At 72.1% G+C, this 115,343-nt stretch carries 98 protein-coding genes, 1 pseudogene and 1 riboswitch (2 of these 100 cut by a window edge); of the genes and pseudogenes, 45 read left to right on the plus strand and 54 right to left on the minus strand.

What is annotated here, in order from left to right; translation table 11 throughout:
• Window positions 1-222, plus strand: the end of a protein-coding gene (locus tag ACSNN8_RS04060) for an ABC transporter ATP-binding protein (protein WP_436647034.1). 1,704 nt of this gene lie to the left of the window's left edge; 222 of the gene's 1,926 nt are visible here — the last part of the coding sequence; its start codon lies off the left edge, out of view; it ends in the stop codon at window positions 220-222.
• Here the strand turns inward: ACSNN8_RS04060 and ACSNN8_RS04065 are convergent.
• The 4 genes from ACSNN8_RS04065 to ACSNN8_RS04080 all read right to left on the minus strand — a co-directional run bounded on the left by ACSNN8_RS04065 (window position 219) and on the right by ACSNN8_RS04080 (window position 6,746).
• Complete coding sequence (locus tag ACSNN8_RS04065) at window positions 219-1,358, minus strand: RNA polymerase sigma factor (protein ID WP_436647035.1); 1,140 nt, start codon at window positions 1,356-1,358, stop codon at window positions 219-221. The genes ACSNN8_RS04060 and ACSNN8_RS04065 overlap by 4 nt on opposite strands.
• Complete coding sequence (locus ACSNN8_RS04070; RefSeq protein ID WP_436647036.1) at window positions 1,355-1,762, minus strand: YciI family protein; 408 nt, start codon at window positions 1,760-1,762, stop codon at window positions 1,355-1,357. The genes ACSNN8_RS04065 and ACSNN8_RS04070 overlap by 4 nt, the downstream gene beginning before the upstream one ends.
• 172 nt (window positions 1,763-1,934) lie before the next feature.
• On the minus strand, window positions 1,935-5,183 hold the full coding sequence (locus ACSNN8_RS04075) for a Calx-beta domain-containing protein (RefSeq protein WP_436647037.1): 3,249 nt from the start codon (window positions 5,181-5,183) through the stop codon (window positions 1,935-1,937).
• A 351-nt stretch (window positions 5,184-5,534) separates the two neighbouring features.
• A complete protein-coding gene (locus ACSNN8_RS04080; RefSeq protein ID WP_436647038.1) occupies window positions 5,535-6,746 on the minus strand; it encodes a hypothetical protein in 1,212 nt (403 codons plus the stop codon).
• Window positions 6,747-6,874: 128 nt separating this feature from the next.
• Here ACSNN8_RS04080 and phoA point away from each other — a divergent pair, with 128 nt between their 5' ends.
• Window positions 6,875-8,224 carry an alkaline phosphatase gene (phoA, locus tag ACSNN8_RS04085; RefSeq protein ID WP_436647039.1) on the plus strand — a complete coding sequence of 450 codons (1,350 nt, stop codon included), beginning with the start codon at window positions 6,875-6,877 and terminating at the stop codon, window positions 8,222-8,224.
• Here the strand turns inward: phoA and ACSNN8_RS04090 are convergent.
• From ACSNN8_RS04090 to ACSNN8_RS04140, 11 genes are all read right to left on the minus strand, one after another.
• Window positions 8,193-8,477: a ferredoxin gene (locus ACSNN8_RS04090; RefSeq protein ID WP_436647040.1), complete on the minus strand. Its 285-nt coding sequence runs from the start codon at window positions 8,475-8,477 to the stop codon at window positions 8,193-8,195. The genes phoA and ACSNN8_RS04090 overlap by 32 nt on opposite strands.
• The gene (locus tag ACSNN8_RS04095) at window positions 8,474-9,697 is read right to left on the minus strand and encodes an NADH-ubiquinone oxidoreductase-F iron-sulfur binding region domain-containing protein (RefSeq protein ID WP_436647041.1); all 1,224 of its coding nucleotides are present in this window, start codon (window positions 9,695-9,697) and stop codon (window positions 8,474-8,476) included. The genes ACSNN8_RS04090 and ACSNN8_RS04095 overlap by 4 nt, the downstream gene beginning before the upstream one ends.
• The gene (locus ACSNN8_RS04100; RefSeq protein WP_436647042.1) at window positions 9,694-10,743 is read right to left on the minus strand and encodes a ferric reductase-like transmembrane domain-containing protein; all 1,050 of its coding nucleotides are present in this window, start codon (window positions 10,741-10,743) and stop codon (window positions 9,694-9,696) included. The genes ACSNN8_RS04095 and ACSNN8_RS04100 overlap by 4 nt, the downstream gene beginning before the upstream one ends.
• A complete protein-coding gene (locus tag ACSNN8_RS04105) occupies window positions 10,740-11,639 on the minus strand; it encodes an FAD:protein FMN transferase (RefSeq protein WP_436647043.1) in 900 nt (299 codons plus the stop codon). Before ACSNN8_RS04105 ends, ACSNN8_RS04100 begins: the two co-directional genes overlap by 4 nt.
• 1 nt (window position 11,640) lies before the next feature.
• Entirely contained in the window at window positions 11,641-11,886 is a 246-nt protein-coding gene (locus ACSNN8_RS04110; protein ID WP_436647044.1) for a hypothetical protein, read from the minus strand.
• A 108-nt stretch (window positions 11,887-11,994) separates the two neighbouring features.
• Window positions 11,995-12,612 carry a response regulator gene (locus tag ACSNN8_RS04115; protein ID WP_436647045.1) on the minus strand — a complete coding sequence of 206 codons (618 nt, stop codon included), beginning with the start codon at window positions 12,610-12,612 and terminating at the stop codon, window positions 11,995-11,997.
• Window positions 12,609-13,772, minus strand: coding sequence for a sensor histidine kinase (locus tag ACSNN8_RS04120; RefSeq protein WP_436647046.1), 1,164 nt, complete (start codon window positions 13,770-13,772; stop codon window positions 12,609-12,611). The genes ACSNN8_RS04115 and ACSNN8_RS04120 overlap by 4 nt, the downstream gene beginning before the upstream one ends.
• Entirely contained in the window at window positions 13,733-14,524 is a 792-nt protein-coding gene (locus tag ACSNN8_RS04125; protein ID WP_436647047.1) for an ABC transporter permease, read from the minus strand. The genes ACSNN8_RS04120 and ACSNN8_RS04125 overlap by 40 nt, the downstream gene beginning before the upstream one ends.
• Window positions 14,521-15,357 (minus strand): ABC transporter ATP-binding protein, encoded by an 837-nt coding sequence (locus tag ACSNN8_RS04130; RefSeq protein WP_436647048.1) that lies wholly within the window; start codon window positions 15,355-15,357, stop codon window positions 14,521-14,523. Before ACSNN8_RS04130 ends, ACSNN8_RS04125 begins: the two co-directional genes overlap by 4 nt.
• An 80-nt stretch (window positions 15,358-15,437) precedes the next feature.
• Window positions 15,438-16,196, minus strand: coding sequence for an ABC transporter permease (locus ACSNN8_RS04135; RefSeq protein ID WP_436647049.1), 759 nt, complete (start codon window positions 16,194-16,196; stop codon window positions 15,438-15,440).
• Entirely contained in the window at window positions 16,193-17,098 is a 906-nt protein-coding gene (locus ACSNN8_RS04140; protein ID WP_436647050.1) for an ABC transporter ATP-binding protein, read from the minus strand. The genes ACSNN8_RS04135 and ACSNN8_RS04140 overlap by 4 nt, the downstream gene beginning before the upstream one ends.
• A gap of 69 nt (window positions 17,099-17,167) precedes the next feature.
• Here ACSNN8_RS04140 and rnhA point away from each other — a divergent pair, with 69 nt between their 5' ends.
• The 8 genes from rnhA (at window position 17,168) to ligD (ending at window position 25,015) form a co-directional block, all read left to right on the plus strand.
• Entirely contained in the window at window positions 17,168-17,635 is a 468-nt protein-coding gene (gene rnhA / locus ACSNN8_RS04145) for a ribonuclease HI (RefSeq protein ID WP_436647051.1), read from the plus strand.
• 73 nt (window positions 17,636-17,708) lie between these two features.
• Window positions 17,709-18,713 carry a hypothetical protein gene (locus ACSNN8_RS04150; RefSeq protein WP_436647052.1) on the plus strand — a complete coding sequence of 335 codons (1,005 nt, stop codon included), beginning with the start codon at window positions 17,709-17,711 and terminating at the stop codon, window positions 18,711-18,713.
• Between the two features lie 106 nt (window positions 18,714-18,819).
• The gene (locus ACSNN8_RS04155) at window positions 18,820-19,191 is read left to right on the plus strand and encodes an MmcQ/YjbR family DNA-binding protein (protein ID WP_436647053.1); all 372 of its coding nucleotides are present in this window, start codon (window positions 18,820-18,822) and stop codon (window positions 19,189-19,191) included.
• Between the two features lie 203 nt (window positions 19,192-19,394).
• Window positions 19,395-20,414, plus strand: a complete 1,020-nt coding sequence (locus ACSNN8_RS04160) for a LacI family DNA-binding transcriptional regulator (protein WP_436647054.1) — start codon at window positions 19,395-19,397, stop codon at window positions 20,412-20,414.
• A gap of 441 nt (window positions 20,415-20,855) precedes the next feature.
• Complete coding sequence (locus tag ACSNN8_RS04165) at window positions 20,856-22,166, plus strand: ABC transporter substrate-binding protein (RefSeq protein ID WP_436647055.1); 1,311 nt, start codon at window positions 20,856-20,858, stop codon at window positions 22,164-22,166.
• Between the two features lie 52 nt (window positions 22,167-22,218).
• Window positions 22,219-23,112, plus strand: coding sequence for a carbohydrate ABC transporter permease (locus tag ACSNN8_RS04170; RefSeq protein ID WP_436647056.1), 894 nt, complete (start codon window positions 22,219-22,221; stop codon window positions 23,110-23,112).
• Window positions 23,109-24,002, plus strand: coding sequence for a carbohydrate ABC transporter permease (locus ACSNN8_RS04175; protein WP_436647057.1), 894 nt, complete (start codon window positions 23,109-23,111; stop codon window positions 24,000-24,002). Before ACSNN8_RS04170 ends, ACSNN8_RS04175 begins: the two co-directional genes overlap by 4 nt.
• A gap of 50 nt (window positions 24,003-24,052) precedes the next feature.
• Window positions 24,053-25,015, plus strand: a complete 963-nt coding sequence (ligD, locus tag ACSNN8_RS04180) for a non-homologous end-joining DNA ligase (RefSeq protein ID WP_436647058.1) — start codon at window positions 24,053-24,055, stop codon at window positions 25,013-25,015.
• Here the strand turns inward: ligD and ACSNN8_RS04185 are convergent.
• Complete coding sequence (locus tag ACSNN8_RS04185; RefSeq protein WP_436649400.1) at window positions 25,012-25,827, minus strand: SAM-dependent methyltransferase; 816 nt, start codon at window positions 25,825-25,827, stop codon at window positions 25,012-25,014. The two genes, ligD and ACSNN8_RS04185, sit on opposite strands and share 4 nt — an antisense overlap.
• Before the next feature lie 50 nt (window positions 25,828-25,877).
• Here ACSNN8_RS04185 and ACSNN8_RS04190 point away from each other — a divergent pair, with 50 nt between their 5' ends.
• Window positions 25,878-26,420 (plus strand): arylamine N-acetyltransferase, encoded by a 543-nt coding sequence (locus tag ACSNN8_RS04190; RefSeq protein WP_436647059.1) that lies wholly within the window; start codon window positions 25,878-25,880, stop codon window positions 26,418-26,420.
• Here ACSNN8_RS04190 and ACSNN8_RS04195 read toward each other — a convergent pair.
• On the minus strand, window positions 26,404-26,880 hold the full coding sequence (locus tag ACSNN8_RS04195) for a GNAT family N-acetyltransferase (protein WP_436647060.1): 477 nt from the start codon (window positions 26,878-26,880) through the stop codon (window positions 26,404-26,406). The two genes, ACSNN8_RS04190 and ACSNN8_RS04195, sit on opposite strands and share 17 nt — an antisense overlap.
• A 75-nt stretch (window positions 26,881-26,955) precedes the next feature.
• Here ACSNN8_RS04195 and ACSNN8_RS04200 point away from each other — a divergent pair, with 75 nt between their 5' ends.
• Entirely contained in the window at window positions 26,956-27,654 is a 699-nt protein-coding gene (locus tag ACSNN8_RS04200; RefSeq protein WP_436647061.1) for an SDR family oxidoreductase, read from the plus strand.
• Here ACSNN8_RS04200 and ACSNN8_RS04205 read toward each other — a convergent pair.
• Genes ACSNN8_RS04205 through ACSNN8_RS04215 form a run of 3 tightly spaced genes read right to left on the minus strand, consistent with a single transcriptional unit; the run spans window position 27,623 to window position 29,953 of the window.
• On the minus strand, window positions 27,623-28,174 hold the full coding sequence (locus ACSNN8_RS04205) for an adenylate kinase (RefSeq protein ID WP_436647062.1): 552 nt from the start codon (window positions 28,172-28,174) through the stop codon (window positions 27,623-27,625). The two genes, ACSNN8_RS04200 and ACSNN8_RS04205, sit on opposite strands and share 32 nt — an antisense overlap.
• Before the next feature lie 4 nt (window positions 28,175-28,178).
• Window positions 28,179-28,841: a response regulator gene (locus ACSNN8_RS04210; protein WP_436647063.1), complete on the minus strand. Its 663-nt coding sequence runs from the start codon at window positions 28,839-28,841 to the stop codon at window positions 28,179-28,181.
• On the minus strand, window positions 28,838-29,953 hold the full coding sequence (locus ACSNN8_RS04215) for a sensor histidine kinase (RefSeq protein WP_436647064.1): 1,116 nt from the start codon (window positions 29,951-29,953) through the stop codon (window positions 28,838-28,840). Before ACSNN8_RS04215 ends, ACSNN8_RS04210 begins: the two co-directional genes overlap by 4 nt.
• Before the next feature lie 118 nt (window positions 29,954-30,071).
• On the opposite strand from ACSNN8_RS04215, the gene ACSNN8_RS04220 reads away from it, so the two are divergent.
• The 3 genes from ACSNN8_RS04220 to ACSNN8_RS04230 all read left to right on the plus strand — a co-directional run bounded on the left by ACSNN8_RS04220 (window position 30,072) and on the right by ACSNN8_RS04230 (window position 35,612).
• A complete protein-coding gene (locus ACSNN8_RS04220) occupies window positions 30,072-30,563 on the plus strand; it encodes a DUF402 domain-containing protein (protein WP_436647065.1) in 492 nt (163 codons plus the stop codon).
• A gap of 200 nt (window positions 30,564-30,763) precedes the next feature.
• Window positions 30,764-34,966, plus strand: a complete 4,203-nt coding sequence (locus ACSNN8_RS04225; RefSeq protein WP_436647066.1) for a GH92 family glycosyl hydrolase — start codon at window positions 30,764-30,766, stop codon at window positions 34,964-34,966.
• Between the two features lie 76 nt (window positions 34,967-35,042).
• Window positions 35,043-35,612 carry a dihydrofolate reductase family protein gene (locus ACSNN8_RS04230; RefSeq protein ID WP_436647067.1) on the plus strand — a complete coding sequence of 190 codons (570 nt, stop codon included), beginning with the start codon at window positions 35,043-35,045 and terminating at the stop codon, window positions 35,610-35,612.
• Window positions 35,613-35,626: 14 nt separating this feature from the next.
• Here ACSNN8_RS04230 and ACSNN8_RS04235 read toward each other — a convergent pair whose 3' ends face one another.
• The gene (locus ACSNN8_RS04235; RefSeq protein ID WP_436647068.1) at window positions 35,627-36,070 is read right to left on the minus strand and encodes an ester cyclase; all 444 of its coding nucleotides are present in this window, start codon (window positions 36,068-36,070) and stop codon (window positions 35,627-35,629) included.
• Window positions 36,071-36,235: 165 nt separating this feature from the next.
• Here ACSNN8_RS04235 and ACSNN8_RS04240 point away from each other — a divergent pair, with 165 nt between their 5' ends.
• Both ACSNN8_RS04240 and ACSNN8_RS04245 read left to right on the plus strand, forming a co-directional pair.
• Window positions 36,236-36,835, plus strand: coding sequence for a TetR/AcrR family transcriptional regulator (locus tag ACSNN8_RS04240; protein ID WP_436647069.1), 600 nt, complete (start codon window positions 36,236-36,238; stop codon window positions 36,833-36,835).
• 59 nt (window positions 36,836-36,894) lie between these two features.
• Window positions 36,895-38,946, plus strand: a complete 2,052-nt coding sequence (locus ACSNN8_RS04245; RefSeq protein WP_436647070.1) for an NAD(+) synthase — start codon at window positions 36,895-36,897, stop codon at window positions 38,944-38,946.
• A 19-nt stretch (window positions 38,947-38,965) separates the two neighbouring features.
• Here the strand turns inward: ACSNN8_RS04245 and ACSNN8_RS04250 are convergent.
• The 3 genes and pseudogenes from ACSNN8_RS04250 to ACSNN8_RS04260 form a co-directional block, all read right to left on the minus strand.
• Window positions 38,966-39,507, minus strand: a pseudogene (locus ACSNN8_RS04250) (phospho-N-acetylmuramoyl-pentapeptide-transferase); the annotation flags it as partial.
• 54 nt (window positions 39,508-39,561) lie between these two features.
• Window positions 39,562-39,903: a VOC family protein gene (locus ACSNN8_RS04255; RefSeq protein ID WP_436647071.1), complete on the minus strand. Its 342-nt coding sequence runs from the start codon at window positions 39,901-39,903 to the stop codon at window positions 39,562-39,564.
• 5 nt (window positions 39,904-39,908) lie between these two features.
• Entirely contained in the window at window positions 39,909-43,106 is a 3,198-nt protein-coding gene (locus ACSNN8_RS04260; protein WP_436647072.1) for a GH92 family glycosyl hydrolase, read from the minus strand.
• A 183-nt stretch (window positions 43,107-43,289) separates the two neighbouring features.
• Between ACSNN8_RS04260 and ACSNN8_RS04265 the strand changes: the two genes are divergently transcribed.
• The 4 genes from ACSNN8_RS04265 (at window position 43,290) to ACSNN8_RS04280 (ending at window position 51,537) form a co-directional block, all read left to right on the plus strand.
• Entirely contained in the window at window positions 43,290-46,001 is a 2,712-nt protein-coding gene (locus tag ACSNN8_RS04265) for a putative bifunctional diguanylate cyclase/phosphodiesterase (RefSeq protein WP_436647073.1), read from the plus strand.
• Between the two features lie 92 nt (window positions 46,002-46,093).
• Window positions 46,094-47,251 carry a type III PLP-dependent enzyme gene (locus ACSNN8_RS04270; RefSeq protein ID WP_436647074.1) on the plus strand — a complete coding sequence of 386 codons (1,158 nt, stop codon included), beginning with the start codon at window positions 46,094-46,096 and terminating at the stop codon, window positions 47,249-47,251.
• A 166-nt stretch (window positions 47,252-47,417) separates the two neighbouring features.
• The gene (locus tag ACSNN8_RS04275) at window positions 47,418-49,247 is read left to right on the plus strand and encodes a hypothetical protein (RefSeq protein ID WP_436647075.1); all 1,830 of its coding nucleotides are present in this window, start codon (window positions 47,418-47,420) and stop codon (window positions 49,245-49,247) included.
• Between the two features lie 724 nt (window positions 49,248-49,971).
• Complete coding sequence (locus ACSNN8_RS04280) at window positions 49,972-51,537, plus strand: MFS transporter (RefSeq protein ID WP_436647076.1); 1,566 nt, start codon at window positions 49,972-49,974, stop codon at window positions 51,535-51,537.
• Here ACSNN8_RS04280 and cobF read toward each other — a convergent pair.
• On the minus strand, window positions 51,500-52,252 hold the full coding sequence (gene cobF / locus ACSNN8_RS04285; protein WP_436647077.1) for a precorrin-6A synthase (deacetylating): 753 nt from the start codon (window positions 52,250-52,252) through the stop codon (window positions 51,500-51,502). The genes ACSNN8_RS04280 and cobF overlap by 38 nt on opposite strands.
• A gap of 69 nt (window positions 52,253-52,321) precedes the next feature.
• Here cobF and ACSNN8_RS04290 point away from each other — a divergent pair, with 69 nt between their 5' ends.
• Together ACSNN8_RS04290 and ACSNN8_RS04295 are read left to right on the plus strand one after the other, a co-directional pair.
• Window positions 52,322-52,687, plus strand: a complete 366-nt coding sequence (locus ACSNN8_RS04290; RefSeq protein ID WP_436647078.1) for a hypothetical protein — start codon at window positions 52,322-52,324, stop codon at window positions 52,685-52,687.
• On the plus strand, window positions 52,687-54,648 hold the full coding sequence (locus ACSNN8_RS04295) for a caspase, EACC1-associated type (protein WP_436647079.1): 1,962 nt from the start codon (window positions 52,687-52,689) through the stop codon (window positions 54,646-54,648). The genes ACSNN8_RS04290 and ACSNN8_RS04295 overlap by 1 nt, the downstream gene beginning before the upstream one ends.
• A 4-nt stretch (window positions 54,649-54,652) precedes the next feature.
• Here the strand turns inward: ACSNN8_RS04295 and dinB are convergent, their stop codons facing one another.
• A complete protein-coding gene (gene dinB, locus ACSNN8_RS04300) occupies window positions 54,653-55,828 on the minus strand; it encodes a DNA polymerase IV (RefSeq protein ID WP_436647080.1) in 1,176 nt (391 codons plus the stop codon).
• Window positions 55,829-55,914: 86 nt separating this feature from the next.
• Between dinB and ACSNN8_RS04305 the strand changes: the two genes are divergently transcribed.
• From ACSNN8_RS04305 to ACSNN8_RS04340, 8 genes are all read left to right on the plus strand, one after another.
• Complete coding sequence (locus ACSNN8_RS04305) at window positions 55,915-56,403, plus strand: hypothetical protein (protein WP_436647081.1); 489 nt, start codon at window positions 55,915-55,917, stop codon at window positions 56,401-56,403.
• Between the two features lie 267 nt (window positions 56,404-56,670).
• Window positions 56,671-57,054 carry an Hsp20/alpha crystallin family protein gene (locus ACSNN8_RS04310; RefSeq protein WP_436647082.1) on the plus strand — a complete coding sequence of 128 codons (384 nt, stop codon included), beginning with the start codon at window positions 56,671-56,673 and terminating at the stop codon, window positions 57,052-57,054.
• 780 nt (window positions 57,055-57,834) lie between these two features.
• Complete coding sequence (locus tag ACSNN8_RS04315) at window positions 57,835-58,800, plus strand: ABC transporter permease (RefSeq protein WP_436649402.1); 966 nt, start codon at window positions 57,835-57,837, stop codon at window positions 58,798-58,800.
• Between the two features lie 117 nt (window positions 58,801-58,917).
• Window positions 58,918-60,672 (plus strand): ABC transporter substrate-binding protein, encoded by a 1,755-nt coding sequence (locus tag ACSNN8_RS04320; RefSeq protein ID WP_436647083.1) that lies wholly within the window; start codon window positions 58,918-58,920, stop codon window positions 60,670-60,672.
• 78 nt (window positions 60,673-60,750) lie between these two features.
• Window positions 60,751-61,740: an ABC transporter permease gene (locus ACSNN8_RS04325; RefSeq protein WP_436647084.1), complete on the plus strand. Its 990-nt coding sequence runs from the start codon at window positions 60,751-60,753 to the stop codon at window positions 61,738-61,740.
• A gap of 16 nt (window positions 61,741-61,756) precedes the next feature.
• On the plus strand, window positions 61,757-62,821 hold the full coding sequence (locus ACSNN8_RS04330; protein ID WP_436647085.1) for an ABC transporter ATP-binding protein: 1,065 nt from the start codon (window positions 61,757-61,759) through the stop codon (window positions 62,819-62,821).
• A complete protein-coding gene (locus ACSNN8_RS04335; RefSeq protein WP_436647086.1) occupies window positions 62,818-63,849 on the plus strand; it encodes an ABC transporter ATP-binding protein in 1,032 nt (343 codons plus the stop codon). Before ACSNN8_RS04330 ends, ACSNN8_RS04335 begins: the two co-directional genes overlap by 4 nt.
• Before the next feature lie 140 nt (window positions 63,850-63,989).
• Window positions 63,990-64,463, plus strand: coding sequence for a carbohydrate-binding protein (locus tag ACSNN8_RS04340; RefSeq protein ID WP_436647087.1), 474 nt, complete (start codon window positions 63,990-63,992; stop codon window positions 64,461-64,463).
• A gap of 9 nt (window positions 64,464-64,472) precedes the next feature.
• On the opposite strand, the gene ACSNN8_RS04345 is transcribed toward ACSNN8_RS04340, so the two are convergent.
• Window positions 64,473-65,378, minus strand: coding sequence for a TIGR03619 family F420-dependent LLM class oxidoreductase (locus ACSNN8_RS04345; protein WP_436647088.1), 906 nt, complete (start codon window positions 65,376-65,378; stop codon window positions 64,473-64,475).
• A gap of 10 nt (window positions 65,379-65,388) precedes the next feature.
• A complete protein-coding gene (locus tag ACSNN8_RS04350; RefSeq protein ID WP_436647089.1) occupies window positions 65,389-66,774 on the minus strand; it encodes an Hsp70 family protein in 1,386 nt (461 codons plus the stop codon).
• 197 nt (window positions 66,775-66,971) lie between these two features.
• Here ACSNN8_RS04350 and ACSNN8_RS04355 point away from each other — a divergent pair, with 197 nt between their 5' ends.
• Window positions 66,972-67,907 (plus strand): GNAT family N-acetyltransferase, encoded by a 936-nt coding sequence (locus ACSNN8_RS04355; protein WP_436647090.1) that lies wholly within the window; start codon window positions 66,972-66,974, stop codon window positions 67,905-67,907.
• Here ACSNN8_RS04355 and ACSNN8_RS04360 read toward each other — a convergent pair.
• From ACSNN8_RS04360 to cobN, 8 genes are all read right to left on the minus strand, one after another.
• Window positions 67,904-68,578 carry a DUF6766 family protein gene (locus ACSNN8_RS04360; RefSeq protein ID WP_436647091.1) on the minus strand — a complete coding sequence of 225 codons (675 nt, stop codon included), beginning with the start codon at window positions 68,576-68,578 and terminating at the stop codon, window positions 67,904-67,906. The two genes, ACSNN8_RS04355 and ACSNN8_RS04360, sit on opposite strands and share 4 nt — an antisense overlap.
• A gap of 81 nt (window positions 68,579-68,659) precedes the next feature.
• Window positions 68,660-69,067 (minus strand): hypothetical protein, encoded by a 408-nt coding sequence (locus tag ACSNN8_RS04365; protein ID WP_436647092.1) that lies wholly within the window; start codon window positions 69,065-69,067, stop codon window positions 68,660-68,662.
• A 43-nt stretch (window positions 69,068-69,110) separates the two neighbouring features.
• Window positions 69,111-69,815, minus strand: coding sequence for a tetratricopeptide repeat protein (locus tag ACSNN8_RS04370; protein ID WP_436647093.1), 705 nt, complete (start codon window positions 69,813-69,815; stop codon window positions 69,111-69,113).
• Between the two features lie 40 nt (window positions 69,816-69,855).
• On the minus strand, window positions 69,856-70,497 hold the full coding sequence (locus ACSNN8_RS04375) for an SDR family oxidoreductase (protein WP_436647094.1): 642 nt from the start codon (window positions 70,495-70,497) through the stop codon (window positions 69,856-69,858).
• Between the two features lie 10 nt (window positions 70,498-70,507).
• Window positions 70,508-71,614 (minus strand): LacI family DNA-binding transcriptional regulator, encoded by a 1,107-nt coding sequence (locus tag ACSNN8_RS04380; RefSeq protein ID WP_436647095.1) that lies wholly within the window; start codon window positions 71,612-71,614, stop codon window positions 70,508-70,510.
• The gene (locus tag ACSNN8_RS04385; protein WP_436647096.1) at window positions 71,614-72,870 is read right to left on the minus strand and encodes a DUF1996 domain-containing protein; all 1,257 of its coding nucleotides are present in this window, start codon (window positions 72,868-72,870) and stop codon (window positions 71,614-71,616) included. Before ACSNN8_RS04385 ends, ACSNN8_RS04380 begins: the two co-directional genes overlap by 1 nt.
• 56 nt (window positions 72,871-72,926) lie before the next feature.
• Window positions 72,927-74,687, minus strand: a complete 1,761-nt coding sequence (locus ACSNN8_RS04390) for a discoidin domain-containing protein (protein ID WP_436647097.1) — start codon at window positions 74,685-74,687, stop codon at window positions 72,927-72,929.
• Window positions 74,688-74,904: 217 nt separating this feature from the next.
• Entirely contained in the window at window positions 74,905-78,747 is a 3,843-nt protein-coding gene (cobN, locus tag ACSNN8_RS04395; RefSeq protein ID WP_436647098.1) for a cobaltochelatase subunit CobN, read from the minus strand.
• Between the two features lie 53 nt (window positions 78,748-78,800).
• Window positions 78,801-78,869: riboswitch (cobalamin riboswitch) on the minus strand.
• A 130-nt stretch (window positions 78,870-78,999) separates the two neighbouring features.
• Between cobN and ACSNN8_RS04400 the strand changes: the two genes are divergently transcribed.
• The 4 genes from ACSNN8_RS04400 (at window position 79,000) to ACSNN8_RS04415 (ending at window position 84,200) form a co-directional block, all read left to right on the plus strand.
• A complete protein-coding gene (locus ACSNN8_RS04400) occupies window positions 79,000-80,337 on the plus strand; it encodes a precorrin-3B synthase (protein WP_436647099.1) in 1,338 nt (445 codons plus the stop codon).
• Window positions 80,337-80,954: a precorrin-8X methylmutase gene (locus ACSNN8_RS04405; RefSeq protein WP_436647100.1), complete on the plus strand. Its 618-nt coding sequence runs from the start codon at window positions 80,337-80,339 to the stop codon at window positions 80,952-80,954. Before ACSNN8_RS04400 ends, ACSNN8_RS04405 begins: the two co-directional genes overlap by 1 nt.
• Complete coding sequence (locus tag ACSNN8_RS04410) at window positions 80,951-82,477, plus strand: precorrin-2 C(20)-methyltransferase (RefSeq protein WP_436647101.1); 1,527 nt, start codon at window positions 80,951-80,953, stop codon at window positions 82,475-82,477. The genes ACSNN8_RS04405 and ACSNN8_RS04410 overlap by 4 nt, the downstream gene beginning before the upstream one ends.
• 172 nt (window positions 82,478-82,649) lie before the next feature.
• On the plus strand, window positions 82,650-84,200 hold the full coding sequence (locus ACSNN8_RS04415; RefSeq protein WP_436647102.1) for a cellulase family glycosylhydrolase: 1,551 nt from the start codon (window positions 82,650-82,652) through the stop codon (window positions 84,198-84,200).
• Here ACSNN8_RS04415 and ACSNN8_RS04420 read toward each other — a convergent pair.
• From ACSNN8_RS04420 to ACSNN8_RS04475, 12 genes are all read right to left on the minus strand, one after another.
• Window positions 84,134-85,357: a glycosyltransferase gene (locus ACSNN8_RS04420; RefSeq protein WP_436647103.1), complete on the minus strand. Its 1,224-nt coding sequence runs from the start codon at window positions 85,355-85,357 to the stop codon at window positions 84,134-84,136. The two genes, ACSNN8_RS04415 and ACSNN8_RS04420, sit on opposite strands and share 67 nt — an antisense overlap.
• Complete coding sequence (locus tag ACSNN8_RS04425; protein WP_436647104.1) at window positions 85,329-86,561, minus strand: glycosyltransferase family 4 protein; 1,233 nt, start codon at window positions 86,559-86,561, stop codon at window positions 85,329-85,331. Before ACSNN8_RS04425 ends, ACSNN8_RS04420 begins: the two co-directional genes overlap by 29 nt.
• On the minus strand, window positions 86,558-87,814 hold the full coding sequence (locus ACSNN8_RS04430) for a lipopolysaccharide biosynthesis protein (RefSeq protein WP_436647105.1): 1,257 nt from the start codon (window positions 87,812-87,814) through the stop codon (window positions 86,558-86,560). Before ACSNN8_RS04430 ends, ACSNN8_RS04425 begins: the two co-directional genes overlap by 4 nt.
• Window positions 87,808-88,566, minus strand: a complete 759-nt coding sequence (locus ACSNN8_RS04435; protein ID WP_436647106.1) for a hypothetical protein — start codon at window positions 88,564-88,566, stop codon at window positions 87,808-87,810. The genes ACSNN8_RS04430 and ACSNN8_RS04435 overlap by 7 nt, the downstream gene beginning before the upstream one ends.
• A complete protein-coding gene (locus ACSNN8_RS04440) occupies window positions 88,563-90,512 on the minus strand; it encodes a hypothetical protein (RefSeq protein WP_436647107.1) in 1,950 nt (649 codons plus the stop codon). The genes ACSNN8_RS04435 and ACSNN8_RS04440 overlap by 4 nt, the downstream gene beginning before the upstream one ends.
• Window positions 90,512-91,630, minus strand: coding sequence for a glycosyltransferase family 4 protein (locus tag ACSNN8_RS04445; RefSeq protein WP_436647108.1), 1,119 nt, complete (start codon window positions 91,628-91,630; stop codon window positions 90,512-90,514). The genes ACSNN8_RS04440 and ACSNN8_RS04445 overlap by 1 nt, the downstream gene beginning before the upstream one ends.
• A complete protein-coding gene (locus ACSNN8_RS04450) occupies window positions 91,627-92,460 on the minus strand; it encodes a glycosyltransferase family 2 protein (protein WP_436647109.1) in 834 nt (277 codons plus the stop codon). The genes ACSNN8_RS04445 and ACSNN8_RS04450 overlap by 4 nt, the downstream gene beginning before the upstream one ends.
• Before the next feature lie 82 nt (window positions 92,461-92,542).
• Window positions 92,543-93,283, minus strand: a complete 741-nt coding sequence (locus tag ACSNN8_RS04455; RefSeq protein ID WP_436647110.1) for an L-type lectin-domain containing protein — start codon at window positions 93,281-93,283, stop codon at window positions 92,543-92,545.
• A gap of 231 nt (window positions 93,284-93,514) precedes the next feature.
• A complete protein-coding gene (locus tag ACSNN8_RS04460) occupies window positions 93,515-94,471 on the minus strand; it encodes an ABC transporter substrate-binding protein (protein ID WP_436647111.1) in 957 nt (318 codons plus the stop codon).
• Window positions 94,472-96,418, minus strand: a complete 1,947-nt coding sequence (locus ACSNN8_RS04465) for an ABC transporter permease (RefSeq protein ID WP_436647112.1) — start codon at window positions 96,416-96,418, stop codon at window positions 94,472-94,474.
• Between the two features lie 163 nt (window positions 96,419-96,581).
• On the minus strand, window positions 96,582-97,616 hold the full coding sequence (locus ACSNN8_RS04470) for a quaternary amine ABC transporter ATP-binding protein (RefSeq protein ID WP_436647113.1): 1,035 nt from the start codon (window positions 97,614-97,616) through the stop codon (window positions 96,582-96,584).
• Entirely contained in the window at window positions 97,613-99,148 is a 1,536-nt protein-coding gene (locus ACSNN8_RS04475; protein ID WP_436649404.1) for a GMC family oxidoreductase, read from the minus strand. Before ACSNN8_RS04475 ends, ACSNN8_RS04470 begins: the two co-directional genes overlap by 4 nt.
• 126 nt (window positions 99,149-99,274) lie before the next feature.
• Between ACSNN8_RS04475 and ACSNN8_RS04480 the strand changes: the two genes are divergently transcribed.
• The 5 genes from ACSNN8_RS04480 (at window position 99,275) to ACSNN8_RS04500 (ending at window position 105,282) form a co-directional block, all read left to right on the plus strand.
• A complete protein-coding gene (locus ACSNN8_RS04480; RefSeq protein WP_436647114.1) occupies window positions 99,275-100,039 on the plus strand; it encodes a glycerophosphodiester phosphodiesterase in 765 nt (254 codons plus the stop codon).
• Between the two features lie 688 nt (window positions 100,040-100,727).
• Complete coding sequence (locus ACSNN8_RS04485) at window positions 100,728-102,197, plus strand: hypothetical protein (RefSeq protein ID WP_436647115.1); 1,470 nt, start codon at window positions 100,728-100,730, stop codon at window positions 102,195-102,197.
• Window positions 102,198-102,317: 120 nt separating this feature from the next.
• Entirely contained in the window at window positions 102,318-103,145 is an 828-nt protein-coding gene (locus tag ACSNN8_RS04490; protein ID WP_436647116.1) for a siderophore-interacting protein, read from the plus strand.
• The gene (locus tag ACSNN8_RS04495) at window positions 103,146-104,330 is read left to right on the plus strand and encodes a CynX/NimT family MFS transporter (protein ID WP_436647117.1); all 1,185 of its coding nucleotides are present in this window, start codon (window positions 103,146-103,148) and stop codon (window positions 104,328-104,330) included.
• A gap of 181 nt (window positions 104,331-104,511) precedes the next feature.
• Window positions 104,512-105,282 (plus strand): class I SAM-dependent methyltransferase, encoded by a 771-nt coding sequence (locus ACSNN8_RS04500; RefSeq protein WP_436647118.1) that lies wholly within the window; start codon window positions 104,512-104,514, stop codon window positions 105,280-105,282.
• On the opposite strand, the gene ACSNN8_RS04505 is transcribed toward ACSNN8_RS04500, so the two are convergent.
• On the minus strand, window positions 105,279-106,232 hold the full coding sequence (locus tag ACSNN8_RS04505) for a helix-turn-helix domain-containing protein (RefSeq protein ID WP_436647119.1): 954 nt from the start codon (window positions 106,230-106,232) through the stop codon (window positions 105,279-105,281). The genes ACSNN8_RS04500 and ACSNN8_RS04505 overlap by 4 nt on opposite strands.
• A 285-nt stretch (window positions 106,233-106,517) precedes the next feature.
• Between ACSNN8_RS04505 and ACSNN8_RS04510 the strand changes: the two genes are divergently transcribed.
• Both ACSNN8_RS04510 and ACSNN8_RS04515 read left to right on the plus strand, forming a co-directional pair.
• Window positions 106,518-108,398: a M4 family metallopeptidase gene (locus ACSNN8_RS04510; RefSeq protein ID WP_436649406.1), complete on the plus strand. Its 1,881-nt coding sequence runs from the start codon at window positions 106,518-106,520 to the stop codon at window positions 108,396-108,398.
• A gap of 156 nt (window positions 108,399-108,554) precedes the next feature.
• The gene (locus tag ACSNN8_RS04515; protein ID WP_436647120.1) at window positions 108,555-109,070 is read left to right on the plus strand and encodes a CAP domain-containing protein; all 516 of its coding nucleotides are present in this window, start codon (window positions 108,555-108,557) and stop codon (window positions 109,068-109,070) included.
• A gap of 460 nt (window positions 109,071-109,530) precedes the next feature.
• On the opposite strand, the gene ACSNN8_RS04520 is transcribed toward ACSNN8_RS04515, so the two are convergent.
• Entirely contained in the window at window positions 109,531-109,770 is a 240-nt protein-coding gene (locus ACSNN8_RS04520) for a DUF397 domain-containing protein (protein ID WP_436647121.1), read from the minus strand.
• Window positions 109,771-109,804: 34 nt separating this feature from the next.
• Window positions 109,805-110,653: a helix-turn-helix domain-containing protein gene (locus ACSNN8_RS04525; RefSeq protein WP_436647122.1), complete on the minus strand. Its 849-nt coding sequence runs from the start codon at window positions 110,651-110,653 to the stop codon at window positions 109,805-109,807.
• Between the two features lie 226 nt (window positions 110,654-110,879).
• Here ACSNN8_RS04525 and ACSNN8_RS04530 point away from each other — a divergent pair, with 226 nt between their 5' ends.
• Both ACSNN8_RS04530 and ACSNN8_RS04535 read left to right on the plus strand, forming a co-directional pair.
• The gene (locus tag ACSNN8_RS04530; protein WP_436647123.1) at window positions 110,880-111,518 is read left to right on the plus strand and encodes a GOLPH3/VPS74 family protein; all 639 of its coding nucleotides are present in this window, start codon (window positions 110,880-110,882) and stop codon (window positions 111,516-111,518) included.
• A 71-nt stretch (window positions 111,519-111,589) separates the two neighbouring features.
• Window positions 111,590-113,116, plus strand: coding sequence for an APC family permease (locus tag ACSNN8_RS04535; protein ID WP_436647124.1), 1,527 nt, complete (start codon window positions 111,590-111,592; stop codon window positions 113,114-113,116).
• 160 nt (window positions 113,117-113,276) lie between these two features.
• On the opposite strand, the gene ACSNN8_RS04540 is transcribed toward ACSNN8_RS04535, so the two are convergent.
• From ACSNN8_RS04540 to ACSNN8_RS04550, 3 genes are all read right to left on the minus strand, one after another.
• A complete protein-coding gene (locus ACSNN8_RS04540; protein ID WP_436647125.1) occupies window positions 113,277-113,828 on the minus strand; it encodes a GNAT family N-acetyltransferase in 552 nt (183 codons plus the stop codon).
• 366 nt (window positions 113,829-114,194) lie between these two features.
• On the minus strand, window positions 114,195-114,674 hold the full coding sequence (locus ACSNN8_RS04545; protein ID WP_436647126.1) for an Lrp/AsnC family transcriptional regulator: 480 nt from the start codon (window positions 114,672-114,674) through the stop codon (window positions 114,195-114,197).
• A gap of 98 nt (window positions 114,675-114,772) precedes the next feature.
• On the minus strand, window positions 114,773-115,343 hold the 3' portion of the coding sequence (locus tag ACSNN8_RS04550) for an NADPH-dependent FMN reductase (RefSeq protein ID WP_436647127.1). It continues 56 nt past the right edge of the window; the window shows 571 of its 627 coding nt (coding positions 57-627); its start codon lies beyond the right edge, outside the window; the stop codon is at window positions 114,773-114,775.

Consider the following 115,343-nt stretch of genomic DNA (forward strand, 5'->3'; position numbering starts at 1 on the left):
GAGGTGCTGATCCAGCGGGCGATGGCCACGCTGCGCGAGGGGCGGACGTCGTTCGTGATCGCGCACCGGCTGTCGACGATCCGCGACGCCGACGTGATCCTGGTGATGGAGAACGGCGCGATCGTCGAGCAGGGCACCCACGACTCGCTGATCGCCGCGGGTGGCGCCTACGCGCGGCTGTACTCGGCGCAGTTCGCCCAGGCGGTCGCGGAGGTCGATTAGCCGGCCTTGTGGCGGGCGTTCAGCCGGGCTGCCTGGCGGGTCAGGTGGTCGCGTTCGGCCAGGTTGGGCGCCTTGCGGGCGGCCTCGGCGTACAGCCGGGCCGCCCGCGCCACGTCGCCGTCACGTTCGTGCAGGTGGGCCGCCACCGCCGTGTGGCGCGGCAGCGAGTCGTCCAGCTCGGCGAGCGCGGCCAGCCCGGCGCGCGGCCCGTCGGCCTCCCCCACGGCGACCGCGCGGTTGAGCCGCACGACCGGGCTGTCGGTGAAGCGCAGCAGCTCGTCGTACCACTCCACGATCTGCACCCAGTCGGTCCGCGCCGCGTCCGGCGCGTCGGCGTGCAGCGCCGCGATGGCCGCCTGCGCCTGGTACTCGCCCAGCCGGTCACGGGCCAGCGCCGCCTGCAGGATCTCCACCCCCTCCGCGATCAGCGCGGTGTCCCACCGGCCACGGTCCTGCTCGGCCAGCGGCACCAGGCTGCCGTCGGGCGCCGTACGGCTGTCGCGGCGCGCGTGGTGCAGCAGCATCAGCGCCAGCAGCCCCGCCGCCTCCGGATGGTCGGTCATGGTCGCGAGCTGCCGGGCCAGCCGGATCGCCTCGGCCGCGAGGTCGACGTCGCCGCTGTAGCCCTCGTTGAACACCAGGTAGAGCACCCGCAGCACGGTGGCGACGTCCCCGGGCTGGTCCAGCCGTACGCCCGAGACCGTCCGCTTGGCGCGGCTGATGCGCTGCGCCATGGTCGCCTCCGGCACCAGGTAGGCGTCGGCGATCTGCCGCGTGGTGAGCCCGCCGACCGCGCGCAGCGTGAGCGCGACCGCGGACGACGGCGTCAGCGACGGGTGCGCGCACAGGAAATACAGCATCAGCGTGTCGTCCGCCGACGACGCGGGCCCCGGCTGCGGCTGCTCGTCGACGAGGTCCTCGCGCCGGCGGCGGGCCGCGTCCGCCCGGACCGCGTCGAGGAACCTGCGCCAGGCCACCCGTACGAGCCAGGCCTTCGGATCCCGCGGCGGGTCGGCCGGCCACACCCGCAGCGCCTCGAGCAGCGCGTCCTGCACGGCGTCCTCGGCCGCCGCGAAGTCGGCTCCGCGGCGGACGAGGACCCCGATCACGCTCGGGGTGAGCTCGCGGTAGTTCATTCCGTGACGGTCGGCGGCAACGTCAGGAACGGCCGCAGCTCCAGCCACTCGTGGATCGGCTTGCCGCCCGCGCCCGGAGCCGCCGACAGCTCCCCCGCCACCTCGAGGGCGCGCTCGTAGCTGTCCACGTCGATCACCATCCACCCGGCGATCAGATCCTTGGTCTCGGCGAACGGCCCGTCCGTGACCGGCGGGCGGCCCTCCCCGTCGTACCGGACGAACGTGCCCTCCGGCGCAAGCGCCTGCCCGTCGACGAACTCCCCCGTCTTCTCCAGCCGCGCCGACCAGTCCTGCATGTACTGCATGTGCGCCGAGATCTCCTCGGGCGTCCACTTGTCCATCGGCACGTTGTTCACCGCCGCCGGGGCGCCGCGGTAGTGCTTCAGGATCAGGTACTTGGCCATGGCGTGTCTCCCTCGGTGTCGCGGCCCATTGTGGCCGCGTTCGCACCGGGGACGGAGCCCGCCGGACGTTCTCGACATCGTTCCCGGACTTTTTCCCGGGATTTCTTCCGGACATGGCGACGGGGGCGGCCAGATGGCCGCCCCCGCCTTCGTTACGTCAGGTGGTGCTTACTTACTTGACCGTGGTCCGCGTCTGAGCGGTGAAGGCCGGCAGGGTGCCCTTGCCAGGCTCGCCGCCAACCCAGGCCCGCAGGACGACCGAGCTGCCCGAGGCGAACTTCTGGCCGACCCGGTAGACCCCGTCCGCACCGGTCTTGCCGCTGCGGATGGTCACCCAGCCGCCGTTCTTCCACTGCTGCACAGCGGCGGTCTGGCCGGCCCACGCGGGGTTGCCCTTGACGCCGAGGTTCAGCTGGCCCTTGGTGCTGGTGGAAACCACGAAGATCGGCTTCTGCGTCATCCAGACGACGGCCTCGCCCGACTTCATCTCCTGCGAGAGAACCGCGAAGCGGTAGCCCGTGGAGATGGAGCGCTCGAACCAGTAGTAGCCGTCCTCATCCGCAGTGTCCGTGTCAAGCGGCTTGAGAGCGCCGCTACCGACCGCGCCACCCCAGAGCTCAACCTTCGCACCCGGGGCGACGATGCCCTCGACCTCAACGGTCGATGGACCGGTCACCTTGGCCGGGGCCTTGATGGTGGGCTTGGGGGCCTCACCGGGCTCCTCGCCGCCCGGTTCCTCACCGGAGCCGCCGTCGCTGGCCGCGATGGTCACCTCGCCGGTGCTCTTGGTCACGGCCGCGCCGGACGGACCCGGAGTTCCCAGCTTGACGAAGAAGCTCTCCGCACCCTCTTCGCTGCTGTCGTTGAGGATCGGAACGTTGATGGACTTCGTCGTCTCGCCCGGCGGCAAGGTCAGCGTGCCACGCGTGGCGGTGTAGTCCTGACCGGCCTTGGCGCTGCCGTCCACCGTCCAGTACGGGATGGTGACCGTCTGCGTGGTGCTGGTGGCGTCTCCGTTGACCGAGAGATCCACGTGCACGTCGACCGATCCCTCGTCCTCCTGGATCGTTTCGTCGCGGATGGCCGCCGACGGCGGGAGATCACCCGGGTCGTCGTTGATCCGGTACGTGCCGGTGCCGGTCGTGAACCCGGTCAGTGTGGAGGTGCTCTCCGTCGCGGAGACGGTGAACGACTCGGTGGGCTCGTCGATGTTGTCCGGCAGCAGATAGATGTCGGCCATGTCGGCGAGCGGCGGCGTGGTGTCGGCGAAGGTCCGTCCCGTCTCACCCCGAGCCACACTGAGGCTTGGGATCGTCGTGGCATCGAAATCCGTGCCGGACGTCGCAGCATCGGCGCCTGATCCGGCAACCGCGAAAGCGACGGTGTACGGGTACTGCGAGACACCGGTGACGGTGCCCGAGATGCGCAGCGTGGTGCCCTCCGAACCCGAGGTCGGGTTGAAGACCATTGTCGGCGCCACGTCGTCACCCTGGATCGTCAAGGTCGACGTGTGCTGGGAGCCGACCGGGACGGTCGCGTTGACGTTCGCGCTGCCCGCCGAGATGCTGGACACGGAAACCGTGGCCGTCTCGTCGTGCTCGTAAACCGTGTCGCCGTTGACCGGGATCTCGAGGTAGCCGGTGGTGCTGCCGGCCGGGATGGTGACCGTCGCGTTGGTGGCCGCGTCATAGTCGTTGCCGCCCGCGTTCGTGCCGGTGCCCGTGCCGGCTTCGCTGGTGGTCACGTCGGTGAGCGCAGCGGTCGCGAAGGAGACGTCGACGTTGGTCGGGCCGCTCAGCGTGAACGGCACACGCGCGACGGTGACACCCGCGTTGCCCTCCATCACCGCCACATTGCCGACAGTCCAGGTCGGCTTGACATCGTCCGTGTCGGTGATGGTGATCGTCTGGGCTCCGAGGCTACCGGTCGCCACCGAGTTGTTCGGGCTCGACAGCACGACGGTGAACGTCTCGTCCGGCGACTCGTACGTGGTGTCGCCGACGATGGTGACCGGAATCTTGCCGGTGGTGGAGCCGGCCGGGATAGTGATGCTTCCCGCGGTCCCCCGGTAGTCAGTGCCCGCCGTGGCGGTGCCACCGGTGAAGGTGTAGTTGATCTTCACCGGGATCGACGAGGTGGAGCCGAGCGTCACCGTGATCTCGCGCGCCGCCTCACCGCTATTGCCCTCGGCGAAGTTAGCCGGGGACAGAGCCGCGGTCGGCGCCGGCTCGTTGTCGTTGATCCCGCCGGTCGCGGTGACCGTCGTGCCGAGAGTGGCGTTGACCGGGTTGCTGATGGTGGCCGACAGCGACTCAGGGCTGCTTTCCACCGCCGTGTCGTTGGTGGTGGTGACCGACGCGAGGGCGAGGGTCGCCGTGGGCGCGAACGTCACCGTGCTGTTGGTGAGGGCCGTGTAGTCGGAACCCGCCGTCGCGCCGTAAGTGGTGTCGGTGTCGACCCCGTTGGCCGTCGACACGTCCACGCTCACCGGCTTCTCGGAACGGCCGGTCAAAGTCAGCGGGAACACCAACGGGTTACCCTCTACCGCCACCCCGGCGCCGCCGATGTTCACAGCCGGCGTGGCGTCGTCGTCCTGGATGTTGATTCGGACGGTTCCGGTGCCCGGGACCACGGTGGCGCCAGTGGCGCTCCCGGCCGTGACGTCGAAGTACTGCGTCGGATCCTCGTCGAGCGCGTCGTCGGTGATGGTGACGGTCGTCGAACCGCTGACATCGCCGGCGTTAATGGTGATGTTGGTGGCGTTCAAAGCCGTGAAGTCACGGTTCGCGGCGACCGCAGCAGTTGAGTTCGCCGTCCCGTCTACGGTGCTCACGGGGATGGTGACGTTGTGCGTCGAGGGCGCGGTCAGCGTCGCCGTGATCGTCACAGTCTTCGCGGTCGGCGACCCACCTTGTGTCGTCGGCGGGTTGACGGTCTCGGCGACCGAGGTGGTCGACGCCGAGAGCGCGAAACTCGGGAAGTCGTCCGTGATGGTCGCCGTGCCCGACGTGGTGTCGTTCGCATCGCTGGCGTTAACTGCCGTCAGGTCGAACGTCTCGTTCGACTCGGCCGTGGTGTCCGCCGTGGTGGCCACGGTGACCGTCGCGGTGCCCGCGCCGGTAAAGGCCACGGAAGTGGTCGAGGAGCCGTTGCGGTTGATCGTGTTCGTGTAGTCGGTCCCGTTGGTAGCCGAACCCCCAGCGAGGGACAGGTTGTAGGTCGCTGCCGAGCTTCCGGTGTACGTCAACGTGAAGCTAGCGGTGCCGCCTTCGGCCACGGTCACAGCGCCGATGCTCAGGACGGTCGACGTCGCCTGCGCGGGCGAACCGACCATCACAGCAGGGACAAGGGCGGCGGCCGAGGCTGCAACGGCTGCCAAAGCCGTGCGAGCCCGCGAAGGCCCCCACAGCGCGAACGGCACCCGCGATCGCGGCGCCGCTTCGTTCGGTCGATAACGCATTGTCTTCCTAACTCCTTCGGCGGCTGGGCTACCTCCGGCGGGAGGCCCTGGCTTTGCGTCCCGCCTCGCGACGGTTCTGCTGTTCGGGTACCGCACCGACGGGCGGGCTCAGGGTGCCGGCTACACCGGCCTGAGCAGCGTGAAAGCCGAGAAAGATCCGGCTCCTCGCCTTCCGTAATCTAACCGGCCTATCGCCTCGTTACCGGCGGAACGCTTATTTCGGATCAAATCGACCTAACGGCTCAACCGAACCCGCCCGAACGCGCTCGCAGGGCGGCCGGCCAGCCGAAACCCAAACGTGCGGAGCGGGGACTAGGCAGCCGTGCGACGGCGGCGGAGAGCGGCGGCAAGGACCCACGGGAAGGCGCCGACGGCGAGGAACAGCGTCAGCAACGGCAACCGCCACCAGGTGGAGAGAACACGGGGCGGCGGGGGCGAGCCCTCAGCGACCCAGGGCCGCGCTGACTTCGACCAAGCCAGGAAAGCGTCGCCGATGGGGGCGGCCCCGAAGGCGTACCGCTTGCTCCAGGGAGTGGAGACCGGCAAGCCCGCCACCTCGCCGAACTGAGCCAGCCCGTCGGCCAGGGACTCGTCGCCGTTCAGCTTGGCTGCGCCGATGGTTACGGCGGTGGCGGAGAGGCTTGTGCCCAGCACCAGAGGGCCCGAGTCGACGTTTGAGGGGCCGTTGACGCCGGTGGGGTGCTCGCGCACGGTGGGGCCCAGACCTAGAGGCGCGGAGAGGAACCACGTACGGAAGCGGGTGTACTGCACGCGGGCGAAAGCAGGGTCGATCTCGGGCAGGAAGCGGTTGATCAAGCTCTGGGAAGTGCCCTGCGCGCCGGAGGTGGGTGAGCCGGTCGAGGGGTCGGCGGTGTGCGGGATCAGCTGGGTGGCGGGGTCGAGACGGGCCTCGACGTTGGCGAGCCAGCGGATCACGGTGATGTCGAACTGGGGAGAAGCGGGGGTCAGCAGCTTGTCGTGCAGGCGCAGCGACGCGATGGCGACGGTGGAGTCGACGGGCCACGCCTGGCCGGGGTAGGACTCGAGGAAGGGTGTGGGCGAGGCGTCGAAGGCGGCGGCGATGGCGGCGGCATCGGAGGAGAAGGCGGCGACCTCGGCGGGATCGCGGGAAGCAGTGGGCTGCAGCGAGAGGATGCCGCCGCGGAGCCAGTTGACCCAGCCGCGGTAGAAGACGCCGTACTGCAGGGGCATGTCGCCGGTGAAGGGGGCACGGCCGGCGTCCGACACGAGGTGCGAGAGGGCCCAGCGGGCGGCGGCAAGGTCGCGCTGGTCGACGGCGGTGAGGCCGTAGAGGGCGTACGAGAAGAAGTAGCCCTCGGGGAAAAGCTCCTGCGCGTCCTCGGCGGACCCGGCCTCGAGCCGGTCACGGAGAAAGGCCAATTGACGCCGTACGCCGGGGTCGCCGTCGGCGGGCGTGACGAGCCGGACCGTCGCGAGGGCCGCGGCGGCGCTGATCGCCACCGCCAGGAGCAGCCGCAGGATCTTGCCCACCGGTCGAGCCACCGGATGAGCTTAGACAGCGCGAACAAACGGGGAGTTATCCCCGAATCCATGTCCTCGCCACCGGAGTGTCGACTCCGGCTGATGGCGTGGTGCCGACCATGCATCAACGCATATTGGAGTGCGCACTCATGAATGCCCTGCGTTCGAAGAAAACGCTGGCCCTGGTGGCGGCCGCGATCGTCGCGGTACCGTCGGCCGCCCTGGCCGGCGACGCGCACCAGGACCGCACGTGGGCCGCCCAGCGGGCGATCAAGGGCGGGCAGGCGCGCAACGTCATCCTGCTGATCGGCGACGGCATGGGTGACAGCGAGATCACCATCGCCCGCAACTACCAGGTCGGCGCGAACGGCCGCCTGGCGATGGACACGCTGCCGCTGACCGGCGCCTACACCACGTACGCGGTGCAGAAGGCGGACCCGTCGAAGCCGGACTACGTCACCGACTCGGCCGCCTCGGGCTCGGGCTGGGCGACCGGCCGCAAGACCTACAACGGCGCGATCTCGGTGACGCCGGACGGCAAGCCCCAGCCGACGATCCTCGAGCTGGCCAAGGCGTCCGGATACCGTACGGGCGACGTCACCACCGCCGAGCTGCAGGACGCCACGCCGGCCGTGCTCGGCTCGCACGTGGTCAGCCGCGACTGCAAGGGCCCGGACGCGATGGCCACCTGCGCGGTCAACGACAAGGTCAACGGCGGCGCGGGCTCGATCGCGGAGCAGCTCGTGCAGACCAAGCCCGACCTGCTGCTGGGCGGCGGCAAGCAGTACTTCGACCAGACCGTCAAGGCCGGCGCCTACCAGGGCCGGACCGTGACCGAGCAGGCGCAGGCCAACGGCTACCAGGTCGTCACCGACGCCGCCGGGCTGGCCGCGGCCAAGGGCGACAAGCCGATCCTGGGGGCGTTCGCCAAGAACAACATGGACCTGGAGTGGGTGGGCCCCACCCCGACCCGCACCGGTACGGCGCCGGCCAAGTGCGCCGTCAACGCGGCGCGCAGCCCGAGCCAGCCGCACCTGGTGGACATGGCGTCGAAGGCGATCGACGTGCTCGACAAGCAGACCCGGCACAGCAAGCGGGGCTTCTTCCTGCAGATCGAGGGCGCGTCCATCGACAAGCAGGACCACGCCGCCAACCCGTGCGGTCAGATCGGTGAGACGGTCGGCTTCGACGCCGCGATCAAGAAGGTGCTCGAGTACCAGAAGTCGCACCCCGACACCCTGGTGGTCGTGACCGCCGACCACGGCCACACCAGCCAGATCGTCGAGGAGGCCACCCTGGGCTACACCGCGACCCTGGTGACGCACGACGACGCCAACATGACGATCTCGTACGCCACCTCGGAGATCACCGGCTCGCAGCAGCACACCGGCACGCAGGTCCGGATCGCCGCGGGCGGCCCGCAGGCGGCCAACGTGCTCGGCGTGACCAACCAGACCGACCTGTTCTTCACGATGAAGCGGGCGCTGGGTCTGCGCTGACCAGCCGCAACGCCAGGGCCGGGCACCGGTCCACCGCTTGCCGTGCCGCCGGTTCCAGAGCCGGCGGCACGGCCAGGTCGCCGCGAGGCACGGTCAGGTCGCCGCGCGGCACGGTCAGGTCGCCGCGCGGCACGGTCAGGTCGCCGCGCGGTGCCGGGAAGCCCCAGTCGTCCTCGGCGAGCAGCTCGGGCAAGAGCCCGGCGCAGACCCCGCGCCCGTCACACGCTGTCCAGTCGATGTGCAGCCGGCTCATCGGGGCGTCTCCCCCGCGAGGCAACGGCCGGTGAGGTGCGCGGCGACGTCCGCGTGGAAGGCACGCAGAGCACTGTGGATCAGCCGGGCGGTGCCGTCGGGGTGGCGGCACGCGCCGCGGCCGGCAACCAGCCGGGCGAGCCGGGAAACCTCGTCGGGCAGCCCCGGCCGAGCGCGAAAGCAGGCCAGGTCGCCCAGCGTGCTCGCGAGCCGCGGCAACCCGTTCACGCAGGGCCCGCACTGACCGGCTACCTGCCCGGCCAGGTAGCCGACGATCCGGGCCGTCTCGGCCAGACCGCACGCGCCCACCGGCAGCGCCACGATCACACCTGCGCCGGGACCGGCACCGTACGGCGCGAGGGCCGCGCGACTGATCCGCAGCGCGGGGTCGGCCGGCACCCAGCCGCCGTGGTAGCCGCCGACGAGCACCGCGGCCAAGTCGGCGGTGACACCGCCCGCGGCCGCGATCAGGTCACCGAGCGCAACACCGTAGCCCGCCTCGATCACGCCGGGTGCCCGCACCGCGCCACTGACCGTGGCCAGAAACGTGCCGGGCTCCTCCGGTGTGCCGGCCGTGCGGAACCAGCCGGCGCCGTAGCGGGCGATCATCGCCAGGTGCGCGAGCGTCTCGACGTTCTGCACCAGTGTCGGCGCGCCGCCCGGACCCGCCTCGGTGATGCGCACCAGCTTGTCGGCCGGCACCGCGCCACGACCCGCGACGGCCGCCGCCGCTGCCGACTCCTCGCCCGCCACGAACGCGTCCGGCGCGGCCACCAAGGTCACCGGCACGCGGTCCAGGCCGGCCCTGCGGCGGGCGTCGATGATGGACCGCAGCGTCCCGTGCGACGCCGCCGGCACATAGAGAGTGGCGCTGCGGGCGCCGAGGGCGGCCAACTGCAGGCCGTCGAGGACCAGATGCGGGGCGTACGCCAGCAGGGCCCGATCCTTGCCGCTGGCCGGCTCGCCCTCCGCGCCGTTCGCGATCACGATGGCCGGCCGGCGGGTCGCCGCGACCGCGCTGAGCTTGCGCCACACCGGGAAGCCGGCGCCGCCCCGCCCGGTCAGCCCGGCGTCGCGGGCCAGGCCGATCACCTGGCTGGTGTCGAGGTGCGGCATCCGGCCGTGCCGGGCCAGGTGGGTGTCGAGCCGGCCGTCCGGGTTGCCCGCGAGCAGCCGGAGCTGCACCGAACTTCCGGGCGGCGCTTCCGCGACGCTGGTCATCGCATGTCCTCCAGAGTGCCGGAACCCGCCGGCAACGACGACCGGCCGGGCTGAGCGAACGACGAAGTGCCCGGACCCGCCGGCGACGACGACCGGCCGGGCTGACCGAACGACGAAGTGCCCGGACCCGCCGGCGACGACGACCGGCCGGGCTGACCGAACGACGAAGTGCCCGGACCCGCCGGCGACGACGACCGGCCGGGCTGACCGAACGACGAAGTGCCCGGACCCGCCGGCGACGACGACCGGCCGGGCTGAGCGAACGACGAGGGGTCGGGATTCGTCGGCGACGACGGCCGGCTGGGTTGAGCGAACGACGAAGTGGCTGGACCCGCCGGCGACGACGACCGAGCGGGCTGAGCGAACGACGGGGTGCCGGGCCCCGCCGGCGACGACGGCCGGGCAGGCTGAGCGGACGACGAGGGACCGGGCCGGGCGGGCGGTGAGGCGGCGGGACCGGCCGGGGATGACGGGAGGGGTTGCAGCCGCGGGTGGATCCGGCGGCGGGCGCGCTGGGGGAAACGGGTCAAGGTCGGTGAGACGCGCCAGAAGGCAGCGGCCAGGACGGCTGCGGCACACACGGCGGTGATCGACCAGAGCCACACCGTGCCGTTGTCGGAGCCGGTGCCCAGGCCGTGCAGCAGGGCGATCGGCCAGCAGACGTACGCCAGCCAGTGCACGAGCCGCCAGGCGCGGGCGCCGAGGCGGTGCCGCAGCAGGCTGGTCACCACGACGGCGAGCACGAGGTCGAACGCCAGCGTGCCCAGCCCCTGCCAGACCGGGCGGTAGTTGCCGGCGAAGGGCAGCACGATGTCGAACACCCGCAACTGCGCGTACGGGTCGAACAGCAGGCTCACCACGTGCCCGGCCAGGAACACCACGGCGAGCAGGGCGGCGTTGCGGTGCAGCAGGCTGACCACGAACGCGGGCAGGCCGAACGCCGTACGCCCGCTGCGGGCGCCGATGCCGAGCGCAACGACGACGCTGAGCAGCACCAGCGAGACCACCCCGCTGCCGCGCGCGAAGTACCACAGCGCGTCGGTCACGACGGCCACCCGCCCAGGCGCACGACGTCGAGACCGGGCGTGACGAGCCGGCTGGGCGCGCCGCCGAGCAGGGCCGGAGCGCCGTGCCCGCGGACGATCGCCGCGGTGCTGAGGGTGTTGGCGAGCAGGCACGTGGGTGCGGCGACCGAGACCGTACGCCAGACGCGTGGCGCGGGAAGGCCGGTGCGCGGGTCGAGGATGTGGTGCAGGTGCCCCCACGTGCGCGACGCCGTGCTGGACGTGGCCAGGGCCGCGCCCGCGGGGAGCCGTACGGTGCAGGAAGGATCGTCGGGCTGGTCGCGTACCAGCACCCGCCAGCCCCCGACGGGCGCAGCACCGGCCGTCGCGATGTCCCCGCCCAGCGCGACCAGCACGCCCACGCCGAGCCGGGCCGCGACCGACGCCGCCGCCCGGTCGGCCGTGACAGCCTTGGCCGTCGCGCCCAGGTCGAGCAGCACCCCGCCGGGCACGGTGAGCTCGCGGCCGCGCAGCCGCACCGACCGCCAGTCCGGGGAGGCGAACACGCGCACGGCGGGGGCCACCTCCCGCCCGGTCAGCGCCGCGAAGTCCCGGTCGTAGCCCAGGCCGCACAGCGCCGCCCCCACGGTCGGGTCGACGTCGCCGCCGGTTCGCCGGGCCGCCGTGAGCGCCGCGCCGACCAGCTCGGCCAGCAGCGGGCTCACCGTGACGGTCCGTCCGGCGGCGCAGGCGAGGCGCAGCTCGGAGTCGTCGCGGAACCGGCTGCACGCCCGGTCGACGGCGGCCACCTCGTCGCGGACCAGCGCCGCCGCTTGCTCCGTACGGCCCGGGTCCGTGACCACGACCCGGGCGACCGTCCCCCACACCGCCCACTGCGCGGTGCCCGCCCCGACCGGCAGCGTCTCGATCAGCGGCATCTCACGACCCTCCCGAGGTCGCGGCCGGACCATCGTCGCTGCTGCCGCCGCCGTCGCCGGAGACGGCAGGCCAGTCGTCGGTGGTGGTGGTGCTGCTGCTGGTGTCCGGCTGCTCGGGCACCGTCGCCGACGAGCCCGACTCGGACGCGTACGCCGCCGCGGCCACCGCGACGGTCCCTGCCGCGCCGGCCGCCACCAGCACTCCGGTGAGCAGCGCGGCCCTGCGCCGGCCCGTCTGAAGATTCATGCCTGCCTCCGTTCGCGGTCCCCACTGGTTGACACCGCAACCACGGTCCGCGTTCCGCCTCGCCCGGGCCTGTGACGACGCTTGGCAGTGTCTGTGAACCTGGGGCCGCTAGAGCAGCCCGTGCTCCATGGCGGTCGTGACCGCGGCGGTGCGGTCGGCGACGTCGAGCTTGTTAAAGGCCCGCAGCAGGTGCGTCTTGACGGTGGCCTCCGAGATGAACAGCTGCCTGCCGATGTCGGCGTTGGTCAGGCCGCGGGCCACCAGCCGCAGCACCTCGATCTCGCGCGCCGACAGGGCCGGCGGGGCGGGCCTGCGCACCTGCCGCACCAGGGTGGAGGCCACGCTGGGCGCCAGCACGGTCTCGCCGCGGGCGGCGGCGCGGACGGCGTCGGCCAGCTCGGCGGGTGAGGCGTCCTTGAGCAGGTAGCCGCCGGCGCCGGCCTCGATGGCCCGCAGGATGTCGCGATCGGACTCGTACGTGGTCAGCACCATCACCCGCACCCCGGGCGCCGACGCGACGATCTGCTCGGTGGCCGACACGCCGTCGCCGCCGGGCATCCGCAGGTCCATCAGCACCACGTCCGGGCGCAGCGCGACCGCCTGCGCCACGCCCTCGGCGCCGGACGACGCCTCGCCGACGACCGTGAGGTCGGGCTCGGCGTCGAGCATGCCCCGCAACCCGTGCCGGACGACCGGGTGGTCGTCCACCAGCAGAATCCTGATCACGCCGGAACCTCCACTTCCACGGTCGTCCCGAGGTCGGGGTCGCTGCGTACGGTCACCACGCCCTTCACCTGCTCGGCACGGGAGCGCATGCCCGCCAGACCGTAGCCGTCGGCCGCGCCGGGGACGAACCCGCAGCCGTCGTCGCGCACGACGAGGCGTACGGAGGCCGGGGCGTACGCCAGCAGGACCGCGGCCTCGTTGGCGTTCGCGTGCCGCCGTACGTTGGTCAGGGCCTCTTGCGCCGCCCGCAGCAGCACGACCTCGACCGCGGTGGGCAGCGACCGCTCGTCGCCGGTGACGCGCACGGTGGCCTTGACCCCGGACTCCTCCTGGAAGCGGTCCGCCTGACGGCGTACGGCTGCGGGAAGAGAACCCGACGCGAGCGCCGAGGGAGACAGCGCGGCGACCAGCTCGCGGGCTTCGGCCAGGTTCTCGCGGGCCGTGCGTACGGCCAGGGCGATCTTCTCGTCCTGCAGGCCCGGGTCGGCCGCCTGCAGAAGCGTGATGATGCTGGTGAAGCCCTGCGCCAGCGTGTCGTGGATCTCGGCGGCGAGCCGGGCCCGCTCGGCCTCGCGGGACAGCCGGGCCACCTCGGCGCGGCTGCTCTCCAGCTCCACGATCAGACGGCGCCGCTCGGTGCTCTGCTCGACGACGCGGACGATCCAGAAGCCGAAGAAGAGGCCGGCGGCGCCGGAGATCAGCGCGATCACCAGGTCGGGCCCGAACGCCGCGGGCCGCAGGACCAGGTCCGACACCGGCATCACGAGCGTCGTGACGATCACCGCGATCACGGCGTGCCGCAGCTTCACCAACTGGAAGATCAGCGGCATGACGGCGAACAGCGCCCAGTTGGCCACCGGCACCGCCACCACGGCAACCGCGAACAGCGCGAGCTCGGCGGCGAGCAGGCCGGGCCGTTCCTGCTCCCGCACGATGGCCCGGTGCCCGGCCGCGGCGTGCAGCACGACCAGGCCGGCGAGCGCGGCCACCGACACGAGGCGCGCGCTCAGCGAGAACTCGTCGGCGACGAGGACCGCGGCCGCCACGGCGACCGCGATCACTGCCAGATACAGGTTCCACAGGGCCGTGTACCGGTGGCCGGCCGCGTCGGCCGAGCCGCTCACCGGTCCGCGCGGGTCCATCGGAACGTCATCAGGCACAGCACCAATCCGATCACACACCAGGCGCCCAGCACCAAGGCGATGCGGCCCAGCTCCCACTGCCCGGCCGGCTCGTTGACCTTCATGCCGTCGGGCAGGAACACGTACCGGAAGCCCTGCGCCATCCACTTGACCGGGAAGATCGACCCGAGCGTGATCAGCCACTGCGGGAACTGGGTCACCGGGTAGACGAAGACGCCGGAGATGAACTGCAGCGCGACCACCGGCACGTTGAGGATCGCGCCGGCCGTCCGGGCGTGCTTGACGATGACGCTGACCGCCATGCCGAGCAGCGAGCAGCAGACCACCGACAGCAGGAAGATCCATGCGAACGCCAGCCAGTGCGACGCATCCGGCAGCGACATGCCGAACACCAGCGCGCCGACCCCGATCATCAGCACCGCCTCGGCCACGGCCAGAGCCAGGACCAGCAGGAACTTCCCGATGATGTACGAGGTGGAGGTGAGCGGCGTGCCGTGCAGGCGTTTGAGCGTCCCGTCCTCACGGTCGAGGGCCAGCCCCGAGCCCATCGTCACGAACGCGGTGGTCAGGATCCCGTACGCCAGCATGCTGGCCGAGAAGACGTGGGCCGCGGTGACCCCGGGCTGGTTGTACTGGTCGTTGAAGATCGTGCCGAACAGCAGAAGCAGCATGGCCGGGAAAGCGAACGTGAACACCAGCGCGGTACGGTCCCGCCGGAACTGGAGCAGCTCGATGTGTCCGCGGCTGACCCCGAGAGAGAGGGTGCTCATCGGTGCGCTCCGATCAGGTTGAGGTAGGTGTCCTCGAGGGTGGGCCGGGTGATGGTCAGCGTGCTCAGGTCGGCCTCCTCGGCGACCAGCTTGCGGATCAGCTCGGTGGGGTCGGGCACCAGCTCGGTGCGCTGCACCCCGTCGTCGGTCCAGGAGACGTACGCCCCGGCCGACGCGCGCCCGCCGAGCGTGGCCGGCGTGCCCTCGGCGACGATCTCCCCGCCGGCCAGCACGGCCAGCCGGTCGGCCAGCGCCTCGGCCTCTTCCAGGTAGTGCGTGGTCAGCAGGATCGTGGTGCCCTCGGCGGCCAGCGCGCGGATCAGGTCCCAGAACTGGCGGCGCGCCTGCGGGTCGAAGCCCGTGGTCGGCTCGTCGAGGAACAGCAGGTCCGGCCGCCCGACGATGCCGAGTGCCACATCCACCCGGCGCCGCTGACCCCCGGAGAGCGTACGGATCCTGCTGTTCCTCTTCCCGGTGAGGCCGACCAGCTCGATCACCTCGTCGGCCGGTCGCGGCCCGGCGTAGAACCCGGCCACGTGCCGCACCAGCTCGCGCACGGTCAGATCGGCGGCGTCGTCCGCGTCCTGCAGGACGATGCCGATCCGCTCGCGCCATTCCTTGCCGGCGGTGCCGGGGTCGGCGCCGAGCACCCGCACCTCGCCGCCGTCGCGGCGGCGGTGTCCCTCGAGGATCTCGACGGTCGTGGTCTTGCCGGCGCCGTTCGGGCCGAGCAGGGCGAACACCTCGCCGCGGGCCACGTCGAGATCGATGCCGCGGACCACCTCGTGTCCGCGATAGGCCTTGCGCAGGCCCCGCACCTCAATGGCTGTCATGCCTTCGATCGTGCTTTGCCGCGGGGTGCCCGCGCGACGACCGCGCGGTCGTCATCGGCTGTCCACCGATCGACGGACAGCTACTCCCAGCGGAACTTGCGCGCGGCCGCCGTCACGAAGACGACCGCCCAGACGCCGAGGCTGAGCCAGATCGCCCCCGGCACGCTCGCGTCGTGCGAGAGCGTCGCGCGCAGGGCCTCGGCGTGCGCGGCCAGCGGCAGCAGGAACCAGCCGACCGTGCCCAGGTCGGGAGCGGCGAACATGATGCCGCCCGCGGCCAGCATCAGCACGTAGATCAGCGTGGCCGCGCCCGTGGTGGCCTCGGGTCGCAGCACGCTCGCCATGAGAAGGGCCAGGCCGCTGTACGCCGCGGTGGCGAGCACGGTGACGCCCAGCGCGGGCAGGATCTGGCCGAAGTGCGGCCGCCAGCCGACCGCCACGCCGACCAGCGCGAGCACGAGCAGCTGCAGCACGATCAGCCCCAGCACGGCGGAGGTCTTGGCGAACAGCAGCCCCGGCCGGCTCAGCGGTGAGGCGCCCAGCCGCTTGAGCACGCCGTAGCTGCGCTCGTATCCGGTGGTGATCGCCTGCCCGGTGAACGCCGTCGACATCACGGTCAGCGCCAGCACGCCCGGCACCACGAAGGCCAGCCGGTCGTCGCCGGGCACGTTGGTGGCCTTCGTCAGCCCCGCCCCGAGCAGGACCAGCAGCGGTACGCCCATCGCCAGCACCACGGCCTCGCCGCGGCGCGCGGTCAGGGTCAGCTCCATGCGGATCTGGCTGGCCACCACGCTGCGCATCGGGGCACGGCCGGGGGCGGGGGCGAACACGCCGCTCATCGGTTGACCTTCTCACCGCTCGTCAGGGCCAGGTACACGTCCTCGAGGGTGCGCCGGCGCGTGTTCACGGCGGTGACCTGCGCGCCCGCGGCGGCGAACCAGCCGAGCACGTCCGCGATGACCGCCGCGTCCAGCGTGCCGGTGATCGCGTACTCGCCCGGGGTCGCCTCGGTCACCTGGACGTTCGGGGGGAGGCGCAGACCGGGATCGGCGCGCACCTCCAGCAGGTCGATGCCGGCCACCCTGGTCAGCTCGGCCGGCGAGCCGGTCGCGGCGACCACACCGGAACGCATGATCACGACCTCGTCGGCCAGGCGCTCGGCCTCGTCCAGCAGGTGGGTGGTGAGCAGCACCGACACGCCGTCGGCGCGCAGCTCCTCGATCAGCCGCCACGTGGTGTGCCGGGCCTCGGTGTCCATGCCCGCGGTGGGCTCGTCGAGGAACACCAGCTCCGGACGGCCGACCAGCGCCACGGCCAGCGACAGGCGCTGCTGCTCGCCGCCGGAGAGGCGACGCCACCTCGTACGCTCGAATTTGCGCAGGCCGAGGCGGTCGAGCAGCATGTCGGTGTCGAGCGGGGTGGCGGCGAAGCTCGCGAACAGGCGCAGGATCTCGCCGGCGGTCGCCCAGGGATAGACGCCGCCCGACTGCAGCATGATCCCCAGGCGGGGCATCAGCGCGTCGTGGTCGTCGACGGGATCCTGGCCGAGCACCCGGGCCGAGCCAGAGTCCGGCCGCCGGAAGCCCTCGCACACCTGGAGCAGGCTGGTCTTGCCGGCGCCGTTGTGCCCCAGCAGCGCCAGCACCCGGCCGCGCGGGACCGTCAGCGACACGCCGTCGACGGCGGTCGTGTCGCCGTAGCGCACGACCACGTCCCGTAGCTCGACCGCCGCGTCCGTCACGGTCACCCACTTTACGTGCCGCGCGTTGCCACCCGGCCGTGGGCAGGCAGGCACCGTTAGGGTGCTCACATGACCGTGGTGGAGATCTACACCGACGGGGCCTGCGTACCCAATCCCGGCCCCGGCGGCTGGGGGGCCGTGCTGCGTTACGGCACCAAGGAGAAGGACCTGTTCGGCGGCACCGCGGCATCGACCACGAACAATCGCATGGAGCTGATGGCGCCGATCCGGGCGCTCGAGACCCTCAACCGGGCGCCCATGACGGTCAAGCTCTACACCGACAGCATCTACGTGCGCGACGGCATCACGAAGTGGATCCCGCGCTGGTCCACCAACGGCTGGCAGACCTCCGCGAAGCAGCCGGTCAAGAACGTCGACCTGTGGCAGCGGCTGCACGAGGCCGTCCGCCGGCACGACGTGCAGTGGCACTGGGTGAAGGGCCACGCCGGCCACCCCGAGAACGAGCGCGCCGACCGCCTGGCCGCCCGCGGCCTGCAGGAGGCCGTCGCCTCGGGAGGCGTCGTCGGCGGCGCCTGACCGGCGTTCCTACGATCGTGGTACGTCGAACGGGCCATAGCTGCCGGTCTATCAAATCCGGGAAAATCGACGCATGACCGCGCCCGGCGACCTCGTACTGATCTTCATCCTGCTGGCCCTCTTCGTCGCCTGCTGCAGCTATGCCGTCGGCCGCCTCCACCAGCGCTACCAGCTGAGGCAGGACCGCGAGGAGGCGTACCGCGACGGCTACGAGACCGCGTCGAGCCGGGTCTTCAGCCTCGCCGCCCGGCTGGCCGCGCCCAAGCGGTCGGGGCGCGGCTCGACCGGGGCGCTGAACGCCGCCGCCGCCAAGGCGGCCGCCGGCGCGGCGCCTTCCGCCAAGTCTTCCTCCGCCGGGTCGTCCTCCGCTGGGTCGTCCTCCGCTGGGTCGTCCTCCGCTGGGTCGCCCTCCGCTGCTGCGCCATCGTCCGCCGCGCCGTCCTCCCCCGCTGCGCCGTCGCGGCCTTCTGGTAGTGCGCCGTCGCAGCGCTCTGCCGCCGACGCCGCGGCGCGCCCGACGGCCGGCGATCCGACCTCCCGGCCCGCACCCGCCGAGGACGGCCGGCCCACCCCCGCGGCCGCCTCCGGCGTGGACGGACGACCCGCCGCCGCGGCCGGGCACCGCCGGACGCAGGTGGCGAGCGTCAAGCCCGACTCCCCCGCGGCCGACCCCGGACGCGCCGTCCGCCACCAGGGCGTAGGCGTCCCGGCCGAGTCCGACGCCGCCCCGGTGCCCGGCGGCTCGCTCGGCTTCCCCGCTCCCCCGCCGCCGCCGCGGAACACCGTGGCGGAGCCCTCCGCGGTCGGCGGCGTCAACTACCAGCCGTTCCCGGAGCCCCGCCCGTCCGACGGCCGCGGCCCGGTCCTGGGCCGCCGCGCCGCCGACTCCCCCGCCCCCGAGGCGCCCGCCGAGAAGCGCGAGGGCGGCAAGCACACCGTCCCCGACGAGCTCGTGCAGGCCGCGACCTACCGGCTCCCACCCGACCGCGTCTTCCGCGCCAAGGTCCCCAACAGCACGCCGCTGCCCGAGGAGCCGACCACCAACCTGTCGTCCGTCCCCAAGCCCCGCCGCTCCTGAGGCCCGTACCCTCCCGGCCGTCCGCTTCTGCGTCGACCGCTCGCGGTACAGAAGTGTCGACCGCTCGCGGTAAAGAAGTGTCGTACCCCCGCCGTAGGGTCTTCGCATGGTCACCGTCGATGATGTCCGGCAGGTCGTCCGCGGCCTGCCGCGCAGCTCGGAGCATCTGATCGCCGACCGGGTCAAGTTCCGCGTCGGCAGCATCGTCTATGTCGCGTTCTCCCGCGACGAGACGGTCATGGGGTTCGCTTTCCCCAAGGAGGAGCGCCCCTTCCTCATCGCTTTCGACCCCGCCACCTTCCACGCCCCCCGCGAGTCCGAGCTGCGGTTCAACTGGATCGAGGCGCAGATGTCCCGGCTGGACGTCGACCGGATGACCGAGCTGGTGCTCGACGCCTGGCGCATGGTCGTGCCCAAGAAGGTGTGGACCGCGTGGCAGCAGCAGGTCGAGGGCACGACGGCGAGCGAAGGGCGGTGACGGCCGGCGACAGTCAGCGTCGCAGCCGGGCGACCATCTCCTCGGGCTACAGATCGCGGTCGTCCTCGGGGCCGGCCCGCGCGAGCGGCGTGCCCGCGATGCCGGCGTAGACGCCGGCCACGGCGTCGGCCGCGGGACCAGCGCAGAGGGACGAAGGTCAATGTCATACTGGGTCGTCCCGCCGCTGCGATGCTCGGAGCGTTATGTCCGTCGACGATGTGACCGTTCGCCGACCGACGTTGACCCAGGTGGCCGAGCTCGCCGGGGTCAGCCTCAAGACGGCGTCCCGCGCGCTCAACCGGGAGCCGAACGTCGCCCCCTCCACGGGCCGCCGGGTGCGCGACGCGGCCGACCTGCTCGGCTACCGGCTCAACGGGATCGCCCGCGAGCTGCGGCGCGGGGCCACCTCGGCGCTCGTCGGGCTCGTGAGCGGAGATCTGGCCAACCCGTTCTACTCGGCGGTGGCCAGCGGAATCGAGCGGGAGCTGCGCCAGCACGGGCTGCTGCTGATCACCGCGAACAACGACGAGGACGCCGTGCTCGAGCGCAGCCTCGTCGAGGCGTTCCTGGAGCGGCGCGTACGGGCCCTGCTCGTCATCCCCAGCGCCGACGACCACGAGTACCTGGCCGTCGAGGGCAACCGCGGCGTGCCGTTCGTGTTCCTGGACCGGCCGCCGGACGGGCTCGCCGCGGACGCCGTGCTGATCGACAACGCCGGCGGCGCGCGCTCGGCCGGCGAGCACCTGCTGGCCGCGGGCCACACGCGGATCGCTCTGGTGGCCGACCTGGCCCGGATGGCGCCGCAGCGCGCGCGGATCGACGGCTTCGTGGGGGCGATGCGCGCCGCGGGCAACGACGCCTGGGAGCCGTACCTGCGGACCGACGTGCACGACGTACGCCACGCGGAGCGCACGGTGCGGGAGTTGCTGGCGCTGGACCAGGCCCCCACCGCGATCTTCACGACCAACAACCGGCTCACCACCGGCGCCCTGCGCGGGATGCGCGGGCTCGGCGGCGACGCGCCCGCGCTGGTCGGGTTCGACGACTTCGACCTGGCCGACGTGCTGGGCACGACCGTCGTGGCGCACGACATGACCGCGCTCGGGCGGGAGGCCGCGCGCCTCGCGTACGAGCGCATCAGCGGCCATTCCGGCCCCGCCCGGACCATCGTCATATCCACGTCTATCATTGCGCGCGGCTCGGGCGAACGCCGTCCTTCTTAGACGTTCGCCGGGGCCGCGCCCTTACACCAGCGAGAGGCCGGCCGCAGCGTCGTCCACAGGCGCCGAAGTGACACCGCAAGCAGCAGAGCCCGCCTGTGGACAGGCCCCGGCATCGGCCCCGCCGGACGTAGGGTCGGCGCCACGTCCCTGGGTGGGCGGGGGAGGCGGTGGCCCACCGGCACAGAAATGAACACGGACGGCGGCGCTGCGGGAGGAGGGAGCGTCCGAAATGGGCCGAACCTCGGCGGGCGGCGCGACTTCGAAGGGCGCCGAAACAGCGATGAACGCCGATGAAGCAGCAGGTCAGCTCGCTTGCGCTCAGGTAACGACCGAGAGCGCACGTAACGACACGGAAACAGCCGTTGACACGTGTGCGATCAGGCGGCACGGTACTCCCCATCGCGTGACAACGATGTCAATACTTCGATGGGAGAAAATAGGATGGCCTTCAGTCCTGGTAGGGGCGTCGGGCGAGCTGGTCGGACGGGCCGCACTCGGCGGGCTGCGGTGGCAGCCGTCGGTGTCGCCGCGCTCCTGACCGCCGGGGCCTGCGGGTCCAACGACGACAGCGGCGGCGGGTCCGGGTCGACCAAGGTGGAGGTGTTCACCTGGTGGGCCGACGGCGGTGAGAAGGCCGGCCTCGACGGGCTGGTCACCCAGTTCGGCACCGACTGCGCCGGGCAGACGTTCGAGAACGGCGCGGTCGCCGGTGGCGCCGGCGCCAACGCGAAGTCCGTCCTGGCGTCGCGCCTGCAGCAGGGCACCCCGCCGGACACGTTCCAGGCGCACGCGGGCGCCGAGCTGCAGGACTACATCAACGCCGGTCAGGTCGAGGACATCAGTGCCGACTACGACTCGTGGGGCCTCAAGCAGGCGTTCCCGCAGGGTCTGATCGACAACCTGACCGTCGAGGGCAAGATCTACTCGGTCCCGGCGAACATCCACCGCGCCAACGTGGTGTGGACCAACAAGAAGGTCCTGTCGTCCGCGGGCATCACCAAGGACCCGGCCGACATGACCGCGTTCCTCGCCGACCTCGACAAGGTCAAGGCCAAGGGCATCAAGACCCCGCTGGCGGTCGGCAAGGACTGGACGCAGCTGATGCTGTTCGAGTCGGTGCTGATCACCGACCTGGGCGCCGACAAGTTCACCGGGCTGTGGAACGGCTCGACCGACTGGAACGACGCCGCGGTCACGAAGGCGATCAACGACTTCAAGCAGCTGCTCACCTACACCAACACCGACCGCGACGCGCTCGACTGGACCGACGCGGAGAAGCTGGTCATGGACGGCAAGGCGGCGTACCAGCTCATGGGTGACTGGGAGGCGGCCGACCTCGACGCCAAGGGCTTCAAGGACTACGGCTGGTTCACGTTCCCGGGCAACGGCGCGACGTTCCAGTGGCTCGCCGACTCGTTCGTGCTGCCCAAGGGCGCCAACAACCCCGAGGGCACCAAGTGCTGGCTGAAGACGGTCGGCTCGGCCGCCGGCCAGAAGGCGTTCAACACCAAGAAGGGCTCGATCCCGGCCCGTACGGACGCCGCCCCGGCCGACTACCCGAAGTACCAGCAGGCCGCGATGGCCGACTGGAAGTCCGCCAAGCAGGTTCCGTCGTGTGCGCACGGCTCGGCGTGCTCGCAGGGCTGGCAGGGCGCGGCCAACTCGGCTCTCGGCGCGTTCAGCACCAACCAGGACGTCGCCGCGCTGCAGAAGGCCCTTGCCACCGCCGCGCAGCAGTTCGTCAAGAAGTGATTGCCGGGCGGGGCGGCGCGAGCCGTCCCGCCCGATCCATCAAGGAGCCCTGATGCGCCGACTCCGGCACTGGGGACCGGGCCTGCTGCTGCTCTCCCCCTCGTTGATCCTGCTCGCCGTCTTCGTCTACGGCCTGATCGCCTGGACGACCAAGGTCTCCGTCTCCGACGAGCACAACGCTCTGGGGTCGAAGGGCTTCGTCGGCCTCGAGAACTACACCAAACTGTTCACCGACGACATCAACGACCGGTTCACGCACTCGCTGAAGAACCTGCTCATCTTCACGGTGGTGTTCCTGGTCGGCGCCATGTTCTTCGGCCTGCTCTGGGCCTTCATCCTGGAGCGCGGGGTCAGGGCGGAGGGCTTCTTCCGTACGGTCTATCTGTTCCCCATGGCCGTGTCGTTCGTCGCGTCGGGCGTCGTCTGGCGCTGGCTGATGAACCCGAACAAGGGCGAGAACGCGGGCGGCCTCAACGCCGTACTCGGGGGCCTGGGTCTGGATTTCGCGCAGAGCACCTGGTGGACCAACCCGTCCTGGGGCATGGCGTCGATGGCGATCCCGGCGATCTGGCAGCTGTCCGGGTACGTGATGGCGCTGTTCCTGGCCGGGTTCCGCGGCATCCCGCAGGAGCTGCGCGAGGCCGCGGCCATGGACGGCGCATCGACGTACCGGCTGTATCGCAACGTCATCTTCCCGCAGCTCACGCCCGTGGCGCTGTCCGCGCTGATCATCCTCGGCCACATGTCGATGAAGATGTTCGACCTGATCATGAGCGTCTCGGGCCCGCAGTGGCTCACCGAGGTGCCCGCGGTCTACGTCTGGCAGACGTTGCTGACCAGCGACTACGCCAAGGCCGCCGCGATCTCGATCATCCTGCTGCTGCTGGTCGCCGTCGTCATCGTGCCGTACTTGATCTACACGAACCGGGCGGAGAAGAACGCATGACGACCACGTCGATCGAGGCGCCGCCGCCCGCCAGCGTCGAGACGCTCAAGCCCAGGAGCAAGCCCCGCCACCGCAGCGGGCCGGCATCGATCCTCAAGTACGCGCTGGCGCTGCTGTTCCTGCTGATCGTGCTGATGCCGCTGTACGTGCTGATCGTGACCAGCTTCAAGGCGGGCTCCGACATCGGTGTGACCAGCCAGTGGAACCTGCCCGAGAAGTGGACGTTCGCGTCCTGGGACAAGGCCTGGACCGCGCTCCAGCCGTCGTTCATCCGCACCTTCGAGCTGGCGATCCCGGTCGCGGTCATCTCGTCGCTGATCGGCGCCGCCAACGGGTTCGTGCTCAGCCGCTGGCGCTTCCCCGGCGCCGACGTGGTGTTCACGCTGATCCTGTTCGGCATGTTCATCCCGTACCAGGCCGTCATGATCCCGTTGCGCGAGATCGTCACGACGCTGGGCATCCCGCCGGGGATCACGACGCTGGTGTTCGTGCACTGCGTCTACGGCATCCCGATCTGCACGCTGATCTTCCGCAACTACTACGCCACCACGGTCCCCGAGGAGCTCATCGAGGCGGCCCGGGTCGACGGCGCGGGGCTGCTGCGCACGTTCGGCCGGATCATCCTGCCGATCTCCATCCCCGGCTTCGTGGTCACGGTCATCTGGCAGTTCACCTCGGCGTGGAACGACTACCTGTTCGCGATCTTCCTGTCGAACACCCGCAACGGCCCGATCACCATCGCGCTCAACGCGCTGGCCGGCGCCCAGTCCCCCGACTACGCGGCGTCCATGGCCGGCGCGCTGATCACGTCGCTGCCGACGCTGCTGGTGTACGTGCTGCTCGGCCGCTGGTTCATCGGCGGCCTCATGGCGGGGTCGGTCAAGAGCTGACTCGAGGTCCCCGGCACGCCGACCGGCGTGCCGGGGGCGCATACGGCACGATGAGGCGCATGGCGGAGGCTGAGGAACGAGCCGGGGTCAAGCTGACCAACCTCGACCAGGAGCTGTTCGAGGGCGCGGGCGCGACCAAGCGCGACCTGGTCGACTATCTGGACGCCGTGCGCGACGCGATGCTGCCGGTGCTGCGCGACCGGCCGCTGTCGGTGGTGCGGCTGCTGCGCGGGCAGGACCAGTTCATGCAAAAAAATCTGCCCAAGTACACGCCCGACTGGGTGCCGCGGACGTCGGTGTGGGCCGAGGCGTCGCACCGCGAGGTGACGTACGGGCTCTGCAACGACCGCCGGACGCTGCTGTGGTTCGGCAACCAGCGCGCCATCGAGTACCACCCCGCGCTGATGCTCGCCGGTTCCACCGCGCCGACCCATCTGATCATGGATCTGGACCCGCCCGAGGGTGAGCACTTCCGGCTGGCCGTGGCCGCCGCCCGGCTCGTCCGCCGGGCCCTCGCCGACGCGGGCATGGCGGGCGCGGTCAAGACCAGCGGCTCCAAGGGCGTGCACGTCTTCGTCCCGCTCGACGGCACGTCCGACCCCGAGGAGGTCGCCGCCGCCACCCGGGCGGTCGCCGCGCGCGCCGAACGCCTCGACCCCGAGCTGGCGACCACGGCGTTCATCCGCGAGGACCGGCACGGCAAGGTGTTCCTCGACGCCACCCGCTCCGGCGGCGCGACGGTCGTGGCCGCGTACAGCCCGCGCGTGCGCCCCGGCGTGCCCGTCTCCTTCCCGGTTCCGTGGGACGACCTCGACGACGTGACCCCCGGCGACTTCACGGTCCGCACAGCGCCGGCCCTGCTCGGCGACCGCGACCCGTGGGCCGCCGCGATGCCGGAACCGCAGGCGCTCGACCAGGGCCTGATCGACGAGGGCCGGACGATCCCGGTCGCCCGCGTGCAGGCCATGCACGAGGGCAAGCGCCGCGCCAAGGCCCGGCGCGAGGCCGGCTAGCGCTTACGGGCGACGGCGCCGTACACCGAGACGTGCGCGGCCGGCGGCGGGGTGGTGCCCGGGTCGGGCCGCCACTCGCTGACCACGGTGAGGCCCGGCTCGAGCTGCTCGAGGCCGTTGTCGTCGAGGAACCGGGCGATCCGCGCGCCGGAGCGTCCCTCGAAGCTGCTCGCGCCCTTGACCTTGCCGCCGGCCAGGGCCTCGGCGGTGCCCGGCGGCAGGAAGTCGGCGGTGGCGTGGGTCAGCGCGAGGAAGCTGCCCGGCGGCACCGCGCGCATCAGCGTGGCGATCGCCGCGTTCGCCTGCTCGTCGTCGTGCACGAAGTGCAGCACCGCGATCAGCATCACCGCGACCGGCTCGCGCAGGTCGAGAGTGGCGGTCAGGTCGGGATGCCCGAGGATCTGCTCGGGTTCGCGCAGGTCGGCCGGGATGTACGCGGTACGCCCGCGCGGGTCGCTGGTGAGCAGGGCCCGGGCGTGGGTCAGCACCAGCGGATCGTTGTCGACGTAGACGACCCGCGACTCGGGCGCGATGCCCTGCGCGACCTCGTGGGTGTTGTCGGCCGTGGGCAGCCCGGTGCCGATGTCGAGGAACTGGCGGATGCCGTGCTCGCGGCTGAGCAACCGGACCGCGCGCTGCAGGAACCGCCTGTTCTCGACCGCGGCCGTACGGATGTGCGGGAACGCGGCCTCGATGGCGTCGGCCGACTCCCGGTCCGCGGCGAAGTTGTCCTTGCCGCCCAGCCAGTAGTTATACCGCCGCGCCGGATGCGGCACCGTCGTATCCACAGCCGACCGTCCACTGTCACCCATTGCGCCCGCCACGCGATCACCATAGTCGATGCGCCCGATACGCTCGGCCCGTGGATTCGGCGATCGGGCACTCCTCGGGGCTGCCCGCGCCCGAGGCTCCGCACGGGCGCTGGCTCGTGGACCTCGGCATGGGCGACGGGTTGCACGAGCCGCTGCCGCTGGCCGAGGGCACCTACCGGCAGGGGCCCTTCACGTACGGGCTGCGACCCTCGCGCGCCGAGGCGGGCGGGTGGCGTTTCGACCACGACCCGCGCGGCGGGTTTCTCGGCATGGACTTCCGGTCGGAGGCCGCGGAGATGTCCGCGTTCGCCGCGCAGCACGAGCACCTGTCGACCTCGCCGGAGTCCGGGTTCGTGCGGACGGCGACCGTGCAGCGCCGCGACGCCGAGGGCACCGACGTCGTCCGCGGGCTGGTGCTGACACGGACGGCCGAAGCGGAGACCCGTACGGTGCTGGAGCACGAACGGGACTACTTCGCCGCGCTGGCCGACGTCTTCGGGCTCACGCTCGACGACGTCACGGCCGCCGAGCGGGCGGCGCTGTGGCGGCGGCTCGCGGACTCGCACGAGCGGTGGGTCAGCGGTCGAGCCTGAGGAGGGTCTCCTCGATCTCGGCGCGGCGGCCGTTGGCGTACGCGACCTCGGTGCCGATGACCGTGAAACCGGCCCGGCGCAGCACCCGCAGCGACGCCGCGTTGTCGCTCGCGGCGCGGGCGTGCACCGGGCGTACGGGAATGGTCTCCAGCAGCAGGGCCAGCGCCCGGCCCGCGATGCCCCGGCCCCGGAACGACCGGTCGATCCAGTACGTCACCTCGGTGCGGCCGTCCATGACGTAGTTGCCGGCGGTGCCGACCAGGCGCCCGTCGGCGGTGACCGCGTGCAGGGCGGCGTCGGGCAGCGCTCGGACCCGGGCCATGTGGGCGTCGAACGCGGCGCGGTCGTCGGGGTCCTCGGCGGTGAAGGCGGCCATCCGCACCGACTCGGGGTCGCGCATCTGCTCGAACAGCGCGTCGAGGTCCGCGTCGTCGATGGGCCGCAGCGCAACGTCAACCATGCGCCGCATTCTGCCCCGTCCGGTCGAGGGCGTGGGAACCCCACGGGGCCACGACGGGCTGGCAGGCTGACCCCCATGGTTGATGCGCGAGCGCTCGTGGTCGGCGCCTCCAGCGACATCGGCCGCGCTGTCGCGGTCATGCTGGCGTCGCTGGGGATGCCGGTGACGCTGTGGGGCCGCGACCGGGACCGGCTGCGGCAGACGGCGGAGCTCTGCCCGGACGCGACGGTCGACGTCGTCGACGTGACCGACGCCGCCGACCTGCAGCGAGCCGCGACCGAGCTGTCCGCGAGCGGCCCGCTGGGCGTCGTCGTGTACGTGGCGGGCCTGTTCGACTGGGCGCTCGCCGACCAGGCCGACCCGGCGGTGTGGAAGCGGCTGTTCGACGTGAACCTGACGGCCGCCGCCACCCTGACCACCCACGTGATCGGCCCGCTGCTCGCGGCGGCGCCCAGCAGCCTGATCTACATCGGCTCGGGCGCGGCCCATCAGGCCTTCCCCTACAACGCCGCGTACGTGGCGAGCAAGCACGGCCTCGCCGGGCTCGCCGAGGCGGTGTTCCTGGACGTCCGAGACCGCGACGTGAAGGTCAGCCTGATCTCCCCCGGGCTGGTCGCCGCGGGCGGCGGTCTCACCTCGCCGGCCGGGCAGCAGCGGCCGCAGGAGCTGCTCGCAGCCGAGGACGTCGCGGAGGCGGTGCGGTTCGTCGTCACGTTCCCGGCCCGCGGCTGCCCGACGCAGATCAGGCTCCAGCCGCAGCGGAACCCGGTCTGACCCGGGGCAGGGTGGCGAACCAGCGCTCGACCTCGGCGGGCGAGCGCAGCAGCACGGTCTCGGGATAGTCGGGGCTCGCCTGCCACTTGCGCATCCGCTCGCGCTTGCGGCCGAACGACTTCATGTGGAACAGCAGCAGCGACTCGCGGCTGAGGAACGCGTTGCGGACACTCTCGTAGTTGCCGTTGCAGGTGGGCGTCCGCCGGACGATGCGGGTGACGGTGCGGCGCAGCAGGCGGCCCCACGAGCGCCACCGGGGCAGGTCCAGCCCGACGATCAGATCGGCCCGCTGCAGCGCCAGGTCGTGCCACATCCCGTACGCCGCGTCGATCACCCACGCGTCGGCGGCGAGCAGCTCGCGGATGACCGTACGCTGGTCCGCCTCGGACAGCGGCACCCAGCCGGGCTGCCAGGTGAGGTCGTCGATCGAGTGGTAGGGCAGGCCGAGCCGCTCGCCGATGCGCGCGGCCAGCGTCGACTTGCCGGAGCCGGTCACCCCGTAGACCAGGATCCGTTGCATCAGGTCACGATAGCGGGCCGGCCAGGCCGTCCTCGAACGCGACGATGACCAGCTGCACCCGGTCGCGGACGCCGAGCTTGGCGATCGCCCGGGTGATGTGGGTCTTCGCCGTCAGGGGGCTGATCACCAGCTCGCGCGCGATCTCCTCGTTGGACAGACCGGACGCGACCAGCCGGACGACTTCGCGCTCGCGGTCGGTGAGCACCGCCAGCCGGTCGGCGCCGGGCGACGCGGCCGCAGCGACGGGCCGGTGCGCGAACTGCCCCACCACCCGCCGGGTGACGCTGGGCGACAGCAGCGCGTCCCCGGCGGCCACCACCCGTACGGCCTGGCGCAGCCCGTCGGGGCCGATCTCCTTGGTCAGGAAGCCGCTCGCGCCGGCCGCGAGCGCCGCGAAGACGTACTCGTCGGTCTCGAAGGTCGTCAGGATGATGACGCGGGTGGCCGGGCCGTGCGCGAGGATCTCGCGGGTCGCCGTGATGCCGTCCATGCCCGGCATGCGAATGTCCATGAGGATCACGTCGGGCTGCAGCGCGCGGGCCGTGCGGACGGCCTCGTCGCCGGTCGAGGCCTCGCCGACGACCTGGATGCCCTTGTCGCGCCGGAGCAGGCTGCGGAAGCCGGCGCGGACGAGGTGCTGGTCGTCGGCGAGCAGAACCGAGATCATCCGCGCTCCACCGGGATCGTCGCCCGGACGGCGAAGCCGCCGCCCCGGCCCGCGCCCGCGGTGAGCGCGCCGCCCAGCGCGGCCACCCGCTCGCGCATGCCCGCGATGCCGTTGCCGTCGACCACCTGCGCGGGCGCGTGACCGTCGTCCTGCACGTCGACCACCACGCTGGCCGGGGCGTAGCGCAACGTGACCGCGACGCGGGTGGCGCCGGCGTGCCGCACGGTGTTCGTCAGCGCCTCCTGGACCACCCGGTAGATCGCGGTCGCCACCGGCGCGGGCACGTGGGCCCGTTCGCCGAACTCGTTGAGCGACACGGTCAGCCCCGCCCCGCGCACCTGCTCGGCGAGCCGTTCGAGGCCGTCCAGCCCTTCGGACGGCTCCGCGAGCGCCGGGGCGCCGCCGTCGCGCAGCACGTCGACCAACGACTTCAGGTCCGTCATGGCCTTTCCGCGTACGTCCTGAGCCAGCCGCAGCGACGAGCGGGCCTCGTCGGGATCGTCGTCGAACGAGTCGAGCGCGACGTTGAGGTGCACGCCCACCACCGCGAGCGTGTGCGAGACGACGTCGTGCAGGTCGCGGGCGATGCCGACCCGCTCCTCGGCCCGCCGGCGCCGCGCGTCCAGCTCCCGCTCGTGCTGGTCCTGTTCCAGGCGCAGCGCCATCTCGTGCTGCCAGCGGCGGGTGCTGACGAACGCGGCCGAGGCCGCGAGGACCGCGGCGAGCAGCAGCGCCTCCCCGCCGACGTGGGCGAGCGTCCACTCGCCGCCGTGCGTGTGATCGATGTAGCCGTCCCACGCGACGCCGTAGAGCAGAGCCATGCCGCCCGCGACCGCCGCGAAGCGCAGGTGCCCGGCGAGGACCACGGCCACGAACGCGGCGCCGGCCGGCCACACCCAGCCGGAGCCGACGAAGAAGCCGCCGCGCAGGGCCGCGATGATCAGGAGCGAGAGCACCAGGACCGTACGGGACCAGGCCTGGGCGAAGAAGGCGAGGACGGCCAGCCAGAAGGCCAGCACGACGGTCAGAACGGTGTCGACGTTGCCGCCGGTGACGGCGAGCCCGGCCGGAACGCCGGCCAGGGTGACTGCCGGTGCGAGAAGTCTGTTCATGACCGCGACGCTAGGGCCGTCCCCCACCCGGGCACGTCGTCCTGCGACGGTCACTTCCATCGACGCCTCCCGACTACGGGGTACTCCCCCTGGAGTATCCCTGGCCTAGGGTGCGCTGGTGGGCACGAGCGTGCGGCTGCACAAGGTGAAGCGACCCGGCGGCGTCTTCTGGTTCGATCTGCAGCACGTCGCCGAGGACGCGGACGGCACGTGGCTGCGGGGTCCGGTCGGCTCGCCGTGGTCGGCCCCGCACGACAGCGGGGTCCTGCCCGTTCCCGTGGTGGTGCTGCTGACGCCGGGCCGTCCGTGGGCCGCCTGGTGGGTCGGCGACCCCGCCGACCGGCGCCTGGAGATCGACGTGTGCCTGCCACCCGTGCCGGTGCCGGACGGCTGGCAGTACGTCGACCTGGAGCTCGACCCGGTGCTGCACGAACGCGACGGCCGGGTCGAGATCGAGGACGAGGACGAATACGAGCAGGCGTGCCGCGACAACTGGATGACGCCCGCCGACGCCGAGCTGGCCCGGCTCACCGCCGACGCCTGCGCGGAGCTGCTGCGCCGCGGTTCCGAGCCCTGGCTGCGCCGCGGCTGGCAGATCCTCGAGCCGTAGGTTTCGCACACGATCGCACACCGGGGCGCGCACGGCCCACGTTCCCGCAGTGACCATAACGGGAGGCCGGACGCGGAACAAGGGCTCGGCTGACATCGATGTCAGGCCGCGCGCGAATGTGTTCGATCGACTCTTGCCCATCCATAGATCTACAGGTAACGATGTGTCGCGCACGTTACGCGGATGAGCGGAGGAACCGGATGCGCCGACCACGGTGGACAGTCGCGGCAGTGCCCCTGACGGTGGTGGCAGCGATGCTGATCGGGACGCCCGCGCACGCGGCGGCGGCAGCGGAGTTCGCGTCCTCGTTCGAGGCGGGGCAGCCCCAGCCGGACTGGACCGACACGACCGAGCGGGCCGACGGCGTGGACGGCGACGTCAGCGCCGGCATGCCGGGCAGCCTGCGGAGCCGGGTCACGGCGATCGCGGTGAACGCGGAGCCCAACGCGAACGAGAACGGCGCCAACCTCAACGACGGCGACCCGGCGACCAAGTGGCTGGTCGACACGCCGGCGAGCTGGGCGCAGTACACCCTCGACGCGCCCGAACGCGTCGTCAGGTACGCGCTGACCAGCGCCAACGACGCCCCCGAGCGCGACCCCAGGGACTGGACGCTCGAGGGCTCCGCCGACGGCACCGCGTGGACGACCGTCGACACCCGCACCGGCGAGACGTTCGGCGAGCGGTTCCAGACCAAGACGTACGAGGTCGCCTCCCCCGCGAGCTTCAAGGTCTACCGGCTCAGCATCTCCGCGCACGGCAGCGGCGCCCTCACGCAGCTCGCCGACCTCGAGCTCGCCGGCGCCGGCACCGCCCCGCCGCCGTCCGGGCCCATGCAGAGCCGCCCGGGCAACGGCCCCGCGAGCTCGCCGACCGCCAAGGCCAACGCCGGCTACACGGGCCTCAGGGCGTTCCAGATCGCCGGGCGCCACACGGGCGAGGGGCGCGCGTACGCGTACAGCAAGGTCTTCGACGTCGACGTGGCGGTCGAGGACGACACCGAGCTCAGCTATCTGGTGTTCCCCGAGTTCAACCGCGCCGACCTGAGCAACCCCGCGACGTACACGGCCGTGGATCTGGCCTTCACCGACGGCAGCTATCTGTCGGAGTTGGCGGCGAGGGACCAGCACGGGGTCGTGCTCGACGCCGAAAAGCAGGGCGAGTCGAAGACGCTCTACACGGCACAGTGGAACCTCAAGAAGGCCCGGATCGGCGCGGTCGCGAAGGGCAAGACGGTCGACCGCGTCCTGATCGGCTACGACAAGCCCGGCGGTCCCACGAGCTTCCGCGCGTGGTTCGACGACATCCGGATCGGCGCGGCGCGCACGGTCGACAGACAACACCTTGCCGAGTACGCCGACACGCGCCGCGGCACCCAGTCGTCCGGCGACTTCTCGCGGGGCAACAACTTCCCGGCGACCGCGGTCCCGCACGGCTTCAACTTCTGGACGCCGGTGACCGACGCCGGCTCGACGAGCTGGCTCTACCAGTGGTCGCGGCAGAACAACGCCGCCAACCGGCCTGCGCTGCAGGCGTTCTCCGCGAGCCACGAGCCCAGCCCGTGGATGGGTGACCGCCAGACGTTCCAGGTCATGCCGTCGCTGGGCACCAACGCGTCCCGCACGGCTCGGGCCCTGTCGTTCTCGCACGACAACGAGGTCGCCAAGCCGTACTACTACGGCGTCACGTTCGACAACGGGCTCAGGACGGAGCTCGCGCCCACCGACCACGCGGCCCTGTTCCGGTTCACGTTCCCCGGCGAGGGCGGCAACCTCATCCTCGACAACGTGGACAGCCGCTCCGGGCTCACGATCGACGCCGCCAACCGTACGGTCTCGGGATGGTCCGACGTCAACAGCGGCGGCCTGTCCGCCGGCTGGACGCGGATGTTCCTGTACGCGACCGTCGACTCCCCGGTCACCGCGAGCGGCATGCTGCCCGAGGGCAACCGCCCGTCCACCGGATACCTGGGCTTCGCGAACAGGACGGTGACGATGCGGATCGCCACCTCGCTGATCAGCGTCGCGCAGGCCAGGCACAACCTCGACCTCGAGATCGCCGCCGACGCGACCCTCGAGCAGGTGCGCGACCGCGCCCGCGAGCTGTGGGACGACAAGATGCACACCGTCGAGGTGGAGGGCGCGTCCGAGGACCAGCTCGTCACGCTGTACTCCAACCTGTACCGGCTGTTCCTCTATCCCAATTCCGCGTACGAGAACACGGGCACCGCCGACGCCCCGGCCTACAAGCACACCGTCCAGTCCGCGGTGACCAGCCCTGCCAGTACGCCCACCGAGACGGGCGCGCCGGTGAAGGACGGCAAGGTGTACGTCAACAACGGCTTCTGGGACACGTACCGCACGACCTGGCCGGCGTACTCGTTGCTCACGCCCAGGATGGCGGGCGAGATGGTGGACGGGTTCGTGCAGCAGTACCGCGACGGCGGGTGGATCTCGCGCTGGTCGTCGCCGGGCTACGCGAACCTCATGGTGGGCACCAGCTCCGATGTGGCGTTCGCCGACGCGTACCGCAAGGGGGTCAAGGGGTTCGACGCCGAGCAGGCGTACGCCGCCGCGGTGAAGAACGCGACGGTCACGCCGCCCAACCAGAACGTCGGGCGCAAGGGCCTGGCCACGTCGATCTTCAAGGGGTACACGCCGAGCGACGCGACCGGCGAGGCGATGAGCTGGGCGATGGACGGCTACATCAACGACTTCGGCATCGCGAACATGGCCGAGGCGCTGGCCGGCAAGACCGGTGAGAAGCGGTACGCCGAGGAGGCCGAGTACTTCCGCAACCGCGCGCTGAACTACGTCACCATGTTCGACCCCTCGGTGGGCTTCTTCCAGGGCAGGAACTCGGCCGGCGTGTGGCGGCAGACGCCCGAGCAGTACGACCCGCGGGTGTGGGGCTACGACTACACCGAGACCGACGGCTGGAACATGGCGTTCCACGTGCCGCAGGACGGGCAGGGTCTGGCCAACCTGTACGGCGGCCGGGCCGGGCTGGCGTCGAAGCTGGACAAGTTCTTCGCCACGCCCGAGACGGCCACCTTCCCCGGCTCGTACGGCGGAACGATCCACGAGATGCTCGAGGCCCGCGACGTGCGGATGGGCCAGTACGGCCACAGCAACCAGCCGTCGCACCACATCATCTACATGTACGACTACGCCGGGCAGCCCGCCAAGGCGCAGAAGCTCGCCCGGGAGGCGCTGTCCCGGCTCTACCTGGGCAGCGAGATCGGGCAGGGCTACCCCGGCGACGAGGACAACGGCGAGATGTCGGCGTGGCAGGTGTTCTCCGCGCTCGGCTTCTACCCGCTGCAGATGGGCTCCCCCGCGTACGCCGTGGGCTCCCCGCTGTTCACGAAGGCGACCGTGAACCTCGAGAACGGCAAGAAGATCGTCGTCAACGCCCCCGGCAACTCGGCCACCAACGTCTACGTCCAGGGCCTGAAGATCGACGGCAAGGCGTACGGGTCCACGTCGATCCCGCACTCGGCGCTCGCCGACGGGGCCGTGCTCGACTTCGCCATGGGCCCGCAGCCGTCGTCGTGGGGCGCGGACTCGCCGCCGCCGTCGATCACCACGGGCGACGCGCCGCCCGCCCCGCTGCGCGACCTGACCGGCCCGGGCCGGGGCACCGCCTCGGCGCCCGCGCTGGTCGACGACACCACGGCGACCCGGGCCGCCGGCGCCGCGTTCTCCTACGAGTTCGCGAGCGCGGGCGAACAGGCCACGTACTACACGCTGACCTCGGCCGCGGACACCGGCGCCGACCCGTCGTCGTGGACCCTGCGGGGCTCGTACGACGGCGCCACGTGGACGACGATCGACTCGCGCACGGATCAGAAGTTCGACTGGCGGCTGCAGACGCGCCCGTTCCGGATCGCGTCGCCCGGGCGGTACAGGTTCTACGCCCTGGACTTCGGCGGCGCGGCCGTGGGGCTGGCCGAGGTGGAGCTGCTGGGCAAGCCCGCACCCGCCTGCACGACCACCATCGCCGACCGGGTGACCGGGGCGCTCACGGTCAGCTCGGGCGTGACGTGCCTGGCGCCCGGCTCGACCGTGACCGGGCTGGTGACCGTACGCAAGGGGGCCTCGCTTCTCGCCACGGGCGCGACGCTGAAGGCCGCGCTGACCGCCACCGGCGCCGGAACCGTCTCGATGCTCGGCTCCACCGTCACCGGCGCGGTCACCGCGAGCGGCTCCGGCCCGGTCGCGATCGAGGGCTCCACGGTGCGCGGACCGGTCACCCTGCTCACCGGCAAGGGCGCGACCGTGGTGGCCGGCAACACCCTCAACGGGCCGCTCACCTGCACGGGCAACCAGCCCGCCCCGGTGAACAACGGCCTGCGCAACGCCGGCAGCGGCCCGCGCTTGGGGCAGTGCGCCAAGCTGTGACAGGAGCGCGGGGGCGGCCGGCTGTCGCCGGCCGCCCCCGCTGTCGGATTCCACCGCGGCCGTTCGTAGGAAGGGCATGACAGCGACCTACACGTTCGACGTGTTCTGCACCCTCGACGGCTACGGCTCCTACGACGAGAACGGCGACTGGGGCGGCTACTGGGGCAAGCAGGGCCCCGAGTTCCTCGAACGCCGTCTCGCCCTCTGCAGCGCGGAGCAGCGCATGGTGCTCGGGGCCAACACGTTCCGGGACTTCCTGCAGCTGCTCGACCCGGACGACCTCGACCCGGTGAACTCGGCGATGCGCAACCTGCCCACGACGGTCGTCTCCACCACCCTCGAGGGCCCGTTCGACTGGCCGGACGCGACCGTCGCGAACGGCGACGCCGTCGACGTGGTCACCCGGCTCAAGAACGAGTCCGCCGTGCCGCTGCGCTCGCACGGCAGCATGTCGCTCAACCGGGCGCTGCTGGCCGCCGGCCTGGTCGACCGCCTCCAGGTCACCATCTTCCCCGTGATCAGCGGCCGCACCGGCACGGAGCCGATCCTGCGCGGCGCCGCCGACTTCGACCTGGAGCTGCTCGAGAGCCGCACCTTCGACGGCGCCATCCAGGAGCTCACCTACCGGCCGAGCCCGCACCGCTGAGCCCGGCGGACCGCCTACGTCCAGGCGCCCGGGGTGGGGGCGCCGGCCGGGGCGGTGAGCTGCGCCATCAGGCCCGCGAAGTCCTCGAGGTGCCAGGTGGTGACGATCCGGCCGTCGCGCACCTGGTGGATGTCCATGGTGCGCATCTCGATGCGCCGGCCGGTCGGCTCGTGTCCCAGGAAGGCGCCCTGGTGGGTGCCGCTGACCGTGTTCCGGACGGCCACCCGGTCACCGCCGACGACCAGGTCCTCGTGCTTGACGTCGTAGTCCGGCATGGCCCGGCGGAACACCGCGATCTGTGCGGCCATCCCCGCCGGCCCCTGCTCCTGACCGGGTGCGAGGGGGATGTCGATCCAGTCGTCGGCCAGGATCTCGCCGTAGACCGACGTGTCCCCGGTGCGGAACGGCTCGTAGAAGGCGCGCACGACGTCGGTGATGCGCTGGTCGGGGTTGCTCATGAGGGATGTCCTTTTCTGGCGGAGGGGCTTCCGGACTCGAGCCGGATGGCCCGAGATTGAGGTGCGCACGCACCTCACTTTGCGGAGCTGGTGATACTGTGGTGCGCACTCACCTCATTTGTCAAGCGCCCCTCCACCGGCGAACGTCACGAAGCGGAGACTGTGATGGCTGCACCCGCCCGGCAGCGGATCCTGGACGCCACCGCCCGGCTGCTGCGCGAGAAGGGCCTCGCGCGGCTGACCACGCGCGAGATCGCGCAAGCGGCGGATGCCGCGGAGGGCTCGATCACCAAGAACTTCGGCGGCAAACTCGGCCTGCTCACCGCGCTGCTCTCCAGCGATCTGCCCGAGCTCACCGCCTGGCGCGACGCGCTGACCCCGCCCACGTCGCGCCCCGAGGACCTCGAGGCCGCGCTGACCCGCGCCGCCGACGCGGCCATCGACTACTACGCGGCCTCGCTGCCCCTGATCGCCGGCGCCGTGTCCGACGCCACCCTCTTAGAGGCATACCGCGCGACCAACACCGCCAACGGAACGGGCCCGCAGCTCGCCGTGCAGCAGATGACCGACTACCTCGCCGCCTGGCAACAGCACGGGGCCCTGGCCCCCACCGCGGACCCCGGCGCCCTGGCCCTGCTGTTCTGCGGCGCCGCCCAGGTCCAGGCATGGACCGACTACCTCGCCGGGCCCGGCGTCCTCCCCGGCTCCCGCGCCGACCGCATCGACCGGGTCGTCACCGCCCTGCTCGGCCGACCGGGCCGGTGAACGGGCGGGCGGCGGCCACCAGCAAGATTTTCGCGGCGGATTCGGGGGATGATGGGGCCGTGAACTTCCGCTCTGTCTATCAGCACGGGTTCGCGCGGGTCGCCGCGTGCACCGGGCACGCCGTCGTCGCCGATCCTGCCGCCAACGCCGAGGCGATCCTGCGCCAGGCGCGCCAGTGCGCCGAGCAGGGGGTGGCCGTGGCGCTCTTCCCCGAGCTGGGGCTCTGCGGCTACTCGATCGAGGACCTGCTGCTGCAGGACGCGCTGCTCGACGACGTCGAGGCGGGGCTGCGCAGCGTCGTCGAGGGGTCGGCCGACCTGCTGCCCGTGCTGATCGTGGGAGCGCCGCTGCAGCACCGCAACCGGGTCTACAACTGCGCGGTCGTCATCCACCGCGGGGAGATCCTCGGCATCGCGCCGAAGTCGTACCTGCCGAACTACCGCGAGTTCTACGAGAAGCGCCAGATCGCGGCGGGCGACGACGAGCGCGGCGGCTCGCTGACCTTCGCGGGCCGGGCCGTGCCGTTCGGCCCGGATCTGCTCTTCGAGGCCGAGGACGTGCCCGGCCTGGTGCTGCACGCGGAGATCTGCGAGGACATGTGGGTGCCGGTCCCGCCGCACGCCGAGGCCGCGCTGGCCGGCGCCACCGTGCTGGCGAACCTGTCCGGCAGCCCGATCACGGTCGGCCGCGCCGAGGACCGGCGGCTGCTGTGCAAGTCGGCTTCGTCGCGCTGCCTGGCCGCGTACGTCTATGCCGCCGCGGGCCTCGGCGAGTCGTCCACCGATCTGTCCTGGGACGGGCAGACGATGATCTACGAGAACGGCGTGCTCCTCGCCGAGACCGACCGGTTCCCGCTCGACGACCGGATGGCCGTGGCCGACGTCGACCTCGACCTGCTGCGCCAGGAACGCCTGCGGATGGGCAGCTTCGACGACAACCGCCGTACGCACTCCGGCCGCACCGGCGGCTTCCGGCGCGTGCGGTTCCGGCTCGATCCCCCCGCCGGCGACCTGGGCCTGCGCCGCCGCATCGAGCGCTACCCGTTCGTGCCCGCCGACGTGGCCCGGCTCGCCCTGGACTGCTACGAGGCGTACAACATCCAGGTCGCCGGCCTGCAGCAGCGCCTCGCGGCGATCGGCAACCCGAAGGTCGTCATCGGCGTCTCGGGCGGGCTCGACTCCACGCACGCGCTGCTGGTCGCCGCGCAGGCCATGGACCGCGCCGGCCGGCCGCGCACCGACATCCTGGGCTTCACCATGCCGGGCTTCGCCACCGGCACCAACACCAGGAACAACGCGCACCGGCTGATGAACGCGCTGGGCATCACCGCCGCGGAGCTCGACATCACCTCGACCGCCAAGCTGATGCTCACCGAGATGGGCCACCCGTTCGCGTCCGGCGAGCCGGTCTACGACGTCACGTTCGAGAACGTGCAGGCCGGGCTGCGCACCGACTACCTGTTCCGGCTGGCCAACCAGCGCAACGGCATCGTGCTGGGCACCGGCGACCTGTCCGAGCTGGCGCTGGGCTGGTGCACGTACGGCGTCGGCGACCAGATGAGCCACTACAACGTCAACGGCGGCGTGCCCAAGACCCTGATGCAGCACCTCATCCGCTGGGTGGTGAGCAGCAGGTTCTTCGACGAGGAGGTCGGCGCGGTCCTCACCGACGTGCTCGACACCGAGATCAGCCCCGAGCTCGTGCCCGGCGAGGAGCTGCAGTCCACCGAGAGCACCATCGGCCCGTACGCCCTGCACGACTTCGCGCTGTTCCACATCCTCCGCTACGGCATGCGCCCGTCGAAGATCGCGTTCCTGGCGTGGCACGCTTGGCGCGACGTCGCCGCCGGCGAGTGGCCGCCCAACTTCCCCGAGGACAAGCGCGGCTCCTACGACCTGCCCGAGATCCGCCGCTGGCTCGAGGTGTTCTGCCGCCGGTTCTTCGCCTTCGCCCAGTTCAAGCGCTCCGCCATGCCCAACGGCCCCAAGGTCTCGGCCGGCGGCTCGCTGTCCCCGCGCGGCGACTGGCGGGCCCCGTCGGACGGCAACGCCAACGCGTGGCTGCGCGACATCGAACGCTGGGACAAGGTCGGCGCCTGGCAGGAGAGCTGACCCCGCGGGTGCCCTGGCCCTATCCGACGGCCGCGAGGAAGTCCGAGTAGAACAGGCCCAGGCCGGCCGCCACGCAGACACCGGCCACGGTCCAGAACCGGACCACGATGTTGACCTCGCTCCACCCGGCCAGCTCGAAGTGGTGGTGCAGCGGCACCATGCGGAAGACACGCCTGCCGGTGGTCCGGAACGACACGATCTGGATCACCCAGGTGACCGTGATGAGAAAGAAGAGCCCGCCGAACGAGATGGTCTCGCCGGCCACGGTCCGGCCGTCGGTGCCGGCCATGGAGAGCGCGGCGATGCCGAACCCGGTGCCGACGAGCGCCTGACCGAGCAGCTTTCCCCGGGCGGACAGGCCGTCGGAGTTGCGCCTGCGGACCTTGAGCAGATCGTCGACGAAGCCGATCGCACCGCAGCAGACGAACAGTCCGAGGAGGACGAAGGCCGTCATGGTCGGCCTCTCCTGGGCGATCTGCCGCTCGGGCAGCGTGGTCAGCGCGACGTGCCCGGCGACGTAGGCGACGAGGTCGCCACGATGAACGCGACGCCCCCCATCGAACTCCACCGCGGGCCGCATCGCCGTGGCTCGGCGGCGACGACCGGGCGGCGCGGTCAGACGGGCCCGCCGCCGAAGCCGATCTCGTTGCCGTCGGGGTCGTGGAACGTGGCCTTGCGGACGCCGTTGTCGTACGTCTCGACCTGTGCCGGTTGCAGGCCCCGCCCGGCGATGCCGGCGATCCGGGCGTCGAAGTCGTCGACGAAGATCGTTTGCAGGGCGTGGCCGGCGTGGTCGGGGCGCACCTCGATGTAGACGTACCGGTTCTCGGCGAGCTCCCACACCGCCTCGACGTCGTTGGGCAGGAACGACGGCGGGCCGCCGAGCAGGCGCTCGTACCAGGCGACGGCGGTGGCGTAGTCGCGGACCGGGATGCCGGCGAACAGCTCTACGGTCATGGAGGTCAGGCTAGCGTCAGCGCGTAGACGTACACGCGCGCGTCGGCGGGCAGCGTGATCGAGCGGAGCTGCTTGCCCGCGGCGAGCGGCAGCTTGGCGCCGAACAGGGCGACCGGCGGGCCGTCCACGCCCTGGCCGGCCTTGATGCGGTGCGGCATGGCGAGGACCGCGGTGGTGCCGGCGGCCGCGGAGCCGCACCAGTCGGCCACGGTGACCGGCGCGGAGGCGTACGTGCCGTCGGTGTAGCCGAGGGTGACCGACGTGCCGACGGGGCCGTTGTGGCTGGTGAGCACGAGGTTCGCGGAGGTGTGGGCGCCCGCGGGCAGCACCAGCGTCCGGCCGTCGGCGGGGACGAAGTTGGGGGCCGTGCCGGTGGGGTCGGGAGCCGCGTACGTGACGCCGCCCCACGTGACCGGGCCGGCGGCGGGCAGCAGGGCGGCGTCGTAGCTCCAGCCGCCGCCGTCGAAGTCGCCCTCGGTGGTGGCCTCCACGGTGGCGGTGCCGTCGCGGGTGGGCGTGAGCGCGACGGCGCACTGGCCCGCGGCGGACGACGCCGAGCACGTCGAGGGCGTGGTGACGACGAGGCCGGCGGTCTTGGTGAGCGGCGACCCGCCTCCCGTGACGGTCACGGACAGGGGGTAGGTGCCGACGGCGGCATCCGCGGGGGCGGTGACGGTGATCGTGGCGGTCGCCGAGGTGGGCAGGTGGCGGGAGACGATCGGCGCGGGCTGCCGCACCACGGCCTTCCAACCCGCGGGGGCCGTGGCGGCGACCCGGGGCAGCAGAGCCGTGGGCGCCTGGCCGACGAGGTCGACGGTGAGGGTGGCGCTGCCGCCGGGCGGGACGGCGGCGGTCGCGGGGCGGACCGAGGCGTCGAGGCGGGTGCGGCCGTCCGGCGCGGCCTGGTTGACCGACGGCGGCTGGGCGGCGGTCGACGTGCCCCACGACGACGGGGTGGCGCCGAGCGTGTGCGCGATCGTGCCGCCCGAGCCGATCGCCGACCACGGGATCCAGTTCCTCGTCAGCAAGCCGCCGTCGACCCGTACGCGCTGGATGTAGCGGTTCTCGTCCGAGGCGCCGGGAGCGGTGATCGTCAGCGGGCGGCCGCCGACATCGACCACCGCGGACGGGAACTGGGGGCTGGAGACGGCGAGGAAGTCGGCGCCGCTCATCGTGGGATACAACCCCAGCGAGGAGAAGACGTACCAGGCACTCATCGTGCCCAGGTCGTCGTTGCCGGTCATGCCGTCGGGGCCGGTGGTGAACAGGGTCATCGCGGCGCGCACGACCGTCGCGGTCTTCGCGGGCGCGCCGGCCCAGTGGTACATGTACGGCGCCAGCAGGTCGGGCTCGTTGTTCGGGTTGTAGGTGGGCTTGGCGTAGTAGTCGTACGGCGAGGCGATCCAGTCGGTGCGGGCCGTCCCGGCCGGGTCGGTCAGGAGCTTCCCGTACGCGAAGAAGTCGTCCAGCCGCTTCTCGGTGGCCTGCCGCCCGCCCATCAGCCGCACGAGCCCCGCCGGGTCCTGCGGGACGAGCCACTGGTACTGGTAGGCGCCGCCCTCGTGGAACTGCTGCGCCGCACCGACCGGGTCGTACGGGGTCAGCCAGGTGCCGTCAGTCGTCCGCGGCCGGAACTGCTTGATCGAAGAGTCCCACAGGTTGCGGTACCACTGGCCCCGCCCGGCGAACAGCCGCGCGTCGGCCGTCCTGCCGAGCCCGGACGCCATCAGCGCGAGCGAGGCGTCCGCCGCCGCGTACTCCAGGGTCGCCGAGGCGGGGTGCACGCAGTCGTTGTCGCCGCCCTTGTGCACGCAGTCGGCGCCCAGCTCGAGCCCGGAGGGGATGTAGCCGCGGTCGCTGTAGTACCTGATGCCGGTGCGTCCGTTGTACGGCGAGCCCGCGGGCGGCTCGCTCAGCGCGTTGGCCCGCAGCAGCTCGTACGCCTCGCTTTCGTGGCCCGCGAGCAGCCCTTTCGACCACGCCTCGACGAGGAACGGGGTGACCGGGTCGCCGGTCATGATGTTGGTCTCGCTGTTGGCGAGCGCCCAGCGGGGCAGCCAGCCGCCGTCGCGGCCGATCGCGAGCACGCTGAGCGCCACGTCGCGCGCCACGCCGGGGGTGAGCATCTCGAGCAGCTGGTTCTGCGGGCGGTACGTGTCCCAGAGCGAGAAGTTCTGGTACGGCGTGTAGCCCTCGGCCCGGTGCACCTCGCGGTCGAAGCCGACGTACGACCCGTCCACGTCGCCGGCCAGGTTCGGGTGCAGCAGCGAGTGGTAGAGCGCCGTGTAGAACGCCGCGCGCCTCTCCTCCGTACCGCCGCCGATCTTGACCTTGTCCAGCGCGGCCACCCACTCGGCCCGCAGGGCGGCGCGCGTGGCGTCGAAGTCGTAGGACGCGGCGGTCTCGGCCGCAAGGTTGGCCCGCGCTCCCGCCAGGCCCGTGTACGACAGCCCGACCTTCACCACGACGTCCCGGTCGGCGGTGGCGTCGAAGGTGACGTACGCCCCGTTCGAGCCCGAACCGGAGGCGTCGCGGCTGCCGGCCGTGGCGGTCGAGCCGCGCCAGGTGCCGAACGCGGCGAACGGCCGGTCGAACGAGGCGGTGAAGTACACGGTGTGGTCGTCCTTGCCGGCGCAGAAGTTGCCCGCCTCGACGCGGCCCTCGATCGTCCGGTCCCCCACCACGTGGATCTCGGAGCCGAACACGGACTGGTTGGCCTTGCCGGTGTTGAACAGGACGTTCGCCGCGGCGGTGGACGGGAACGTGTAGCGCTGCCAGCCGGTGCGCGCGGTCGCGGTGAGCTCGGCGGTGACGTCGTACTTCTGCAGCCCCACCCGGTAGTAGCCCGGCGACGCCTGCTCGTCGTCGTGGCTGTACGCCGACCGGTAGACATCCGGGTCGACGCTGCCGACCGCGCCGGTGGTCGGCATCATCGGCAGCTCGCCGGCGACCCCGCAGCCCACGCCGGACAGGTGCGTCTGGCTGAAGCCGTGGATCGTGGTCTGCCGGTGGTCGTACCCGCCCTGGCCGCCCGTGTCGGGGCTCACCTGCACCATGCCGAACGGCGCGCTCGCGCCGGGGAACGTGTTGCCGAAGTTCTCGGTGCCGACGAACGGCCGCACGAGGTCGACGGGCTGGTCCGGCGCCGCGGCCGGGGCGGCGGCCAGGGAGGCGACGAGGACGGCGCTGAGCAACACGTGCATGGGTGAACCTCCCGTGACGGCCGTGATCAGGCGGTGACAACGTTGTCACCACTCAGAGACGTACGTCAATGCCTGGCACCCGAAATGCACCGCGAGACCCCTCAAGATGCCCGGCCGCCGTTCCGATCTACGCGTCGACCGCCCATTTCGGGGCGGTTCCTGGGCGGACCGGAGACACGTCTGATGGCAGCCAGCACCGAACCGCGGGCCGGGAACTCCGCCCGGTGGCCGCGCCTGTGCGTCCTGGTGGGCACGATCGTCGTCGCGTTCGCGCTGCTGCTCGGCACGGGCACCGCCGGCGCGGTCGTCGCCAACGTGAGCCAGTGCGTGGCCGCGATCGCCGCCGCCGTGGCCTGCCTGCACCGGGCGCGGCGGCTCACCGGCCGCATGCGGTGGGGCTGGGCGCTGATCGGCCTGGGCGTGCTGAGCTGGGGCCTGGGCCAGGCGGTCGCCTGCTGGTACAGCCTCGTCGGCCGCGAGGTGCCGCTGCCCTCGGAGGCCGACCTGGGCTACCTCGGCATCGTGGTGCTCACCCCGATCGGGCTGCTCGTGCTGCCCAGCCGCGCGCAGACGCTGGCCGGGCGGGTGCGCAGCGTGCTCGACGGGCTCATGGTCGCCGCCTCGCTGGTGCTGATGGCCTGGATCTTCGTGGTCACGCCGCTGCTCGAGGGCGGCAAGGCTGGCCTGGCGCTCTACCTGAGCCTGGCCTACCCGCTCGGCGACGTGGTGATCGTGACCATGGTGCTCTACATGCTCGCGCAGCAGCGCCGCACCGGCCGCGGCTTCAACAACCTCGCGCTCGTGGGCATCGGCATCGTCGCGTTCGCGGCCTCCGACATCGCGTACGCCTACCTGCAGCTGCTCGGCGCGTACCGCTCGGGCAGCGCCACCGACATCGGCTGGTTCACCGGGTTCTGCCTGATCCTGCTCGCCGCGCTCATGCCGGCCCGCCCGGTCGAGCAGGACGAGCAGGACAGCGGTCAGCCGGTGGGCGTCCTGCTGCCGTACGTGGCCGTGCTCGCGGCGCTGTTCACGTCGGTCGTCTGGTACGCCACCACCGGGCACAGCAACCTGTTCGTCGCATACACCCGCTCCGCGCTGATCCTGCTGATCGTCGGGCGCCAGCTGCTGACGCTGCGGGAGAACCGCAACCTCACCCGTACGCTCGAGGCCCGCGTGGCCGCCCGCACGGCCGAACTGTTCGCCAGCGAGCAGCGGTTCCACGCGCTGGTGCAGCACAGCTCCGACGTGGTCACGGTGGTCAGCCCCGAGGCCGACGTGCTCTACCAGAGCGAGTCGGTGCAGCGGGTCTTCGGCTACCCGGCGCGGGCCCTGAACGGCAAGCGCCTCACCAAGCTGCTCGACCCCGAGTCGGGCATCCGGCTGGCCCAGGCGCTGCGGCAGGTCGCCGGCCGGCCGTACGCGACGACGGTCCTCGAGATCACCGTCCCGCACCGCGACAAGCGGCTGCGCCAGGCCGAGATGACCATCACGAACCTGCTCAGCGACCCCAGCGTCGCCGGCCTGGTGCTCAACACCCGCGACATCAGCGAGCGCAAGGAGCTGCAGGACCAGCTCGTGCACGAGGCCTACCACGACGCGCTCACCCAGCTCGCCAACCGCGCGCTGTTCCGCGAGCGGGTCGGCGAGGCGCTGCGCACCAAGCCCGCCGACGGCGAGGTCACCGTGCTCTTCCTCGACCTCGACGGGTTCAAGGAGGTCAACGACAGCCTCGGCCACCTCGCCGGCGACCAGCTGCTCGTGCAGGTCGCCGACCGGCTGCGCTCCTCGGTGCGTGACGGCGACGTGGTGGCCCGCTTCGGCGGCGACGAGTTCGCCGTCCTGATCGAGTCGGAGCGGGGCGCCCGCGACGCCGAGCAGGTGGCGCGGCGCATCATCGAGGTGCTCGAGACGCCGTTCGCCAGCGACACCCGCAACATCCACGTGCAGGCCAGCATCGGCCTGGCCGCGGCGGGCATGCTCGCCGACGGCGAGACCGACGGCGCCGAGCAGCTCATGCGCAACGCTGACCTGGCCATGTACAAGGCCAAGTCGGCCGGCGGCAGCGTGCACGCCAGCTACGACCCCGAGATGCTCTCCGACCTGGTCGCCCGGCTCGAGCTGGAGGCCGACCTGCGGCTGGCCCTCGAGCGGGGGCAGCTGCACCTGCACTACCAGCCGACCATCGACCTGACCACCAGCGAGGTCGTCGGCTTCGAGGCGCTGGCCCGCTGGCAGCACCCCACCCGGGGGCTGATCCCGCCGGCCGAGTTCATCCCGATCGCCGAGGCCACCGGGCTCATCGTGCCGCTGGGCCGGTGGGTGCTGCGCGAGGCGTGCAGCCAGGCCGTCGAGTGGTCGGCGGCGGGCGGGCGGCCGGTCAAGATGGCCGTCAACGTCTCGGTGCGCCAGTTCGACCGCGCCGACCTGGTCGAGGTCGTCGCGGGCATCCTCGCCGAGACCGGCATGCCGGCCGACCAGCTCTGCCTCGAGATGACCGAGAGCGTGCTGATGACCGACACCGACGACAACCTCGAGCAGCTGCTGCGGCTCAAGGCGCTCGGCGTGACGCTGGCCATCGACGACTTCGGCACCGGCTACTCGTCGCTGGCCTACCTGCGCCGCTTCCCGGTCGACACCCTCAAGATCGACCGCTCGTTCGTCGAGCGGCTCGGCGCGCTGACCGACGACACGGCGCTCGCCGACACCATCGTGCAGCTCGGCAAGAGCCTCGGCATGGCCTGCGTGGCCGAGGGGATCGAGGAGTTCGGCCAGCTCGCCGCGCTGCGCGAGATGGGCTGCCACTTCGCCCAGGGCTACTACTTCTCCCGCCCGGTGCCCGCCACCGAGGCCGGCCGCCTCTTCCTCGAGGGCGCCGAGGCCGTCGCCCGCTGACCGCTCGTCCTGGCCGCCCCCTCACCGCGCGCCCTCGCGGCCCGCGCCGCTTCCCCTCCCCTTGTTGATCCACTTCCTGCTTGGAGCGTCGCATGACCATCGGCACCGCCCCGTCCCCGTGGCCGGCCACCCTCGGCCCGGCGCAGCTTCAGGCGATCGACATGCCGACGCCGTACCTGGTCACCGATCTGTCCGCGATACGCGACCGGCACGCCGCCTTCCGCGCCGCCCTGCCCGGCGTGCGGGTGCACTACGCGATGAAGTGCAACCCGTCCCCCGAGATCCTGCGCGCCCTGCACGCCGAGGGCGCCGGCTTCGAGATCGCCTCGCTGGGCGAGCTGCGCACGCTGCAGGCGATCGGCGTCGACCCGGCCGACGTGCTCTACAGCAACCCGGTCAAGCCGCCGTCGCACATCGCCGCCGCGCACGCCGCGGGCCTGTGGCGCTACAGCTTCGACTCCCCCAACGAGCTCGCGAAGATCGCCGAGCATGCCCCCGGCGCGGCGGTCTACGTGCGGCTGCGCGTCGACGACCAGGGCAGCGCCTTCCCGCTGTCGCGCAAGTTCGGCACGGACACCGAGGACGCGTACGACCTGCTCCTGCTCGCGGAGCGGCTGGGCCTGCGGCCGTACGGGATCACGTTCCACGTCGGCTCGCAGTGCCTGCGCCCCGACGCGTGGGCCGAGGCGGTCGACACCGCGGGCAAGCTCATGGACCGGCTGCGCCACGACGGCATCGAGCTCGAGATGCTCGACCTGGGCGGCGGCTTCCCGGCCCGCTACACCACCGGCGTGCCCGCGATCGAGCAGATCGGCGCGGTCACCACGGAGGCGATCGACGCGCTCCCGTACCGCCCCCCGCTGCTCGTCGCCGAGCCCGGCCGGCACCTGGTGGCCGAGGCCGCCGTGCTCGCCGCGACCGTCATCGGCCACGAGCGCCGCGGCGACCAGAACTGGCTCTACCTGGAGGTCGGCGCCTTCAACGGCCTCATGGAGGTGCTCCAGACGCCCGGCGGCTGGGACTATCCCGTCCGCTCGTCCGCGCCCGCCGGCGACCTCGTGCCGTACGTCGTCACCGGCCCCACGTGCGACAGCAGCGACACCATCGGGTACGCCATGATGCTGCCCGAGGGAGTACGCACGGGCGACGTCGTGTACCTCGGCAGCACCGGCGGCTACACCCTCGCGTACGCCTCGCACTTCAACGGTTTCGCCCCGCCCACTCCCCTCTTCGTGGGCGCCCGTGAGTGAGACCCGCCCCCGCCCCTCCTCGTCGGCGCCCGTGAGCGAGACCCGCACGCGCCCGTCCTCGTCGGCGCCCGTGAGTGAGACCCGCCCCCGCGGCCGGGGCCGCCGCCGCGCCGGCCCCGGCGGCATGCGACGCGCCGGCCGCCTGCGCGAACTGCTGCTCTCGGGCGTGGCCGACTCGTTCGGCATGGCTCTGGGCTGGACGTTCGTCGTGCTCATCGCCACCGAACGCGGCGGCTTGGCCGAGGCCGGCCTCTACAACGCCGCGATGCTCGTCGGCGTCGTGCTGTCCGCCCCCGTCACCGGCTGGCTGGCCCACCACCTCGACGGCCGTACGCTGCTCCGCGGCGCCGCGGCCCTGGAGGTGCTGCTGCGCTTCGGCACCCTGTACGGCCTTATCGCCGGCTGGCCTTCGTCGCTGATCGCCGCGCTCGTCGTGCTGCAACACGTCGCCGCGTGGGCCGGTTTCGCCGGCATGCGCGCCGAGGTGTCCGCCGTGGACGCCTCCGCCCGCTCCATGACCCGCTACGCCGTAGCCATAGCCGGCGTCGAAGCCGCCGGCACCGCCATCGCCGCCCTGCTCCCGACCGGGACGCTCGGCTATCCCACCGGCTGGCTGCTGGTCGCCGTTTTCGCCGTCTATCTCGGTTCCCTGATCCCCACCGTCCTGACCGCCCGCCGCGCCCGCATCACCCCCGCCGCGCCAACCCCGGCCGCCGCCCTCGTCCCGTCCCCCGCGCCACCCCCGGCCGGCCGCCTTGAACCAACCGCGACCAGTGGCCCTGCGCCAACCGCGGCCGCTGCCCTCGTGCCCACCCCGACCGCTCGTCTCGCGCCAACCGCGGCCACTGGCGCCGCGCCAACCCCGGCCGCCGCCTCCGCGGCAACCCCCACCACTCACCCCACCTCAGCCGCGGCCATTGGCCCCGTGCCAACTGCGGCCACCGCCTCCGCGGCAACCCCCACCACTCACCCCGCTCCAACCGCGGCCATCGGCCCCGTGCCAACTGCGGCCACCACCGCCACGGCAACCCCCACCACTCACCCTGCCTCAACCGCGGCAATCGGCCCCGTGCCAAAGGCGGCCACCACCCCTGCGGCAAGCGCGGCCACTGGCGCTGTGCCAATTGCAGCCGCCGCTTCCCAGGCGGCCCCCGCCGCTCGCCTCGCCTCAACCGCGGCCACTGGCGCTGCGCCAATGGCGGCCGCCGCCCCCGCCGCAGCCCTCACCGCTCGCCTCGCGCCAACCGCGGCCAATGGCACTGCGCCAACAGCAGCCACCGCCTCCGCGGCAACCCCCACCGCTCGACTCGCCTCAACCGCGACCATTGGCCCTACGCCAACTGCGGACGCGAGCAGCGTCAGCGCTCCGGTCGTCGCTCCGGCTCGGTGGCGGCATGCGGCTGCGACGCCGTCCACATCGGTCGGGTGGCGGCTTCCTCAGCCGCGGCTGCTGCTCGCCGGGGCCGGGGTCATGCTGCTGGCGTCGGCCCCGACGCTGCTGGCCGTCCCCGTGACCGCGGAACTCCACGGCGGCGGCTGGGTGGCCGTGTCCGCCGTCGCGTTCTGTCTCGGCACCCTGCTGGCCACCCGCGCGGTGGCCCTCATCGGCCGCCTGCAGCTGCCCGCGGTGCTGCGCTGGTCGATCTGGGGCCTCGGCATGCTCGCCGGCTGGATCCTAGCGCCCACCTACGCCTTCATGGTGGTCGTCGCGCAGTTCGCCGCCGGCCTGAGCCAGACCGCGTTCGAGGGCGACATGGACGCCCGCGTGGCAGCCGACGCCAAGCCCGAGTCACTCACCCGCGACCTCGCCTACAGCGCCTCGGTGCGAGCCCTGGGCGGCGCGATCTCCGTACGCCTGCTGCCCCTACTCGTCGCCACCCCCGCCATCGGCACAGCCGCAAGCGGCGCGGCGCTGATCCTCGGCGTCATCACGCTCACCCTGTGGGCCGGCCTTTCCACAGCGCCGCATCTGTTCCGACGCTTCGCCCACAGCTGACTATCCGTTCCAGCGGGAAGCCGCCTGTTGGGACGCGCACTTTCCTCTACTGACGCGCACTTTTCTCTACTTAGGAGCGCATCCCGGTGCGCGCTTATCGCGGATTCTGTTGCGCGTTTCGGCGCGGAGCCGCCGGTTGCAGCGCGGAGTTGCCTGTTCCTGCGCGGAGCCGTCCGTTTCTGCGCGGGGATCAGCCAGTTTCGGCGTAGCCGCCGATTTCGGCGCGGGATGGCCTGTTCCTGTTTCGGCGCGGAGCCGCCCGTTCCTGCGCGGACCAGCCGGTCTCGGCGGGCAGCCGCCAGTCACAGCGCGGAACCTCAATTTCGCGGCGAACCGCCAGTTCCTGCGCAGACCTGCCAGTTCCAGCGCGCAGCCGCCAGTCTCAACGTCAGTTTCGCGCCGAACCGCCAGTTCCTGCGCGGAGCCGTCCGTTCCTGCGCGGAGCCGCCCGTTCGGCGCGGAGCCGCCGGTTGCAGCGCGGAGTTGCCTGTTCCTGCGCGGAGCCGCCGCTTTGTGCGCGAAGCCGCCCGGCCTGTTGGGCGCAGCTGTGCTCGCGGTGCCGGCTTGAGCACCCCGGCGACGAGAGCGGCACCGGGCTGAAACGCCCGGGAGAGCAACCGGCGCCCGGCCGAGTGCGGTCGGCGCTGGAAACGGTTTGACTGTCGTCGCGGGGGTCGGGATCCTCTCGGCATGACAACTGCGTGCGGCATCGTCGAGACGTCCGGTGCCTCGTGTCGTCTGCCGGGCTGATGACCCTCTGACAGCAGCGCACACCGCTTCGGCACCGGAACCTTCCCGATCCGGAGCGCTTCCGCATGTCCCCGTACCGTCTGTTCCTGATCCTGCGCGGCGCCGGCGCGTTCGCGTCCACCACCGCCTTCACGCTCAACCTCGTCTATCAGGCGACGTCGTCGGGCTGTCGCCGCTTCAGCTCGTGCTCGTGGGCACGCTCATGGAGACGGTCTGCTTCGTCGCGCAGGTGCCGACCGGCGTGATCGCCGACCGGTACAGCCGCCGCCTCTCGGTGATCGCGGGCTACCTGCTCATGGGCGCCGGCCTGGCGGTGTGGGGGCTGCTCCCGACGTACGCGGGAATCCTCACGGCCACCGTGATCTGGTCGGTGGGGGTGGTCTGCGTCGACGGCGCCGAGGAGGCGTGGGCCGCCGACGAGATCGAACCCGGGCGGGTGGCCGGCGCGTTCGTGCGCGGTGGCCAGCTCGCGCAGGCCGGGTCGCTGCTCGGCATCGTGGCCGCGGTCGCACTCACGGCCGTCGGGCCCGCGCTGCCGTTCCTGGCCGGTGCGGGCGTCACGCTGGCCCTGGGCGTCCTGCTGATCGTGGCGATGACCGAGGACAACTGGCGCCCGGCGGAGGTCGGCTCGTGGCGCTCGATGCACCGCCAGGTGGTTGCGGGCGCGCGGGCCGTGCGGCACAGCGCGGTGCTCGCCGGCATCGTCGCCGGGGCGCTGTTCGCGGGCATGAGCAGCGAGGGCTTCGACCGGCTGAGCCAGCCGTTCCTGCTGCCGCACACGGGCGGCCATCCGGCCGAGCTGGTCTTCGGCGGGCTGGCCGCCGCGGCCGCGCTCGGCTCGATCCTGGCGACCGGCCTGGCGGGCCGATGGATCGACGCGGTCCGGCCCCGAAGCGCCGACCCGGAGATCGACGCGATCGACCAGCAACGCGCCGGCCAGGAGATCGACGCGATCGACCAGCAACGCGCCGGCCAAGAGATCAACGCGCTCAACCAGCAACGCGCCAGCCAAGAGATCAACGCGGTCGGCCCGCAACGCACCGGCCAGGAGATCAACGCGGTCGACCAGCAACGCGCCGGCCAGGAGATCGACGTGGCCGGCCCGCAACGCGCCGAGCGGGGGATCGACGCGGCCGGGTCGCGGCGCGTCGGCCGGACGCTCGCCGTGATCCAGGCGGCGACGGCGGTGGGGATGATCGGGCTGGGGTTCGCCGGTCGCTGGCAGTGGGCGGTTGCGCTCTACCTGGGCGTACGCCTTCTGCGCGACACCGCCGGGCCGGTGCTCGACGTGTGGCTCGTCTCGGCCACCGCGTCGAGCTCGCGGGCCACGGTCTACTCGATCGTCGCCCAGGCCGACGCGCTCGGTCAGATGGCGGGCGGCCCGCCCGCGGGCGTCGTCGCGCACCGCCGCACGATCGGCGCCGGCATCTCCGTGGCGGGGCTGTTCGTGCTGCCCGCCGTGGCGCTGTTCGCGCTGGCGAGCCGCGCGCGGCCGGCCGAGGTCAGCGAGGCGGGCGCCGCAGCAGGTACGTATCCATGATCCAGCCGTGCTGCTCGCGGGCCTCCGCGCGGGTCTTGAGGATGTCGTCGGCGACCTCCGACACGCGGCCCGAGCGCAGGATCTCGTCGGGGGTGCTCACGTAGGCGCCCCAGAAGATGTCCGCGTCGGGGTGGGCGGTGAAGGCCTGCTGGGCGTCGAGCATGACGACCACGTCGTCGACGCCCTCGGGCCAGCCCTCGGCGAGCCGGCGGCCGGTCGTCACCTGGAACGGGCGGCCCACCCGGTTGAGCGGCACCCGGTGCTTCGCCGCGAGCGCCGACACGCTGCTGATGCCGGGGATCACCTCGTACTCGAAGTCGATCGTCCCCCGCGCCAGCACCTCCTCGAGGATGGCGATCGACGAGTCGTACAGCGTCGGGTCGCCCCAGACGAGGAACGAGCCGGTCTCGCCGTCCCGGAGATGCTCGACCAGCATCTCCTCCATCACCAGCGCGCGGCGGTGCCGCCAGTCGGAGACCGTGCCCTCGTAGTCGGCGGGGGTGCGGTCGCGGTCGGGGTCGCGCCCGGCGATCATGCGGCGGCTGGGCTTGGAGTACGCGCGGATGATCCGCTCCCGCAGCTCGATCATGTCGGCCTTGACCGACCCCTTGTCGAGCAGGAAGAAGACGTCCGTACGCCCGATGGCCTTGGCCGCTTGCAGGGTGAGGTGGTCCGGGTCGCCCGCGCCGATCCCGATCAGACAGATCTTCCGCACCCGCCCCAGTGTGCCAGGGTCGCCGTTCGGACAGTTCCCTGGCCGCGGGTGCGGGTGCATGGTGAAGCGATGAGGCTCTTCCTGAGCGAGGACGGCGCCGACGCGGAACGGCTGGACGGGCTGACCAGGCAGCTCCGGGCCGAGCTGGGCCGCCTGGACGTGGACGACGTACGGCCGCTCCCGGCCGGTCCCCCGCCGCCGGGCTCGCGGGCGTTCGACGTCGAGGCGGTCGGCGCGCTGGTGGTGCTGCTGGGCCAGTCGTCGGAGACCCTCGCCGCGGTGGTCGGCGTCGTACGCGGGTGGCTCGGCCGGTCTCCCGGGGCCAAACGGACCGTACGGCTCGAGCTCGACGGCGACGTCCTGGAGCTGTCCGAGGCCACCGCCGCCGACCAGCAGCGCCTCGTCGACCTCTTCGTGAGCCGGCACGGCGCCTGATGTCCGGCGCGCGCCAGGCCCTGATCGTCGCCAACGACACGTACGACCACGACGGGCTGCGGCACCTGCTGGCCCCGCAGGCCGACGCCGACGCGCTGGCCGGGGTGCTGGGCGACGCGCGGATCGGCGGGTTCGACGTCCGCGTCGTCCGCAACGAGCCCGCGCACGTCATCCGCGAGCGGATCGAGGACCTGTTCGCCGAGAGCCGCCCCGACGACGTGCTGCTGCTGCACTTCTCGTGTCACGGGCTCAAGGGCGAGTCCGGTGAGCTGTTCTTCGCGACCCGCAACACCCGGCCCGACCGGCTCGGCTCGACCGCGGTGTCCGCCGACTTCGTGCAGCGCTGCATGCGGGCCAGCCGGTCGCGCAGCGTCGTGCTGCTGCTGGACTGCTGCTACGGCGGCGCGTTCAGCACGGGCGTGACCGTGCGCGCCGCGGGCGACGTCAACGTGCTGGACAGCTTTCCGGGCGGCCGGCTCGGCGGCGGCCGCGGGCGCGCGGTCATCACGGCGTCGAGTGCCATGGAGTACGCCTTCGAGGGCGACCATCTCACCGAGGACCGCAGCCCCCGGCCGTCCGTCTTCACCGCCGCGCTCGTCGAGGGTCTCGCCACCGGCGAGGCGGACCGCGACCAGGACGGCTGGGTGTCGCTGAACGAGCTCTACGACTACGTCTTCGACCGGGTCCGCGAGCGCAACCCGCACCAGACCCCCAGCCGCGACGTCGAGATGCAGGGCGAGCTGTACGTGGCCCGCCGCAGCCGCCCCGTGACCAGGCCCGCGCCGCTGCCCGCCGAACTGCAGTCCGTCCTCGACCACCCCATCGGCAGCGTCCGCGCCGGCGCCGTCCAGGAGTTGGCGCGCCTGGCCCACGGCCGCCACGAGGGCCTGGCGCTGGCCGCCCGTCAGGCCCTCGAGCACCTGTCCACCGACGACAGCCGCACGGTAGCCGCCGCCGCCACCCAGGCCCTCTCCGCCGACGTCCCGGCTCCCCCGACCCCTACGCCAGCCCTCACCCCGAGGCCCGCTTCCCCCTCACCCTCGCCCTCTGCACCCAGCCCAGCTCCGGCCCCCGCCTCGACCCCCGACCCGGAACCCACCCTGATCTCGACGGGAACTTCACCCCCCGTTCCAACCGTGTCCGCCTCACCGGCAACTTCGGCACCAACCCCCATCCCGGCCGCAGAGCCGCTGCCCGCAAGCGCGGAGGCGCAGTCCGAACGGGCGGGAGCGCGGTCGGGAGGCGCCGAGTCGCAGTCCGGGCGAACGGGGTCGCAATCCCGGCAGACGGGGTCGCGATCTGGGCGAGAGGCGCCAGTGGAGCGGGAACTCGAGCAAACCGAGCCGGAGCCCGGGCGAGCGAGACCGCCCCGGTGGGTGCTCGGAACGGCAGCGGCCGCGGTGCTGGCGGCCGGCGCGGTCCTCGCCGTCCTGCTGATCGACGACGGAGACGGCAACAGCGGCGACCGGGCCGGCACGCCGACGGCGAACAGCTTCACCGCCCAGTCCCCCTGGCGGCTGACGATCGAGGACCACATCCAGGGCGACGACAACGGCTGCACCGTCACGGTGACCCACAGCGGCACCCCGATCCCCGTCCCGAGCGACCTCTTCTCGCCCACGGGCTTCCAGATGCGCCGCTCGGGTGAGTTCCGGACGACGGCGAACGACGAAGGCTGCCTGACGCTGCCGCGCGCGGGCGCCGGAGCGGCCACGCTGCCGTTCGTGCCGGAGCGGCTCGGCGACACGGACGTCTTCGCGGTGAGCGGCCCGGTCGTGGTGGAGGTCCTGGACGACCACGGCAACAACACCTGCGACGTGATGCTGCACGACGCCGCGGACGGGCGCGGGCTCTCCGGCAAGGAGCTGACGGGGAACGCCCCGGGGCGGCTCGACCCGGCGGGGCGGACGCGGGTCTACCTGTCGAGCCTGCAGTGCCAGGTGCGGGTGTCGGCCGGCTGAGCGGTCAGTCCGGCAGGATCGGGACGGACGGCCCCAGCTCGCGCCCGATCGTGGCCGCCCGGGTCAGCGACGACGACCCGAACCGGTCGCGGACGGCGTCCATCGCCACGTCGAGCCGGTCGTCGCCGGCCTCGTCGAACAGTGACGGCTGGAAGTGGCCGTCGCCGTCGAGGTTGCTCACCGCGACGCCCACCAGCGTGAGCCCGCGGGTGTCGATCAGCGGGCGGGCCTCGTGCAGCAGGGCGCGGGCGGTCAGCTGGATGGTGCGGGTCTGCATGGTGGCCTTGAGCAGCGACCGCGACCGGGTGGCCCGGCCGAAGTCGTCGAACCTCAGGCGTACGGTCACCGTGCGGCCCGCCCGGTGGGCGCCGCGCATGCGCCGGCTCACGCGGTCGACCAGCGCGTCGAGCGTGGCCTCGATCTCGGCGAACGGGCGCGGCCGGCGGCCCAGCGCGCACTGGGCCCCGATGGAGCCGCGGCGGTGCCCCACCCGTACGCGCCGGGGGTCCCGGTTCTGCGACAGCGCGTGCAGGTGCCGCCCGTAGCCCGGTCCCAGCATCGACACCAGCGCGGCCTCGCCGATGCGGGCCACGTCGCCGACCGTGGTGATGCGGTGCTCGCGCAGCTTGGCGGAGGTGACCGGGCCGACGCCCCAGAGCCGCTCGACCGGCAGCGGGTGCAGGAACGCGAGCTCGCGCCCGGGGGGCACCTCGAGCAGGCCGTCGGGTTTGCCGACCGCGCTGGCGACCTTGGCCAGAAACTTCGTGCCCGCGATGCCGACCGTGATCGGCAGGCCGACCCGGGCGCGCACCTCGGCGCGCAGCCGGGCGGCGATCTCGCGTGGGGTGCCGCTGACCCGCAGCAGGCCGCCGACGTCGAGGAACGCCTCGTCGATCGAGATGCCCTCGACCAGCGGCGTGGTGTCGCGGAAGATCTCGAACACGGCCTTGCTGGCGGTCGAGTAGGCCCGCATGCGCGGCGGCACCACGATCGCGTCGGGGCAGAGCGCCCGCGCCCGCCCGAGGCCCATCGGGGTGCGCACGCCCCGGGCCTTGGCCTCGTAGCTCGCGGCGAGCACCACCCCGCCGCCGACCAGCACCGGGCGGCCCCGCAGCGCGGGGTCGTCGCGCTGCTCGACCGACGCGTAGAACGCGTCGAGGTCGGCATGCAGGATCGCCACGCCGCCACTATAGAACAAGTGTTCGAAGAAGCCGGGGTTTCCTCGCCGCCTTCCTGGCAATACCGCCCGCGGAGAGGAGGTCGGACATGACCGACGCGGACGACCGGTCGGCGGGCGAGCGACGCCGCCGCCAGATGGAGGCGCGGGACCGGGCCGAGCGCGCGCGGCGGCGGGCCGACGAGGCCAGGGACCGCCTGACGGAGCTCCGCGACCACGAGGAGCCGGCCGGTTCCGAGACGCAGGACGAGGCCGCCCGGCGCAGCAGGCGCGCGGCCGAGCACGCCACCCGGCGGAGCGTGCGCGCGGCCGAGCTGATGGAGCAGTCGCGGCGGCTGGCGTCGCGCGCGGCGGACAACGCGGCCCACGCCGCCCGGGCCAACGCCGACATGCACGACGCGGCGGCGCAGATGCACGAACGGTCGGTGGAGGCCGGGCTGGGGGACGTGGAGGCCCACCGCCGGTCCTCGCAGCGCCATCAGCACCGGGCAGAGCTCGAGGCGGAGGGAGCCGCCGAGGACGAGCGCCGGCGCGACGAGCTGCGGCACGGGGACGCGCCGGAGGGCCGGCAGGGGTGACGCCGCGCACCCGGTGGACGAGGGATGATTACGCTGCGTGCCTGCGGATTGATCGCGAGCGACGAGGAAGCCGCTGGTGATGCCACACCGAGGGGTGGCGCCCGTTGGTTTGACGACAACGGATCGTAACGAAAGATTCGTCCGGATCGTGACCCCGGTCATGGGCGTACGGGAATTCCGAGGTCAGAATCTCCGTTGGCCAGTCCGGATCCGGGACCACCCCGCCCCGGGTCGCAGCAGAGAAGAACTCCGCCTGGAGGAAACACCATGTCGCCTCACGGCGCGACGGTCCGCGAGCTCGATCAGCTCACGTGCCGCGTGTTCGACAGCACCCGCAGCTCCGGCGCGCGCCTGGCCGCGTACCGGATCGACGGGACCTTCTACGTCGACATCGACCTGCCGGGCGTCGACAGAGCCGGTATCGACATCTCGGTGGACGAGGGCGTCCTGACGGTACGCGCGGAGCGGCGCGCGGCCGACGGCGCCGCGGCCACGGCGGCCGGCCCGGTGACCCGGGAGGTCGACCTGAGCGACGCCGAGTCGCTGGACACCGACCGCCTCGAGGCCCGGTGCGACAACGGAGTGGTCACGCTGACCATCCCGATCGTGCACGAGCCCCGCGCCAGCGAGCTGGCGGCAGCCGCCGCCTGACGCAAGTGAGCCGCGCCCCCGCCGAGGGGGCGCGGCTTTTTCGTGCCCGCACACCGGGCGGGCGGCGGTCGGCCGGCCCGCGGCAAAGACCGCGGTCGACATCCATAACGCCGGGGTAATACCACGGCCATTCGCTTCAGCGAATACGAGCCGGCATCTTTCACCCCGCGTGTCAGGGCGCTTGCCGAACGCGTCCGTCGCCGATCAGGGGAATGGCCCGGGGAACGGCGCGCGACCCCTCGCGGTACGCGAGCAGACGATCATGCACGGTGACAAACGTTGATCGACATGGCGCGGAAACGATCTCGAAGCAAGCCCGGGACCCCTATTCCAACGACTTTGCGTAACAGTACGATTGCCCCGTGATCCCTCAATCGGGGGTTATCGGTCAGCCAGGAGATCAACTATGTGCCCATAACGTCCGGTTTGGTGGTGTTCGGGGAGGGATGGCACGAGGACTCCCCTGCAGGCTCCCCGCAGGCTGTTATTCATTCGATGCGTCAAGTCATTTCCTACGGACCGAATTCCGGACTACTTTGCAGACCGCAGTACATGAAAGCCTCTCTCGCCCCACGGGTGGGAGAGGCGTCGTTCGAAGAGAGGGTGATCCGACGTGCGGAACGCCGCCCCACCAGGCGCAGCGGTTCCGGCCCTCACGTCATCGGTCATCGCCCGTCGCGCGCAAGGAGACACCGCTACATGAGCAACACCACGGCCGGCCCGGGTCCACGCAATCCGGGTAACGAGGAGACGGCCGCTGCGGTGCTCCAGGTGGATCCCATGGCGCCCGACCCGGGCACCTCGGAGCCCAAGGCCATCGTCGGCCGGTCGCCCGGCCAGCTCGCCTGGATGCGTCTGCGGCGCGACCGCACCGCGTTCGCCAGCGCGATCACCCTGCTCGTCGCGTTGATCGTGGGTCTGAGCGCGCCGCTGATCGAGCGCATGACCGGCATCAGCCCGACCGACCAGTTCACCGACAAGCTGACCGACTTCGGCGCCCTGCCCGTCGGCTACCTGGGCGGCATCAGCGGCACGCACCTGCTGGGCCTCGAGCCGGGGCTCGGCCGCGACATCCTCATGCAGCTCGTCTACGGCCTGCGCACGTCGCTGCTCATCGCGTTCGCCTCCGCGGCCATCGCCACCACGATCGGCGTCCTGATGGGCGTCGTGGCGGGGTACGCCCGCGGCTGGCTGGACGGCGTGATGAGCTGGATCATCGACCTGACGCTGGCGTTCCCGTTCCTGATCTTCGCGCTGGCGGCGATCCCGGTCGTGGAGAACCGGTTCTTCGGCGCCCGCGACGAGATCCCGGCCGGCTTCCGGGTCGGCATCATCATCGCGACGTTCGCGATCTTCAACTGGACCAACACCGCCCGCCTCGTCCGCGGCCAGGTCATCTCGCTGCGCGAGCGCGAGTTCGTCGAGGCGGCGCGGGCCTCGGGCGCGAGCACCGCCCACATCCTGCTGCGCCAGCTGCTGCCCAACATCTGGGCGCCGATCCTGGTCACCGTTTCGCTCAACGTGCCGGCCTTCATCACGGCCGAGGCGGCCCTGGCCTTCGTGGGCATCGGCGTCACCGAGCCGACGCCCGACCTCGGCCGCATGATCTTCAACAGCATCCAGTACATCTCCGCCGACCCGATGTACACGTTCATCCCCGGCGTGACGATCTTCCTGCTGGTGCTCGCCTTCAACCTCTTCGGCGACTCCCTGCGCGACGCGCTCGACCCGAAGTCGTCGCGGTAGGCGCGGATGCCACCGCTGACCGGACCCGCCCGACCGGGCGCCGTCCGGCGTCATCACGAACTTCCTCCACAAGAGGCCAGGGATCAGATCCCAAGAAGAAATAGGAGAGGAACAACCGTGCGGTCCAAGATAGGAGCGGTCGCGATCAGCGCCCTGTCCGTCGCGCTGGTGGCATCGGGCTGCAGCGAGACGACCAACGACAGCGGCGGCAGCGACGAAGGCAAGGCACAGGTCCAGTCGGGCGCGATCTCGTACGACGCCGCCGACAACAAGGCGCCGGCTCCGGCCGTCGAGGGCGCCACGAAGGGGGGCAACCTCGGCGTCTTCCTGCCGGACGGCTTCGAGCACCTCGACCCCGCTCGCAACTACGTCAACGTGCAGCAGCTCGCCGCTCAGCTCCTCTACCGGTCGCTGGCGGGTTACCGCGAGGACGGCAAGGGCAACCTGAAGGTCGTCGGCGACCTCGCCGAGAACCCGGGCACCGACGTCAACAAGGACTGCAAGGTCTGGGAGTACAAGCTGCGCCCCGGTCTCAAGTACGAGGACGGCAGCGAGATCACCGCGAACGACGTCGCCTACGGCATCGCCCGCTCCTACTCGACCGACCTGTCCGAGGGCCCGCACTACATCCAGGAGTGGCTGGCCGACAGCGCGTCGTACAACGCCACCTACAAGGGCCCGTACAACGGCGGCGCGGCGGTGCCCCCGGGCCTGACCGTGGTCGACGCGCAGACCCTGCGGTTCGAGTTCAAGACGCCGCACTGCGACATGCCGTACGCGGCCACGCTGCCCACCACGGCGCCGGTCCCGAAGGCCAAGGACACCAAGACCGAGTACGACCGCAAGGTCTTCTCGTCCGGGCCCTACAAGATCAAGTCGTACCAGATCGGCAACTCCATGGTCCTGGAGCGCAACACCAACTGGGACCCGAACACCGACCCGCTGCGCACGGCGTACCCGGACACCTTCACGTTCAACTTCACGCTGCAGGCCGACCAGATCGCCGAGCGCCTGGTGGCCGACGCCGGCCCCGACCAGACCGCCGTCTCCTGGGTGAACGTCCCGGCCGCGCAGCTGGCCAAGACCACCACCCCGGCCGTCAAGGAGCGGGTGATCCAGGGCCCGACGCAGTACGTCTGGTACTTCTACATCAACAACGACCGGATCAAGGACCTCAACGTCCGCAAGGCGCTGAACTACGCGATCGACAAGGACGCGGTCCTCAAGGCGCTCGGCGGCTCGGCGGCCGGCACCCCGGCGACCACGCTGATGTCGCCGACCGTGGCCGGTTACGAGAAGTACGACGTGTTCAACGCCCCGGTCACCGGCGACCCGGCCAAGGTCAAGGAGCTGCTGGGCAGCACCCCGCCGCCGCCGCTGGTGCTGGCGTACGCGAACACGCCGCGTCGCGCGGCGCAGGCCGAGGCCGCCCGCAAGAGCCTCGAGGCCTCCGGCTTCAAGGTGACCACCAAGGCGATCGACTCGACGAACTACTACACCGAGGTCGGCCGCAAGGGCAACCCGTACGACATCTACCTGGGTGGCTGGGGTTCGGACTGGCCGAGCGCCTACACCGTGATCCCGCCGGTGTTCGACGGTCGCAAGATCGTCCCGACCGGTAACCAGAACCTGGCGTACTTCAACGACGACTCGGTCAACAAGGAGATCGACCGGATCAACGGCCTGACCAACGCCGACGAGGCCGCGAAGGCCTGGGCGGCGCTGGACAAGCGGATCATGACGGAGTTCGCCCCGGTCGTCCCCGCCTACTACGACAACAACTACGTGCTGATCGGCTCCAAGGTCGGCAACGCTTACACCAGTGACGCGTTCGGCACGACTGCTCTGTCGAACATCTTCGTCAAGCAGTAAGTCCCCCTCCGTGCGGGCGTGGGCGGCCGACCGGCCGCCCACGCCCTCCGGGTCGAATCGCGCGAAACAGGTACAAAAATGGTGAGGTTCGTCCTCCGGCGGCTGCTGCTCGCCGTGACCACGCTGTTCGCCATCAGCGTGATCACGTTCCTGCTGTTCTTCGCCGTGCCCAGCAGCCCGGCGACCGTCATGTGCGGCAAGAACTGCAGCCCCGAGCAGATCGCCCAGACGGAGAAGCGGCTCGGGATCGACCAGCCCCTGGTCGATCAGTACGGCGCCTTCGTCAAGGGCGTGTTCGTCGGTCGCACCTACGGCGAGGGCGACTTCGTCCGGCGCTGCCCGGCGCCCTGCCTCGGGTACTCCTACCGGAACGACGAGCTGGTGACCGACACGCTCAAGCGCACGGTGCCGGTGACGGTGAGCATCGTGGTCGGCGCGGCGGTCATGTGGCTGGTCATCGGCGTCTCGCTGGGCATGGTCTCGGCGCTGAAACGAGGGACCGGCTTCGACCGGTTCGCCATCGGCCTGTCGCTGGTCGGCGCCTCGCTGCAGGTCTACTTCTTCGGCCTGGTGCTGCTGTTGTTGCTGGTCTACAGCACCGGCCTGTTACCCGCGCCGTCCTACACCCCGCTCACCGAGAACCCCGGCAAGTGGGCGCTCGGCCTCATCCTGCCCTGGATCACCCTGGGCTTCCTGAACTCGGCGCTCTACGCCCGGCTGTCGCGGGCGCAGATGCTCGAGACGCTCTCCGAGGACTTCGTGCGCACAGCGCGGGCCAAGGGGCTGCCGAAGCGCCAGGTCTACACGCGGCACGCGCTGCGCGCCGCGATCACACCGATCATCACGATCGCCGGCCTGGACATCGGCGCCAGCCTCGGCGGTACGGTGATCACCGAGTCGATCTTCGGTCTGCAGGGGCTCGGGCGCACCGCCGTGCGAGCCGTCAGCGACCTGAACCTGCCCATCGTGCTCGCGACGGTGCTGCTCGCTGCCACGTTCATCGTGGTGGCCAACATCGTCGTGGACGTGCTGTACGCCGTCGTCGACCCACGCGTCCGGCTCAGCTGAGGTAACGGAGTCCCTCATGTCAGTTCCCCCCGTTGCCGCCTCCGACGACGACGCCTTCCTCCAGGTCCGCGACCTGAAGGTGCAGTTCCCCACGGAGGACGGCCTGGTCCGCGCGGTCGACGGCGTCAGCTTCTCGGTGCGCCGAGGGCAGACGCTGGGCATCGTCGGCGAGTCCGGCTCCGGCAAGAGCGTCACGAGCATGGCCATCCTGGGCCTGCACAACGCGGCGCGCACCAACCTCAGCGGCGAGATCTCGATCGGCGGCCGCAACATCGTGGGCCTGGACGACGAGAAGATCCGCGAGATGCGCGGCCAGTCGATGGCGATGATCTTCCAGGACCCGCTGTCGGCGCTGCACCCGTACTACAAGGTCGGCGTGCAGATCGCCGAGGCGTACAAGGTGCACCATCCGTCGGCGAACAAGGCCGAGGCCGCCCGGCGGGCCGTCGAGATGCTCGACCGGGTCGGCATCCCGCAGCCGCAGCGGCGCGCCAAGCAGTACCCGCACGAGTTCTCCGGCGGCATGCGCCAGCGCGCGATGATCGCGATGGCACTGGTGAACAACCCGGCGCTGCTCATCGCCGACGAGCCCACCACGGCCCTCGACGTGACCGTCCAGGCGCAGATCCTCGACCTGCTCGAGGACCTGCAGCGCGAGTTCAACTCGGCGATCATCATGATCACGCACGACCTCGGGGTGGTCGCGCAGATCGCCGACGACGTGCTGGTCATGTACGCCGGCCGCGCCATCGAGACCGGCTCGGTCGAGCAGGTGATGCGCGCGCCGCAGCACCCGTACACGTGGGGGCTGCTGGCCAGCGTGCCGTCGCTGCACGGCGACGCCGAGGCCGACCTGGTGCCGATCAAGGGCAACCCGCCCAGCCTCATCAACCTTCCGAGCGGTTGCGCGTTCCACCCGCGCTGTCGCTACGCCGGCCGCAACGGCAACCGGTCGTTCACCGACGTGCCGCAGCTGCGCCCGGCCGGGCAGGACGGCCACCAGGTCGCCTGCCACCTGCCCGCGGCCGACCGCCTGCGGTTCTACCAGGAGGACATCGCCCATGCAGGAGTGGCGCAATGACTGATCTCGTGGACACGGCGGCCGACCGCTCGTCGACGCCCGCCGACGACCGCGAGCCGCTGCTGCGGGTGGAGGGCCTGACCAAGCACTTCCCGGTACGCGTCGGCGCGTTCGGGTCGGCGGCGGTCGTGCGCGCGGTCAACGGCGTGGACTTCGACGTGCGCCCCGGCGAGACGCTCGGCCTGGTGGGCGAGTCCGGCTGCGGCAAGACCACCACGGGCCGGATGCTCGTACGCCTCCTGGACTCCACCGACGGCAAGATCGTGTTCGAGGGCCAGGACATCACGCGCGCCAAGGGCAAGCAACTGCGCCGGCTGCGCCAGGACATGCAGATCATCTTTCAGGACCCGTACGCCTCGCTGAACCCGCGGCACACGGTGGGCCGGATCGTCGCGATGCCGCTGCAGGTCAACGGCGTCAACCCGCCCGGCGGCGTCAAGAAGCGCGTCCAGGAGCTGCTGGAGACGGTCGGTCTCAACCCCGAGCACTACAACCGCTACCCGCACGAGTTCTCCGGCGGTCAGCGGCAGCGCATCGGCATCGCCCGGGCGCTGGCGCTGCGGCCCAAGATCATCGTGGCCGACGAGCCGGTCTCCGCGCTCGACGTCTCGATCCAGGCCCAGGTCATCAACCTCCTGCGCCGGCTGCAGCGCGACCTCGACCTGGCGTTCGTGTTCATCGCGCACGACCTCGCCGTGGTGCGGCACTTCTGCGAGCGGGTCGCGGTGATGTACCTGGGCAAGGTCGTCGAGATCGGCACGCGGCAGCAGATCTACGAGAACCCGGCCCACCCGTACACCCGGGCGCTGCTGTCCGCGGTGCCCGACGTGACCAAGCTCGGTCCGGCCGGCCGGATCAAGCTGGAGGGCGACGTGCCCTCGCCGATCAACCCGCCGTCGGGCTGCGTGTTCCGCACCCGGTGCTGGAAGGCGCAGGACAAGTGCGCCAACGAGGTGCCGCCGCTGGTGCCGAAGCCGAACGGCTCGACGGCGGCGTGCCACTTCCCGGAGCAGGGCGGGTTGATCTGACTTCCGTCTATCGGACCCGGGCACACCTCGCGCGCCGGCGCGCCCTTCTGGGGCTCGCCGGCGCCGGGCTGCTCCTGGCCGGCTATGGCATCGGCCGCTGGCAGGACTCCCCGTCCCCGGCGCCGGCGGCGGCGGCCGCGGTGGCCGCTCCCCCCTCGGCCGAGGCGACGCCGTCGGACGAGCCGGTGCGGACCACCGCGCCGCCCGCTCCCGTGGTGTACCCGAGGATCGAGGCGGAGGCGGCCGCCGCGCTCACCGGCGTCCAGGTGCAGGACACCGAGGACGAGGGCGGCGGGCAGAACGTGGGCTGGATCGCGCCCGGCGACTCGCTGCGCTTCGACGGCGTCGACTTCGGGGCGGCGCCACCGGCTCAGCTGGAGGTCCGGGTGGCGTCCGACCAGAGCAACGGCGGCCAGGTGGAGATCCGGGTGGACGCGGTGGACGCGCCGCCGATCGGGACCTTCTCGGTGACCAGCACCCACGGGTGGCAGAGCTGGCGCACCGACGTCGTCGATCTCAAGCCGGTCACCGGGCGGCACACGGTGTTCCTGACCTTCGCGCGGCCGGACGGCAGCGAGTTCGTCAACCTCAACTGGCTGCACCTGACCGGCTGAGGTCGCGGCTCAGCCGCCCGGGGCCAGGGCGGTGAGGATCTCCTCGGCGCGTTCCCGGGCCGCCCGCGGGTCGGCGTCGGGCGAACCGATCTGCGGGTCCCAGTTCAGGTCGTAGAACAGCTCGGTGACGCCCGCCTCGGCGTACTGCTCCGCGCCGGCGCGGATCTGCGCCCAGCTCCCGGACAGCGGCAGCGCCTCGTCGCGCGCGCCGGGGCGCACGACGGCCCGCACCACGACCTGGACGGCTCCGGGGTCGCGACCGGCCTGCTCGGCCGCCTGCCGCACGATCCCGGCGCCGCGCGCGATGTCGGCGAAGCTCGACCGGCTGCTGCTCACCCAGCCCGCGGCCAGCCGCCCGGCCCGGCGCAGCGCCACGTCGGCCGTGCCGCCGAGCAGCACCGGCGGGCCGCCCGCCTGCACCGGCGGGGGCGCCATCGTGCTGGGCGGCACCCGGTAGAGCTCGCCGTCGAAGGACGCCACCGGATCGGTCCACAGCGTGCGCAGCGCCTCGAGGTATTCGGTCATGCGCCGGCCGCGCGGGTTGGGGTCCGAGCCGGTCGCCACGAACTCGGGCTCCGACCAGCCGGTGCCCAGCCCCAGCGTGAACCGGCCGCCGGAGAGCACGTCGAGCGTGCCCGCCTGCTTGGCCAGGTACGCCGGGGAGACGTACGGGATGTTGATGACGGCGACACCGAGCCGGATCGTGCTGGTGCGGGCCGCCGCCCAGGTCAGCGCGAGCATCGGGTCGAGCACGCTGCGATAGACCGGCTGGAGCTGCTGCTCGGCGCCGGCCAGCAGGCGCTGGAACGACCAGAGGCCGTGGTAGCCGAGCTCCTCGGCGCGCGCCGCGAGTGCGCCCAGCGTCTCGGGCCCGGCCCACGCCCCGGCCACCGGAGCGCCACAACTGATCAGCATGGTGCTCAGATTAGTCGGCGACCCGGCCGTGCTCCGCGCGCAGCAACTCGCCGAGCTCGGCCAGCTCCGCGTCGGGGGCTCCGGCCTGCACCGCCGCGATGAAGGCGCCGTACGCGGCGGCGAGCCCCACCCGGCCCGGTTGCTGCAGCAACAGCATGTAGGCGGCTTCCGCCACGCGGCGGAAGTCGGCGGGGGTCTCGGCCGGCGGGCCCGCCGGGCCGGGTGGCTCCGGAGGCCCGGCAGGCGGCTCGTCGGGCGCCGGTGGCGTCTCGGGCCCGGCCAGCTCGGCCCGCAGCCGCAGGCCGGCGCTGAGCAGCCCGACCGGCGAGCCCTCGAACAGCGACGCCGGCTGGTAGTCGCGAGCCACCAGACCGGCGCCGCGGGCCACCATCTCCTCCGGGTTGCCGTCGGCGTGGACGCAATCCGTCCCCCGGCCGAAGAAGCGCGCCAGCCGCTCGCGGATCGCGGGGATCCGGGTCGAGCCGCCGGCCAGCACCACCCCGTCGACGTCGTGCCGGCTCACGCCGTGCGCGGCCCGGGCCGCCGCGATCGCCTCGCTGAGCAGGTCGAGCGAGCGCTGCACGTCGGACTCGATCATCGTCTCGAAGGCGCGGCGGGTGAGCGGGACGCCGGCGCTCACCGTCGCCGTGAGCAGGGGCAGCTTCAGCGTGGTGCTGTGCGCCGTGGAAAGCTCCCGCTTGCGGATCTCGGCCTCGATCCGGATGCGGCGCCGGATCGCCGCGTCCCGGCTCAGGTCGACGTGGTGCCGCTCGCGGATCTGCCGCAGCGCGTGGCCGACGATCCGCTCGTCGAAGTCGTCGCCGCCCAGCCGCTGGTCGCCGGCCGTGCCGAGCACCTCGACCGTGCCGTCGGCCACGCGCACCACCGAGGCGTCGAACGTGCCGCCGCCGAGGTCGTAGATCGCGTACGTGCCGGGCGGGGCGTCCACGCCCAGCGTCATCGCCGCGGCGACCGGGTCCTCGACCAGCCGGCGCACGTTGAGCTGCGCCAGTCCGGCCGCCTCGCGCAGGGCCCGGCGCTGCGCCTCGCCGGCCGCCGCCGAGACGGTGATGACCGCGTCGTGCACGGGCCCGCCGACGAACGCCTCGGCCTGCCGCTTGAGCTCGATGAGCAGAAAGGCGCAGATGTCGCGGGGCAGATAGGTGCGGCCGCGGAACCGGACCCGCTCGCCGCTGCCCAGCTGCCGCTTGATGCCGGCGACGACGCTCTCCGGGTCGTCGGCGGGCGGCACCCCGGCCACCACCTGACCGGACCTGTCCTGCCCCACCGTGGCGGGCATCGTGGCCGAGCCGGCCGGGCCGCGCACGACCACCGGCCGCGCGCCGTCCCACACCGAGATCGCGCACGAGCTGGTGCCCAGGTCGATCCCGACCACACGATGAAAAGCAGGGTGAGCGTCGGGGTGCTCGGTCAAGGCCGCCCCCTGTGACCAGCAGTTCTCGGTGCTTCTGGCCGCCAAAGTACCATTCGCCGACGAGCCGGCAGAACTGACGGATGTCGATTCGTCAGACATCCGACTCCGGGGTGGACAGCGTCCCCCCGCGGCGCCCCGCGAGGTGGCAGGGTGCAGACATGGCAACCGTGGCGCTGATCGACCTCACGGCGGACGAGTACGCCGGTCTCCGGCCCGACCTGGTCTCGGGCTACGCGCAGAGCATGGCGGCGAACTACGGCATCCCGCCGGCCGAGGCGCACGCGGAGGCCGAACGGCAGACCGCCGCCCTGCTGCCCGACGGCGTGGACACCCCCGGGCAGCTGCTGCGCAAGGGCATGGTCGACGACGTCGAGGTGGGCCTGCTCTGGATCGCGCTGTCCGGCGCGCCGTACCCCGCGATGGCCTGGGTCTACGAGATCGAGGTCCGCCCGGAGCACCGCTCGCGCGGCTACGGCAGCGCGATGCTGCTGGCCGGCGAGGCCGACCTGGCCGACCGGGGCGTACGCCGGGTAGGCCTGCACGTCTTCGGCGCCAACACCGGCGCCCGCCGGCTCTACCGCCGCCTCGGCTACCGCATGCTCGCCCAGCTGCGCGGCCGTTCGGTCGCCCCCGCCGGCAGCCCGGTCACGCTCGTCCCGATGACCCAGGCCGAGTACGAGCACCGCCTGGACCACCTGATCGCCACCGACCCCGCCGCGCTGACCCGCGACCCCCTGTCCCCGCCCTCACGGGCCCGCGACGTGGCCACGGTGCTCGCCCCGCAGGGCGTCGCCGGCGACAACGTGCTGCTGTGCCACGCCGTCGCCGGGGGCCGCCCGGTCGGCTGGATCTGGCTCTCGCTGCCCGGCGCGCAGCGCCCGGACACCGGCACGATCCACTACCTGACGATCGACGAGCCGTGGCGCCGCCGCGGTCACGGCCGGGCGCTGCTCGCCGCCGCCGAGGCCGAGTACGCCCGCCGCGGCGTGCCCAGGATGGGCCTGTGGATCGCGGCGAGCAGCCCCGGCGCCGAGCAGTTCACCGACCGGCTCGGCCTCGAGGTCTCCTCCGAGCACATGGTCAAGGACCTCTAGCCCTCGACGCCGGTGGCCTCGTGCGACGAGCCGACCGGTTTGGACTGCGACGAGCCCCGCTGCCGCAGGAAGATCGCCAGGATCGCCATCGACGCCACCGCGAGCAGCTCGGACTGCCAGTTCTGCAGGGTGCGGTTCCAGAAGTCGGGCTCGAGCAGATAGCGGCCCCACGAGACCGGGTCCTGCCGGTCGCTGAGCTGCTGCTCGTTGAACGCCACCACCCCGGCGACCGACTGCGCGAGCCACGAGCCCAGGAAGATCAGGCCCATCACCGCGCCGAGCGAGTTGGAGAACACGGTGGTGCGCCAGCCGCCCGCGCGCGCCCACTCGGGCGAGCGCTCGTCGGCGTACCGCCCGATCTTCTGGTCCTCGTCGGACTCCAGGCCGGGCTTGTCGAGCGACTTGGACTCGGGTGAGCCCTTCTGCAGCAGCCAGACGGTCAGCACGATGAACAGGAAGAACTGCAGGTACTCCGACTGCCAGTTCTCGGCCACGTCGGCGCCGAAGCTGGCCGAGGTCACGTAGCGCCAGAACGAGACGTCCGGCAGCCCCGAGGCGCGCTGGGCCTCGTTGAACACGGCCAGCCCGGCGAAGGCCTCCCCGGCCAGCACGGCCAGGAACAGCAGGCCGAAGACGAGCCCGATGGCGTTCTCGCGCAGGAACCTCCTCATCGGTGCAGCACCCCCAGCGCCGTGATGGCGACCAGGCCCGCGACGACCACCACGAGCAGCAGCACGAACAGCGCGCGCATCTCAGTCCCCCTGCACCGTGCAGTCGTACGGCCGGCTGCCCCGCGGCGTGCACCCGGCGGCGACCACGCGCCAGCCGCCGGGGAAGGCGCCCAGGAAGACGGTGTCGTCGTCCAGCCGCACCTGCGCCCACTGGCCGTACACCGAGGCCTCGAGCACCCGGCCCGGGCCCGGCAGGTCCTTGTCGAGGATCGCCTCGGGGCACGGCTCGTCCTCGGCCACGGCCTGCGCCGTGCCGGGCGCCAGCACGGCGCACGCCGCGTCGCCGTCGCCCGCGTCGACGGCGCTCAGCAGGCGCGCGGCCACGCCCGCCGCGGCGTCCTCCCGGTTCCCGACCGAGGCGCAGCCGGCCACCGCGACGAGCGCGAGCGCCACGACGACCAATCGCATGCGGATCACGGCAGTCAGCATGCCGCACCCCCGGCACCCGTGCCCGGCTGCGACACGAGGCGAATCAGGCGGCGGCACGCTCCGCGTCGGCCAGGGCATGCTCGGCCCAGCCGATGCGCTGGGCCGAGAGCCCGGCGTGGCGCGCCTGCCGCACCGCCTCGCGCAGCAGGCGCAGCGCCTCGGGCACGTTGCCCGCGGCCAGTTCGGCCTCGCCCAGCGCCAGCGTGCCGGTCGCCACCCGGCGCGGGTCGCCGTACCGCTCCCGCAGCACCTGCGACATGCGCAGGTGGCGCAGCCCGCGCTCGGTGTCGCCGGAGACGAAGACGTGGAAGAAGCCGATGTGCCGGTGCACCTCGGAGCGCACCATCTCGTCGGCGTAGCCCTCGGCCAGCGCGAGCGCCTCGGTGTAGAACGGCATCGCCGTCGCCCAGTCGCCCCGCAGCACCTGGTGGACCAGGCCGAGCCCGAACAGCGACTCGGCCGCGCCGGCTGCGTCGCCCAGCTCGCGCTGGATGCGCAGCGCCGCGGTGAACAGCTGCTCCTCGGTGGTCCAGTCGGCGCGGGTCAGGTCGCCGCCGATCGCCGCGAAGTGCGCGAGCATGCCCAGCCGGGTCAGCGCCGCGGCCTCCTCGCGCGGGCTCTCCTCGTCGCAGGCGTGCCGCCGCGCCCCCTCGAGCATTTGCCAGGCGGGCAGGAAGTCGCCCGTGCGGAACGCCGCCTCGAGCATGGCCTCCGTGCCCGCGGCGAGCAACGATCCAGCGGTCTCCATGGACGCTACGTTAGCGCCCCATCACACTGCGGCAGGAGCCTCAGAAGCGCAGCGCCTCATCGATCGGCGTCGAGCCCGCGAACAGCTCGAAGGTCACCCCGATCGTGGCCGGCGTCGTGAGGCACGCGGCCAGCACGGCGGCCACGTCGTCGCGCGGGACCGGGCCCCGGCCGCCCAGCTCGCGGCTCGCGGTGACCAGCCCGGTGCCGGGCTCGTCGGTGAGGTGGCCGGGACGCACGATCGTCCAGTCGAGGTCGGCGCGCGCGGTGACGTACGCGTCCGCCTCCGCCTTGGCCTCGAGGTAGGCGCGCATCGCCTCGCCGCCGGACGCCGGGTCCTGCGCGCCGATCGAGGAGACCATCAGATAGCGGCGCACGCCCTGGTCGGCGGCCGCGTCGGCGAGCTTCACCGCGCCGCCGAGGTCGACGGTCCGCTTGCGCGCCGGCCCGCTGCCCGGCCCGGCCCCGGCCGCGAAGACGACCGCGTCGGCGCCCTTGACGTACGCCGAGAGCGACGCGTCGTTCTCCAGGTCGCCGATCACCGGCACGGCCCCCGCCGCCTGCAGGTCGGCGGCGTGCGACGGGTTGCGGACCAGGCCGCGGGCGGTGTGCCCCCGGTCGGCGAGCAGCTTCAACAGGCGGAGGGCGATCTGGCCGTGGCCGCCGGCGACGAGAATGTCCATGTGCCCGAGCCTATGCCGAGTCGCGCACCACCAGCGTGGGTTGAAAGGTGACCGAGCGCGGCAGCCGGCCCGGGGTGGCGATGTGGGCGAGCAGCACCTCGGCCATCTCGGCGGCCATCTCCTCGACCGGCTGGCGCACGGTGGTGAGCAGCGGCCGGCAGTCCAGCGCCGCGCTGCTGTCGTCGAAGCCGACCACCGCCAGGTCGGCGGGCACCCGACGGCCCAGGTCCTGCACCGCGCGCAGCGCGCCCTCGGCCATCAGATCGCTGGCCACGAACAGCCCGTCGACGTCGGGGTGCTCGGCGAGCAGCCGGCGCGCGGCCGCCTCGCCCCCGGCCCGGGTGAAGTCGCCCTCCACCGCCGGGACGTCGCCGAGCCCGCGGTTCGCCAGGAACGAGCGGAAGCCCTCGAGCCGGTCGAGCCCGGACGGGATGTCGAGCGGGCCGCTGATCGTGGCGAGCCGGCGGCAGCCCCGGGTCAGCAGCCGCTCGGCGGCCAGCCGCGCGCCCAGCCGCTGGTCGACGTCGACGTAGCTGACCGCGATGGGCGAGGTGGGGCGCGCCGACACCACCGCGGGGATGCCCAGCTCGTGCACCTGCCGGGGCAGCGTGTCGTGCTCGTGGCTGCTGATCAGCAGCACCCCGTCGACGTGGCCCTGCCGCAGGTAGCGCATGACCTGGTGGTGGTCGGTGGAGTCGGTCGGGATGACGACCAGGTGGATGTCGTGCGGGCGCAGCGCCCCCGTGGCGCCCGCCGTGATCCGCCCGAAGTAGGGGTCGGTGAAGATCCGGTTGAGGAACGAGTGGTTGTCGGGCCGGTCCGGCTCGCTGATCACCAGGGCCACCGAGTTGGAGCGGCGGGTGACCAGGCTGCGGGCGGCCACGTTCGGCACGTAGCCGGTCTCGGCGATCGCGCGCTGCACGATCTCCCGGATCTTGGAGTCGACGCTGGGCGCGCCGTTGATGACGCGCGAGACGGTCGCGCGCGACACCCCGGCCGCCTCGGCGACCTGGTCCATGGTGGGGTGCTGCCGCGGATTCATGCGGTCCGTTATAGCAGCGCCCTGGGGACGGGTGCCGCCGCCGTCGACTCCGCCGCCGGCGACACCCGTGGTCATCAGGGCCGTCCGTCGGTGCCGCACTTGACGATCACGCGAATGCAGTCGTTCACGCGTCGTGCGAGCTCGTCGACCGGCCAGGCGTTGAAGAAGTCGCCGTGCATCGTGTAGCCCGGTCCCGAGGCGAGCCGGAAGTTCGCCGGGTTGCCGTTGACCGGGTACCGCATGACCTGCCGCAGCTTCGGCACCACGACCGGGTGGCTGGCCGGGCAGGCGTTGTTCACCGGGTACGCCATGTGGCTCTTGTGGTCGGGCGAGTCCAGGTTCACGCCGTCCCAGCAGTGAGGGAAGTCCAGGTACGACTCCAGCATCGTGCCCGCCGGACAGGTCACGAAGTCGTGCGACGAGCCCACCTCACCGGCGTGCAGGCAGGACCAGCGCGAGATCGTGTTGTCGTTCGGCCCGGTCGCCTTGGCGTTGCCCGCCACGATCCGCAACCCCAGCGGGAACGGCTGGGTCTGCGCGATCAGGTCGTCGCGCACGCCCTCGCCCAGGTAGTAGAAGATGCCGGTGGTCGGCTCGACCGGCGTGTTGCCGTTGTAGAGGGTCGGGATCCAGTACGACGACTTGTCGATCGACGGGTTGCAGTTGGAGTTCGCGTTGATCAGGTCCTGCGTGGTGGTCGCCGCGTTCGTCACGGTGCTGCCGAAGAAGCTGTGCATGTGCGAGGCGCCGGGCAGGTTCGGGAAGATGATCGGGTCGTCCTGCAGCCGGTGGCTGAACGGGCAGTCGGCGAGAAACTCCGCCACCCGCACGGCGCCCGGCGGGATGGTCGGCGTCGTGGTGCCGCCGCCGCTGCCGTACACCTGGAACTCGGTCAGCGAGACGCCCCACTGGGTGGCCCGCGCGGTCGTCTCGAGCCGCACGTAACGGCCGGTGCCGCTGACGGCGAGCGTCTGCTTGCCGCCGGCGCCGCTGGTGGTGCTGTAGAGGGTGGTCCACGACGAGCCGTTCGCCGAGGCCTTGACGCTGAAGCTGCGGGCGTACGCCGCCTCCCAGTTCAGGACGACCGACGAGATCGTGGCGCTCGCACCCAGATCGACCTGCAGCCACTGGGGATCGCTGAAGGCGCTCGACCAGCGGGTGCCGAGGTTGCCGTCCACGGCGTTGGACGCGGGGAACGCGGCCGACTCGGTGGACGAGGCGGTGGCGGTCCTGCCTTGCGAGATCAGGGAGTCGGCGGCGCTCGCCCGGGTGGCGACGCCGAGCAGGGACGTGACGAGCAGTGCGGCGGCGAACAGTGCTTTCTTTCTCATGGCCGTCCTCGAGGGGGAAGGGCCGGGAGCGGTGGGGGCCGCTCCCGGCCGGGTGCTCACTGGTAGACGCGCACGTAGTCGACGAGCATCTGGGACGGGAACGGGGTGCTGGCGTCGATCGGGCCGGGGAAGTCGCCGCCGACGGCCAGGTTGAGGATCAGGTAGAACTTGTGGTCGAAGATCCACGGGCCGCGGGTGTTCTCCACGGTGTCCTTGGCCGCCGTGAAGACGAGCCGGTTGTCCAGGAAGAACCGGATGCCCTTGCTGTCCCACTCGGCGGCGTACACGTGGAAGTCCTGCGAGAGGTCCACCCCGGCCGCGTTCTTCTGGCCGTAGCCGCCACCGCCGTTGTAGGCCGGCGCGTGCAGCGTGGTGTACATCTCGTTGGTGTTGCGGCCCAGGACCTCCATGATGTCGATCTCGCCGTTGTACGGCCACGGGCGGCCGCTGAGGAAGTCCTCGCCCATCATCCAGAACGCGGGCCACAGGCCGTTGCCCTTCGGCACCTTGATGCGCGCCTCGAACCGGCCGTACTGGGCGCTGAACTTGCCGCCGGTGTTCATCCGGGCCGAGGTGTACTGCCGGCCCTGGTAGTCCTGCCGGCGGGCCTCGATGACCAGCGAGCCCTGGCCGTTCATCTGCGCGTTCTCGCTGTTCGGCGTGTAGTACTGGACCTCGCCGTTCTGCGGGACGCCCGGATCGTACGTCCACTTCGCGGTGCTCGGCTTGGTGCCGGCCGGGTCGTTGAAGTTGTCCTCGAAGACCAGCCGGGTGGCCGGGAAGGTCGGGTCGGCGGGCTGGGCCGGCGGGGCGGTCGGGGCGCCGCCGGTGCCGTAGATGCTGAACTCCCACAGCGAGTAGCCGTACGCGCTGCTGCGGGCGGTGCCGTACATCCGCACGTAGCGGCCGGTGCCGGTGGCGTTGATGACGTCCTTGAGCCCGTCACCGGTGGTGGTGGAGTAGATGCTCGTCCAGTTCGCGTTGTCGTTCGAGACCTGGATCTGATAGCTGCGGGCGTACGCCGGGTCCCACTGCAGCACGACCTGGCTGATCTGCGCGGTGGCGCCCAGGTCGACCGAGATCCAGCCCGGGTCCACCCAGCCGTTGGTCGAGCTGGTCGCCCAGCGGCTGGCCGGGTCGTTGTCGAACGCCTTGTCCGGGCTGCACGGGTTGCAGTTGACGTCGTTCTGCCACGTGGAGGCCTGCGCCGGCTTGTTGTACGACAACAGGCGCGTCGAGCCGGCCGGCGGCGTCGTGGGCGGCGTGGTGGTGGGCGGCGTGGTGGTGCCGCCCGAGAACACCTGGAACTCCCAGAACGAGTACCCGTAGATCTCGAGCGCGCGCTGGGTCAGGTTGATCCGCACGTACCGGGCGGTGCCGCTCACCGGGATGCTCTGCTGGCCGCCCGTGCCGGTCGTGGTGGCGTACGCCTGGGTGTAGCTGGAGCCGTCGGTCGAGAACTGGATCGTGAACGCCTTCGCGTAGGCGCCCTCCCAGTTGATGGCGATCCGGCTGACCGCGGTCGGGGCGCCGAGGTCGACCTGCCACCACTGGGTCGCGCCGAACGCGCTGGCCCAGCGGGTGCCGTTGTTGCCGTCGACCGCCTCGCCGGGCAGGTAGGCGCCGGCGACCTCGGTCGAGCTGGCGGTGGCGGGCTTGCCCTGCGAGACGACCACCTCGGCGGCTTGCGCCTGTCCGGTGGAGGCGATGAAGAAGGCGGCGATCAGGCCGGTGAGGGCCGCGCCGAGAGCGAGAATCCGGGCCGGGGACAGCCTGCTGCGAGGCGTCCCCAACCCGTCCAGGACCGGGGATGTCATGGAGGGACTCCAGGGTTCGGGGATGTGTCAGAGCGGTTTCGGCTCGGGGAACAGCCTGTGAAAGCGCTCTTTGTGACGCCACTGTGAACCGGCGTCTCGGCGTGTGTCAATGCCTGGTAGCGCGCCCGGGAAGCGCTTTCTCAGCGTTCTCGCAGGTGAACAGCGAAACGCCCCCGACGGTTCCGGAACCGTCGGGGGCGTCGTCGTGCCGGTGGGGTCAGTTGTCCTCGAGGTCGCCCTCGGTCTGAAGGTAGAGCTCCTGCAGCGCGCTCAGCGTCTCGGGCGACGGGGACTCCCAGAGCTTGCGCTCGGCGGCCTCGAGCAGGCGCTCGGTGACGCTGTGCAGGGCCCACGGGTTGGACTGCTGGAAGAACTTCTGGTTCTCCGGGTCCAGCGCGTAGGTGGTCGCCAGCTGCTCGTACATCCAGTCGGTGACCACGCCGGCGGTGGCGTCGAAGCCGAACAGGTAGTCGACGGTGGCGGCCAGCTCGAACGCGCCCTTGTAGCCGTGGCGGCGCATCGCGGCGATCCAGCGCGGGTTCACCACGCGCGCGCGGAAGATCCGGGCGGTCTCCTCGGTGAGGCTGCGGGTGCGGGCGGCGTCCGGGTTGGTGGAGTCCCCGACGTACGCCGCGGGCGCCTTGCCGGTCAGCGCGCGCACCGTGGCGATCATGCCGCCGTGGTACTGGAAGTAGTCGTCCGAGTCGGCGATGTCGTGCTCGCGGGTGTCGATGTTCTTCGCGGCGACGTCGATCCGGCGGTACGCGTTCTCCATGTCCGGCCGCGCGGGCACGCCGTCGAGGTCCCGGCCGTACGCGAAACCGCCCCACACCGCGTACACCTCGGCGAGGTCCTTGTCGTCGCGCCAGTTGCGGCTGTCGATCAGCGGGAGGATCCCCGCGCCGTACGCCCCCGGCCGGGAGCCGAAGATGCGCGTGGTGGCCCGCCGCCAGTCGCCGTGCTCGTCCCGGTCCGCCAGCGCGTGCTGCCGCACGAAGTTGTCCGGCTCGTCGAGGTCGGCGACCATCCGGAAGGCGTCGTCCATCATGGCCACGACGTGCGGGAACGCGTCCCGGAAGAACCCCGAGATGCGCACGGTCACGTCGACGCGCGGCCGGCCGAGCTCGTCGCGCCCGATCGGCTCGAGCCCGGTGACGCGGCGCGAGGCCGGGTCCCAGACCGGGCGTACGCCGATCAGCGCCAGGATCTCCGCGATGTCGTCGCCCGCCGTGCGCATCGCGCTCGTGCCCCACGCGGAGAGCCCGACCGACCGCGGCCAGTCGCCGTAGTCCTTGCGGTAGCGCGCGAGCAGCGACTCCGCCATCGCCTGCCCGGTCTCCCAGGCGAGCGCGCTCGGAATGGCCTTGGGGTCCACCGAGTAGAAGTTGCGCCCGGTCGGCAACACGTTGATCAGCCCACGCAGCGGCGACCCGCTCGGCCCGGCCGGCACATACCCGCCGTCCAGCGCGTGCAGCAGGTTGTCCAGCTCGTCGCTGGTGCGCTCCAGCCGAGGCACGATCTCCGCCGCCGCGAACGCCAGCACATCCCCCACCCGGCGCTGGTCAATCCCCGAGCCGACGCCGCCGATCCCCGCCGCGCCGCCCGCAACCGCCGCGCCGCCCCCAACCGCCGCGCCGCCCGCAACCGCCGCGCCGCCCGCAACCGCCGCGCCGCCCGCAACCGCCGCGCCGCCCCCAACCGCCGCGCCGCCCGCAACCGCCGCGCCGCCCGCAACCGCCGTGCCGCCCGCAACCGCCGCGCTACCCGCGACCACACCGCCCCCGCCGTCTTTTTTGGACATTCCCGAAATATCACGAGAAAGGGGGTCGCTGATGTCGGTGTTACGCGCGGTTTGCATCTCGGTCAGCGCGCGCACGAGCGCGTCGATCTCAGCGGCGTCGGTCGGCCAGCCGGCCTCTTCCATCGCGGCGACCAGCCCCCGCGCGAGCGCCTCCACCCGGTCGGTCTCGGCGGTCGACGCGTCCTCGGGCAGACCGAGCGCCTCCCGCAGGCCCGGCAGCGCCGCCACCTGGCCCGCCCACATCTGGCGGGCGCGCAGCATCGCCAGCACCAGGTTGACCCGCGCCTCCCCGGCCGGCGCCGCGCCCAGCACGTGCAGCCCGTCGCGGATCTGCACGTCCTTGACCTCGCACAGCCAGCCGTCCACGTGCAGGATGAACTCGTCGAACTCCTCGTCGCCGGGCCGGTTGTCCAGCCCGAGGTCGTGGTCCATCCGCGCGGCCTGGATCAGCGTCCAGATCTGCGAGCGGATGGCGGGCAGCTTCGCCGGGTCGAGCGCCGCGATGTTGGCGTGCTCGTCGAGCAGCTGCTCGAGCCGGGCGATGTCCCCGTACGACTCGGCCCGCGCCATCGGCGGGATCAGGTGGTCGACCAGGGTGGCGTGCGCCCGCCGCTTGGCCTGGGTGCCCTCGCCCGGGTCGTTGACCAGGAACGGGTAGATCAGCGGCAGGTCGCCCAGCGCGGCGTCGGTGCCGTCCGAGGCGGACATGCCCACGTTCTTGCCGGGCAGCCACTCCAGGTTGCCGTGCTTGCCGACGTGCACGACCGCGTGCGCGCCGAAGTCGTCGGCGAGCCACCGGTACGCCGCCAGGTAGTGGTGCGAGGGCGGCAGGTCGGGGTCATGGTAGATCGCGACCGGGTTGGCGCCGAACCCGCGCGGCGGCTGCACCATCACCACGACGTTCTCGTCGCGCAGCGCGGCCAGCACGATGTCGCCGTTGTCGACGTACAGCTCGCCCGGCGGCGGCCCCCAGTGCTGCTCCATCGACTGCCGCAGGTCCTCGGGGAGGGTGGCGAACCAGGCGGCGTACGAGGCGCCGGAGATGCGGACGGTGTTGCCGCTCAGCTGCTCCTCGGTGAGCCAGTCCGGGTCCTGCCCGCCGGCCGCGATCAGCGCGTGGATGAGCCCGTCACCGTCGTACTCGGAGAAGGAACCGACCCGGTAGCCGCGCGACCGCATCGCCGCGAGCAGCGCCACCGTCGACGCCGGGGTGTCGAGCCCGACCGCGTTGCCGATCCGGGAGTGCTTGGTCGGGTACGCCGAGAGCATGAGCACGATGCGCCGCTCGGCCGGCGGCACGTGCCGCAGCTGCGCGTGCGCCACCGCGATGCCCGCGACCCGCGCGGCCCGCTCCTCGTCGGCGACGTAGACCGACAGCCCGTCCGGGTCGATCTCCTTGAACGAGAACGGCACCGTGATGATGCGGCCGTCGAACTCGGGGATCGCCACCTGCGTGGCCGCGTCCAGCGGGGACAGCCCGTCGTCGCTCGCCTCCCAGGCCGTACGGCTGCTGGTGAGGCAGAGCCCCTGCAGGATCGGCACATCGAGGTCCGCCAGCACGCCGACGTCCCACGCCTCGTCGTCGCCGCCCGCGCTCGCCGTCGCCGGGCGCGTGCCGCCTGCCGCGAGCACGGTCACGACCAGCGCGTCCGCCTTGCGCAGCTCGGCCAGCAGGTCGTCGGGGGCCGTCCGCAGCGAGGAGGTGAACAGCGGCAGCGGGCGCCCGCCCTTGGCCTCGATCGCCCGGCAGAGCGCCTCGACGAACGCGGTGTTGCCGGCCATGTGGTGCGCCCGGTAGTAGAGCACCGCGACGGTCGGCCCGGTCGCGGTCGTCTCGCGCGGCAGCGGACCCCAGTCCGGCGCGGCCTGCGGCGGCGCGAAGCCGTGCCCGGTCAGCAGCACGGTGTCGGAGAGGAAGTCGTGGGCGGCCGACAGGTTGCCGGGGCCGCCCTGCGCCAGGTAGGTGTGCGTCTCGGCGGCCACGCCGGCGGGCACGGTGGAGAGCTTCATCAGCTCGGCGTCGGGCGCCTGCTCGCCGCCGAGCACCACCACCGGCACGTCGCCGGCCAGCAGCGCGTCGAGCCCCTCCTCCCAGGCCCGCCTGCCGCCCAGGATGCGCACCACGACGAGCTCCACCCCGTCGAGCAGGGCCGGAAGGTCGTCGGCGCCGGTGCGGGCCGGGTTGGCCAGCCGCCACGGCGAGCCGCTGGCACGGGCGCTGAGCAGGTCGGTGTCGGAGGTCGACAGCAGCAGGAACACGCAAAAGCTCCCCTCGGGGTCCGCGCCCCGGGTAGTAGAGATCACGGCGACCGGAGTTCCTGGCTCCCGGGGTCACCCCGGTGACAGTGGCGGGACCGCGCCGGATTCGCACCGGCTTCCTCCGCAGCGTCGCACGCTCGTGGCCTCCCAGCCTCTCCGGCCCCCGGTGGCCGCGTCAAGGAGGGCGCCGGTGTGTGACGATCCCGACCCGAGCATGCGGTCCTGTCGGGGGTCGAACGTAGTATCCGGCTCGTGCCTGCTCGTGCCTCCGACGTCGACGCGTGCCCCGGCGCGCTGCGGTTGCACACCGCGGCCGACGGTCCGCTCGCGCGCGTCCGGCTGCCCGGCGGCCTGCTGACCGGGCGGCGCCTGGCGGTCCTGGCCGGCCTGGCGACCGAGTTCGGCGACGGCCACCTGGAGCTGACCTCGCGGGCGAACGTGCAGCTCAGGGCGCTGCGGGGGGCGGACCCGGCGGTGCTCGCGGCGCGGCTGTCGGCCGCCGGCCTGCTGCCGTCGGAGACCCACGAGACCGTACGCAACATCGCCGCGCCGCCGCTGGCCGGCGCCACGATCCGCGCCCTCGTCGAGGACCTCGACCGCGGCCTCTGCGCCGACCCGGCCCTGGCCGCCCTCCCGGGCCGTTTCCTGTTCGCCGTCGGCCCGGTCCCCCTCTCCGCCGACCTGTCGGCCGTCCCCGCGAGCGACCCGACCTCCGCCGTCCCCGCGAGCAACCCGACCTCCGCCGTCCCCGCGAGCGACCCACCCGCCGCGCCCGGCGGCGCCTTCGCAATCCTCTTCGCCGGCCACGATCTGGGCGTCCGCGTCCCGGCAGGCCTCGTCGTGACGGCCCTGCTCACCGCGGCCGGCGCCTTCCTCGACGAACGAGCCGCGGCCACGCCCGGCGCCCCGGCCTGGCGCCTGCACGAGCTGCCCGACGGCCCGGCACGCATCGCCGCCCGCACCGCCGAGGCCCTCGGCACTGGCGACCGATCGCTCACCGGACGCGGTGAAACGGCGGGCGCCCTGTCCGGGGCCCCGCTGTCGCCGGCCGGCCAGGTTCTGCGGAGTGACCCGGACGTCCCGGGCCGCCCGGAGGACGCCACGATGATCGGCACGCTGCCGCAGCCCGACGGGCTTCTCGCGGTCGGCGCGCTGGTGCCGCTCGGCCGGCTCGGCGGCGAGGCGCTGCGCCTGCTCACCACCGCCGACCGGCTCGTCGTCACCCCCGGGCGGGGCGTGCTCGTCTGCGACCTCACGCCCGAGGCCGCCCGGCGCTGGGCGCGCGCGCTGACCGAGGCCGGGCTTCCGGTCGACCCGGGCTCGCGGTGGGCCGGGGTGACCGCGTGCGCCGGGCGGCCCGGCTGCGCGAAATCCCTGGCGGACGTGCGGGCCGATGCCGATGCCACCACCGCGTACTCGGACGGGCTGCCCGTCCACTGGATCGGCTGCGCCCGCGGGTGCGGCAGCCCGTCCGGCCCGCACGTGCGGGTCGAGGCCACCCCCGCCGGTTACGCCGTGACCCGGCTGCCGGGCGGGGAGACTGACACCGGCGACACGGCCCACGCGGTCGCCGCCGCGAGGAGGATCTGATGGAGTACGAGAGGGACGGCGCCGAGATCTACCGGCGCTCGTTCGCCACGATCAGGGCCGAGGCCGACCTCAGCGGGCTGCCCGCCGAGGTGGCCCGGGTCGCCGTCCGGATGATCCACGCCTGCGGCATGGTCGACCTGGTGCGCGACCTGTCGTACAGCCCGCAGGTGGCCGTCGTCGCCCGCAAGGCCCTGCTGGCGGGCGCCCCGATCCTCTGCGACGCCGAGATGGTCGCCGCCGGCATCACCCGCAAGCGCCTCCCCGCCGCCAACGAGGTGGTCTGCACCCTGCGCGACGCTCGCGTGCCCGCGCTCGCCGAGAAGCTGGGCACCACCCGCAGCGCCGCCGCGATGGACCTCTGGCTCGACCGCCTCGAGGGCTCGGTCGTGGCGATCGGCAACGCGCCCACCGCCCTGTTCCGCCTGCTCGAGATGATCGCGGCGGGCGCGCCCCGGCCGGCGGCCGTGCTCGGCATCCCGGTCGGCTTCATCGGCGCGGCCGAGTCGAAGGACGCGCTGGCCGCCTCCGACCTCGAGCACCTCGTCGTGCGGGGCCGCCGGGGCGGCAGCGCGATCACGGCCGCCGCCGTCAACGCCCTGGCATCGGAGGCGGAGTGACCGGCCGGCTCTACGGCGTCGGGGTGGGCCCCGGCGACCCCGAACTGATCACGCTCAAGGCCGCCCGCCTGATCGGGTCGGCCGACGTGGTCGCCTATCACGCGGCGCGGCACGGGCGCAGCAACGCCCGCGCGATCGCGGCCGGGCTGCTGCGCACCGGGCAGATCGAGGAACCGCTGATCTACCCGGTGACCACCGGGGACACCGACCACCCGGGCGGCTACCAGGGCGCGATCGACGAGTTCTACACCGAGGCGGCCGCCCGGCTCGCCGCCCACCTCGACGCGGGCCGCGACGTGGTGGTGCTGGCCGAGGGCGACCCGTTCTTCTACGGCTCCTACATGCACATGCACAAGCGGCTCGCCCACCGCTATCCCGCCGAGGTCGTGCCCGGCGTGACGTCGGTGAGCGCGGCCTCGGCCGTGCTGGGCCGCCCGCTGATGGAACGCGACGAGATCCTCACCGTGCTGCCCGGCACGCTGCCGCCCGCCGAGCTGGCCGCCCGCCTGGCCGCCACCGACTCCGCTGCCGTGATGAAGCTCGGCCGCACCTTCGACGGCGTCCGCGAGGCCCTGACCACCGCGGGCCGCCTCGACGACGCCTGGTACGTCGAGCGCGCCACCACCGACCGGGAACGTCACGCGCGGCTCGCCGACGTCGATGCCGAGTCGGTGCCGTACTTCTCGCTGGCGCTGCTGCCCAGCCCCGCCGCGACCGCCTTCGCCGGGACGACGGACGGCGGCGGGGAGAGCCCGGAGGAGGACGGCGCCGGACGCGGCCGGGTGACCGTCGTCGGGCTCGGGCCCGGCGACCCGATGTGGCTCACGGCGGAGGCCCGCGGGGCGCTGGCCGAGGCCGACGACCTGATCGGCTATCAGCCGTACCTGGACCGGGTCGCCACCCAGCCGCACCAGCGCAAGCACCCGTCCGACAACCGGGTGGAGGCCGAGCGGGCGGCGTTCGCGCTCGATCTGGCCAAGCGGGGGCGGCGGGTGACGGTCGTGTCGTCGGGCGACCCCGGCGTGTTCGCGATGGCCGCGGCCGTGCTGGAGGTGAGCGAGGACCCGCAGTGGAAGGGCGTGCCCGTCCGGGTCGTTCCGGGGCTCACCGCCGCGCAGGCCGTCGCGAGCCGTGCGGGGGCGCCGCTGGGCCACGACTTCTGCGTGATCTCGCTGTCCGACCGGCTCAAGCCGTGGTCGGTCATCGCCTCGCGGCTCGCGGCCGCGGCGAGCGCCGACCTGGTGATCGCGGTCTACAACCCGGCCTCGAAGTCGCGCCGCGAGCAGCTGGTCAGCGCCCGCGAGCTGCTGCTCGAGCACCGCGCCGGGGACACCCCGGTCGTCGTCGGCCGCGACGTCGGCGGCCCGGCGGAGTCGGTCCGCGTCACCACCCTCGCCGAGCTCGACCCGGCGACCGTCGACATGCGCTGCCTGCTGATCATCGGCTCGTCGCAGACCCGCGCCGTTCCGCGCGGCGACGGCTCGACCTTCGTCTACACCCCCCGCCACTACCCCGCGGACTAGCCGCCACCACCTCGCAGCCGGCGCCGCTCCAGGCGCCCGGCCGATGCACCGTGCCCGCTACCAGCGGCAACGCCAATGCAATCAGCAATCCCGCTACCCGCGAACTGTCCGACCGATGAGAGGGGCCGCTCCCACTGAACATTCCGCACACCTAACGAAGGACACCATCCACGTGTTCACCCCTCGCCGCTGCGCCGCCGTCCTCGCCTCGTCGCTCCTGCTGGGCCTTGCCCTCCCCCACTCGCCGGCCACCGCCGCGGCGAAGCCGGCCACCACGTCGGCCGCGAAGGCGGCGATGGCGGCGACGGCCCTCACGACCGCGAAGCCCGCCCCCGCGAGGGCCGCCGAGGCCGCCCCGACCCGGGCCTCGCGCCTCGCCGCGGTGAGGACCGCCAAGACGATCAACTACTACCCGTCGGCCGCCGGCTGGTCGAAGATGTGGACCGACTGGGACCCCGCCCGCATCGACGCCGACCTGGCGAAGGCGCAGGCCCTGGGCGCCGACAACGTCCGCGTCATCATCTTCCCGACGACGTTCGGCTGGCCCAAGCCGTGGAACGGCTACCAGGACCGCCTGGCCTCGTTCGTGGACATGGCCGCCGCGCACGGCATGACCGTCAAGTTCACGCTGTTCGACTGGTGGGACGCCTACGAGGACGTCGACGCGAGCGTCGCCTGGGCGAAGACCGTGCTCACCCGGTACAAGGACGACCCGCGCGTGCTTTCGTTCGAGGTGCAGAACGAGTTCCAGCCGGACAACGCCCGCGCCGCCACGTGGGCCAAGAAGGTCGTCCCCGGGCTGCGGGCCGCGTTCCCGACCATGCCGCTGACCTTCTCCGTCGACGGCCAGGCCGGCGCCCCCGCCATGGCGAAGATCAAGACGCTGCTGGCCGCCACCCCGGTCGACTACTACGACTTCCACTTCTACACCAACTCCGAGCGGGCCCTCGCGGTCATCAAGAACGCGCAGGCCGCGGTCGCGCCCGCCCCGATGGTGATCGGCGAGGCCGGCCTCAACACGCTGCAGAACACCGAGGGCGAGCAGGCCGCGTTCCTGGCCCGCGTCTTCGAGGGCGCGGAGGCCGCCGGCGTGCAGTCGGTGGCGCCGTGGACGCTCAACGACTTCACCCAGGGCGCCATCCCGTCCTCGGCGGTGTCCCGCATCCCGGCGCAGTACAGCTACGGCCTCTACCGCACCGACGGCACCGCGAAGCCGGCCGCCGCGGTCGTGAAGGCGGGCTGGGCGAACACCGCGATGCCGGCCTCGCTGATGGACCCGGGCTTCGAGCTCACCGCCGGCCAGAGCCCGTGGCGCGCGTACATGCCCGAGCTGGGTCTCGCGGTCAAGACGCAGAGCATGGCGCGCACCGGCAAGTGGTCGGTCAGCATGACCAACACCGGCAAGACCGCCGCGGGCTCACCGTCGTACCGCGTCTCGCCGGTCACCCCGGTGAAGTCGGGTCAGAAGTGGCACGGCGAGGTGTGGGCCCGCGGCAACGCCGCCACGGGCACCACCCAGATCGCGCTCAGCTGGTTCGACGTCAACGACAAGTGGCTCGGCGGCGCGTCCTCGACGTGGCTGCCGGTGGGCACCACCGGCTGGACCAAGCTGGTCGTCGACGGGGTCGCCCCGGCCGGCTCGACCAGCATGCAGGTTCACCTCAAGTCGGGCGAGAACAAGGGCACGATCTGGTTCGACGACGCGGTGATCACCGCGTCCTGAGCGACCGGCATCCCCATCGCGGCGAACAGGCGCGTGAAGGCGGCCACCGACTGCTCCCACGAGGAGGGGTCGGTGTGCCGCCTTCCGGTCTTGGCGGTCGCCGCCACGATCGCGTCCACGAGAGACGAGGGCGAGCCCGGCTCGACGAACGTCGTCCCCGAGTACTGCGAGGCGGCCTCGACCAGCCCGCCGACCGCGGTGACCACGACGGGCAGCCCGTGGCTCATCGCGATGTGCAGCGGCCCGCTGGCCGAGCTGCGCCGGTAGGGCAGCACCACCAGGTCCGCGTCCGCGAAGAACCCGTCCACCTCGGCGTCGGTGACGTACCGGTTCACGAAGGTGATCTTCGAGGCGAGCGGCGACGCCGCGATCAGCGACGCGGGCAGACCCCAGCCCTCCCACGTCTCCCCCACCACCGTCAGCGTGTAGCCCGGCGGCAGCTGCTCGAAGGCCTCGACCAGATCCTCCAGGCCCTTGTACGGCCGGATCGTGCCGAAGAACAGCAGGCGGCACGGCCCGCCGGAGGAGGGCGTACGGGCGGCCGGCACGTGGTGGTCGAACGGCCCGTGCAGCGCGATCTCGTCCGGCACCCCGCCCAGGTCGTACGTCCGGCGCACAGCCACCCGGTCGTATCCGGAGTGGACGATCACGCCCCCGGTGCAGCGCAGCAACGGCTTGATCAACGTACGGCAGTACAGCGAGGCCCACCGGTGCGCCGCCTCGCCGGTGTCCTGCACCTCGTGGAACTCGACGACCACCCGGGCGCCCAGCAGCCGCGCCGCCAGGCAGAGCACCAGGTACGAGTGCAGCACCGCGCCCGTCCACCACTGGAACACGATCACGTCGGGCCGCGACGAGCGCAGGAACCGCACCGCCCGGATCAGGCTCGGCAAGCCCCACCAGTCGACGCCGTCGAAGACCCGGACGCGCGGATCGTACGAGAGCTCGCTCAGCTGCTGCCCCACCCGCCCGCGCCCGGGGTAGAGCCGGGTCGGCAGCAACTGCCGCATGAGGATCGTGCCGACCTCGTAGCGCGACGCCAGCGCGTTGCTGAGCCGGCAGGTGTAGTAGCTGATGCCGGACAGGAACCGCCAGCCGGAGCCGACGACGACCACCCGGGTGCGGCCGTCAGCGGGCGGCGGAGGCGATGCAGGCACGGTAGACCTCCTCGATCTGCGGGACGACGCGGGCGGCGGTGTAGTCGAGCCCGCGCCGGTGACCGGCCGCGCGCAGCCGCGCGGTGAGCTCCGGCGAGCCGAGCAGCCGCCGGATCGCGGCGACGAGCGCGTCCGGGTCGCCGACCGGGATCTGCAGCCCGGTCTCGCCGTCGCGGATCATGTCGGCGAGCCCGCCGGCCGCGGTGGCGATCAGCGGCGTGCCGGCCAGCAGGGCCTCGACCGCGACCTGCCCCATCGGCTCGAACACCGACGGCACGATCCCGGCCGCGGCGCCGTGCCAGGCGGCCATCACCTCGTGGTGCGCGACGTTGTGCCGCACCACCACGCCGGGCGGGATCGGCGGCGTGTCCGCGCGCGGCGTGCCCAGGCACACCAGGGCCGGCGCGTCACCCGAGGCGGCCAGCCGCTCGTACGCGGTGAACAGCACGTCGATGCCCTTGTGCACGCCGAGCTGCCCGACGAACAGCAGGTACGGCCCGGCCGGCAGCCACTGCGGCCGGGGCGTGCTGCGGGCGAGCTCGTCCAGCCCGTCCGGCACCAGCGACGAGATCACCCGCACCGGCACGTCGCCGGGCAGCCGCCCCTGCTCGACGCCCTCCGCGACGGCCGGCGAGATCGCGGTGATCGCGTCGATGCCCCGGTGCCGCTGGGCGCGCAGCGCGGTGGTGAGCAGCGCCGACTTCGGACCGCCGTACTGCGGCGAGGCGCACGGCAGGCACTTGCCCAGCCGCGGCCCGCCACACGTGCGGCCGCCGCGGGCGTACGTCTTCTTGACGCACGTGAAGCCGAAGTCGTGCGCGGTGTGCACGTGCGGCAGCCCGTCGCGGCCGAAGCGCAGCGGCAGGTAGCTGTACATCATCCAGTCGTGGCTGTGCACCACGTCGTAGCCGCCGGAGCGCAGCACCCGCCGGATCGCCGCGGTCGTCAGCGGGTCGGCCGTGGTGGGGTGGAACGGCTTCGCGGCGTCGGCGTTCATGCCCGGCAGCAGGGTGTTGGCGACGCTGCGCACGCGTTTGACTCGTACGCCCCGGATCGTCTCGTCGTGATCCGCGAGCGGCGTGGCCAGCGTGAGCACGGTGACCTCGTGACCGCGGCGCACCAGCTCCTCGCTGCTGGTGGCGATGCTGCGCTCGAGCCCGCCGATCACGGGCGCGTACAGGTTGGACAGGTGCAGGATCCTCATCCGGCAGGGGCCTTTCGACGCGTCGACAGAAAACGGAGGCCGACGGCCACGGCGCCCGCGGTCTGCCCGGTCAGCCAGGCGATGCCGGCGGCCTCGATGCCGGTGCCGGGCAGCCAGAGCCAGGTCAGCGCCAGGCAGGTGGTGGCCATCAGCAGGTTCAGCCGCAGGCAGCGGCGGAGCTCGCCGAGCGAGCGCCAGTGCGCGACGACGAGGTTGGTGATCGCGTCGGGCAGCGCGGCGAGCACGAGGATCCGCAGCAGCAGCTCGCCCTCGGCGGCGTAGCCCGCGCTGAACAGAGCGAGGATGCGGTCGCCGGCGAAGAACAGCAGCAGGGCGGGCGGCGCGGTCACGGCGAGCACGACGGCGGAGGCGCGGGGCAGGCCGGCCGCGGCGGAGTTGGTGCGCTCGGCGTAGAGGGCCGAGGCCACCGCGGGCGAGACCATGAACAGCATCGAGGCGGTCATCCAGGCCACGTAGAAGTGCCCGTTGGCCTCGGGCCCCAGCCGCGCGGTGACCAGCACGGGCAGCAGCGCGGTCGGCCCCGCCTGGGCCAGGTTGATCAGGTGGTGGCCGCTCAGCGAGCCCTGGACGTGCCGCAGCTCCGCACCCAGCCCGGCGCCTGCCGGCCGGGCGCCGGGCCGCAGCCGGGGCAGGCTCGAGGCCAGGGTGTACGCGGTGACGGCCACCGACGGCAGGGTCCAGGCCAGCAGCACGACGCCCGCGCCGCCGTACCCGGCCCGGGTGAGCGCGGCCAGCGTGGCGAGCTTGCCGACGGCCAGCGCGAGCGTGCGCAGGAGCATGCCGTGGCTGGCCCGGTGCGCGACGAAGACGTTGTCGAGCAGCGTCGACGCGGTCAGCGCGACCGACGTGACGACCAGCGCCGCCGTGCCCGAGAAGCTGCGCAGGAACGCGAAGTTGCCGCCCAGCGACGGCAGCACCCCGGCCGCGGCGAACGACGCGACCACCGTGGCGCCGCAGCCGAGCAGCAGGCCGGCGCTGACGATCCGCGACCACTCCCGTACGCCCGTGCCCGGCAGCCGCTGGATGAACATGTGCCCGAGGCCCAGGTTGGACACCATGCTGACCACGGTGGAGACCGAGATCAGCGCGGTGGCCGTGCCGATCGCCGGCTGCGCGAGCTCGCGCGCGGCGAGCAGCCAGTAGAGGTAGCCGAGCCCGGCCGCGCCGGCCGTGCTGCCCATGATCAGCACGCTGTTGCGGGCCAGGGAGTCCCGCGCGACGGTCCTCAGCACGCCGCCGGTCCGCGGCCGTAGAAGACGGTGCTGGTGGCGCCCAGGCTGATCTCGATGCGGTGCAGGCAGCCGTCCGGCGGCGCGGGCACGAAGACGTCGACCGAGCGGACGACGCCCGGCTCGACGGTCAGCGGGCGGCCCGAGACCAGGCGCGCGCCGACGCGGACCCGCAGCGGCACGGTGGCGGCCGGCCGCCCGGCGCTGCTCACGCGCACGGGCACGTGCACGCCGCGGGCCGGGATGGCGACCGGGCCGGCGATGCCGGTGGCCCAGCCGTTCAGGGCCAGGCTGGTGTAGCCCGGCTGCGGCGGGTGCGGCAGCCGCTCGTACGCCTGCAGGGCACCGAACCCGGCGACAAGCGCGAGAAGGGCCGGGATCGCCACCGCGCCCACCGTGGCCGGCAGGCGCGGATCGGCCGGGGACGGCCCGCAACGCTCGCGGAACAGCACCACCGCGCCGAGCACGCCGCTCAGCACCGCCAGCCCGATGGCGACCCAGCGGGCAGCGATCGGGATGCCCGAGACGTGCAGCACGATGGCGAGGAACGGCAGGCTGACCAGCCCCGCGACGGTCGCGAGCCCGACCCGGGTGAGCGGCGGTATCGCCTCGCCGGTGAGCGCGCGCAGCCACAGCTCGCCGACGGCGACGAGCGCGGCCAGGCAGACCGCCGCGAGCCCCCAGCGCGGCCCGCCGGCGAACGCGAGCACCAGCAGCGCGGCACAGGTGGCGGTGACCAGGCGCAGCGGCGTCATCGGCGCACCGGCCCGGTCAGCGACGCGAAGTCGAAGCGGTAGATCGCGATGTTCCCGCTGTCGTAGATCTTGATGGTCCACGGCGTGCTGTCGAACTTCGTGAGCTGGCCGAGCGTGAACGCGGGCCGCCCGTCGTGCCGGATCGGCTCGTTGGTCTCGAAGTAGATCTGGATCTCCGGCACCTCGCGGGCCATCCGCTCGTCGACGATCAGGTAGCCGAACCGCCACGCGCTGAGCTGCTCGATCAGCCGGTGCGGCGGCGGGCCGCCGGGCTGCGCGAGGTAGAGGTCGTAGGTGGGGAACGTGTGCGAGCCGGTGACCGGCCGCTGCCCGCCGTACGAGCCGAAGATCAGCCCCGAGTAGCGGTCGGCGACGATCCGCAGGTCGCGGCCCTGGGTGGCGCGCAGCCAGGCGGAGGCGGCGAACACCTCGGGGGTCGACGAGCGGGTGTCCGAGCCGAAGACCGGCGGGCCCGGGAAGCGGTAGGACGGGTTCATGCCGGCCGCGGTGTTGCCGACCATCACGACCGCGCAGACGCCGAGCAGCGCGCCCGCGGTCGCGAGCCGGGCGGCGCGGCGGGCGGCGTGGCGGGCGGCGTGGTCGAGCAGCGCGACCACCACCGGCGCCACGACCAGCGCGATGCCGAGGTAGCTGAACGCCCACGACCGGCGCGCGCCCTCGGCGCCGGACGGGGTGAGGATCAGCAGCGCGGCCGGGAAGTAGAACGAGCCGAGCACGAACATGGCGAGCGCTCCGGTGCGCGACACCGCGTCGCCCTCGCGCCGGTAGCGCAGCCGCCACGCGGCGGCCGCCATGGCCAGCCCGGCGACGCCCTGGGCGGCGAACGCGGCGTACCGCTCCCACCAGGGCGCGACCGACTCGCGGAACAGGGTGCGCTTGCCCGAGCCGCCACCGCCGGCCATCCCGGCGATCTGGTCGAGCGCCTTGGCCAGGTAGGGGTCGAGGTATCCGGCGGTGCGCGGCGCGACCACCCACAGCCAGGCCACCACCAGCACCGCGGCCGCGGCGGTCAGCGTCCACGCGGTCCAGGTGGCCGCGCGCGGATTGATGCGGCGCAGCGCCCGCGCGGTCGCCACCGCGCAGAGGATCAGCATGACGCCGAGCAGGCCCAGCGCGGTCAGGTGGTGGGTGGCGATGGTCGCGGCGGAGAGCATCAGCGTCACGGCCGACCAGCCCAGCCGGGCGCGTCCGGCCGGTCCGCGCATCGCCCGGTGCAGCGCGACCAGCGTCCATACGAGCAGCGCGATCGCCAGCGACTCGTAGCCGAACTGGGTGTCGAAGAACAGGAACGAGCTGTTGAGGCTGTAGCCCACGGCGGCGACCGCGGCGATGCGGGCGTCCTGCCAGATCTCCCCGGCCAGCACGGCCACGCCGAGCACCACGAGCAGGTGGGCGGTGATCAGCACGAACAGCGCGGCGTGCCAGATCGAGACGCCGGTCAGCGCGCTCACCGACGCGACCGTCGAGTGCAGGCCCGGGAAGTCGCCGACCACCTTGACGATCGGGTTCTGCTCGAACAGCCGGCCGTTGAGCAGGATCTCGCGCGCCTGCCGCCAGTGGGCGAACTCGTCGTGGAACAGCGGCCCGTCGGGCGTGCGCAGCAGCTTGGGCAGGAAGGTGAACCCGGCGTACGCGGTGAGCACGGCGACGCGCAGGTGGGCTCCGGTGCCACGGCGGACCAGCCAGGCCACCGCGGGCAGCGTGAACACGAGCAGGCCCAGCCAGAACAGGCCGAACTGGCGGCCGGTGTCCCACTCGGCGGCGCGGTTGGCCGCCACGAGCAGGGCAACGCCGGCCGCGCCCGCCACGGTCAGGGTGGCGGCGCAGGCCACCGCCGGCCGCCGGTCCGCCGTCGCCGACACCTCGGGCAGGTCCGCGACGGCGAGGTCGGGCCGGTCGTCGGCGACCGTGCGGGTCACCGTCATCAGTCGCGGGCTCCCGCGCCCGCGGCCTGCTGGATCACGCGGACGCGCGGCGCGACGGCCGCGTAGACCTCCCGGGTGGCCAGCACCACGTCGCTCCAGGTGGGCAGCGCGTTGCGGCCGTGCTCGGCCCGGGCGGTGGCGGCGGCGTGGCGCAGGGCGTCGGCCAGCGCGATTTCGTCGTCCGGGTTGACCAGCCAGAGCGGCGCCCCGGGCGCAGCCATCGCGGCCAGTTCCCGGTGCGCCGGGATGAACGACGCCACGGTCGGGATGCCGGCGGTCAGCGCGTCCGCCACGGCCATGCCGAACGCCTCGTGGCCCGAGGCCGACACCACCGCGGCGGCCGACGCCATGCGGGCGCCGAAGGCGTCGTCGGAGAGCCTGCCGTGGAACACGACCCGGTCGGGCAGCAGCCCGAGGCGGGCGGCGAGCTGCTCCCACTCCTCGCGGGCCGGGCCGGCGCCGACCACGTCGAGCCGGTGCTCGGCGCTCAGGTGGGTCATCGCCCGGATCACCCGGTCGACCCGCTTGTAGCGCTCGAGGCGCCCGACGCAGAGGATGCCGCGCCCCGGCTCGGGGCTCGCCATCAGCTCGGGCGCCGGGTCGGTGCCGTTGGGCACCACCACCATGCGCTCGCGCGCCTCGGGGAAGTGGCTGGTCAGCAGCTCCCGCTCGGCGCGCGTGACGCAGATGACGCGGGCCGCGCGGGCCACGATCCGGCGGCCCAGCGGCCGGTAGACCGGGTGCAGCGCCGCGCGCAGCCGGCTGTGCCCGGTGCCGTGGTAGTGCGGGGTGAACACCAGCGGGGTGCGGTTGGTCAGCGCGGCCGGCAGCGCGGCCAGCGCGTGGTAGCTGTGCGCGTGCAGCACGTCGTACCGGCCCGCGTTGCGCCGCAGCCACCGCCACAGCCCGATCGAGAAGCGGTAGTTGGCCGCCGTGACGGTGAGCGGGAAGCGCCGCACCAGCACGCCGTCGATCGACTCGATCGAGCCGTGGGCGTGCTGGGTGAGCACCTCCACCTCGTCGCCGGCGGCGGCCAGCGCCGCGCACAACCGGCGGACGTGCGTCTCCACGCCGCCGATGTCGGGGTGGTAGGCGCTCGTGACGACGCCGATTCTCACCGCGCCCGCTCCGGGCTCCGGTGAGCCGCGACCCCGTGCCGGCGCGGCCACTCGCGCGCGATCGTGCGCAGCACCCGCAGGCCGTCGGTGAACGCGTTGAGGTTGCTCTCGCCGTGGATGCGCTGCTGCTCGAAGCTGTCCACCTCGACGATGCGCAGGCGGGCGCGGGCGGCGCGCAGGTTGAGCAGCGTCTCGATCTCGAAGCCGTCGCCCCACAGCCGCCCGTCGGCGGGGGTGGTGCTGTCCAGGCCGAAGACGTCCAGGTGCCGCGCCCAGAACGCGTTGTAGCCGTAGCACAGGTCGCTGTACTTCGTGCCGAAGAGAAGGTTGACCATCAGGTTCAGGCAGTGGTTGCCCGCGCGCCGCAGCCGCGTGATGTCGGCGCTGCCGCCCGCGCCGCCGAAGCGCGAGCCCTTGGCGAAGTCGGCGCCGCCGCGCAGCGCCGCGATGAAGCTCGGGATCTCGCGGGGGTCGGTCGACCCGTCCGCGTCGATCATCACCAGGATGTCGCCGGTGGCGGCCGCGAACCCGCAAGCCAGGGCGTTGCCCTTGCCGCGGCGGTTCTGCCGGATCACGCGGATGCCGGGCATCAGCCGGCGGGCGACGTCGACGGTGTCGTCGGTCGAGCCGCCGTCGACCAGGATGACCTCGTCGACCTCGGGCAGCGCGGCCATCACGTGGGGCAGGTTCCGCGCCTCGTTGAGCGCCGGGATGATGACGCTGACCAGGGGCTCGCTCGCGCCGACGACCACCGGCGGGGGCAGCTCGGTTCCCGTTGCGGCCTCAGTTCCCGCTCCGGCCTGAGGGCGGGCGTAGGGGACCGTAGACATACTTCTCTCCAAGACTCGGGTGTTGCACAGTGAGGTGCCGCCGGTGCCGGCGGCGGACCGGCCGGCACCGGCGACTACCTGGTCAGACGCCGGAACCCTGGACGGTCCAGGAGTAGATGTCCTGCTTCGACAGGCCGGTGCCGGTGGAGGCGGTGAAGCCCACCCAGGCGCTGCCCGCGCCGACGTGCCGGGCGAGGTCGATCTTGTGCTCCAGCGCCAGCTGCTCCTCCGAGCCGGCGCTCAGCGACTTGACGTAGACCCGCAGGATCTGGTCCTCGGCGTTGTAGACGACCCGGGCGTCGAACGGCCGGCCGTACAGCTCGATCGGCGCCTCGGCGGTGCCCGCCTGGAAGTCGGGGTTGCCGCCCAGCACCACCGCGAGGTGGTTGTCGCTGGAGTCGTTCGAGTTCTTGAAGATGTCGAACTCGACGGCGAGGCTCGGCTCGATGCCGCGGTAGCCGAGGCCGCCGCCCCAGCCGCCGAGCGCCCGCGGGCCCTCGTTCTGCACGACGAACGCGATGCCGTCGGCGCCCGGCCGGAAGTGGTGCAGCCAGACCTTGAACTCCGACTCGAACGACTTGGTGACGTCCAGCTTGGTCGTCGCCCAGGCCGAACCGGACTGCCGGTAGCCGCCCGGCGTGAGCCGCAGGATGCGCTGCTTGACCTTGCTGCCCGCCGACGTGATCAGGTCGGCCGCGCCGTTACGGTCCAGGTTCTTGGACGCGCCCTTGAACGTCGGATAGTCGATCAGCGGATCCTCGGTGGCCGCGGAGGCGCCGACGGGCGACACGGCGGCGGCTATCGAGAGAGCGAGGGCGGCCACCAGGCCACCCCTGACCACCCTCGAAGAACGTGAGGAAGACACAGTTCTGCGCTCCATTTCGGATAATTTGCCCCACTAGGACGTGGCCTAAGGTAGGACAGCGCGCAGATCCGCGTGATGCATTCCGGACTAACTACCCCGAATTGGATTCAACCGGTCGATTACCCACCTGTGGAACGCGCCGATGTGGTGCTCGCTCGGCACCAGGACAGCCTTCGGCGTGCGCATGGCCTAGCTGCCGGCCGGGATCCACGGCTTCCAGGTGGCCTCGTGCTCGTTCACCCACTTCTCCGCGGCCTGGTCGGCCGACATGCCCTGGTTGGTGAGGTAGTCCGAGACGATGTTCTGGTCGTCGTTGGTCCACGTGAAGTTCTTGATCATCTGATACGCCGTGCTGTTCCCGTCGGCGAACTTCTTGCTGACGATCTTGTCGAGCACGTAATCGGGGTAGTCGCACGCCACCTTCTTGGGGTCGGCGTCGCACCCCTCGGCATACGGGGGCAGCTTGACCCGCGCGTACTTCTGCTTGGCGAACAGCCACTGCGGTTCGTAAAAGTAGAACAGCAGCGGCTTGCGCTGGGCCGTGGCCTGCTGGGCGGCCTTGATGATCGCCGCCTCGCTGCCGGAGTAGACGACGGTGTAGTTGAGCTTGAGGTTGCTGACCAGCGCCTCGTCGTTGGTGACGAACGACGGGTCGCCGGCGAGGAACTGCCCCTTGCCCTTCGACTCCGAGGTCTTGAACAGGCTCGCGTACTTGTTGAGGTTCTTCCAGTCGGTGATGTCCGGGTACTGCTCGGTCATCCACTGCGGGACGTACCAGCCGATCACGCCCTTGTTGCCGGTCGGGCCGGCGTCGACGGCGACCTTCTTCTGCTCGATGTAGGTCTTCTTGAGGTCGGGGTGCCCCCAGTTCTCGACGATCGCGTCGACCTCGCCGGTCTCGAAGCCCTGCCAGGAGATCTCCTCCTTGAGCTCCTTCTTCTCGACCTGATAGCCCATCTTCTTCTCTAGCAGATACGCGATCACCGCGGCGTTGGCCTCGTAACCGACCCACGGGTTGATCGCGAGGTTGACCGTGCCCTTGGCGCCCGCCGACGGCTCGTTCTCCCCCTCCCCCGAGGTGGCGCCGCCGCACGCGGCCAGGGTCACTATGAGGGCCGCCGCGGCGGCTGTCCTGAGCGTTCTCATTCAACGAGGCCCTTCTCTGTCGTGGAAACCCTGGGTGAGCCGGTCGAGCAGGACGCCGAGCAGCACGATGGCGAGACCGGCCGCCAGGCCCTTGCCGAAGTCCTCGCGCTGGGAGAACCCGGCGACCACGTCGTAACCGAGGGCGCCGGCGCCGACCAGGCCGCCGACGACCACCATCGCGAGGACCATGACGATCCCCTGGTTGACGGCGAGCAGCAGCCCGCCGCGGGCCAGCGGCAGCTGCACCTTCCAGAGCAGCTGCCGCGGCGTGGAACCGGCCGAGGTGGCGGCCTCGACCACGGCCGGCGGCACGTCGCGCAGGCCGCGCTCGACCAGCCGCACGACCGGCGGGACGGCGAAGATGACCGCGGCGACGATCGCGGTGAAGCGGCTCGCGCCGAACAGGGCCACGGCCGGCAGCAGATAGACGAACGAGGGCATCGTCTGAGCCGCGTCCAGCAGCGGGCGCACGGCGGTGGCGAGCCGGTCGTGGCGGGCACAGAGAACACCGGTGGCCACCCCGATCGCCATCGTGAGCGCGATCGCGACCAGCACGGTGGCGAGCGTCTGCATCGAGTGCTGCCACAGGCCCAGCGCGGGCAGCCCGGCGGCGGCGAGCGCGGCGATCAGCGCCGCGCGCCAGCCGCTGACGAGCGTGCCGAAGGCGGCCACCGCGGCGACGAACAGCCACCACGGCGTGGTCACGAGCACGGTCTCGAGCGGGTCGAGCACCCCGGCGCTGATCCCGTTCTTGAGGCCCTCGGTGACGTCGTACCAGTGCAGCTCGATCCAGCCGATCAGGTCGTTGACGCCGGGCGCGAACGAATGGCCGGGCACCTCGCCCGGGCCCACGCTGATCGAGGCGGCGACGGCCGCGACCACCGCGGCGACGGCCCACCCGACGAGCCGGGACCGCCGGCTGCGGTGGTCCCGGGTGCGGCGGGCGGCGTTCGTGGTGATCCGGTCGAGCACGACGGCGAGGATCACGATGGCCAGCCCCGCGTCGAAGGCGGCGCCGACGTTGACCCGCTCGAGGGCGTTCACGATGGTGCCGCCCAGGCCGGGCGCGTCGATCAGCGCGGTGATCACCACCATCGACAGCGCCAGCATGATCGTCTGGTTGACCGCGAGCGCGATCGTCGTCCGGGCCATCGGCAGCCGCACCTTGCCGAGCAGCTGCCACCGGGTCGAGCCGAGCGCGGACGCCGCCTCCACCACGGTGGGCGGCACCTCGCTGATGCCCAGCGCCGTGATCCGGATCGTGGCCGGCACCGCGTAGATCATCGTGGCGATCACCGCGGCCGGCTCCCCGATCAGGAACAGCAGCGTCATCGGCGCGAGGTACGCGAACGTCGGCATGATCTGCATGACGTCGAGCACCGGCCGCAGCGTCGCCCCGACCCACCGCACCCGCGCCGCGAGCACGCCCAGCGGCACCCCGACCAGCACCGACAGAAGCACCGCCGAGACCGTCAGCACCAGCGTGTCGACGCTCTCGTCCCACAACCCCAGCACCGCGCAGGTGAGCAGGCCGCCCAGCGCCAGCACGCCCGTCCGCCACCCCGCCAGCACCGCCGCGACGCCCGCCACCGCCGCGACCAGCCCCGCGAACCCCAGCCCCGTGAGCGCCGCCTGCACCCCGTCGACGAGCAGCCGCACCCCCAGCCGCACGTAGTTGAAGCCGTAGAGAAAGACCGGGCTGGTGTCCCGGTTGGCGTCCACCCAGTCCCGCAGCCCGTCGAACACCCGGAACGCCGCCGCATCCTGCCCGTCCGCCGCCCCTTCCGTGCGGAACAGCACATAGGCCACCACCGTCGCCACCACCAGCACCGCCGCAGCCGCCCGCCGCCACCCCACCCCCCGCCGCCGCGGCGCCCACTCCTTCTCGACGTCCAGCCCTCGTCCCCCCACCCGCACCGCCCCCACCGGCGGCAACGTGGCCGTCACGCCCCTCCCCTCCCCCGCTGCCCATTGCTCACCGATCGCGAGGCGAGTCGGAGAAACGCCAGGAGCTCGCCGCCCGGAACGGGCGACACTCGCGGCGGCGCGGGCGGGATGGGGGCGAACGCCGGGAGTGTCGCGCCGGGGAGTGGGCGACGGGGGTGGGGGATCATGCGGGGACCTGGCGGTGGTGGCTGACCAGCACGGGCAGGAGCTGGTCGGCGTCGACGACGCCCAGACGGCGGGGGCCGTCGACGACCGGGATCGGGCGGTCGGCCCGCAGCACCCGGTGGATGGCGTCGCGGATGACCGTGCGGTGGCTCAGGGGCTCGTCCTCGCAGAGTTCGCCGGGCGCCGGGTCGCGCACGATCCAGCGCAGCGTCAGCACGTCGGAGCGGGGCACGTCGCGCACGAAGTCGGCCACGTAGGAGTCGGCGGGCGCGCCGACCAGCTCCTCGGGGGTGCCGACCTGCACCAGCTCGCCGTCGCGCAGCACGGCTATGCGGTCGCCGAGCGTCAGCGCCTCGGACAGGTCGTGGGTGATGAACACCAGCGTCTTGCCCACCTCGGCGTGCAGGCGGCGCACCTCGGCCTGCATGTCGCGGCGGATCAGCGGGTCGAGCGCGCTGAACGGCTCGTCGAACAGCAGCACCTCGGGGTCGGCCGCCAGCGCGCGCGCCAGCCCGACCCGCTGCTGCATGCCGCCGGAGAGCTGGTCGGGGTACTGCTGCTCGTGCCCCTCGAGGCCGACCAGCGCAAGCGTGTCGGCCGCCTTGCGGTGCCGCGCCGGCCGGGGCACGCCCTGGATCTCCAGGCCGTACGCGACGTTGTCCAGCACCGTACGGTGCGGAAGCAGCCCGAAGTGCTGGAACACCATCGCCACCTGCCGGCGCCGCAGCTCGCGCAGCCGCTTCGGGCTCATCGCGCGCACCGGCTCGCCGCCGATGCCGACCTCCCCGCTGGTGGGTTCGATCAGCCGGGTCAGGCAGCGCACGAGCGTGGACTTGCCGCTGCCGGACAGGCCCATCACCACGAAGATCTCGCCCGGCCGCACGTCGAAGCTGACGTCGCGCACGGCGACCAGACACCCCGTGCGGGCGCGCAGCTCCGCCCGGGACAAGTCCGCCAGCGGCGAGCCGGGAACCCGTTCGGCCCGGGGACCGAACACCTTCCACAGACCCGCCACCGCGATCATCGGTGTCATCCCCGGCCCCCTCCGTCCCGGCGTCCGGCCAGTCCGGCGCTGATCAGGTCGGCCGCCCGTTCGCCGATCAGCAGCACGGTCACCATCGGGTTCACCGACGGCATCAGCGGGAAGACCGACGCGTCCGCGATCCGGACGTTCGGCACGCCGCGCAGCCGCAGCTCCGGGTCCACGACCGCCGCCGGGTCGCCGGGCGCGCCCATGCGGCACGTGCCCGCGGGGTGGTAGACGGTGTGGTGCGCGGCCCGCCCGTACGCGGAAAGCTCCTCGTCGGATCGCAGCGCGGGCCCCGGCGCGATCTCCCGCGCGATCCACGACGCGAACGGCTCCGTGGCCGCGACCTCACGGGCCAGGCGCAGGCCGTCCACGATGGTCCGCTCGTCGTGGCCGCCGGGGTCGGTGAAGTAGCGGAAGTCGAGCAGCGGCTTGGCCGCCGGGTCGGCGCCGGCCAGCGTCAGGCGGCCCGCGCTGCGCGGGCGGGGCACGTTGGGCGTCATCCCGAAGCCGTGCTCGGGCACGTCGTAGCCGAGCCGCTCGGTGTTGACCGTGAACGGGATCTGGTAGAGGTGGAACATCAGGTCGGGGCGCTCGGCCGCGGGGTCGCGCCGCACGAACAGACCCGCGTCGGAGTCCATCGCGGACATCGGCGGGATCGGGCGGCTCGACTCCCAGAGGATCAGCGACTCGGGGTGGTCGAGCAGGTTCTCGCCGACGCCCGGCAGGTCGTGGCGCACGCGGATGCCGAGCCGTTCCAGATCGGCGGCCGGGCCGATCCCCGACAACAGCAGCAGCCGAGGGGTGTCGATCGCGCCGGCGCTCACCACGTACTCGTGCCTGGCCTTGATGACCTTGACCTGGTCGCCGTGGCGGACCGAGACGCCGTTGCCGGGGTCGAGGTCGAACGCCCAGTGGCCGGTCAGGATCGTCAGGTTGGGCCGGTCGAGGTGGGGGTGCAGGTAGGCGACGGAGGCGGAGGACCGTACGCCCGTCTCGGGGAAGTAGCCGACGGGGAAGAAGCCCGCGCCGTCCGCGAACGGCGCCGCGTTGAAGTCCTCGACGATCGGCACGCCCAGCGCGGTGCGGCAGGCCTCGACGAAGTCCTCGGCCAGCGGATTCCGGTCCTGGCTCGCCACCGGGACGATGGTGATCGCGAGCCGTTTGAACAATGGCACCATTTCGTCGTACGACCACCCGGTCGCACCCGCGTTCACCCAGTCCGCGAAATCGCCCGGCGGCGGCAACAGGCTGATCATGGTGTTGTGCGAGGAACAGCCGCCCAGCACGCGCGCCCGGGAATGGCGCAGATACGAGTTCCCGCGCGGCTGCGGCACGATCGGATAGTCGTAGTCGTACTCCGACTCGAGCAGGCTCAGCCAGTTGCGCAGGCGCAGAACGCGCTGGTCACCGACGTCGGACGGGCCGCCCTCGATCAGGCAGACGCGCACGGCGGGATCGGCGGACAGACGCGAGGCGACGACCGACCCCGCGGTCCCGCCGCCGACGATGACGACGTCGTACTCGATCGTTTCCAGGGCGCCACCCTCCGCCGAGCCGTCAGGAAAGAATCATCAGTCACGATGGCGTCGGTCAATGTCAACGGCGGACTTTTACCTCAGTGCAACAAAGCCCCCGCTGTTGATCTCCACTAGGATCGTCCCGTGCCCTTCGCCTTCCTCGACGCGCCCGCGCCGCTCGCGTTCGCCCACCGCGGCGGCGCGGCCGACGGCGACGAGAACACGGCCGAGGCCTTCGAGCGGGCCGTCAAGCTCGGCTACCGCTATGTCGAGACGGATGTGCACGCCACCACCGACGGCGTCCCCGTCGTCTTCCACGACGCCACGCTCGACCGCGTGACCGCCCACGCCGGCCGCATCTCGTCGCTCACCTGGGCCGACCTGCAGTCCGTCCGCGTCTCCGGCGCCGCCCTGGTGCCCCGCCTCGACGACGTGCTCACCTCGTGGCCCGAGATCCGCTTCAACGTCGACATGAAGTCCGACGCCGCCGTCTCCCCCACCGTCCGCACGATCCGCCACACCGGCGCCGCCGACCGCGTGCTGCTCGCCTCGTTCAGCGACCGCCGCCTCGCCCGCGCCCGCTCCCTGGCCGGTCCCACGGTCGCCACTTCCCTGGGCGTACGGTCGGTGGCCCGCCTGCGGGTGGCCTCGCTGATCGGTCTCCCGCTGCGCCTGCCACCCTCGGCCGCCGCCGCCCAGGTGCCCCCGCGGCAGGGCCGCTTTCCCGTGGTCGACCGGCGTTTCGTCGCCTGCGCCCACCGGCTGGGCCTGCAGGTGCACGTGTGGACGATCGACGACCCCGCCGAGATGGAACGCCTGCTGGACCTGGGCGTCGACGGCATCATGACCGACCGCCTCCCCGTGCTGCGCGAGGTCTACGAGGCGCGCGGCCTCTGGCACGACGCCTGAGCCCGGGACTGCGCGCCGAGGTTCACGAAGCGCCCGGCGTCCGGCCCGACCCCCGAGCCCCGCACTTCCCGCCGAGGTCCACGAAGCGCCCGGCGTCCGGCCCGACCCCTGAGCCCGGCACTTCCTGCCGAGGTCCACGAAGCGCCCGGCGTCCGGCCCGACCCCTGGACCTTCGCGTCGCGCTGGACCGCCCCGCCCGTGTCGACGGCGAGCCGCCCTCTGTGCGAAATCTCGCCTGTGGACAACCCGCAACGTGCGCCGATCATGGCGTAGCGTCACCCCCGCTTTCCCTGGGTGGGCGGGGGAGGCGGTGACGCACTGCCGCAGAAATTGCGCGGCGAATGGCGTACCGAAATCGTTTTCCCAGCTTGTTCATAGGTACATCCGGACGAGCATCGACTACATTTCCGGGAGAGCCGGCTGCCGGAAGCGCCACCGGAGGGGCTTGCGGCGGCCCAGAGGCTAAGCCCCAGCTCAACGAAGTTTTTGCGATCTTGGTTGAACCCCGGACATCAGCCGTTCGGAGGATGTGGGGCGTTCGAGCGTACGCCCATATTTTTTTCTTAAGTTCGGGCTAAGAATCAGATAATTTCGATTGCGGAATTGCATTCGGGCGGGGCGCCTCTTACCGTCTGGGGGCCGGTCGGAAAGTGGGGGACCGGTCCTTTGCGAAGATGAGGTATCACGCATGCGTAGGCCTGCTTACCGCCGCGCGGCCGCCACGCCGTCGGGACGCAACCGACGGCTGTTCGCGGCCGGGACCGTGATCGCCGCCCTGGGTGCGGCCCTGGGCATCGCCCAGATCTCGGGCGCCGCCGAGAACGACCCGCCCGAGGGCAGCGGCGCGGGCAAGGTCGTCAACGGGCAGGTGATCCTCACCGACACGTGCGCCGACAGCACGCTGACGCCGCACAACGGCTTCCAGGAGGGCAGCCGCTGCATCTCGACCGAGTTCGGCGAGGTGGGCGAGGCCAAGGACAACCCCAGCCTGCTGATCACGAACGCGCCGCGGCGTGTCGCGGTCAACACGCCGTTCACGCTGACCGTCAGCACCCGCAACCTCATCCGCGACCGCTTCCTCGCGGCCGGCAAGGGCGGCTACTACGTGGAGAGCTCGGTCCTGCGCGACGGCCTGGTCCGCGGCCACTTCCACACCGCGTGCCGGATGCTGCCGAACACGAACGAGGCCCCCGCGCCCGACCCGGTGCCGGCGTTCTTCGTCGCCACCGAGGACAGCAAGGGCGGCGCGACCCCCGACGAGGTCGTCATCCAGGTGCCCGGCCTGCCGACCGCGGGCATCGCGCAGTGCTCCTCGTGGGCCGGTGACGGCTCCCACCGCACGCCGATGATGGTGCGCGCCAACCAGACACCGGCGATCGACGCCGTACGCATCTCCGTCGGCAACGCCGGAGGCGGCAACACGGGCGGCGGGAACAACGGCGGCGGGAACAACGGCGGGAACACTGGCGGCGGGAACAACGGCGGGAACACTGGCGGCGGGAACAACGGCGGGAACACTGGCGGCGGGAACACCGGCGGGAACAACGGTGGCAACACCGGCGGCAACAACAACGGTGGCAACACCGGCGGCGGGAACAACGGCGGCGTGACGCCGGGCAACCCCAACACCACCGTCGCCCCGACCAAGCCTCCCATCAAGACCCCCACCACCGGCCCGACGGTGAAGGACGACTTCACCCCCGACCCGACCCGGCCGGCCACCACCACCCGCCCGAAGCCCGGCACCACCAAGCCCGCGACCACGCAGCCCCCGGTGACCGAGGACGACGACACCGAGTCCGGCACGGTCGACAACGACACCGAGGCCCCCGCGGCCGAGGCCCCGACGACCAAGGCACCGGCAACCAAGGCGCCCGCGACCAAGGCCCCGAAGCCCCGCGCGACGACCAGCGCGGCCGCCGGCACCAACTACACGTACGACGACGGCCAGTTCAACTCCGGCAACAAGGCCCCGGTCGCCGACCAGGTCGCCCAGGTGCGAGCGGAGAGCGCGAAGAAGGACGACGGCGGCCTGCTCGCCAAGACCGGCACCAACACCATCGCGGTGATCGGCGGCGCGGCGGTCCTGCTGATGATCGGCCTGATCATCATGGCGCTGACCCGGCGCCGGAGCCTGCCGGGCACCCCCTGGGAGTAGGCAGCAACAAGCCGGCGAGAGGGCGGTCCGCGGATGCGGGCCGCCCTTTACCGTGCCCGGCGGACTGAGGGTAGCCTTACCAGCCGGAGCGCCGGGAGAGCCGAGGGAAGAGGGTCCAGGATGGCGAACAGGCCGGCACGGGCGGCGACGGAGGCGGTCGTCACCCGGGTGGAGCAGCTCACCCCGCACATGATCCGGGTGGTGCTCGGCGGCGAGGCCCTCGGCCGGATCGAGGCGGGCGCGTTCACCGACCACTACGTGAAGGCGCTGTTCCCGCAGCCCGGCGTCGACTACCCGGAGCCGTTCGACATGGGCGCGATCCGCGAGACCCTGCCGCGCGAGCAGTGGCCCGCCGTCCGCACGTACACGGTCCGCAAGTGGCTGCCCGAGATCCCCGAGATGTGGGTCGACTTCGTCGTGCACGGCGACGAGGGCATCGCGGGGCCGTGGGCGGCCGCCGCCAAGCCGGGTGACGTCTTCCGTTTCATGGGCCCGGGCGGGGCGTACGCCCCCAGTCCCGACGCGGCCTGGCACCTGCTCGCCGGTGACGAGAGCGCGCTGCCCGCCATCGCGGCCGCGCTCGAGGGCATGCCCGCAGGCCGGCCCGTGCGCGCGTTCCTCGAGGTGGAGAGCGCGGACGAGGAGCAGAAGCTCGAATACCCCGCCGACGCCGAGGTCACCTGGCTGCACCGGGGCACCAGGCCCGTGGGTGAGGCCCTGATCGAGGCCGTACGCGGCTACGAGTTCCCGGCCGGGCCGGTGCACGCGTTCGTGCACGGCGAGGCGAGTTTCGTCAAGGACCTGCGCCGCTACCTCAAGGTCGAGCTCGGCATCCCGATGGACCAGCTCTCGATCTCGGGATACTGGCGGCGCGGCCTCAACGAGGACGGCTGGCAGTCCTCCAAGCGCGAGTGGAACCAGCAGGTGGAACAGGAGCAGGACCGGTAAGTGGTAGCTGCTCAACAGAACCCCACCAGAACACGCCTCGGCGCGCTCGTCGCGCTGCTGCTGGCCGCCGTGAACCTGCGGCTGGCGGTGACCAGCGTCGGCCCGGTGCTCGACGAGATCCGCGACGGTCTCGGTATGAGCGCGACCGTGGCCGGTCTGCTGGCGTCCGTACCCGTGATGTGCTTCGCCGCGGTCGGCCTCACGGCGCCCCGCCTGGCCCGTCGCTTCGGCGCGTCCCGGGTGATCCTTGTCGGTCTCACCGTGCTCGCCGCCGGGCTGGCAGTCCGTCCGTTCGCTCCCGGCACGGCCCTGTTCCTGCTGCTCAGCCTGGTGGCGCTGGCCGGCATCGCGGTCGTCAACGTGCTGCTGCCCTCGGTCGTCAAGGACCGCTTCCCCGACCGCGTCGGCCCCACCACCGGCCTCTACACCGTCGCGCTCAACGTCGGCGCGACCGTCGCCGCCGCGGCCACCGTCCCGCTCACCGAGCACGCCTTCGGCAACGACTGGCGGCTGGGCCTCGCCTGCTGGGCCGCCGTCGCGGTGTTGGCCGTGCCGTCCTGGCTCCCGCTGGCCCGCGAGCCGTTCACCCGTCCCGCCGAGGTGAAGACCGAGGATCTCGTACGGGTCAGCAGGCACCCGGTCGCCTGGGCGCTGGCCGTCTACTTCGGCATGCAGTCCACCTCGGCGTACGTCATCATCGGCTGGCTCCCCCAGATCTACCGCGACTCCGGCGTCTCCGCCGAGCAGGCCGGCGTGCTGTTCGCGCTCACGTCGTTCCTGGGCGTGCCGCTGGGCTTCGCCCTCTCCGCGTTCGCCGGTCGTGTGCGCAGCCAGAGCTGGATCGCCGTCGGCCTGGGCGTCTTCGGCCTGGCCGGCTACGGCGGCCTGTGGTGGGACCCCGCCGCCGCCCCGTGGCTGTGGGCCGTGTTCCTGGGCATCGTCAACACGGCGTTCCCGCTGGTGCTGACGCTGATCGCCCTCCGCGGCCGCAATCCCGCCACCGTCGTACGGCTGTCCGCCTTCGCCCAGAGCGTCGGCTACATCCTCGCGATCCCCGGCCCGTTCCTGGTCGGCGCCCTGCACGACGCCACCGGCAGCTGGCGGGCCCCGCTCGCGCTGGTCCTCTGCCTGATCGTCCCGCAGATGATCGCCGGCTGGTTCGCCGGCCGCGACCGCCAGGTCTGAGGCGCCCGCCCCGCCCGCCCGGCCGATCACTCCGAGAGCCCACCCTCCCGGGGGCCCCCTCCTCGGCGTGAATCTACCCCAGAAGCGGGGCCGGCGGCGGCGTTGTCCACAGCCCCGCCACGTCGCCCCGCACTTATCCACAGGCACGTCGATCAATCCTCCGGTGCGGCAGAGTGAGGCCATGAGCGAGGACGTCTGGGAGGCCGGCGACGCCTACGAGGCGTATGTCGGCAGGTGGAGCCGCAAGGTGGCCGCCGAGTTCGTCGGGTGGCTCGACGTGCCCGCCGGGCGGCGGTGGCTCGATGCCGGGTGCGGCACGGGCGCGCTCACGTCGGCGGCCCTGCGCACCGGTCCGGCCCGCGTGGTCGGCGTGGATCCGTCGCGCGGCTTTCTCAGGACGGCGCCGGTCGAGGCGCATCGGGTGGCCGGCGACGCAGCGGCGCTGCCGTTGGGCGACGCGTCGTTCGACGTGGTGGTCAGCGGGCTGGCGCTCAACTTCGTGCCGCGGCCCGGGGCGGCGGTCGCGGAGTTCGCGCGGGTTGCCGCGCCGGGAGCGACCGTCGCGGCGTACGTCTGGGACTACGCCACCGGCATGCAGATGATGCGGCTCTTCTGGGACGCCGCCGCCGAGGTGGACCCGGCGGCGGCCGGCCGTGACGAGGGCCGGCGCTTTCCGATCTGTCACGAGCCGGCCCTGCGCGCCGCGTGGGCCGCCGCCGGGCTGACCGAGGTCGCCACGCGCTCGATCGAGGTGCCGACGGTGTTCGCCGGGTTCGACGACTTCTGGCAGCCCTTCCTCGGCGGGCAGGGCGCGGCCCCCTCCTACCTGGCCACGCTGGGCCAGCACGAGCAGCATGCCATCCGCGAGCTGCTGCGGGCCCGCGCGCCGGCCTCGGCGGACGGCACGATCGCGCTGACCGCGGCCGCCTGGGCCGTACGCGGGAGGCGCTAAGCGGCCAGGTCGGTCCAGCCTGTCGGGGCCCGCTCGGCGAACCGCCAGCGCAGCCGGATCTGGCTGGTCAGCAGCAGCTCACGCAGGCGCAGGGTGTAGACCACGGTCCCGTTCTCGCCGGGCGACTCGGTGGGCGAGAAACCCTTGATGCCCGCGTACGAGAGGCTCTCCGCGCTGACCTCGGCGCCCAGCGAAGCCGGCAGTCGCACGGACATCGTCAGCGCCCGGGTCGGGAACCGGATGTCGCGCTGGAACCACTGGCCCCACAGGCTGGCGGGCACGCGGTAGGCGTACGTCACCCGGGTGCGCTCGCCCGGATAGAGCGGGAACCGCGCCCGCGCGTTGCCGAAGACCAGGATCATCTTGACGTACGCGTCGGAGGAGCGCGTCACGCGCACCTCCATGGGCTCGGGCCGGTCCCAGCCCGCCTCCGCCCCGAAGTCGAGGTCGGACAGCTGCAGCGGGCTCTCGGCGTACAGCCTGCGGGAGACGCCCGGCTCGTCGGGGAAGCGATCGACGTCGACGCGTACGGGATAGCAGGTCACGGGCCGGTCGCCGACGTTGCGGACGACGCGCTCGACCCGGCAGGCGTACCACCCGTCGGCGTACGTCAGGGTGGCGTTCTCCTCCTCGATCACGAGCGTGGCGGGCAGCATGGGGCTGGGCTCGTAGTCGTTGCGGACGGCCGTGGCGGGTGCGGGCTCGCCCGCGGCCTGGCGGCACTGCTCGTACCGCGCGATGATCTCACCCCCGCTCGCCAGGACCGCCTCGGCGCGGCAGGCGAACTCGAGGGTCGGGTGGTGGCGCAGGCTCTCCACGTGGCTGATGTACGACGGGTGGTAACCCATCGATGCCGCGAGCTGCTTCTTCGACAGGCCGCGCCGGGTGCGCCAGGCGGTGAGCACCTGAGCGAAAGCCGTACGGGCCGCGAGCTCGAGTTGTGAGGTCATCACACACTCCTGAAGGGACGCTGTCCGGCCATGATGCCCCACCGCATCCCGCCCTGCCAGGGTCACGGGCTCACTTTACGGATTCATAAGATTACGTAGCGCAAAGTTTACGCGAGCGTACGCGCAAGGGTTTTCCCTGATTCGGTGACGGTCATCGATGTCTACGGTCGACGCCATCGGACCTTGAGCCTGCCCACAACCCCCGGGCAGGGAAGGAGAACCCGCGTGAATCGTCGAACCCCTCTGATCGTCGCGCTGGCGGCCGGAACAGCGGCCGCTTCCGCCATGGTCGCGGTGACCGGCCCGGCCACCGCCGCGCCGCAGGACCCGGCGGCCTCGGCCGCGCTCGCCGCCGACCGGGCGGACGCCCTGGTCGCCACCCGCCCCTCGATCCTGCAAGCCGCCCCGGACGACACCTTCCGGCGGCAGAAGGTGTTCAGCTCCGGCGGGCTGAACTACGTGTCGTACGAGCGCACCCACAAGGGCCTCCCGGTGCGCGGCGGCGACTTCGTCGTGGTCACCGACGCCGCCGGGCAGACGCGGTACACCTCGGTGGCCCAGAGCAGCCCGATCGGTGAGCTGTCCACCGTGGCCAAGCTGTCCGAGGCGGCCGCGGCCGCGATCGCGAAGGCGCAGCTCAAGACCGTCAAGAGCGTCGAGGGTACGCAGCTCGCCGTGCTCGCCGACCAGGGTGCGGCCGCGCTCGTCTACGAGACCACGGTCAACGGCACCGGCGCCGAGGGCGTCAGCCGGCTGACCGTCGACGTGGACGCGACCACCGGCAAGGTGCTGCGCACCACCGAGCACGTCATCGGCGCCGCGGGCACGGGCAACGGCTGGATCAACAAGACGGTGTCGATCGACACCACCCAGTCGGGGTCGACCTACCTGCTGCAGGATCCGAGCCACACCTCGATCCGCTGCCAGGACGCGGCGACCAACACGACGTTCAGCGGACCGGACAACACCTGGGGCAACGGCACCGGCACCAGCAAGGAGACCGGCTGCGTCGACGCCTTCTACGTCGCCCAGAAGCAGTACGCGATGCTCTCGTCCTGGCTGGGCCGCAACGGCCAGAACGGCAGCGGCGGCGCCTGGCCGATCCGCGTCGGGCTCAACCAGCAGAACGCGTACTACGACGGCACCCAGGTGCAGATCGGCAAGAACACCGCCGGCCAGTGGATCTCCTCGGCGGACGTGGTCGGCCACGAGCTGGGCCACGGCATCGACGACACCACCCCGGGCGGCATCTCCCGCGGCGGCACCCAGGAGTTCGTCGCGGACACCATCGGCGCGGCGACCGAGTGGTACATCAACAACCCCAACGACGCCCCCGACTACCAGGTCGGCGAGGAGGTCAACCTGGTCGGCGGCGGCCCGATCCGGTACATGTACAACCCGTCGCTCGCCGGCGACGACAATTGCTACTCGAGCAGCACGCCGAGCGACGAGGTGCACGCCGCCGCGGGCCCCGGCAACCACTGGTTCTACCTGATGGCCGAGGGCACCAACCCGTCGAACGGCCAGCCGGCCAGCACCCGCTGCAGCGGCTCGGGCGCGATCACCGGCCTGGGCATCCAGACCGCCATGAAGATCATGTACAACGCGATGCTGATGAAGACGTCCAGCTCGTCGTACGTCAAGTACCGCACCTGGACGCTGACCGCGGCGAAGAACCTCTTCCCGAACAGCTGCGCGGAGTTCAACACGGTCAAGGCCGCGTGGGACGCGGTGAGCGTGCCGGCCCAGTCGGGCGACCCGACCTGCACAGGCGGCGGCACCACCCCGCCGACCACGCCCCCGACCTCGCCTCCGGGCGGCTGCTCGGGCACCAACGCCACCGACGTGACGATCCCCGACCTCGGCTCGGCGGTCAGCAGCAGCATCACGATCAGCGGCTGCGGCCGGGCCGCCTCGGCGACCTCGACGATCGCGGTGAACATCGTGCACACGTACCGCGGTGACCTGCGGGTCGACCTGGTGGCACCGGACGGCACGGTCTACAACCTCAAGCCGACGTCGACCTCCGACAGCGCCGACAACGTCAGCACCACGTACACCAGGAACCTCTCGAGCGAGACCGCGAACGGTTCCTGGCAGCTGCGGGTGCAGGACACGTACCGCAACGACACCGGCTACATCAACAGCTGGACCCTGACCGTCTGACCTGCCCGTGGAGGGGCCGGCGCACCGTCGCCGGCCCCTTCCGGCGGCCGCGGGTAGCGGTTGCGTTGCCCGGCGTTGCCTCTCGGGTCCCTCGCTTCATCGGCCCTCGCGCGTCCCGAACAGACCAGCGACAGCCGACCGAAGAAAGGGCCCATCTTGCTGAAGCGTTTCGTCCGCCGCGCCGTCGTCACCGCCGCCCTCATCGCCGTCCCGACGCTTGCCGGCGCGCCCGCCTACGCGGCCGCCACCGCCGAGACCCCGAGGAAGACGACGGCCGTCGACCAGGCCGCGTACGAGACCGAGGTCGTCAAGCTGACCAACGCCGAGCGCACCGCCCGGGGCTGCAAGGCCCTGCGGATCGACAGCCGCCTGGTCGCCGCCGCCCGCGCGCACAGCACCGACATGGTCGAGCACGGCTTCTTCGACCACACCGGCTCGGACGGCAGCAACTTCGTCACCCGCGAGGTGCGCGCCGGATACCCGCGCAACGGCGCCTCCGCCGAGAACATCGCCTGGGGATACCGCACGCCGCAGCAGGTCGTGACCGGCTGGATGAACAGCGCGGGCCACCGCAAGAACATCCTGAACTGCGCCAGCACCGCCGTCGGCGTGGGCGTCGCCTACACCTCGGGCGGAGCCCCGTACTGGACCCAGGACTTCGGCCGCATCTGAGGCCTTCCCGCCGCTCTGGATCACCGGCGTGCCTCCGCCTCCCCCGCCCACCCAGGGACGGAGGGCCAAAGGTACGACGGCACCGGGGAGGGGCCACCCGCATCCACAGCGAATTGCCGCACAACTCCAGTTGTGCGGCAATTCGGCTTTCCCCTGCGGAGCGGCAAACCCTCGGCAGCGCACCCGCCGGCCGACACCGGCGAGCCCGCCCATCCGATCGCGGAGCGTAACGTCGGGCGCCGCCCTACCCGCATTTCGCATCGCTAAACGCCGATGCCGAGGCTTTTTCGAAAACCCCTTCGCCATTTCACCGGAATGGGTGAACGACCGCCGGGGAAATAATTCTGGGTGAGGGTGCCGCAACGCTTGGTGAGCAGAGCCACGGCACCCGGGAGACGCCACTTCCGAAAAACTTACTTCGCGTAGGCACTTCCTATCGGTGCGTGCCTGTCGATAGTCTTCAGGAATTGATGTCGAATTCGCCGTCCTTGGTGGAGTCCACAAAGGCGGACCACTCCGCCGTCGTGAACATCAGCGCCGGACCGGAGCGGTCCTTGCTGTCCCGGACGGCGACCCCCTGGTCGAGGAACGCGACCTCGACACAGTTGTTGCCACCGTTACCGTTGCTGCGGCTGGCCTTGCGCCAGACCGCACCGGACAGAACGGCAGCATTACGCTGGTGCGTGAGCAACTCAAGCACCCCCCTTCGCTATGCGGTTGTCTCGGTGAGAGCACTACGCGACGAGCAGGCTCTCGATCATCTTGATGGTCATTCGCCGATCCAGCGCCAGGGCGCTCAAACGGTCGAACTCCTGCCGGTAACGAACAACCTCAGAGGGTTGCTCTTCGTAGTAGTCTCCCGCAAGACCTTCAAGATAGACAACATCCAAATGGGTGGTCTCGCGGAACTCCAAAAGCGCTGCTGAACCGCCGAGGAACGTATGCTCGCCGGCACTGAACGGCAGAATCTGAAGCATCACGTTGGGTAATTGGGCGACCTCGATGAGATGCCGGAGCTGATCGTTCATGACGGCATCGCCGCCCACCACCCGGCGCACCACCGACTCGTCGATGATCGCGGTGAGCTCGAGCGGGCGGCTGCCGCGCAGCCGGGCCTGGCGGGTCATGCGCAGCGACACCCGCCGGTCGAGCTGCTGGGGCGAGTCGGTGGTGCGGCCCGTGCGCATCAGCGCGCGCATGTAGGCCTCGGTCTGCAGCAGCCCGGGCACGATGATCGGCTCCCAGGCGCGCATGGCAGCGGCCGCGGCCTCCAGGCCGACGAAGTTGCCCGGGCGCATGATGTCCCGGTAGTCCGTCCACCACGTCCGCTCGCGGGACAGCCTGGCCAGCTCGACCAGCGCGTCCCGGTAGTCCTGGTCGCCGACGCCGTAGAGGGTCAGCAGATCCTTCACGTCGCGGGGGGTCACCGCCACCCGCGCCGTCTCGATGCGCGTGACCTTGGCGGCGTGCCATTCGAAATGCTTGGAGACGGACTCCTGTGTCAACCCCGCTGCCTCGCGACACCGCTTGAGCTCCGCGCCCAGCCGGCGCCGGCGCAGGGTTGGCCCCTCATCTACGGACACCTGGACTCCCTCGGTCCTGATGTGCCGATAGTACGGGCAAGGCCTTCATGATCCAAACACGGAGCACCAAACAAAAAGTACTAGCCTTCTTGTATTGGCCCTTCCGCCGGGTACATGATGCGCGGACATCGAGTCACAGCGTTTTCTACCCACAGTGATCATCGCGGCCACGGTTTTCACTGCTGGATCCCGAACCATCAAGACGTTGTCTAAGGGGCGTGGCGGCGTGTTGGCTGACCAGTACTTCCTGATCGCACACGAGGACCGCACCGGCCGGTCCCGTCTCCATCCACGTGCAACCGGCCTGGGCCTGGCCGCTGCACTGCTCGGCGAGCTCATCCTGGAAGGACGGATCGGCATCTCCGACGGAGATCTGATCATCCTCGACCGGCATCCACCGTCGGACGCGCTCGCGCACGACATCTTGGACCTGCTGGTGGCCCAGCCGCAACACCGGGACGTCCGGATCTGGCTGGCCTTCCTCTCCCAGGACGCGGCGATCCGGGTCGGCGAGAGGCTCTCACGCCTCGGCGCGGTGGAGCCGGTCACCCGGCGACGGATGCTCTCGACCGAGACCCTCTACATGCCGAACAGCGCCGCGCAGCGCAACGCGGCCGCCTGGGCCCCGGCCCGGCTGGCCAACATGCTGGTCCGCGGCATCGGCATGAGCATCAGCGACAAGGTGCTGATCGGCTTGGTGGCGGCCACCGGCCTCACCCGGCACGTGCTCTACGACTTCGAGGCGCACCGGCACGCGTTCCAGTCGCTGCCCAGCGCCGTCGGATCACTGCCCGCGGACCTGCGGGAGCTCGTCGAATACACCGAGGCCTCCGTGGGCTCGGTGGTCACAGTCGGCCGCCGGTGAGCGGCACCGGGCGCCATCACCTCGGGCGCGACAACTCTGATCATTGGGCCGGAAGGATGCTCGTGGCACGTATGGAACCCGAAGAGCCGGACATCGTCTCGAAGGCGCTGGCCAAGAACAGGCTGGGCACCCCTTCGGTGGTGTTCTTCGGAGTCGCGGGCGCGGCGCCGCTGACCGTGATCCTCGGATCGATCACGACGATCTACGCGATCATCGGAAGCACGGCGGTGCCGATCGCCTATCTCGTGACGGCGGGCCTGCTGTCGCTGTTCACGGTCGGCTTCGTCGCGATGAGCCGGCACATCGTCAACACCGGCGCGTTCTACTCCTACATCAGTCACGGCCTGGGCCGCGTGGTGGGTGTGGGAGCGGCGTTCGTCGCCCTGCCGGCGTACTCGCTGATGCAGATCGGCCTGTTCGGCCTGTTCGGCTCGGTGGCCAGCGGCATTCTCGGCGCCTTCGGGCTGTCGGTGCCCTGGTACGCCTGCGCGATAGCGGCCTGGTTCGCGGTGGCGGTGCTCGGCCTGCTCTGGGTGGACCTGAGCGGCAAGGTGCTGGCCGTGCTGCTGGTCCTCGAGATCGCCATCGTGATCATCTATGACCTCGTGATGATCAGTAACCCGGCCGGCGGGCACGTGACCTTCTCGCAGTTCTCGCCCGCGCCGCTGGCCACCCCGGTCATCGGCATCCTGCTGGTGCTCGCGATCGCCGGCTTCGTCGGCTTCGAGGCCACCGTGGTGCTCTCCGAGGAGGCGCGGGACCCGAAGCGCACGATCGCCCGGGCCACCCACATCGCGGTGGTGCTCGCCGGAGTGCTCTGCGCCCTCTCGGCGTGGGCCATGTCGGTGAACACCGGCCCCGACCAGATCGCCGCCAAGGCCGCCGAGCACCAGACCGACCTCGTGTTCGTCCTGGTCGGACCGCACCTGCCGCGCATCCTGGTCGACATCGGCTACGTCCTGCTGCTGACGAGCGTCTTGGCGGCGCTGCTCGCCTTCCACGCCGCGGTGTCGCGTTACCAGTTCGCGCTGGGCCGCGAGGGCGTGCTGCCGGCCGCCTGGGGACGGACCCATCCGCGGACGGGCGCCCCGCTGCTCGGCTCGATCACGCAGAGCGTGCTGGCCATCGTCGTGCTCAGCCTCTATGCGCTGGTCGGCTCGGACCCGCTGGTCTACGTGTTCGCGTGGCTCACCACGATCGGCGGGCTCGGCGTGCTGATCCTCATGTGGGCGGCGTCGGCCGCGGTGCTGGCCTTCTTCATCCGCAACCGGCGGCGCGAGAGCGTCTGGCGGGCGCACGTGGCGCCCGGGGCGGCGTTCCTGCTGCTGACGATCGTCCTGGTCGCGACGTGCATCGGCTTCGGCGAGCTGCTCCAGGTCGACGGGGACTCGCCGTTCCAGTGGCTGATCCCCGCCCTCTACCTGGCCGTCGCCGCGATCGGCTTCGTCTGGGCGACCGTCATGCGGGCGGCGCGGCCCGAGGTGTACGCCGCGATCGGCCGCGGGGCGGACGGGCGGGTGAACGTCGTCCCGGATAGCTCAACGCTGCGGGCCCTGCACGCCGATCCGGTGGGCGCCCGCAGCGGATACCCCTACTGACCTTGCTCGTACGCCCGGCCGTGAAGGAGGTGGCCCCCCTGACCTTCTTTCCGGCACACCCGTTCCCGCGACCCGGAGGTACGCCTATGACCTGAGGTTTCCCCCCAGCTCCGCGGCAGGCCGTCGAAAGGCGGCCTGCCGCGTTCGCGTGCCGGACTTCTCAGGCTGCCGGAGGGAACTCGTAGAGCCAGTACGACTGCTGGTCGATGCGGGTGAACTTCATGGTGTCGCTCAGCCGGCTCACCATCATCCGGAACACCCGGGACATCCGCCGCACCTCGTCGTTGTGGTTGCAGATGTCCAGACAAACGAGCCCGTTCTGAGCGGACGCCACCATGTACATCTGCTCCACGAGCTGCGCGAACGCCTCGCGGCCCTGCGCGTGCGGGCTGACCGCCACGAACCCGATGTACCAGATCTTGCGGGCCGAGTACTGCTCGGGCCAGTGCCGCTCGAAGTACTGAGGGGCGATCAGCGGTACGGCGTCCAGGTCGTTGGTGTACGTCGCCACGCCGCAGATCGTGCCGTCGTCATCGAGGGCGAGGTATTTGTCGACCCGTGGATCTGCCATGACCGCGTCGAACTCGTCCCGGAACATCAGGTGCCGCTGGACAGCCAGGTGATTCAGCTCCTCGAATGCGTCCCGGTACATCGTCCACATGGTCTCGTGGAGCGCCGGGTCGGTGATCCGGTCGATGACTTTGATAAGCATGTCGGCTCCCCCGCAGGCCGCCGCCAGGTCGGCCCGCTTGTCGCACTCATCTTGATCGATGATTGTTGACCATCAGCGTACGAAGAGTGACAGCGGTACGACAATGCGTGGCACCCAAATGAATGTGCCAATTCATCTATCGCCTGCAAGTTGCAATGGCAGGCGTGGATTCGTCCCTCGATTCGGCAAATGGTTCAGCGCAAGAAGTACTAAGCACGGAGTGCATTACCGCTGGTCCACGCCTTGAGCACCGGCCAAATCGGAGCATCGGCTCACGAGATCAACGATCAAGGAAAGGGGCCGGGAATCGGGTTGCACCTCTATAGTTCTCCTCGACCGAGAGTGATGTATCGGCCTTTCGGTCAGTTACGCAGAGGTATGACGGCGCAAAAGACCGTCCACGCTGTTCGGCGCCACCTCGTGCAGAACGATCGAGGTCGACGTGCGGACGACGCCCGGGGCGGCCACCACGAGATTGGTGATGCGATACAGGTCCGCGGTGTCCTTCGCGACAATCCGTACGAGAAGATCGCCGTCGCCCGTCGTGGCGAGGATTTCGACGACCTCGGGAATGCGGACGATCTGCTGGGCGGCCAGATCGCCCTCGCGCTGGCTCAGCGAAAGGGTCATGAACGCCATCAGCGGATAGCCCAGCGAGGCCGGCTCGAGACGGCGGGAGTACGCGCCGAGCGCCCCCGACTCACGCATGCGGCGCAGCCGTGCCTGCACGGTGTTGCGCGACATCGACAGCCGCTCGGCGAGGGCGACGACGGTGGCGTCCGGGTCGGCGTCCAGGGCCAGCAGAATGCGCGCGTCGGTGGCGTCCAGAGATCGCATCGTTGCCATCCTCCCCCGTCGCGGCACATTGTCGTGTGCAAACGCACGGCTGGCAAGCCGCGGGCGGAGCAGGATGCCCAATGCCGGGCCGGGCTCGGGCGGCTCGGTCAGCCCGCCCGCCAGTCGGGGAGGGTGGAGTTGTCGCGGCGCTGGATGACCGGGAGCACCGTGGAGTAGTGCTGCCACGCCGGCCGCGGCGGGGCGTCGGACATGGACAGCACCCGCACCATGGCCTGCAGCACGTCCTGCAGGGCCTGGTGCAGCCGCTCGTCGGTCACGAGCCCGGAGCCGTCCACGGCGGCCGGGTCGATCGGGACCCGTACGCAGGCCGCCTTGAGGATCTTGGCGTTGGCGTGGCCCAGGACGGCCTCGAGCGTCGAGCGGGCGAGGAAGTCCTCCCCCTCGCCCGCGACCGACAGCCAGGCCACGGGCTTGCCGTCGAGCAGGTTGTCCTCGACGAGCCAGTCGAGCAGGTTCTTGAGGCTGCCGGGCACCGAGCCCGCGTACTCCGGGGTGCTGATCAGCACGGCGTCGGCGATGCGCACCTGGTGGCGCAGCAGCACCACGGTGTCGTGCGGGCTCGGGTCGCCGGGCACGAACGCCGGCAGGCTGCGCAGCCCCTCGAAGAGCCCCGCATTGATCTCCTCCGGCGCGAACCGGGCCGCCGTCCGCAGCGCG

The organism is Actinoplanes sp. URMC 104 (assembly GCF_051386375.1).
In the GTDB taxonomy this organism is placed as follows: domain Bacteria; phylum Actinomycetota; class Actinomycetes; order Mycobacteriales; family Micromonosporaceae; genus Actinoplanes.

Coding starts and splice junctions, on each gene's coding strand:
- ACSNN8_RS04500 (WP_436647118.1), top strand. CDS start 104,512: ATGAGCGAGGACGTCTGGGAGGCCGGCGACGCCTACGAGGCGTATGTC.
- ACSNN8_RS04210 (WP_436647063.1), bottom strand. CDS start 28,841: ATGATCTCGGTTCTGCTCGCCGACGACCAGCACCTCGTCCGCGCCGGC.
- ACSNN8_RS04485 (WP_436647115.1), top strand. CDS start 100,728: ATGCGTAGGCCTGCTTACCGCCGCGCGGCCGCCACGCCGTCGGGACGC.
- ACSNN8_RS04375 (WP_436647094.1), bottom strand. CDS start 70,497: ATGGACATTCTCGTCGCCGGCGGCCACGGCCAGATCGCCCTCCGCCTG.
- ACSNN8_RS04535 (WP_436647124.1), top strand. CDS start 111,590: ATGGAACCCGAAGAGCCGGACATCGTCTCGAAGGCGCTGGCCAAGAAC.
- ACSNN8_RS04215 (WP_436647064.1), bottom strand. CDS start 29,953: ATGAACAGACTTCTCGCACCGGCAGTCACCCTGGCCGGCGTTCCGGCC.
- ACSNN8_RS04460 (WP_436647111.1), bottom strand. CDS start 94,471: ATGAGAACGCTCAGGACAGCCGCCGCGGCGGCCCTCATAGTGACCCTG.
- ACSNN8_RS04355 (WP_436647090.1), top strand. CDS start 66,972: ATGGCAACCGTGGCGCTGATCGACCTCACGGCGGACGAGTACGCCGGT.
- ACSNN8_RS04130 (WP_436647048.1), bottom strand. CDS start 15,357: ATGACAGCCATTGAGGTGCGGGGCCTGCGCAAGGCCTATCGCGGACAC.
- ACSNN8_RS04205 (WP_436647062.1), bottom strand. CDS start 28,174: ATGCAACGGATCCTGGTCTACGGGGTGACCGGCTCCGGCAAGTCGACG.
- ACSNN8_RS04095 (WP_436647041.1), bottom strand. CDS start 9,697: ATGACCAGCGTCGCGGAAGCGCCGCCCGGAAGTTCGGTGCAGCTCCGG.
- ACSNN8_RS04170 (WP_436647056.1), top strand. CDS start 22,219: ATGCGCCGACTCCGGCACTGGGGACCGGGCCTGCTGCTGCTCTCCCCC.
- ACSNN8_RS04360 (WP_436647091.1), bottom strand. CDS start 68,578: ATGAGGAGGTTCCTGCGCGAGAACGCCATCGGGCTCGTCTTCGGCCTG.
- ACSNN8_RS04110 (WP_436647044.1), bottom strand. CDS start 11,886: ATGAATCTTCAGACGGGCCGGCGCAGGGCCGCGCTGCTCACCGGAGTG.
- ACSNN8_RS04185 (WP_436649400.1), bottom strand. CDS start 25,827: ATGGGTGACAGTGGACGGTCGGCTGTGGATACGACGGTGCCGCATCCG.
- ACSNN8_RS04310 (WP_436647082.1), top strand. CDS start 56,671: ATGTCGCCTCACGGCGCGACGGTCCGCGAGCTCGATCAGCTCACGTGC.
- ACSNN8_RS04225 (WP_436647066.1), top strand. CDS start 30,764: ATGCGCCGACCACGGTGGACAGTCGCGGCAGTGCCCCTGACGGTGGTG.
- ACSNN8_RS04125 (WP_436647047.1), bottom strand. CDS start 14,524: ATGAGCACCCTCTCTCTCGGGGTCAGCCGCGGACACATCGAGCTGCTC.
- ACSNN8_RS04255 (WP_436647071.1), bottom strand. CDS start 39,903: ATGACCGTAGAGCTGTTCGCCGGCATCCCGGTCCGCGACTACGCCACC.
- ACSNN8_RS04510 (WP_436649406.1), top strand. CDS start 106,518: ATGGTCGCGGTGACCGGCCCGGCCACCGCCGCGCCGCAGGACCCGGCG.
- ACSNN8_RS04235 (WP_436647068.1), bottom strand. CDS start 36,070: ATGAGCAACCCCGACCAGCGCATCACCGACGTCGTGCGCGCCTTCTAC.
- ACSNN8_RS04070 (WP_436647036.1), bottom strand. CDS start 1,762: ATGGCCAAGTACCTGATCCTGAAGCACTACCGCGGCGCCCCGGCGGCG.
- ACSNN8_RS04390 (WP_436647097.1), bottom strand. CDS start 74,687: ATGACATCCCCGGTCCTGGACGGGTTGGGGACGCCTCGCAGCAGGCTG.
- ACSNN8_RS04240 (WP_436647069.1), top strand. CDS start 36,236: ATGGCTGCACCCGCCCGGCAGCGGATCCTGGACGCCACCGCCCGGCTG.
- ACSNN8_RS04380 (WP_436647095.1), bottom strand. CDS start 71,614: ATGACCACGGGTGTCGCCGGCGGCGGAGTCGACGGCGGCGGCACCCGT.
- ACSNN8_RS04160 (WP_436647054.1), top strand. CDS start 19,395: ATGTCCGTCGACGATGTGACCGTTCGCCGACCGACGTTGACCCAGGTG.
- ACSNN8_RS04265 (WP_436647073.1), top strand. CDS start 43,290: ATGGCAGCCAGCACCGAACCGCGGGCCGGGAACTCCGCCCGGTGGCCG.
- ACSNN8_RS04505 (WP_436647119.1), bottom strand. CDS start 106,232: ATGACCTCACAACTCGAGCTCGCGGCCCGTACGGCTTTCGCTCAGGTG.
- ACSNN8_RS04105 (WP_436647043.1), bottom strand. CDS start 11,639: ATGCCGCTGATCGAGACGCTGCCGGTCGGGGCGGGCACCGCGCAGTGG.
- ACSNN8_RS04325 (WP_436647084.1), top strand. CDS start 60,751: ATGGTGAGGTTCGTCCTCCGGCGGCTGCTGCTCGCCGTGACCACGCTG.
- ACSNN8_RS04155 (WP_436647053.1), top strand. CDS start 18,820: ATGGTCACCGTCGATGATGTCCGGCAGGTCGTCCGCGGCCTGCCGCGC.
- ACSNN8_RS04345 (WP_436647088.1), bottom strand. CDS start 65,378: ATGCTGATCAGTTGTGGCGCTCCGGTGGCCGGGGCGTGGGCCGGGCCC.
- ACSNN8_RS04425 (WP_436647104.1), bottom strand. CDS start 86,561: ATGAGGATCCTGCACCTGTCCAACCTGTACGCGCCCGTGATCGGCGGG.
- ACSNN8_RS04200 (WP_436647061.1), top strand. CDS start 26,956: ATGGTTGATGCGCGAGCGCTCGTGGTCGGCGCCTCCAGCGACATCGGC.
- ACSNN8_RS04135 (WP_436647049.1), bottom strand. CDS start 16,196: ATGAGCGGCGTGTTCGCCCCCGCCCCCGGCCGTGCCCCGATGCGCAGC.
- ACSNN8_RS04165 (WP_436647055.1), top strand. CDS start 20,856: ATGGCCTTCAGTCCTGGTAGGGGCGTCGGGCGAGCTGGTCGGACGGGC.
- ACSNN8_RS04545 (WP_436647126.1), bottom strand. CDS start 114,674: ATGGCAACGATGCGATCTCTGGACGCCACCGACGCGCGCATTCTGCTG.
- ACSNN8_RS04175 (WP_436647057.1), top strand. CDS start 23,109: ATGACGACCACGTCGATCGAGGCGCCGCCGCCCGCCAGCGTCGAGACG.
- ACSNN8_RS04490 (WP_436647116.1), top strand. CDS start 102,318: ATGGCGAACAGGCCGGCACGGGCGGCGACGGAGGCGGTCGTCACCCGG.
- ACSNN8_RS04470 (WP_436647113.1), bottom strand. CDS start 97,616: ATGACACCGATGATCGCGGTGGCGGGTCTGTGGAAGGTGTTCGGTCCC.
- ACSNN8_RS04540 (WP_436647125.1), bottom strand. CDS start 113,828: ATGCTTATCAAAGTCATCGACCGGATCACCGACCCGGCGCTCCACGAG.
- ACSNN8_RS04440 (WP_436647107.1), bottom strand. CDS start 90,512: ATGACGGTGACCCGCACGGTCGCCGACGACCGGCCCGACCTCGCCGTC.
- ACSNN8_RS04305 (WP_436647081.1), top strand. CDS start 55,915: ATGACCGACGCGGACGACCGGTCGGCGGGCGAGCGACGCCGCCGCCAG.
- ACSNN8_RS04330 (WP_436647085.1), top strand. CDS start 61,757: ATGTCAGTTCCCCCCGTTGCCGCCTCCGACGACGACGCCTTCCTCCAG.
- ACSNN8_RS04150 (WP_436647052.1), top strand. CDS start 17,709: ATGACCGCGCCCGGCGACCTCGTACTGATCTTCATCCTGCTGGCCCTC.
- ACSNN8_RS04385 (WP_436647096.1), bottom strand. CDS start 72,870: ATGAGAAAGAAAGCACTGTTCGCCGCCGCACTGCTCGTCACGTCCCTG.
- ACSNN8_RS04450 (WP_436647109.1), bottom strand. CDS start 92,460: ATGTCTACGGTCCCCTACGCCCGCCCTCAGGCCGGAGCGGGAACTGAG.
- ACSNN8_RS04405 (WP_436647100.1), top strand. CDS start 80,337: ATGGAGTACGAGAGGGACGGCGCCGAGATCTACCGGCGCTCGTTCGCC.
- ligD (WP_436647058.1), top strand. CDS start 24,053: ATGAGGCGCATGGCGGAGGCTGAGGAACGAGCCGGGGTCAAGCTGACC.
- ACSNN8_RS04370 (WP_436647093.1), bottom strand. CDS start 69,815: ATGGAGACCGCTGGATCGTTGCTCGCCGCGGGCACGGAGGCCATGCTC.
- ACSNN8_RS04365 (WP_436647092.1), bottom strand. CDS start 69,067: ATGCTGACTGCCGTGATCCGCATGCGATTGGTCGTCGTGGCGCTCGCG.
- ACSNN8_RS04090 (WP_436647040.1), bottom strand. CDS start 8,477: ATGAGCCGGCTGCACATCGACTGGACAGCGTGTGACGGGCGCGGGGTC.
- ACSNN8_RS04295 (WP_436647079.1), top strand. CDS start 52,687: ATGTCCGGCGCGCGCCAGGCCCTGATCGTCGCCAACGACACGTACGAC.
- ACSNN8_RS04435 (WP_436647106.1), bottom strand. CDS start 88,566: ATGACGCCGCTGCGCCTGGTCACCGCCACCTGTGCCGCGCTGCTGGTG.
- phoA (WP_436647039.1), top strand. CDS start 6,875: ATGAATGCCCTGCGTTCGAAGAAAACGCTGGCCCTGGTGGCGGCCGCG.
- ACSNN8_RS04230 (WP_436647067.1), top strand. CDS start 35,043: ATGACAGCGACCTACACGTTCGACGTGTTCTGCACCCTCGACGGCTAC.
- rnhA (WP_436647051.1), top strand. CDS start 17,168: ATGACCGTGGTGGAGATCTACACCGACGGGGCCTGCGTACCCAATCCC.
- ACSNN8_RS04270 (WP_436647074.1), top strand. CDS start 46,094: ATGACCATCGGCACCGCCCCGTCCCCGTGGCCGGCCACCCTCGGCCCG.
- ACSNN8_RS04290 (WP_436647078.1), top strand. CDS start 52,322: ATGAGGCTCTTCCTGAGCGAGGACGGCGCCGACGCGGAACGGCTGGAC.
- ACSNN8_RS04195 (WP_436647060.1), bottom strand. CDS start 26,880: ATGGTTGACGTTGCGCTGCGGCCCATCGACGACGCGGACCTCGACGCG.
- ACSNN8_RS04260 (WP_436647072.1), bottom strand. CDS start 43,106: ATGCACGTGTTGCTCAGCGCCGTCCTCGTCGCCTCCCTGGCCGCCGCC.
- ACSNN8_RS04335 (WP_436647086.1), top strand. CDS start 62,818: ATGACTGATCTCGTGGACACGGCGGCCGACCGCTCGTCGACGCCCGCC.
- ACSNN8_RS04065 (WP_436647035.1), bottom strand. CDS start 1,358: ATGAACTACCGCGAGCTCACCCCGAGCGTGATCGGGGTCCTCGTCCGC.
- ACSNN8_RS04315 (WP_436649402.1), top strand. CDS start 57,835: ATGGCGCCCGACCCGGGCACCTCGGAGCCCAAGGCCATCGTCGGCCGG.